The sequence below is a fragment of the Brachybacterium tyrofermentans genome, from assembly GCF_014897585.1.
Classification (GTDB): domain Bacteria; phylum Actinomycetota; class Actinomycetes; order Actinomycetales; family Dermabacteraceae; genus Brachybacterium; species Brachybacterium tyrofermentans.
The window spans coordinates 173,014-286,887 of record NZ_JABUXW010000001.1; the positions used below are offsets into that span (position 1 = coordinate 173,014).

At 71.1% G+C, this 113,874-nt stretch carries 99 protein-coding genes and 1 pseudogene (2 of these 100 cut by a window edge); 48 read left to right on the forward strand and 52 right to left on the reverse strand.

Annotated features, from left to right (window positions below):
* The 5 genes in view from INT49_RS00690 to INT49_RS00710 are tightly spaced (each overlapping or abutting the next) and all read right to left on the reverse strand, a layout consistent with a single transcriptional unit that may run on beyond the window.
* Positions 1-600: the 5' portion of an acylneuraminate cytidylyltransferase family protein gene (locus INT49_RS00690; RefSeq protein WP_193115793.1), read on the reverse strand. It extends 108 nt beyond the left edge of the window; 600 of the gene's 708 nt are visible here — the first part of the coding sequence; its start codon is at positions 598-600; the stop codon falls past the left edge of the window.
* Positions 597-1,658, reverse strand: coding sequence for a hypothetical protein (locus INT49_RS00695; protein ID WP_193115794.1), 1,062 nt, complete (start codon positions 1,656-1,658; stop codon positions 597-599). The genes INT49_RS00690 and INT49_RS00695 overlap by 4 nt, the downstream gene beginning before the upstream one ends.
* Positions 1,649-2,665, reverse strand: a complete 1,017-nt coding sequence (locus INT49_RS00700; protein WP_193115795.1) for a CgeB family protein — start codon at positions 2,663-2,665, stop codon at positions 1,649-1,651. The genes INT49_RS00695 and INT49_RS00700 overlap by 10 nt, the downstream gene beginning before the upstream one ends.
* On the reverse strand, positions 2,662-3,663 hold the full coding sequence (locus tag INT49_RS00705; protein ID WP_096196828.1) for a glycosyltransferase family 2 protein: 1,002 nt from the start codon (positions 3,661-3,663) through the stop codon (positions 2,662-2,664). Before INT49_RS00705 ends, INT49_RS00700 begins: the two co-directional genes overlap by 4 nt.
* Positions 3,660-5,264 carry a polysaccharide biosynthesis tyrosine autokinase gene (locus tag INT49_RS00710; protein ID WP_114306148.1) on the reverse strand — a complete coding sequence of 535 codons (1,605 nt, stop codon included), beginning with the start codon at positions 5,262-5,264 and terminating at the stop codon, positions 3,660-3,662. Before INT49_RS00710 ends, INT49_RS00705 begins: the two co-directional genes overlap by 4 nt.
* A gap of 251 nt (positions 5,265-5,515) precedes the next feature.
* Between INT49_RS00710 and INT49_RS00715 the strand changes: the two genes are divergently transcribed.
* Complete coding sequence (locus INT49_RS00715; RefSeq protein WP_193115796.1) at positions 5,516-6,712, forward strand: glycosyltransferase; 1,197 nt, start codon at positions 5,516-5,518, stop codon at positions 6,710-6,712.
* A 42-nt stretch (positions 6,713-6,754) separates the two neighbouring features.
* Here INT49_RS00715 and INT49_RS00720 read toward each other — a convergent pair whose 3' ends face one another.
* Positions 6,755-8,506, reverse strand: coding sequence for a pyruvate dehydrogenase (locus INT49_RS00720; protein ID WP_193115797.1), 1,752 nt, complete (start codon positions 8,504-8,506; stop codon positions 6,755-6,757).
* 109 nt (positions 8,507-8,615) lie between these two features.
* Positions 8,616-9,077 carry a glutaredoxin family protein gene (locus INT49_RS00725; RefSeq protein ID WP_193115798.1) on the reverse strand — a complete coding sequence of 154 codons (462 nt, stop codon included), beginning with the start codon at positions 9,075-9,077 and terminating at the stop codon, positions 8,616-8,618.
* A gap of 309 nt (positions 9,078-9,386) precedes the next feature.
* Here INT49_RS00725 and INT49_RS00730 point away from each other — a divergent pair, with 309 nt between their 5' ends.
* Positions 9,387-13,217 carry an endo-alpha-N-acetylgalactosaminidase family protein gene (locus INT49_RS00730; protein ID WP_193115799.1) on the forward strand — a complete coding sequence of 1,277 codons (3,831 nt, stop codon included), beginning with the start codon at positions 9,387-9,389 and terminating at the stop codon, positions 13,215-13,217.
* Positions 13,218-13,319: 102 nt separating this feature from the next.
* Here the strand turns inward: INT49_RS00730 and INT49_RS00735 are convergent, their stop codons facing one another.
* Complete coding sequence (locus INT49_RS00735; RefSeq protein ID WP_193115800.1) at positions 13,320-14,642, reverse strand: hemolysin family protein; 1,323 nt, start codon at positions 14,640-14,642, stop codon at positions 13,320-13,322.
* 126 nt (positions 14,643-14,768) lie between these two features.
* Entirely contained in the window at positions 14,769-15,797 is a 1,029-nt protein-coding gene (locus INT49_RS00740) for a serine hydrolase domain-containing protein (protein ID WP_193115801.1), read from the reverse strand.
* Positions 15,798-15,992: 195 nt separating this feature from the next.
* Between INT49_RS00740 and INT49_RS00745 the strand changes: the two genes are divergently transcribed.
* Genes INT49_RS00745 through INT49_RS00755 form a run of 3 tightly spaced genes read left to right on the forward strand, consistent with a single transcriptional unit; the run spans position 15,993 to position 19,161 of the window.
* On the forward strand, positions 15,993-17,108 hold the full coding sequence (locus INT49_RS00745; RefSeq protein ID WP_193115802.1) for an efflux RND transporter periplasmic adaptor subunit: 1,116 nt from the start codon (positions 15,993-15,995) through the stop codon (positions 17,106-17,108).
* Positions 17,102-17,899 carry an ABC transporter ATP-binding protein gene (locus INT49_RS00750; protein ID WP_404801940.1) on the forward strand — a complete coding sequence of 266 codons (798 nt, stop codon included), beginning with the start codon at positions 17,102-17,104 and terminating at the stop codon, positions 17,897-17,899. Before INT49_RS00745 ends, INT49_RS00750 begins: the two co-directional genes overlap by 7 nt.
* Positions 17,896-19,161, forward strand: coding sequence for an ABC transporter permease (locus tag INT49_RS00755; RefSeq protein WP_193115804.1), 1,266 nt, complete (start codon positions 17,896-17,898; stop codon positions 19,159-19,161). The genes INT49_RS00750 and INT49_RS00755 overlap by 4 nt, the downstream gene beginning before the upstream one ends.
* Positions 19,162-19,249: 88 nt before the next feature.
* On the opposite strand, the gene INT49_RS00760 is transcribed toward INT49_RS00755, so the two are convergent.
* The 5 genes from INT49_RS00760 to INT49_RS00780 form a co-directional block, all read right to left on the reverse strand.
* Positions 19,250-19,486 (reverse strand): hypothetical protein, encoded by a 237-nt coding sequence (locus INT49_RS00760; RefSeq protein WP_193115805.1) that lies wholly within the window; start codon positions 19,484-19,486, stop codon positions 19,250-19,252.
* Between the two features lie 118 nt (positions 19,487-19,604).
* Positions 19,605-20,564: a sigma-70 family RNA polymerase sigma factor gene (locus tag INT49_RS00765; RefSeq protein ID WP_193115806.1), complete on the reverse strand. Its 960-nt coding sequence runs from the start codon at positions 20,562-20,564 to the stop codon at positions 19,605-19,607.
* A 210-nt stretch (positions 20,565-20,774) separates the two neighbouring features.
* Positions 20,775-21,791, reverse strand: a complete 1,017-nt coding sequence (locus INT49_RS00770; protein ID WP_193115807.1) for a glycoside hydrolase family 43 protein — start codon at positions 21,789-21,791, stop codon at positions 20,775-20,777.
* Between the two features lie 264 nt (positions 21,792-22,055).
* A complete protein-coding gene (locus INT49_RS00775; RefSeq protein ID WP_193115808.1) occupies positions 22,056-23,147 on the reverse strand; it encodes a CAAX protease in 1,092 nt (363 codons plus the stop codon).
* Complete coding sequence (locus INT49_RS00780) at positions 23,144-24,106, reverse strand: class II glutamine amidotransferase (protein ID WP_193115809.1); 963 nt, start codon at positions 24,104-24,106, stop codon at positions 23,144-23,146. Before INT49_RS00780 ends, INT49_RS00775 begins: the two co-directional genes overlap by 4 nt.
* A gap of 216 nt (positions 24,107-24,322) precedes the next feature.
* Here INT49_RS00780 and INT49_RS00785 point away from each other — a divergent pair, with 216 nt between their 5' ends.
* Both INT49_RS00785 and INT49_RS00790 read left to right on the forward strand, forming a co-directional pair.
* Positions 24,323-24,745, forward strand: a complete 423-nt coding sequence (locus INT49_RS00785; protein WP_193115810.1) for a VOC family protein — start codon at positions 24,323-24,325, stop codon at positions 24,743-24,745.
* A 102-nt stretch (positions 24,746-24,847) separates the two neighbouring features.
* Positions 24,848-25,597 (forward strand): NADPH-dependent F420 reductase, encoded by a 750-nt coding sequence (locus INT49_RS00790; protein WP_193115811.1) that lies wholly within the window; start codon positions 24,848-24,850, stop codon positions 25,595-25,597.
* On the opposite strand, the gene INT49_RS00795 is transcribed toward INT49_RS00790, so the two are convergent.
* Positions 25,498-26,568 carry a CPBP family intramembrane glutamic endopeptidase gene (locus INT49_RS00795; protein ID WP_193115812.1) on the reverse strand — a complete coding sequence of 357 codons (1,071 nt, stop codon included), beginning with the start codon at positions 26,566-26,568 and terminating at the stop codon, positions 25,498-25,500. The two genes, INT49_RS00790 and INT49_RS00795, sit on opposite strands and share 100 nt — an antisense overlap.
* A 163-nt stretch (positions 26,569-26,731) precedes the next feature.
* Between INT49_RS00795 and INT49_RS00800 the strand changes: the two genes are divergently transcribed.
* Together INT49_RS00800 and INT49_RS00805 are read left to right on the forward strand one after the other, a co-directional pair.
* Positions 26,732-28,015 carry a sensor histidine kinase gene (locus INT49_RS00800; RefSeq protein WP_193115813.1) on the forward strand — a complete coding sequence of 428 codons (1,284 nt, stop codon included), beginning with the start codon at positions 26,732-26,734 and terminating at the stop codon, positions 28,013-28,015.
* On the forward strand, positions 28,000-28,776 hold the full coding sequence (locus INT49_RS00805) for a response regulator transcription factor (protein WP_193115814.1): 777 nt from the start codon (positions 28,000-28,002) through the stop codon (positions 28,774-28,776). Before INT49_RS00800 ends, INT49_RS00805 begins: the two co-directional genes overlap by 16 nt.
* A 110-nt stretch (positions 28,777-28,886) precedes the next feature.
* On the opposite strand, the gene INT49_RS00810 is transcribed toward INT49_RS00805, so the two are convergent.
* Together INT49_RS00810 and INT49_RS00815 are read right to left on the reverse strand one after the other, a co-directional pair.
* Positions 28,887-29,321, reverse strand: coding sequence for a hypothetical protein (locus tag INT49_RS00810; RefSeq protein ID WP_193115815.1), 435 nt, complete (start codon positions 29,319-29,321; stop codon positions 28,887-28,889).
* A gap of 168 nt (positions 29,322-29,489) precedes the next feature.
* A complete protein-coding gene (locus INT49_RS00815; RefSeq protein ID WP_193115816.1) occupies positions 29,490-29,666 on the reverse strand; it encodes a hypothetical protein in 177 nt (58 codons plus the stop codon).
* Between the two features lie 274 nt (positions 29,667-29,940).
* On the opposite strand from INT49_RS00815, the gene INT49_RS00820 reads away from it, so the two are divergent.
* Positions 29,941-30,483 (forward strand): AAA family ATPase, encoded by a 543-nt coding sequence (locus tag INT49_RS00820; RefSeq protein ID WP_193115817.1) that lies wholly within the window; start codon positions 29,941-29,943, stop codon positions 30,481-30,483.
* A 100-nt stretch (positions 30,484-30,583) separates the two neighbouring features.
* Here the strand turns inward: INT49_RS00820 and INT49_RS00825 are convergent, their stop codons facing one another.
* Complete coding sequence (locus INT49_RS00825) at positions 30,584-30,760, reverse strand: hypothetical protein (protein ID WP_193115818.1); 177 nt, start codon at positions 30,758-30,760, stop codon at positions 30,584-30,586.
* Between the two features lie 250 nt (positions 30,761-31,010).
* On the reverse strand, positions 31,011-31,460 hold the full coding sequence (locus tag INT49_RS00830) for a hypothetical protein (protein WP_193115819.1): 450 nt from the start codon (positions 31,458-31,460) through the stop codon (positions 31,011-31,013).
* A 49-nt stretch (positions 31,461-31,509) separates the two neighbouring features.
* On the opposite strand from INT49_RS00830, the gene INT49_RS00835 reads away from it, so the two are divergent.
* Positions 31,510-32,265, forward strand: a complete 756-nt coding sequence (locus INT49_RS00835; protein ID WP_193115820.1) for a class I SAM-dependent methyltransferase — start codon at positions 31,510-31,512, stop codon at positions 32,263-32,265.
* 83 nt (positions 32,266-32,348) lie between these two features.
* Here INT49_RS00835 and INT49_RS00840 read toward each other — a convergent pair whose 3' ends face one another.
* The gene (locus INT49_RS00840; protein WP_193115821.1) at positions 32,349-33,329 is read right to left on the reverse strand and encodes an aldo/keto reductase; all 981 of its coding nucleotides are present in this window, start codon (positions 33,327-33,329) and stop codon (positions 32,349-32,351) included.
* A gap of 161 nt (positions 33,330-33,490) precedes the next feature.
* Between INT49_RS00840 and INT49_RS00845 the strand changes: the two genes are divergently transcribed.
* Positions 33,491-34,006, forward strand: coding sequence for a DUF2087 domain-containing protein (locus INT49_RS00845; protein ID WP_226849564.1), 516 nt, complete (start codon positions 33,491-33,493; stop codon positions 34,004-34,006).
* Between the two features lie 13 nt (positions 34,007-34,019).
* On the opposite strand, the gene INT49_RS00850 is transcribed toward INT49_RS00845, so the two are convergent.
* Complete coding sequence (locus INT49_RS00850; protein ID WP_193115822.1) at positions 34,020-34,511, reverse strand: hypothetical protein; 492 nt, start codon at positions 34,509-34,511, stop codon at positions 34,020-34,022.
* A gap of 104 nt (positions 34,512-34,615) precedes the next feature.
* Here INT49_RS00850 and INT49_RS00855 point away from each other — a divergent pair, with 104 nt between their 5' ends.
* From INT49_RS00855 to INT49_RS00870, 4 genes are all read left to right on the forward strand, one after another.
* Positions 34,616-35,512: an ornithine cyclodeaminase gene (locus INT49_RS00855; RefSeq protein ID WP_193115823.1), complete on the forward strand. Its 897-nt coding sequence runs from the start codon at positions 34,616-34,618 to the stop codon at positions 35,510-35,512.
* A gap of 117 nt (positions 35,513-35,629) precedes the next feature.
* The gene (locus tag INT49_RS00860) at positions 35,630-36,127 is read left to right on the forward strand and encodes a DUF4383 domain-containing protein (protein WP_193115824.1); all 498 of its coding nucleotides are present in this window, start codon (positions 35,630-35,632) and stop codon (positions 36,125-36,127) included.
* Between the two features lie 134 nt (positions 36,128-36,261).
* The gene (locus INT49_RS00865) at positions 36,262-36,630 is read left to right on the forward strand and encodes an ArsR/SmtB family transcription factor (protein WP_193115825.1); all 369 of its coding nucleotides are present in this window, start codon (positions 36,262-36,264) and stop codon (positions 36,628-36,630) included.
* Positions 36,631-36,637: 7 nt separating this feature from the next.
* Entirely contained in the window at positions 36,638-38,434 is a 1,797-nt protein-coding gene (locus INT49_RS00870; protein ID WP_193115826.1) for a SulP family inorganic anion transporter, read from the forward strand.
* Positions 38,435-38,539: 105 nt separating this feature from the next.
* Here the strand turns inward: INT49_RS00870 and INT49_RS00875 are convergent, their stop codons facing one another.
* The 3 genes from INT49_RS00875 to INT49_RS00885 all read right to left on the reverse strand — a co-directional run bounded on the left by INT49_RS00875 (position 38,540) and on the right by INT49_RS00885 (position 42,176).
* The gene (locus tag INT49_RS00875; RefSeq protein WP_193115827.1) at positions 38,540-38,962 is read right to left on the reverse strand and encodes an organic hydroperoxide resistance protein; all 423 of its coding nucleotides are present in this window, start codon (positions 38,960-38,962) and stop codon (positions 38,540-38,542) included.
* Entirely contained in the window at positions 38,959-39,459 is a 501-nt protein-coding gene (locus tag INT49_RS00880) for a MarR family winged helix-turn-helix transcriptional regulator (RefSeq protein ID WP_193115828.1), read from the reverse strand. The genes INT49_RS00875 and INT49_RS00880 overlap by 4 nt, the downstream gene beginning before the upstream one ends.
* 140 nt (positions 39,460-39,599) lie before the next feature.
* Entirely contained in the window at positions 39,600-42,176 is a 2,577-nt protein-coding gene (locus INT49_RS00885) for an FAD/NAD(P)-binding protein (RefSeq protein ID WP_193115829.1), read from the reverse strand.
* A 145-nt stretch (positions 42,177-42,321) separates the two neighbouring features.
* Here INT49_RS00885 and INT49_RS00890 point away from each other — a divergent pair, with 145 nt between their 5' ends.
* From INT49_RS00890 to INT49_RS00930, 9 genes and pseudogenes are all read left to right on the forward strand, one after another.
* The gene (locus tag INT49_RS00890) at positions 42,322-43,362 is read left to right on the forward strand and encodes an amino acid ABC transporter permease (RefSeq protein ID WP_193115830.1); all 1,041 of its coding nucleotides are present in this window, start codon (positions 42,322-42,324) and stop codon (positions 43,360-43,362) included.
* Between the two features lie 176 nt (positions 43,363-43,538).
* Positions 43,539-44,276 (forward strand): annotated as a pseudogene (locus INT49_RS00895) (amino acid ABC transporter ATP-binding protein); the annotation flags it as partial.
* Positions 44,277-44,479: 203 nt separating this feature from the next.
* A complete protein-coding gene (locus INT49_RS00900; RefSeq protein WP_193115831.1) occupies positions 44,480-45,496 on the forward strand; it encodes a transporter substrate-binding domain-containing protein in 1,017 nt (338 codons plus the stop codon).
* Positions 45,493-46,512: a transporter substrate-binding domain-containing protein gene (locus INT49_RS00905; RefSeq protein ID WP_193115832.1), complete on the forward strand. Its 1,020-nt coding sequence runs from the start codon at positions 45,493-45,495 to the stop codon at positions 46,510-46,512. Before INT49_RS00900 ends, INT49_RS00905 begins: the two co-directional genes overlap by 4 nt.
* Positions 46,509-47,507 carry an LLM class flavin-dependent oxidoreductase gene (locus tag INT49_RS00910; protein WP_193115833.1) on the forward strand — a complete coding sequence of 333 codons (999 nt, stop codon included), beginning with the start codon at positions 46,509-46,511 and terminating at the stop codon, positions 47,505-47,507. Before INT49_RS00905 ends, INT49_RS00910 begins: the two co-directional genes overlap by 4 nt.
* The gene (locus INT49_RS00915; RefSeq protein ID WP_193115834.1) at positions 47,504-48,883 is read left to right on the forward strand and encodes an LLM class flavin-dependent oxidoreductase; all 1,380 of its coding nucleotides are present in this window, start codon (positions 47,504-47,506) and stop codon (positions 48,881-48,883) included. The genes INT49_RS00910 and INT49_RS00915 overlap by 4 nt, the downstream gene beginning before the upstream one ends.
* Positions 48,884-49,184: 301 nt before the next feature.
* Positions 49,185-50,504, forward strand: a complete 1,320-nt coding sequence (locus tag INT49_RS00920; protein WP_193115835.1) for a hypothetical protein — start codon at positions 49,185-49,187, stop codon at positions 50,502-50,504.
* Positions 50,505-50,619: 115 nt separating this feature from the next.
* Positions 50,620-51,537, forward strand: coding sequence for a LysR family transcriptional regulator (locus tag INT49_RS00925; protein WP_193115836.1), 918 nt, complete (start codon positions 50,620-50,622; stop codon positions 51,535-51,537).
* Positions 51,538-51,630: 93 nt separating this feature from the next.
* A complete protein-coding gene (locus INT49_RS00930; RefSeq protein ID WP_226849566.1) occupies positions 51,631-52,155 on the forward strand; it encodes a thioredoxin domain-containing protein in 525 nt (174 codons plus the stop codon).
* A 170-nt stretch (positions 52,156-52,325) separates the two neighbouring features.
* Here INT49_RS00930 and INT49_RS00935 read toward each other — a convergent pair whose 3' ends face one another.
* Positions 52,326-52,610, reverse strand: coding sequence for a YciI family protein (locus INT49_RS00935; RefSeq protein ID WP_193115837.1), 285 nt, complete (start codon positions 52,608-52,610; stop codon positions 52,326-52,328).
* A 188-nt stretch (positions 52,611-52,798) separates the two neighbouring features.
* Here INT49_RS00935 and INT49_RS00940 point away from each other — a divergent pair, with 188 nt between their 5' ends.
* The 4 genes from INT49_RS00940 (at position 52,799) to INT49_RS00955 (ending at position 55,530) form a co-directional block, all read left to right on the forward strand.
* A complete protein-coding gene (locus INT49_RS00940; protein ID WP_193115838.1) occupies positions 52,799-53,374 on the forward strand; it encodes a helix-turn-helix domain-containing protein in 576 nt (191 codons plus the stop codon).
* Between the two features lie 2 nt (positions 53,375-53,376).
* Positions 53,377-54,528: a serine hydrolase domain-containing protein gene (locus tag INT49_RS00945; protein WP_193115839.1), complete on the forward strand. Its 1,152-nt coding sequence runs from the start codon at positions 53,377-53,379 to the stop codon at positions 54,526-54,528.
* Positions 54,525-54,902, forward strand: a complete 378-nt coding sequence (locus INT49_RS00950) for a hypothetical protein (protein ID WP_193115840.1) — start codon at positions 54,525-54,527, stop codon at positions 54,900-54,902. The genes INT49_RS00945 and INT49_RS00950 overlap by 4 nt, the downstream gene beginning before the upstream one ends.
* Positions 54,903-54,978: 76 nt before the next feature.
* On the forward strand, positions 54,979-55,530 hold the full coding sequence (locus tag INT49_RS00955) for a hypothetical protein (RefSeq protein WP_193115841.1): 552 nt from the start codon (positions 54,979-54,981) through the stop codon (positions 55,528-55,530).
* 82 nt (positions 55,531-55,612) lie between these two features.
* Here INT49_RS00955 and INT49_RS00960 read toward each other — a convergent pair whose 3' ends face one another.
* Positions 55,613-56,389, reverse strand: coding sequence for an alpha/beta hydrolase (locus INT49_RS00960; protein ID WP_193115842.1), 777 nt, complete (start codon positions 56,387-56,389; stop codon positions 55,613-55,615).
* Between the two features lie 84 nt (positions 56,390-56,473).
* Between INT49_RS00960 and INT49_RS00965 the strand changes: the two genes are divergently transcribed.
* The 5 genes from INT49_RS00965 (at position 56,474) to INT49_RS00985 (ending at position 63,035) form a co-directional block, all read left to right on the forward strand.
* Positions 56,474-57,892, forward strand: coding sequence for an alpha-amylase family glycosyl hydrolase (locus INT49_RS00965; RefSeq protein WP_193115843.1), 1,419 nt, complete (start codon positions 56,474-56,476; stop codon positions 57,890-57,892).
* 52 nt (positions 57,893-57,944) lie between these two features.
* On the forward strand, positions 57,945-58,304 hold the full coding sequence (locus INT49_RS00970; protein ID WP_193115844.1) for a hypothetical protein: 360 nt from the start codon (positions 57,945-57,947) through the stop codon (positions 58,302-58,304).
* 206 nt (positions 58,305-58,510) lie between these two features.
* On the forward strand, positions 58,511-60,523 hold the full coding sequence (locus INT49_RS00975) for an ABC transporter ATP-binding protein (RefSeq protein WP_226849567.1): 2,013 nt from the start codon (positions 58,511-58,513) through the stop codon (positions 60,521-60,523).
* Complete coding sequence (locus tag INT49_RS00980) at positions 60,520-62,331, forward strand: ABC transporter ATP-binding protein (protein WP_193115845.1); 1,812 nt, start codon at positions 60,520-60,522, stop codon at positions 62,329-62,331. Before INT49_RS00975 ends, INT49_RS00980 begins: the two co-directional genes overlap by 4 nt.
* Before the next feature lie 191 nt (positions 62,332-62,522).
* The gene (locus INT49_RS00985) at positions 62,523-63,035 is read left to right on the forward strand and encodes a lamin tail domain-containing protein (RefSeq protein WP_319021461.1); all 513 of its coding nucleotides are present in this window, start codon (positions 62,523-62,525) and stop codon (positions 63,033-63,035) included.
* Between the two features lie 87 nt (positions 63,036-63,122).
* Here INT49_RS00985 and INT49_RS00990 read toward each other — a convergent pair whose 3' ends face one another.
* A complete protein-coding gene (locus INT49_RS00990) occupies positions 63,123-63,779 on the reverse strand; it encodes a GNAT family N-acetyltransferase (RefSeq protein WP_193115847.1) in 657 nt (218 codons plus the stop codon).
* A 134-nt stretch (positions 63,780-63,913) separates the two neighbouring features.
* Here INT49_RS00990 and INT49_RS00995 point away from each other — a divergent pair, with 134 nt between their 5' ends.
* Positions 63,914-64,543 carry a pyroglutamyl-peptidase I gene (locus tag INT49_RS00995; protein ID WP_193115848.1) on the forward strand — a complete coding sequence of 210 codons (630 nt, stop codon included), beginning with the start codon at positions 63,914-63,916 and terminating at the stop codon, positions 64,541-64,543.
* A 969-nt stretch (positions 64,544-65,512) separates the two neighbouring features.
* Here the strand turns inward: INT49_RS00995 and INT49_RS01000 are convergent.
* Positions 65,513-66,430 (reverse strand): rhomboid family intramembrane serine protease, encoded by a 918-nt coding sequence (locus tag INT49_RS01000; RefSeq protein WP_193115849.1) that lies wholly within the window; start codon positions 66,428-66,430, stop codon positions 65,513-65,515.
* Between the two features lie 154 nt (positions 66,431-66,584).
* Positions 66,585-67,739, reverse strand: a complete 1,155-nt coding sequence (locus INT49_RS01005; RefSeq protein WP_193115850.1) for a winged helix DNA-binding domain-containing protein — start codon at positions 67,737-67,739, stop codon at positions 66,585-66,587.
* A 212-nt stretch (positions 67,740-67,951) separates the two neighbouring features.
* Between INT49_RS01005 and INT49_RS01010 the strand changes: the two genes are divergently transcribed.
* The 3 genes from INT49_RS01010 to INT49_RS01020 all read left to right on the forward strand — a co-directional run bounded on the left by INT49_RS01010 (position 67,952) and on the right by INT49_RS01020 (position 72,546).
* On the forward strand, positions 67,952-70,150 hold the full coding sequence (locus tag INT49_RS01010; protein WP_319021462.1) for an MMPL family transporter: 2,199 nt from the start codon (positions 67,952-67,954) through the stop codon (positions 70,148-70,150).
* A 219-nt stretch (positions 70,151-70,369) separates the two neighbouring features.
* Entirely contained in the window at positions 70,370-71,239 is an 870-nt protein-coding gene (locus tag INT49_RS01015) for a VIT1/CCC1 transporter family protein (RefSeq protein WP_193115851.1), read from the forward strand.
* A gap of 104 nt (positions 71,240-71,343) precedes the next feature.
* Entirely contained in the window at positions 71,344-72,546 is a 1,203-nt protein-coding gene (locus tag INT49_RS01020; RefSeq protein WP_193115852.1) for a hypothetical protein, read from the forward strand.
* A gap of 111 nt (positions 72,547-72,657) precedes the next feature.
* Here the strand turns inward: INT49_RS01020 and INT49_RS01025 are convergent, their stop codons facing one another.
* Positions 72,658-73,194 (reverse strand): peptidylprolyl isomerase, encoded by a 537-nt coding sequence (locus INT49_RS01025; RefSeq protein WP_193115853.1) that lies wholly within the window; start codon positions 73,192-73,194, stop codon positions 72,658-72,660.
* 260 nt (positions 73,195-73,454) lie between these two features.
* On the opposite strand from INT49_RS01025, the gene INT49_RS01030 reads away from it, so the two are divergent.
* The 5 genes from INT49_RS01030 to INT49_RS01050 all read left to right on the forward strand — a co-directional run bounded on the left by INT49_RS01030 (position 73,455) and on the right by INT49_RS01050 (position 79,783).
* Positions 73,455-74,243, forward strand: a complete 789-nt coding sequence (locus INT49_RS01030) for a hypothetical protein (protein WP_193115854.1) — start codon at positions 73,455-73,457, stop codon at positions 74,241-74,243.
* 34 nt (positions 74,244-74,277) lie between these two features.
* The gene (locus INT49_RS01035; RefSeq protein ID WP_193115855.1) at positions 74,278-74,973 is read left to right on the forward strand and encodes a GNAT family N-acetyltransferase; all 696 of its coding nucleotides are present in this window, start codon (positions 74,278-74,280) and stop codon (positions 74,971-74,973) included.
* Between the two features lie 74 nt (positions 74,974-75,047).
* Positions 75,048-75,377 carry a hypothetical protein gene (locus INT49_RS01040; RefSeq protein ID WP_193115856.1) on the forward strand — a complete coding sequence of 110 codons (330 nt, stop codon included), beginning with the start codon at positions 75,048-75,050 and terminating at the stop codon, positions 75,375-75,377.
* Between the two features lie 11 nt (positions 75,378-75,388).
* Positions 75,389-76,327, forward strand: coding sequence for a tRNA glutamyl-Q(34) synthetase GluQRS (gene gluQRS / locus INT49_RS01045; protein ID WP_193115857.1), 939 nt, complete (start codon positions 75,389-75,391; stop codon positions 76,325-76,327).
* A gap of 219 nt (positions 76,328-76,546) precedes the next feature.
* Positions 76,547-79,783 carry a YhgE/Pip domain-containing protein gene (locus INT49_RS01050; RefSeq protein ID WP_193115858.1) on the forward strand — a complete coding sequence of 1,079 codons (3,237 nt, stop codon included), beginning with the start codon at positions 76,547-76,549 and terminating at the stop codon, positions 79,781-79,783.
* A 58-nt stretch (positions 79,784-79,841) separates the two neighbouring features.
* Here the strand turns inward: INT49_RS01050 and INT49_RS01055 are convergent, their stop codons facing one another.
* The 8 genes from INT49_RS01055 to INT49_RS01090 all read right to left on the reverse strand — a co-directional run bounded on the left by INT49_RS01055 (position 79,842) and on the right by INT49_RS01090 (position 93,816).
* Positions 79,842-81,278 (reverse strand): UDP-glucose dehydrogenase family protein, encoded by a 1,437-nt coding sequence (locus INT49_RS01055; protein ID WP_193115898.1) that lies wholly within the window; start codon positions 81,276-81,278, stop codon positions 79,842-79,844.
* Between the two features lie 2 nt (positions 81,279-81,280).
* On the reverse strand, positions 81,281-83,869 hold the full coding sequence (locus INT49_RS01060) for a phosphotransferase (RefSeq protein WP_193115859.1): 2,589 nt from the start codon (positions 83,867-83,869) through the stop codon (positions 81,281-81,283).
* Positions 83,866-85,827, reverse strand: coding sequence for an ABC transporter ATP-binding protein (locus tag INT49_RS01065; protein ID WP_193115860.1), 1,962 nt, complete (start codon positions 85,825-85,827; stop codon positions 83,866-83,868). The genes INT49_RS01060 and INT49_RS01065 overlap by 4 nt, the downstream gene beginning before the upstream one ends.
* Positions 85,824-87,026, reverse strand: coding sequence for a glycosyltransferase family 4 protein (locus tag INT49_RS01070; RefSeq protein WP_193115861.1), 1,203 nt, complete (start codon positions 87,024-87,026; stop codon positions 85,824-85,826). The genes INT49_RS01065 and INT49_RS01070 overlap by 4 nt, the downstream gene beginning before the upstream one ends.
* Before the next feature lie 2 nt (positions 87,027-87,028).
* Entirely contained in the window at positions 87,029-88,393 is a 1,365-nt protein-coding gene (locus INT49_RS01075; protein ID WP_193115862.1) for a glycosyltransferase, read from the reverse strand.
* The gene (locus INT49_RS01080) at positions 88,383-89,576 is read right to left on the reverse strand and encodes a glycosyltransferase family protein (RefSeq protein ID WP_226849568.1); all 1,194 of its coding nucleotides are present in this window, start codon (positions 89,574-89,576) and stop codon (positions 88,383-88,385) included. Before INT49_RS01080 ends, INT49_RS01075 begins: the two co-directional genes overlap by 11 nt.
* Positions 89,577-89,700: 124 nt before the next feature.
* Complete coding sequence (locus tag INT49_RS01085) at positions 89,701-93,045, reverse strand: ABC transporter transmembrane domain-containing protein (protein ID WP_193115863.1); 3,345 nt, start codon at positions 93,043-93,045, stop codon at positions 89,701-89,703.
* A 318-nt stretch (positions 93,046-93,363) separates the two neighbouring features.
* Positions 93,364-93,816, reverse strand: coding sequence for an acetyltransferase (locus tag INT49_RS01090; protein ID WP_193115864.1), 453 nt, complete (start codon positions 93,814-93,816; stop codon positions 93,364-93,366).
* A gap of 230 nt (positions 93,817-94,046) precedes the next feature.
* On the opposite strand from INT49_RS01090, the gene INT49_RS01095 reads away from it, so the two are divergent.
* Both INT49_RS01095 and INT49_RS01100 read left to right on the forward strand, forming a co-directional pair.
* Positions 94,047-94,760 carry a DsbA family oxidoreductase gene (locus INT49_RS01095; protein WP_193115865.1) on the forward strand — a complete coding sequence of 238 codons (714 nt, stop codon included), beginning with the start codon at positions 94,047-94,049 and terminating at the stop codon, positions 94,758-94,760.
* Complete coding sequence (locus INT49_RS01100; protein WP_193115866.1) at positions 94,757-94,972, forward strand: hypothetical protein; 216 nt, start codon at positions 94,757-94,759, stop codon at positions 94,970-94,972. The genes INT49_RS01095 and INT49_RS01100 overlap by 4 nt, the downstream gene beginning before the upstream one ends.
* A gap of 93 nt (positions 94,973-95,065) precedes the next feature.
* Here INT49_RS01100 and INT49_RS01105 read toward each other — a convergent pair whose 3' ends face one another.
* The 6 genes from INT49_RS01105 to INT49_RS01130 all read right to left on the reverse strand — a co-directional run bounded on the left by INT49_RS01105 (position 95,066) and on the right by INT49_RS01130 (position 102,694).
* Complete coding sequence (locus INT49_RS01105; RefSeq protein WP_193115867.1) at positions 95,066-96,016, reverse strand: VOC family protein; 951 nt, start codon at positions 96,014-96,016, stop codon at positions 95,066-95,068.
* A 111-nt stretch (positions 96,017-96,127) separates the two neighbouring features.
* Entirely contained in the window at positions 96,128-98,356 is a 2,229-nt protein-coding gene (locus tag INT49_RS01110) for an FAD-dependent oxidoreductase (protein WP_193115868.1), read from the reverse strand.
* A 100-nt stretch (positions 98,357-98,456) separates the two neighbouring features.
* Positions 98,457-99,365, reverse strand: a complete 909-nt coding sequence (locus INT49_RS01115) for a MurR/RpiR family transcriptional regulator (protein WP_193115869.1) — start codon at positions 99,363-99,365, stop codon at positions 98,457-98,459.
* A 117-nt stretch (positions 99,366-99,482) separates the two neighbouring features.
* On the reverse strand, positions 99,483-100,421 hold the full coding sequence (locus INT49_RS01120) for a carbohydrate ABC transporter permease (protein ID WP_226849569.1): 939 nt from the start codon (positions 100,419-100,421) through the stop codon (positions 99,483-99,485).
* Complete coding sequence (locus INT49_RS01125; protein WP_193115870.1) at positions 100,414-101,382, reverse strand: carbohydrate ABC transporter permease; 969 nt, start codon at positions 101,380-101,382, stop codon at positions 100,414-100,416. The genes INT49_RS01120 and INT49_RS01125 overlap by 8 nt, the downstream gene beginning before the upstream one ends.
* A 1-nt stretch (position 101,383) precedes the next feature.
* Positions 101,384-102,694, reverse strand: a complete 1,311-nt coding sequence (locus INT49_RS01130; RefSeq protein WP_193115871.1) for an ABC transporter substrate-binding protein — start codon at positions 102,692-102,694, stop codon at positions 101,384-101,386.
* A 121-nt stretch (positions 102,695-102,815) separates the two neighbouring features.
* Here INT49_RS01130 and INT49_RS01135 point away from each other — a divergent pair, with 121 nt between their 5' ends.
* The gene (locus INT49_RS01135; protein ID WP_193115872.1) at positions 102,816-103,829 is read left to right on the forward strand and encodes an acetylxylan esterase; all 1,014 of its coding nucleotides are present in this window, start codon (positions 102,816-102,818) and stop codon (positions 103,827-103,829) included.
* Positions 103,830-103,865: 36 nt separating this feature from the next.
* Here the strand turns inward: INT49_RS01135 and INT49_RS01140 are convergent, their stop codons facing one another.
* From INT49_RS01140 to INT49_RS01160, 5 genes are all read right to left on the reverse strand, one after another.
* A complete protein-coding gene (locus INT49_RS01140) occupies positions 103,866-105,098 on the reverse strand; it encodes an amidohydrolase (protein ID WP_193115873.1) in 1,233 nt (410 codons plus the stop codon).
* 88 nt (positions 105,099-105,186) lie between these two features.
* Positions 105,187-105,876, reverse strand: coding sequence for an NUDIX hydrolase (locus tag INT49_RS01145; RefSeq protein WP_193115874.1), 690 nt, complete (start codon positions 105,874-105,876; stop codon positions 105,187-105,189).
* A gap of 180 nt (positions 105,877-106,056) precedes the next feature.
* Positions 106,057-107,049, reverse strand: coding sequence for a class II fructose-bisphosphatase (gene glpX / locus INT49_RS01150; protein ID WP_193115875.1), 993 nt, complete (start codon positions 107,047-107,049; stop codon positions 106,057-106,059).
* Positions 107,050-107,393: 344 nt separating this feature from the next.
* On the reverse strand, positions 107,394-107,843 hold the full coding sequence (locus tag INT49_RS01155) for a DUF2871 domain-containing protein (RefSeq protein ID WP_193115876.1): 450 nt from the start codon (positions 107,841-107,843) through the stop codon (positions 107,394-107,396).
* A 141-nt stretch (positions 107,844-107,984) separates the two neighbouring features.
* Positions 107,985-109,244, reverse strand: a complete 1,260-nt coding sequence (locus INT49_RS01160; protein ID WP_319021463.1) for an MFS transporter — start codon at positions 109,242-109,244, stop codon at positions 107,985-107,987.
* A gap of 163 nt (positions 109,245-109,407) precedes the next feature.
* Here INT49_RS01160 and INT49_RS01165 point away from each other — a divergent pair, with 163 nt between their 5' ends.
* Entirely contained in the window at positions 109,408-110,343 is a 936-nt protein-coding gene (locus tag INT49_RS01165; RefSeq protein WP_193115878.1) for an aldo/keto reductase, read from the forward strand.
* A 136-nt stretch (positions 110,344-110,479) separates the two neighbouring features.
* On the opposite strand, the gene INT49_RS01170 is transcribed toward INT49_RS01165, so the two are convergent.
* The gene (locus INT49_RS01170) at positions 110,480-110,839 is read right to left on the reverse strand and encodes a hypothetical protein (protein ID WP_193115879.1); all 360 of its coding nucleotides are present in this window, start codon (positions 110,837-110,839) and stop codon (positions 110,480-110,482) included.
* 257 nt (positions 110,840-111,096) lie between these two features.
* Between INT49_RS01170 and INT49_RS01175 the strand changes: the two genes are divergently transcribed.
* The gene (locus tag INT49_RS01175) at positions 111,097-112,197 is read left to right on the forward strand and encodes a Gfo/Idh/MocA family protein (RefSeq protein WP_193115880.1); all 1,101 of its coding nucleotides are present in this window, start codon (positions 111,097-111,099) and stop codon (positions 112,195-112,197) included.
* Positions 112,198-112,311: 114 nt separating this feature from the next.
* On the opposite strand, the gene INT49_RS20965 is transcribed toward INT49_RS01175, so the two are convergent.
* Both INT49_RS20965 and INT49_RS01180 read right to left on the reverse strand, forming a co-directional pair.
* A complete protein-coding gene (locus tag INT49_RS20965) occupies positions 112,312-112,440 on the reverse strand; it encodes a putative transporter small subunit (protein ID WP_226849570.1) in 129 nt (42 codons plus the stop codon).
* Between the two features lie 58 nt (positions 112,441-112,498).
* Positions 112,499-113,874 carry the 3' portion of a sodium:solute symporter family protein gene (locus INT49_RS01180; RefSeq protein ID WP_226849607.1) on the reverse strand. Its footprint extends 265 nt past the window's final position, so only the last 1,376 of its 1,641 coding nucleotides appear in the window; its start codon lies beyond the right edge, outside the window; it ends in the stop codon at positions 112,499-112,501.

Consider the following 113,874-nt stretch of genomic DNA (forward strand, 5'->3'; position numbering starts at 1 on the left):
GCGGCCGCCGATGCGGTTGTGCCGTGTGCGGTAGATGTGCGGAGCCGTCACGTACAGGCTCCCGTTCTCGAAGTAGTGCATCTGCTGGGCGGTGAGCTCCTGGCGGCGAGGCCGGGCGGTCACGTCGTACGTCGCCTGCGCGTCCTGCCCGGGAGCAGTGGGGAGCCTCCAGAAGAAGGGCGACTCGGGCACCACGCCGACCAGCGATTCCACCCCGGTGCTGCGGAACTGGGCGATCGCCCGACGGATCGTGTCCGGGCGGCGCACCGGAGAGGTGGCCTGCAGCAGCACCACCGCGTCGAGCTCCGCGCCGTCGGCCTCGACCGTGTCCATGGCGTGCAGAACGGTCGGCTCGGTGGGCGCGGTGTCGGTGGCGAGCTCGGCGGGACGCTCGATCACGCTGGCCCCGTGCTCACGGGCCACAGCGGCGATCTCCGCGTCCTCCGTGGAGACGGCGACGATCACGTCCCCGTCGCCGCGTGCTTCGAGGGCCTGCGCGATGGTCCAGGCGATCAGCGGCTTCCCACCCACGGGCAGCAGGTTCTTGCGAGGGATGCCCTTGGAGCCGCCTCTCGCAGGGATCACGGCGAGCGCGGTCATCCCGCTCCCTCGAGGATCTGGGCGATCAGCCGTGAGGGCTCGTCGGCCGGCTGCACGGGAGCGGGTGTCGGATCCCCTCCCCAGGTGCGCATCCCGTAGCGGTCCCAGAACTCGTGCACCCAGGTGGGGGTGCGTGGGCCGTACACCCAGGCGGGCAGGCCGCGCACGGCCGCCTCCAGCACACCGGTGGAGAAGACGCCGACGACCGGGCCGCGCAGCTCGTGCAGCGGGATCGCGGAGTCCTGGAACTCGATGCCGCGCCGCGCCATCACGGAGTGGGCGACGCGGGAGAGCGCGTCGGTCTCCGCGGGATGCGGGCGGTACAGGGCGTTCTCCGCGCGGCAGAAGGTGGTCGCGGCGCCAGCGGTGATCCGCCGGGACAGCTCCGCGCCATGCATCTGGCCGAGGAACACGGGCCGCTCGTCGAGATCCGCGGGGGTGTCCTCCGACTCGTGGGCGGCCTGCCACAGCAGCTGGGAGCCGACCACCCGGGTCTCGATGTCCTGCCGGCCGGAGCGGTAGAACTCCGCATCGGCGTCGCTCCACGCGAGCAGGGTGATCCGCGGCGGCAGCGGCGGCGCGAAGGGGGTGAGCGCGCCGTGCTGGACGACGGCGCCGCCGATGTCCTCGGCGAGGGCCCACTCGTGCACCATCCGGCCCACCTCGAGATGCCATCCCAGAGTGATCACCGAGCCGATGCCCCGGCCGTTGAGCACCGCCTGCGGCATGGCGACGCGCTGATGGGTCCAATCCGATCCGGCCAGCTCGGGCAGGTCCACACCCGCGGGGGCGAGCACGTCGATGCCGCTGCGCACGTACGGCAGCGCGGTGAGCAGGCTCGCACGGGAGGTCGGGGAGGCGGAATCCAGGCCGATCAGCACACGGGGACCCTCGTCCCCCTCGCGAGAGTGCAGCACGAAGCCGGGCGCCGGGGACTTGGCATCATCACCGCGGCGCCGGAGGAAACCGGCGACGGAGTGCTTGATCTGCCGGGCCCGGTAACGGGAGTTCTGCCATTCCTGCCAGCGCTCCAGACTGCGCGGGTGGATCAGTGCCATAGCGAGTCGACCTCCTCGAGGCGATGATCGAAGGTGTGCTCGGCCAGGGTGCGACGGCGGCCGGCCGCACGCAGCCCCTCGGCCCAGACGGAATCGGAGAGGGCGCGACGGGAGAGCTCCTCGAGCTCGTCGAGGTCGTGCCAGACGGCCACTTCCGTGCCCACGTCGTAGAACTGGTCCACGTCATCGCGATCCACGAGCTGCACGCCGCCCATGCCGGGGATCTCGAAGGTGCGCATCGCGTGACCGTTCTGCAGACCATGGATCGCGACCGCGGCGGCGCCCTCCGCATGGATCTGGTAGGCGCGCTCCAGCGGCACCTCGCGCGACGCGGCGATCGGCGGACGGCGCCAGGAGAAGGTGCGGGCACGATCCATCGGATGGCGGGAGAAGTCCCGGCCCCAGGCGTGCACCGGCAGGCCCCGTCCGCCGAGCTCGGCGAGGGTCTCGTACCGGTTCTGGTACCCGGAGCCGATGAACACGATCTCGCCTGTGCGCGTCGAGGTGGGCTCCACGCGATGGGGGTCGAACGCATTGGGCACGAAGTGGGCGTCCACGCCGCGCTCGCGCAGCATGTCGGTCTCCGAGCGGGCGTAGTCCACCACGGGACCGATCTCGCGCAGGAAGGCGTCGGTGTAGTCATGGCGGTGGAGGTCGTCGTAGAGCCAGAGGATGCGCGGGGTGTCCCCGAGTGCCTCCCAGAAGCGGGCGTCCAGACCGTCGCCCTTGATGATGATCACCCGGTGCGGTCGCACCTCGCGCAGCATCGCGATCACGCGGTCGGTGAGCCGTGCCGTCTCCGCGGTGCGTCGGTCCCCGCGCACGCGCAGACGCTCGGGCAGCTCCACCGTGGCTTTCAGCCGCAGCTTCTCGCCAGCGGTGTCGTAGGCGTCGTAGCGGGCGGTGTGCACCTCGTAGCCGCGGCGGGCCAGGGCGTCCCCGATGCTCTTCCAGTAGCCGTGGAAGGAGGGGGAGATCAGCAGCAGGCGCTCAGGGGAGCCACTCATCGCGGCAGCTCCCTCCCGGACCGGTGGATCAGGTGCAGCTCCTCGCGGGCCACGGCAAGAGGATGCACGTCGCGCCCAGCTGCCCGGCGGCCGGCATTCCACACCAGGTTCACGCCCGTGGCCAGGGACATCCCCGCCCGCAGCAGATGCACGCTGCTGTGCTTGCGGGCGTAGCGCATCCTGGCGCCCACCAGCCAGCCGCGGCGGCGGGCCTCGCCGCCGGAGGAGGCGCCACCCACGTGGCGCACCTCCAGATCGGCGTCGAGCAGCGACGGGATCCCCTCCCGGCGCAGACGCAGCTGGAGGTCGACCTCCTCGGTGTACATGAAGTAGCCCTCGTCGAAGCCACCGGCGCCCCGCACCTCGGCGAGCGGAAGCAGCAGCACCGCGCCGGAGACCCAGTCCACGGGGATCATGCCGGTGCCACGCTCGGCGTCGAGGTCGTGCCCCACGGCGCGATGCAGCAGATCACGGTGTCGCTGGGAGGCCAAGGGCACGAGCCACTCGGTCACCTGATGCCCGATGGTCGGGAACCTGCGGGCCGCGTAGCCGGAGCCGCCGCTCTCGCCGACGTTCCGACAGCCCACCACGGCGGGCATCCAGGGCCGGGCGTGCTCGACGAGCCTGCGGCAGAAGCCGCGCGGGATCTCGAGGTCGGAGTTCAGCACGAGGGCGTGCTCGATGCGGCCCCTCTCGACTCCATGGGCGGGGGCCTCGTGGGCGAAGGGCTCGTCGGCGAGGACCGTCTCGGCGAGCGCCGCGAGCCCGGTGTTGACCGCGGCACCGAACCCGCCGTTGGTCTCTCGCCGGATCAGCTCGGTGCCAACGGGCAGATCATCAGCGGCCACCGGCACGGGCGTGGCGTCGTCGACGACGATCACTCGGGCGGGCCGGTCCGCGGCCGGGGCCTGGTCACCGCGCAGGGACTCGAGCAGCGGGAGCACGGGCCGGATGCTTCCGTGCACGGGGATCACGACCCCGAGCTGCCCGAGGCTCACTCCGCATCCCGGTTCGGGGCTGCGCGACGCCCTCGGGCGCTGCGCAGCTCGCCGGTGTCCTCGAGGTTCGCGTCGGAACCGGAATCGGTGACCACATGCGCCGCCCCGACGGAGGTGAGGGGCTCAGCAGGACCGCCTGCCTGTTCGACGTCCACCTCGTCGTCGCTGTCCGGCACCACTGTCGCCGTGTCATAGCCGGTGGCGGCTCCGTAGCCGTACTTGCCATAGGAGGCGTACCCGTACTCGGCGTCGCCATAGGCGAGGCGGGTGAAACGGCTGCTGGAGGCGCGGTTCATGACCACGCCGTACACCTTGGCACTGACCCCCCGGATCGCCTCGACCGATCGGGTCAGGCCGAAGGAGCGGGTCTGCCCGGGCACGGCGACCAGGATCGCGCCGTCGGCATGGCGGGCCAGCAGCTGAGCGTCGGTCACGGCGAGCACCGGCGGGGCATCGATGATCACGAAGTAGGACCGGGAGAGCTCCTCGATGAGCTCCTTCATGCGGCGCGAACCGAGCAGCTCGGACGGGTTCGGCGGCACCTGCCCGGCCGGGAGGAGCGACAGCAGCTGCGTGGAGGACGGCTGCACCGCGTCCTCGAGGCTCACCGAGGCGGCGAGCAGCTGGGACAGGCCCACCGCACCGTCCACCCCGAACTGGTCGGCCACCATCGGGCGGCGCAGGTCGGCATCGATCAGCAGGGTGGGCTGCCCGGCGCGAGCCATCACGCGGGCGAGGTTGCCGGCCACGATGGACTTGCCTTCGCCGGGGGCGCTCGAGGTGACCACGATCGAATGCGGAGGTGCGTCCACATCGACGTAGCGCAGGTTCGTGCGGAGCTTGCGGATGGCCTCGCGGGCCCCGAACGTCTTGGGGTCCGGCAGCGTGCCGTTCTTCGCTCGGCCCAGCTCCTTGACGTCCGGCAGGGTGCCCAGCAGCGGAAGATCCACTGCCTCGGCGATGTCGTCCGCCGTACGGATCCGCGAATCGTTGCGGTCACGCAGCCAGGCCACGGCGAGCGCGATCAGAAGACCGGCAGCGGCCCCTGCGGCCAGGTACTTGAAACGATCCGGGGACTCCGGCGCTCCCGGCAGCACAGCGTTCTGATAGGTGGCCAGCTGCACGCTCACGGCGGCGTCCTCGTTCCCACCGGATTCCAGGGTGCGCGCCTCGTCTGCGGTGGCCTCGACCGCAGCGTTGGCGATGTCGGAGGCCTCCTGGGCGGAGCCCGCGAAGGCCGTCACCGTGATGATCGGGGCGTTCGGGTCCAGCTTCGCCTGCAGGGAGCCGGCGACGGTGTCCGGGCTCGACTGCAGCCCGAGGTCATCCACGATGGACTGCCCCACCGCACGGGTGTTGAACAGCGGCAGGTAGGACTGCGCCTTGCTGTACTGGAACTGCATGTTCCCGCTGGCCTGCTGGATCGGGTTGCCGGCCTCGTCGGTCTGCGAACTCGCGGAGACGTACCCGAGCGCGCTGGCGGAGTACACCTCAGGCTTGCTGAAGGAGAACCCGAAGCCCGCAGCTGCGCCGAGCGCGACGCCGAGAATGAGCAGGAACAGGTTGCGCAGGAGCAGCCTGAGGAAGTCTTCGATCGTCACCAGCACACACCGTTCACGACGCAGGAGGGGGTCCCTGTCATCGTAGGCGAGCGTCGCAGACGTTTGCCCGGATTGTCCTGCGCGCAGGGTCACGACTTGGGCATATGTTCAGGAGCTGAGCCGCTACTCACGGGTAAGCGGCGGCGGAGTCCCCTCCCTGCCGCCTCCGTCAGGCCCGAGTGCACCGGTAGGCTGCGACTACCCCTCTCGCCGTTGACAGGGAACCAAGCGAGCAACAAGAGGGGCATGACATGCCGGGTCCGCTAGTCCGAAAAATCATCATCGCCGATGACGACATTGGAAATCTGGGTGGAATATCCAGTGCCATTCGCACACTCACCGAAGGCTTTCGCGCTCGCGGCATTTCCGTCGAATATCTATCCCTCCACTCCCCACAGTTCGAGGCGGGGCTGACCGGCAACATCTTTGAGGCCAACCGCTTCGAGTCGATGACCGCACACCACCCTCTCGCCAAGGACTACCCCGGAATCCTGGGGGTACGATTGATCGCCAAACGGGCCCTTACCCCTTTCTGGCTCGCCTATCGCAAGGCACGTCTACGGGAGTATCTCGGCCGACTGGCAAGCACCGACGCCGTAATCTCCATGAAGCCGCGCATCGGGGTGCTGATCGAATCAGAACTCGCACGGCGCCGCCGCTCCACAAATGATGCACCCTTTCATGCGCACCAGATCCACTACAGTTTCGCCCATTGGTACCGCCCCCTCCAAGAGGACAATCTCCGCCATGTCACTCGAGGGTGCGATGCGCTCGTCGCACTGTGGCCGACTGAGGCGGAGCAGTTCGGCAATGATCACGAGATGCCAGCTGCATCCATCCCCAACGCCATCACGCTTCCCGACGCCGAACACACAGGTCCCGGCCAATCGACGAAAATAGTCTCGTGCATAACCCGACTCTCCTCCGACAAGCGAGTGGACTTGGCAGTTCAGGCATTCGACCTTGCGCTCGACCAGGCACCGGGATGGTCCTTGCGCATCTACGGGGACGGCCCTGAGCGCCAGACCGTGGAGAACGCCATAAACACCAGCAGGCACCCCAATGCGTTCAGTCTTGGTGCGCGACTTTCTCCCGAGCAGGTACAAGCGCATCTCGCACATGCGGACCTCGCGATCCTCACATCGATCGCCGAAGGTCTTCCGATGTCGATCCTGGAAGCAAGTGCTTGGGGCGTTCCGACCGTAGCCACCCCATCGTCGCGCTCGGTGGCAGACCTCACCTCTGTTCATGGGTACCTCTGTGAGGGAGATTCACTGGAGGCCATCGCCGGAGCGCTACAAAACGCGATGCGGAACGATTCTGAACGAGCGACCAAATCCCAAAAGTGTCGTCAGCTCGCTAAACAATTCAGCGTGGAAGCAGTGACCGATAAATGGCTGGAGCTTATAGAACGGAAGTCCTTGCCTGCCGCAGCAGGCAAGGACTAACGCACCCAATAAGCCTTCACCAATCCGAGCGCCGCCGTCGACTCACCGCGGCATATTGCGGATGTTCGTCGCCGCCATGTCGACCATCTTGCCGACGCCGCCGCCGAGCACGATCTTCGTCGAAGCCTGAGCGAAGCCACGGATCTGCTGGGCGGTGATCTTCGGGGGCATGGACAGGGCGTCGGGGTCGGTGACCACGTCGATCAGCATCGGCCCCGGAGTGGCGAGGGCGTCGGCCAGCTGCTTCCTGAGCTTCTTGGGGTCGGTGATGCGCACGGAGCCGATGCCCACGCCCTTCGCGATCGCCGCGAAGTCCACCTGCGCGTGGTCGGTGCCGTAATCCGGCAGGCCCTCCACGAGCATCTCGAGCTTGACCATGCCGAGGCTGGAGTTGTTGAACACGACGATCTTCATGTTGAGGTCGTGCAGCTTCACCGTGAGCAGCTCACCCATCAGCATGCCGAGCCCGCCGTCGCCGCTCATCGAGATCACCTGGCGCTGCGGGAACGCCTTCGAGGCGCCGATGGCCTGCGGGAGCGCATTGGCCATGGTGCCGTGGTGCCAGGAGCCGAACAGCCGGCGCCGCCCGTTGGGCGTGATGTAGCGGGCGCCCCACACGTTGCACATGCCCGTGTCCACGGTGAACACCGCGTCGTCGTCGGCGAGGGAGTCCAGGGTCGCGGCCACGAACTCGGGATGGATGGGCTTCATGCGCTCCACGTTCTTCGTGTACGCGGAGACCACGCCGGTGAGCGCCTTGTGGTGAGCCTTGAGCATCCGGTGCAGGAAGCGATGGCTCTTGGTGCTGGTCAGCAGCGGCAGCACGGCCTGCAGGGTCAGTGCCACGTCGCCGTGGATCGCGAGGTCCAGCGGCACCCGCCGGCCCAGCCGGGAGGCCTCCGCGTCGATCTGCACGATCTTCGGCGGGTTCTTCCCGTCGGGCCCGGGCAGGAACTCGCTGTAGGGGAAGTCGGTGCCCAGCAGGATCACCAGATCCGTCTCGTGCATCGCGTCGTAGCAGGCACCGTAGCCGAGCAGGCCGCTCATGCCCACGTCGTACGGATTGTCGTACTGCATGAACTCCTTGCCGCCGAAGGCGTGGCCGATCGGTGCCTTGACCCGCTCGGCGAGCTCGAGCACCTCCTCGCGGGCGTCGCGCACGCCAGCCCCGGTGAACAGGGTGACGGTGCCCGCCTCATCGATCAGCTCGGCGAGGCGTCCCACGGGGCCCGCGGCGGGCTGGACCCGTCCGAGGTCCGTGGCGAGCTCCTTGGTGAGCGGGCCGTCCACCTGCTGGTCGGCGACATCGCCGGGGAGCACGAGCACGGAGACGCCGCTCTTGGCGATCGCGGTCTGCACGGCGATATGGAGCATGGTCGCGCCGTGGGGGCCGGAGTTGACCATCTCGCAGAAGTGGGAGCACTCCTGGAACAGGATCTCCGGGTGGGTCTCCTGGAAGAAGCCGGTGCCGATCTTGGCCGAGGGGATGTGGGAGGCGATGGCGAGCACCGGAGCCCCATCGCGGTGCGCGTCGTACAAGCCCTGGATCATGTGGGTGTTGCCAGGGCCGCAGGAGCCCGCGCACACGGCGAGCTTCCCGGTGAGCCGAGCCTCGGCGCCGGCGGCGAAGGCCCCGGCCTCCTCATTGCGCACATGCACCCACTCGATGCCCTCGGTGGTGCGCACGGCGTCGACGACGGGGTTCAGGGAATCGCCGACCACCCCGTAGATCCGTTCGACACCGAGGTCACGGAGCTGGGTAACGAGGAGCTGGGCGAAGGACATGCGGGGCATCGGGGACCTCCTGGAGATGAGTCAGCCGGGCGGCACCCGGCACGGGCCAGTCCCCTCGAGCGTAGCCCTGCAAGTGGGCGCGGCGACGGGCTTCGAGGCAGGAGCCTTCTCACCGCCGCCCGGGGCGCTCCACGGCTGCAGCCGCATTCAGGGCCGCGCGCAGCTCGTGAGCGGACGGATTGCGCAGCACGTCCTCGCCGAGCAGCACGGTGGGCGTGAGCTCGTCGCCGCCGTTCACGGCCCGCACCTGGGCGTTGGCCTGCTCGTCCCGCCACACGTTCACCCAGGTCACGCGAGGGTCCGAGCGGATCTGCAGCAGCAGCCGCTCACAGTAGACGCACCCCGGCTTCCACAGCACCACCGCGCATCCCGCGGCGAGGTCCTCCGCGGCCCGGGGCCATGGTGTGTGGCGGCCGCGCCGAGCGGACCAGAAGGTCAGTCCGAGGACCACGACCACCCCGACCACCCCGGTCAGCACGCCCGCCCGCAGGTCCTCGAGTCCGAGCACCACGGCGACCACGACGACGCCGCCCAGTCCCACAGCGAGGCTGCTGAGCGTGCGCCGGTCCATGGAGCCACCCTACGACGGGGCAGCGGGACAGCGGTCCGACGAAAAACGTTTAGCCTGATGTGCGGGAACCGGCCCCTCGTGGCCCCGGAGCATGCATAGTGGTCAGCGGAAGCACCTGGAAACGCTCAGAGTCGATCACATCCCGGAGTCGTCCGAGCGGTCCGCCCCCGCCCGTTCCGCCCCCGAAAGGCTCCGATGACGCGCCGATCGTCCTCCGTCCCCGCGACCGATCCCCAGCAGGATCCCCCGTCCTTCTCCTCTCCGCCCTCCTCGCGTCGGACCGCTCCCCCGCGCGGCCCCCGTCGGCCGGTGCGAACGCTCGTCCTCGGCGCCGCCGTCACGCTCCTCGCCCCGTTCTCCCTCGCCGCTCCGGCGGGCGCCGACCCCACCTATGTGCCGCTGCCGCAGAGTGCGATGTCGGTGATGGATGCGGATTCCGTCGAGGAGGGGAACCCCGCCTCGAACGTGCTGGACGGCGACGACTCCACGATGTGGCACACCGCGTGGAGCGAGAGCGTCGACGAGCTGCCCCACCACCTCTCGGTGCAGGTCTCCGAATCGCCGGTCGAGGTGGCGCGCGTGCGCCTGCAGCCCCGTCAGGACTCGAACGGCTCCGGCCGCATCGGCGACTACGAGATCCACACCTCCACCGATCCGGAGTGCGCGGACACCGCCTACACCAAGGCCGCCGAGGGCAGCTTCGACGGCGCCCTGGCCGACGCCACCACGGAGCGCACCATCACCCTGGACTCGCCCGTCGAGGCCAGCTGCGTGAAGGTGGTGTGGATCAGCTCCTGGGGCGGGAAGGCCGCTGATCCCGAGACGTCCCCGCCGGAGGAGGTCGCCTCCCTCGCCGAGCTCAACGTCGACGTGATCGGCGAGGCGGCCGATCCGGACCCGATCGTCGTGGACCCGCCGGAGGGCACCGTCGAGATCACGGACGCGGACCTCACGGTGCGCCTGCACCCCGACTTCCCGCAGGTCGTGGACTACACGCTCGGCGAGGGCAGCCTCGCCGGCCGCTACGGCGACGCCCGCACCTCCGTGGTGATCGACGACGTCCCCTACGACGTCGAGGTCACCGCTCCCGAGGTCTCCGAGGACGACCTCAGCGCCACCTACCACCTCACGGTCCCCGCGCTCGAGGGCACGAGCTTCGATGCGGTGATCTCCGTCGAGGACAGCACCATGACGTGGAAGCTCACGAACTTCGTCGATCCCGCCGGCGCGATCCACCGCCTCTCCATCCCGCGCCTGGACCTCGCCTCCGCCAACGGCACCGAGGCCGGCGCCCAGGTGGTGGGCGCGGATCTCTCCGCGGACCGTGACCGCAGCGGCGACCACATCTACGATCTCGCCTCCCTCGACGAGGGCACCGCGCTCGAGGACCCCTCGCACGTGGCGCTGATCGCCGGTGACCAGCTCGCCGCCGGGTTCGAGACCAACGCGGTCGAGGACAACACGGCCGGCGGCGCGACGGCGGGCCGCGTGCAGACCGACAACTCCCGCTACATCGTCGCGCTCGCCCAGGGCGACGGCGCCTCCTACGGCACCGTCTCGCCGGGCACCTTCGTGGTGCGCGGCTCCACCGCGGATCTCGGCCTCGGCGCCGACGCGGACCCGTTCGTGCGCGTGGCGCTGACCGCCGATGCGAACGACGACGCCGCGCTGGACTGGCAGGACGCCGCGATCGCCGCCCGCGGCGTGCAGGAGGGTGTCGTGGGCGGGGATGCCGTGAAGAACGAGGTCATCAAGCGGATCCCGTTCAACATCGTCTCCCAGGCCACGCACCCGTTCCTGCGCACGCTGGACGACACCAAACGGGTGGCGCTGGCCACCGAGGGCCTGGGCCAGTCGGTCATGCTCAAGGGCTACCAGGCCGAGGGCCACGACTCCGCGCATCCCGACTACGCCGGCCACTACAACGAGCGCGCCGGCGGCCTCGCGGACCTCGAGACCCTCGCCGCGGCGGGCGAGGACTGGAACGCGACCTTCGGCGTGCACGTCAACGCCACCGAGTCGTACTCCGAGGCCTACGCCTTCTCCGACGACCTGCTCCAGCAGCCGCTGAAGAAGGGCTGGGGCTGGATGAACCAGTCCTATGCGATCGACGGCCCGAAGGACCTCGGCACCGGGAACGTGCTGGACCGCTTCCAGGATCTCCGCGACGAGGCTCCCGAGAACCTGACCTTCCTGTACATGGACGTGTACTACCCCAACGGCTGGGAGGGCCAGCGCCTCGCGCAGGAGCTGCAGGCGCAGGGCTGGTCGGTCTCCACCGAGTGGGCCGACAAGATGCCGCGTGCCTCGACCTGGTCGCACTGGGCGAACGACGAGAACTACGGCGGCTCCACCAACAAGGGCATCAACTCCCAGGTGATCCGGTTCCTCGACAACGACCGCAAGGACATCTGGAACCCGGACCCGCTGCTGTCCAACGCGAACGTGCAGGAGTTCGAGGGCTGGACCGGGCATCACGATGCGAACGCCTTCTTCGACACGGTGTGGCAGCGGAACCTGCCCACCAAGTACATGCAGCAGGCACCGATCATGCAGTGGGGAGACGGCGAGGTGGTGCTCGCCAACGGCACCGTCGCCACGTCGGACGTCGACTCCGTCGGCGGCACCGAGATCCCCACCGACCGCACCATCACCCACGGCGGCGCGACCGTCTACGAGGGCGGGACGTACCTGCTGCCCTGGTCCGATGGGGCGGCCGCCGACGGCGGCAGCTCGCAGGACGGCGCCGCCGCAGCGGGCACCGGCGGAAGCGGGGACCGGCTCTACCACTACAACCCCGACGGCGGGAGGACCACCTGGACCCTCACGCCCGAGTGGGCCGACCAGGGCTCCCTGGTCATGTACCCGCTCACGGACACCGGCCGCGGCGGCCGCATCACCGTGCCGGTCCGGAAGGGCCAGGTCACCCTCGAGGCGGAGGCGGGCACCGCCTACGTGCTCCACCCGACCTCGGACATGCCCGAGAAGGCCGCCCCGCAATGGGGCCAGGGCACGCCCGTCTCCGACCCGGGCTTCTTCTCAGGCACCCTCGACGCCTGGTCGCCCGAGGGCGCTGTCGAGATCGAGACGGACGAGAACCGCAACCTCCAGGCCGTGCTCGGCTCGGGTGCGGCGGGCATCTCCCAGCAGCTCCACGATCCGGCCGATGCGACGAAGGATCTTCCCGCCGGGACCTACAGCGCGTGGGCATCGGTGCAGATCGACCCCACGGACACCCGCGACGTGACCGTCTCGGCCACCGGTGACGGGGTCGTCCCCACCGCCCACCAGGCCGGTGAGGACGGGTCGGCGACCACCGCCGTCGACTCCTCGATGGCGGTCAACGCCACGGCGTCCGACGACAAGCACGGGCAGTACTTCCAGCGCGTGCGCGTCACCTTCACCACCGACGGCTCCCCCGTGACGCTCGCGGTCACCGCCGGCGCGGGCGAGAACGCCGTGCGGGTGGACGACGCCCGCGTGGTGCCCTTCGTGGCCCCAGAGGATGCGGACGCCACGGAGGAGACCGTGCTGTTCGAGGACTTCGAGAACGTGGACACCGGCTACTGGCCGTTCGTGACCGGCACCGCGGAGCTGGGCGGCGACGCCCGCACCCAGCTCGCCGAGCTGCACGCCCCGTACTCGCAGGCCGGCTGGTACGGCCCGAACGCCGACGGGGACGTGGTCGAGGGCGGCAAGCTGCTGGACAACGTGCTGGACGGCGACTGGTCGCTGATGGCCCACGAGGAGAACGAGGGCCTGATCCTGCGCACCACCACGGGCTCGCTGCCGCTCGAGGCCGGTCACCGCTACCGGGTCTCCTTCGACCACCAGACCGGATTCGACGGCTCGTACAGCCTGATCGTGGGCGGCGATTCGCTCGCGGCCGACGGAGAGGAGCCGGGCACCACCGTGCTCGAGCGGGAGGCGATCCCCGAGGCACGTGGGACCGACGCCCGCTTCGCGCACGAGTTCACGGCCGGGGCGTGCGATGCGACCTGGACCGGGATCGAGAACACGGGCAGCGGCCCGCAGAACGATCTGGTGCTGGACAACCTGCGCGTCGAGGATCTCGGCGAGGCCGACGGCGCGGCTGCCGCCCCCGAGTGCACCGAGGTGGAGGAGACGCCGGCGGAGTGATGAGCGGCCCGTGATCCCGCCGTCGGCCCTCGGCCGGACAGGGCCCGATCGGGACCGCGATGGGGCGTCCACCGCCAGCACGGCAGTGGGCGCCTCGGTCGATCAGGCCGTCTCGGCAGGCGCCTCCGTCGTCGGCGCATCGCGCACCAGGCGCACCCGCTGCACGCGGCGCTCGTCGACCTCCACCACGTCGAGGCGGCCGCCGTCGACCAGCACCACATCCCCGGCCACGGGGATCCGGCCCAGGCTCGCCATGATGAAACCGCCGACGGTCTCGTAGCCGCCCGTGTCCGGCAGCTCGATCTCCGTGGCCGCTTCGAACTCCTGCAGGATCAGCCCGCCGTCGAGAGTGCCGTCGCCCTCGACGATCCGGTCGAGCCCGCCGGGTTCCGGCCACGACTCGAGGTCGAACTCGTCGTAGATCTCGCCCACCAGCTCCTCCAGCAGGTCCTCGAGGGTGACGATGCCGTCGGTGCCGCCGTACTCGTCGACCACCACGGCGATCTGGTCGGCATGGGCGCGCATCCTGTTCAGCGCCTGGAGCACCTCGACGGTTCCGGGGATGTGCTCGATCGGACGCGCGAGATCCGCCATCCGGGTGGCCGTGAGGTCGTCGACCAGCAGCAGGTCGCGCACGTGGACGAAGCCGAGGATGTCGTCGACGTCCTCACCGGTGACGGGATAGCGGGAGTAGCCGGTGTCGCGGATCTCGGCGCGCACCTCGGCCACGGTGTCGGTTCCCGCGAGGAAGTGCACCTGATGCCGGGGGCGCATGACCTCCACGACCGTGCGCTCGGAGGCGTCGAAGACGTCGGCCAGCACGCGGGACTCCGCATGGTCGAGCGCCTCGGAGCTGCGCACCATCGACCGGATCTCCTCGGCGGAGACGGACTCGCGGTTCGCGTGCGGATCACCGCCCAGCAGGCGCACCACCACATTGGTGGAGGTGGACAGCAGCCAGATCACCGGGCGCATGGCCGTGCCGAACAGGCTCAGCGGCGGGCCCACGACCTTGGCCACGCCCATCGCGTTCTGCATGGCCAGACGCTTGGGGGCGAGCTCGCCCAGCACCAGCGAGAGGTACGCGATCACCAGGGTCATCCCGATCAGGGCAGCGGTGCTCGCCGTCGATTCCGGCAGGCCGAAGCCCACCAGGACCGGGGCCAGGGAGGGGGCGATCGTGGAGGCGCCGTACGCGGAGGAGAAGAAGCCCGCGACCGTCACGCCGATCTGCACGGCCGAGAGGAACTGGTTGGGATCGCGCACCAGCGTCGCGGTGCGCTCGCCGCGGGGCCCCTCCTCCTCGAGCTGCTTGATCTGCGATTCCCGCAGGTTGACGATCGCCATCTCGGTGCCCGCGAACACGCCGCCGATGAGCACGAAGAGCAGCACGAGGGCGACGTTCAGCAGAACGGAAGGATCCATGGGGCAAAACTACCGGTAGCACCTGCATGACACCCCCGGCCCCGCAGGCTCAGCAGTTCCGCCGACGCGGGGACCGACAGTTCGTACAGCGCGACGGCCGGCGGAACGCAGCAGGCGACCCGCGCCTCAGAGCAGGGGCAGCAGGTCCTGCCAGACGGCGCGCATGATCTCCGCGGCACCCCGGCCCTCCAGGTGCGAGGTGATCGTGATGACGGCGTCCTGCTGCGGGAGCACGAGGATCAGCTGGCCGTAGGCGCCGTCGGCCCGCCAGGCACCGTCGGGCGTGGACTGCCAGGTCCCGTAGCCGTAGTGGACGCTCTCGGGCTCGGCGTCCCCGGTGGTGACCCAGGCGTCGTCGGCGTGCATCGCGTCGATCCACGCCGCCGGAACGAGCTGAGCACCGTCGTGCTCGCCGCGCTGCAGCAGCACTCGGCCGATCCGCGCCAGCTGCCAGCTCTTGAGGTGCAGGCCCGTCGCGCCCCAGCTGTGCCCGTCGCGAGTGGTGTGCCACTGCGGGTTGGGCAGGCCCAGCGGCTCGAACAGCCGCGGCATCAGCCAGTCGCGCATGCTCTGCCCCGTGCGTTCGCTGATGACGCGGGAGAGCAGGAAGATCGAACCGTTGGAGTACTCCCAGCGCTCCCCCGGTTCCGCGATCAGGTCGGTCCCGAGGAACAGGGCGGTGAGGTCCTCGTGGTCGCGGTGCTCGTCGAGGAAGCCGAGGATCGGGGAGCCGGAGGTCATCGTCAGCAGATGCCGAAGGCGCACCTGGTCCATGCCGCGGCCGTAGCCGCCTGCCGGGGCGGGGAGGTGGTCCACCACGAGGTCCTCGACGTCGAGCAGCCCCTCGCCGGCGGCGATGCCCACGGCGAGCGCGGTGACCGTCTTGGAGCAGGAGTAGATGTTCTCGACCGTGTCGTCCATGAAGCGGTGCGAGACGTCCTCGCGGCCGGCGCGGTGCACGTGGATCGCCCGCACGCCGAGGTCCCGTTCGAGAATCCGCTGGCGCAGCGGGAGCAGCAGCAGCTCATCGCCGATCCCCGAGGACTTCGCCCTCTGCGCGGCGGGAGCTGCGGGGGCAGCCCCTGCCGATGTGGTCGCCGCGGGGGTGGTCTCTGCAGGCGTGGTCTCTGGGCTGGCGGCATCGGCGGGGCTCATGCGTCGACCCTATGGCTCGCGGCGCGCGCCGTCATCGGCAGTCCAGGATCTGCAGTTCGGCGGCGGAAACCTACCTGAGTCGGATACGTGGATCACGAAATCAGGCAAGAATAGGAAAAGTCGTCGGCCCAGCTGGCAGCTCACCTTCCCCGAACCCCCTCTCGGCGCTGTCGCCGACCAGAACGAAAGGCGCCCATGGACGCCCTCCGTCGCTATGTCTTCCCCCTGATCTGGATGCTGATCCTCGCGGTCATCGCCCTGTCCCTCGCCCGCATGGCGTTCTTCCCCGCCGATGCCTCGGGCGCCGCGGAGGACCCCGACGTCCCCGCCGCCGAGTTCGACCAGTACGCGGTGGTGCCCGTCGAGACGTCGGACATCGCCTCGGAGCTGACTCTCCCCGCCACGGTGCAGCCCGATGAGGGCACCGAGCTGAAGGCGACCGACGAGGGCGAGATCAACAAGATCTGGGCCCGCGAGGGTGACACCGTCGAGAAGGGACAGCGCATCCTGCAGGTGCGCGTCCCCGAGGAGCCTGCGCCGGTCGACATCCCGCCCGAGATGCCCGCGGAGGGGACGACCGACGGTGCGACCGCCGGGGACGGAACCGACGAGGGAGGCGCGGGCGCGGAGCCCGTCGAGCAGCCAGCACCGCAACCGGAGGAGACCGAGCAGCAGTACAGGTACCTCACACTCTATGCCAACGCGCCCGGGAAGATCTCGGGCCTCACCCTCGCCGAGTGGGAGTCGGTCGCCACCGGCGATGTCGTGGCCACCATCTCTCCCGGGACCTACTCGATCGTCGCCGAGCTGACCCCGGAGCAGCAGCTCTCTCTGCTCGACGTGGACATCGACGCCTCCGCGATCCTCCCCACCGCCACCGATCCGGTGCACTGCAAGGCCCCCGGCATCACCGAGGACGCCGAGGTCGCCAAGCCCGAAGCTCCCCAGATCGACCCGATGACCGGCGAGGAGACCACCTCGAGCGTCTCCGCCGCCCAGCTGGAGTGCGCGGTTCCTGCGGGGACGAAGATCGTCCCCGGTCTGAGCGTCGAGGTGACCGTGAAGCTCGGCTCCGCGACCGGCGTGCTCACCGTTCCCACCACCGCCGCCGAGGGCACGGGAGAGACCGGCACGGTGTACATGCTCGACGAGGCCACCGGCGAGCCGACCCCCGTCGAGGTCACCCTCGGCCTGCGCGGCGACGGGGTCGTCGAGATCACCGAGGGCCTCGAGGAGGGCCAGGAGATCCTCCAGTTCGTGCCCGGCGTGGACAACCCCGATGACGGCATGGGCGGCGGTGAGATGTGGTGAGCACGCCAGCTCCCCTGCTCGAGCTGCGCGAGCTGCGCCGCTCGGTGCGCCTGCCCAGCCGGGAGGACCTCCACATCCTGCGCGGCATCGACCTGACGGTGCATGCCGGTGACCACGTCGCCGTCGTCGGCCGCTCCGGATCGGGCAAGTCCACCCTGCTGAACCTGCTGGGCCTGATCGACCGTCAGACCAGCGGCGAGCTGCTGTTCGACGGCGCCGACGTGTCCCGCCTCGGCGACCGCCGACGGGCCCGCCTGCGGGGAGCCTCCATCGGCTTCGTGTTCCAGCAGTTCAACCTGCTGGATCGCCGCACCGCCCTGGAGAACGTGATGATGCCGCTGATGTACGGCAGCGCCGGGCAGTTCTGGCGTCGGGAGCGCCTCGCCCGGGAGATGCTCGACCGGGTGGGTCTGGCCGACCGCGCGGACCAGCAGCCCAGCCGCCTCTCCGGCGGTGAGCAGCAGCGGGTCGCCGTGGCCCGCGCCCTGGTGCGCAGGCCGCGGCTGATCCTCGCCGACGAGCCCACCGGGGCCCTCGACGTCACCACGGGCGAGGCCGTCATGGCGCTGCTGGACGAGATCGCGCGGGAGTCCGACGCCGCGCTCGTGACCATCACCCACGACCTCCAGGTCGCCGCCCTCTCGCGGCGCTCCTACCTGCTGGACGAGGGGGTGCTGAACGACGTCGGCAGCACCGGGGCGCAGGATGCGCTCTCGGCGACCGTCGGCATCCGCGCCGGGCGCGAGGCGGTCGCCGCTGCCGGCGCCTCCCACCAGGAGGTCCAGGCATGACCGGGTTCCTCGCCTCGATCGTCGAGGCCTATGGCGAACTGCGCGTGAACAAGGGCCGCATCCTGCTGTCCCTCATCGGTGTGGCCTTCTCCGTGTTCGCCCTGACGACGGTGATGGGGGCCGGCGGGATGCTCGGTGGCGCCCTGCAGCAGTCGATGGAGAAGAGCGGCGGTCGCGATACCGTGCTCTCGATCCAGTCGATGGGCGATATGACGTACGAGGTCGACGAGTTCGGCACCGAGAACATCACGTCCTCCGGCCCGCAGGACGAGGTCACCGGAGCCGAGCTCGACGCACTCGTGTTCGACCAGATCGACCGGCTCGGCATCGATCACCGCAGTCGGCAGGTCTACGCGGACATGCGGGTCCAGACCTCACAAGGGGTGCGCACGACCTCCCTGTCGGGCGTGGACCCCTCCTTCGCCACGATGTACCGCCTGCAGGTCGCGCAGGGCCGCTGGATCGCGGACTCCGACCAGCACCGCCTGGCCCCCGCCCTCGTGGTGAACCAGCCGTTGTACGACGCGCTGGGAAGTCCTGACCTCGGCACTGAGACGGTCACCCTCTACGGGCAGACCGGCACCCAGGAGTCGGAGCAGGCGATCGTGATCGGTGTGCTGCCGCCGGATCCGGCGACGGACTGGACCATGCAGGCGTACATGGCCACGGAGGGCCTGGCCGCGGTGCCCGGCCTGGACGCGAGCACGACCGCCGCGTCGGAGTACCTGGTGTGGGTGCCCCCGGAGCAGGCCGATGCCGTGCGCAGTCAGCTGGCCAGTGCCCTCTCGAGCAGTGGTGCCGGCAGCTTCGACGTGTACCCGGCCTCGTTCGGCCTCGAGGAGATGTCGATCTACACGGTCTTCGGCTACGCGATCGCCGGAGTCGCCGTGGTGATCCTGCTGCTGGGCGCGATGGGACTGGTGAACATCTCGCTGGTCACCGTGCGCTACCGGGTGCGGGAGATCGGGATCCGTCGGTCCTACGGTGCCACCGGCGGACGCATCTTCTTCGGGGTGCTCATGGAGTCGGTGGTCGCCACCGTCCTGGCGGGTGCCGTCGGCGTGGGAGCAGCGGTCGCCCTGGTCAAAGCACCCTTCGTGACGGACTTCTTCCGGGAGCAGGGGCTCGTGGACATCCCGCCGTTCCCGGTGGACGCCGTGGTCGTGGGCCTGTTGGCCGCGACTGCCGTAGGGGTTCTCGCTGGCGCCCTGCCGGCGATCATCGCCACCCGCATCAAGGTGATCGACGCGATCCGGAGCTGAGCGCGGGGACGGGACGCCTTCGTGGGAGGTCGGCCTCGATGGCGACGACTCCACGACGACGTCCCGTTCTCGGGCCATACACGGCAGGTCAGTCCTCGGGCAGGGCCGCGAAGGCCGCCTTCATGTCGTTGTACCAGCCCAGCGGCTGCTTGGGGTGCAGCCAGCGGAACTTCATCTCCTTGCGGGCCGCCTGATGGCTCTCGTCGCCGGCCTTGACGACCTCCTTGAGGTGCTTGTCCTGGGCGCTGATGACGTCATCCGCGCTCTCGCCGCGATGGGCGAGGTCGCAGGGGCCGCCGAGCTGCTGGCAGGTCATGGTCTTCATCGTCGTGTCCTTCTCTCCGGGGTCGGCAGGCGGTGGATACCGCTGCCGGAACTGCTCTCATGGTGTTGACGTGCGGCGTACCGGGAGTGTGACCGGTCCCGGCGATCTCCGGTGGGGATCACCGTGGATCGGCGCCGTCGCGGCGCACCACGCGCCCGATGACGGCGGGATCCGCGCGGAAGTCGATGCGGGCGACCTGCCCGCCGACGATGGTGAAGTCGAACAGCACCATCGCCTGACCCCCGTGGTACCAGGCCGAGCCTGCGCGCCCGTCGATGCTGGCCGGCAGCGCGGCGTGGGCGGAACCGTTGAAGAAGCTCGCCACCTCGTCGCGCCCGTCGATCGCGGCCGGGGTGCCGGTCTCGATCGCCTGCTCGTCGCCGCGCACCACGGCGTCCGGCGCCAGAAGCTGCACGAGACGGGTGAAGTCACCCTCCCGGGCGGCGGCCATGAAGGCGTCGACCACCTCCCAGTCGGCGAGCGCGTCCTCTGCGGGGGGCTGGGTGACCTTGGCACGGGCGCGCGAGGCGAGCTTGCGGGCCGCCTGCGGCGTCGTGTCCAGGGCTGCGGCGATCGTGGTGAACTCGAAGCCGAAGCTGTCGTGCATCACGAAGGCGACGCGCTCGTTCGGGCTCAGCCGGTCCAGGACCAGCTGCAGCGCGATCCCGACGGTGTCGGCGAGCGCCACGTCCTCGGCAGGATCCGGGGCGGACTCGGGCAGCTCGATCTCCTCCTCGGGCACCGGGGTGCGGCGGCGCAGGCGGTCCAGGCACAGCCGGGTGGTGACGGTGGTCAGCCAGGCGGGCAGGTTGTCGATGTCCTGGGCGGTGCGATCCAGCCGCAGCCACGCCTGCTGGACGATGTCCTGCGCCTCGTTCGCGTCGCCGATCACCCTGCTCGCGAGGGCGACCAGACGTGATCGCTCGTGCTCGAAGCGCTGCGCGAGCTCGTCGGAGCGGGCGCCGGCACCCGCCTGTGCGTTGCTGCCCGCTGCGTCGGCAGGTGCGCCGGAGTCCGTGTCGTCGCCGTTCTCGCCGCGGCGCCGGGCGTCCGCGGGCTCAGTCCTGTTCGGGTCCATGACCCCATCCTTCCGTGTGCGCCACCGGCCGTGCCGCCGAAGGCTCCTGCTCCGTCGACGCGTCGGGGGCGACGAGTGTGACGGGCACCGGCCCGAGATCGGGCCGGTGCCCGTGGAGTCCGGGAAAGAAGGGGCGACGGCCCGACAGCCCAGCAGCCCAGCAGCCCAGCAGCCCAGCAGCCCAGCAGAGCATCCCGGGCTAGCGCCGGATCAGGGTCGGTAGTCGGTCCTGGGGCGCTGCGGGTTGCTGATCGAGGGACCCTCGATGCTCACGCCGCCGCCGTCGAAGCGCACCTTCGAGATCCAGATCTGGCGGCCGGGATCCTGGCCGATGTGGTCGGGGTGCCATGCGTGGTAGACGTACCAGATGCCATCGACCGTGCGCACCGGCATGCCGTGCCCTGGCCCCGCGGCGACGTCGTTGGCGGAGAGCACGGGCTGGTCGGAGAGCTTCGTCCACGGTCCGTCGATCGCGTCGGCGACCGCCACACCCACTCCGTAGGTCTCGTTCCAGTACTCGCCGGCGGAGTAGAAGAGGTAGTAGCGGCCCTCGTGCGTGATGATCGCGGGCCCCTCGATCGTGTAGATCTCCCAGGCCTGGTCGCGCTCGAGGATGCGGGTGCGCTCACCCTCCAGCGAGAGTCCGTCGTCCGCGAGTCGCTGGGCGAACAGGAACGAATCCTGATCCGCGGCGTTGCCGTCGTTCTTCCACAGCAGCCACAGCGAGCCGCCCTCGTCCCGGAACGGGGAGGCGTCGATGCACCCGCCCTCCTCAGGGTTGGACAGCAGCGGCGCGGACGCCGAGTCGACGAAGGGTCCCTCGGGCCGTGCCGCCACGGCGACCCCGATCGCCTGCCGGTCCGTGGCCCGCTCCCAGGCGGTGTAGTACGCGTGGTAGCTGCCCTCCACCTCGATGACCTCCGGAGCCCAGTGCCTGCCGCTGTTCGCCCACGCGGCGATGACCGGCTGTCCGTCGCCCACGCGGCGCCAGTGCACGAGATCCGGGGACCTCAGCACCGGCATGTTCCCGGCCGAGCCGGCCGTCGAGTACAGGTAATACCCCTGGTCGACGCGCAGGATGCCGGGGTCGGGCTGATTGGTGTCGATCACGGGGTTGGTGTATCCGGACGCGGCACCGGCGGAGGGGAGGCCTGCCCCGACAGCGGTCACCGTGAGGGTTCCGGTGGCCAGGAGGGTGCGGCGGGAGAAGCGGGCGAGGGGCGTCATCGTCGTCGTGATTTGTGGAGTTGCGGCCGTGCGGCGGTGCCCGGCCACCAGCATTCCTACGTGAGAATTCCTGCGGTGTCCAGGTTTCGCGGACGATCCGGCCCCTCGAGAGCCCTCCACAGGGCCTGCGTCCGGCCCACCCCAGCCTTCGCCCCCGCCCCACACACGTACGGGGCTTATGCGTGGGACGTCCGCCCATATCGCATCGGCTCCACGAAGAAGTCCCGTACTCGAGTTGGATCCCGAGCCGACGGCAGGCTCACGTCAGATCAGCACGGGGTCCGGGATCGGCTCGTCGGCCGCGCGACCGACGGGCTCGAGCAGGCGCAGGCCCTCGCGTCGGCTGACCACCACGACGATCACGGCAGTGATGACCAGCAGGGCGACTGCCGCGGCGATGCCCCCGGCCAGGGCGGCGCCGGCGTGGGCCGGTCCGGCCTCGGTGCTCGCGAGCGCTGCGGCGGAGGTGCCGGGAGCGGCGACGGCCGCACCGAGCGCCGCCACCCCGGCTCCGGCGTCGCTCCCGGCGGTGAACGCGGAGACGACGAGCGCGATGCCCGTGGTGGTGGCGGTGAGCAGGATCGGGAGCTCGAGCCCGCCTGTCTTCCACGCGAGCACCGCGGCGGCGAGCGCGACCGCGAGGGCGGGGATCATCACCGCGGCGGTGGCCTCCCGGCCGATGCATGCGATCGCGGCGACGACGAGGACCCCGATCGCGGGGCTGCGCAGCCACGTGCCGACGGCCTGGAGCACGAGCCCCCGCAGCGCCAGCTCGAGGCCGAGGGCCTGCAGCGGGACCAGGACCAGCACGAGCAGCACCACCAGGAGCAGCTGGAGGACCGACGCTCCCCCGCCGGCCGCAGAAGATCCGGCCCCGGCCGACGCACCGTCGGCCCCCGCTCCCGCCAGGCCCCCGGCGAGCGCCGCGGCCGCGACCACCACGAGGGCGGCGAGCACGGCGAGCAGGCCGGTCGAGCGCAGGAGTTCTCGCCGCAGCCGCGCAGCGACGGACCAGGTCGGGCCGAGCGGACGCCAGCCGCCGATCCTCACGCCGACCACTCCGGCGGGCCACCACAGGGCTCCCATCGCCAGGGCGATGCCGACGTCCAGAGGGCTGGTGGGGTCGCCGCTGGTCACCCCGATCGCGACGTTCACGCCGGGGGCGAGGGCGAGCACGAGGATCGTGAGCACCAGCAGCACGGACGCCAGGACGACGTACGCGATGACGGCGGCGACGACGGTCAGCAGCGGCCGGCCCCACGCGGACCACGCCGGGCGCAGCGTCGCCAGCCGGTGATAGGGCGTGGGCCGCGCATCGAGGTCGGGCGTGCCGCCGACCGGAGCGACGGCGCTCATGCGGCGTGCTCCGCGGTGTCGTCGCGGTCAGCGGAGACGGCACCCGTCTCCGTGATCTGCCGGCGCCGGTCCTGCTGGGCGCGGACCTGCGCCGCATGCGCCTGGGAGGCCGCGGCCGACAGGCCGAGATCCTCGATGCTGAGCGCCTGGGCGAGCGGGCCGAAGGGATGCTCGCTGGTCAATGAGCCGTCAGCGGTGAGGTGCACGAGCTCGCCGGAGTCCAGGAGGCGCCAGGCGGGGTCGTCGTCCAGGGGCTCGCTCGCGATGACGACAGAGCTCGCGCCGCGCGGGTCCTCGCTGCGGGCGCGAACGGCGAGCGAGTCCGAGGACTGCTCGAAGCCGTCGCGCGGAGAATCCACGGCGGCGGGGCGCTCGAGGATCCACAGCTCATTGGTCGCCGGCAGACGCACCGCGATGAGCTCCTCCCCCTTCATGACCAGGACGTTCACGGAGTACACGGGGACATGGGCGGCGATCCAGCTCAGCGCGGCGGCCACCCCGTCGCGCAGATCGCCGCCGTGGGCGGCCACCTCGCCGGTGATCAGCGCGGCCATCCACTCGCTGTCGGTGGAGCCCAGGACGTGGTGGGCGGCGCCGAGCTCCGCGACCCGCTGCCGCATCTCCTCGGTGACCTCCAGGACCCCGTTGTGGGCGCTGATGATGCCGTCCTGCAGGAACGGATGGGTGTTCTCGTCGCAGTGCCCGGAGCCGGAGGAGAGTCGCAGGTGGGCGAGCATCGAACGGGAGCGGAGCGTGGTCGCGAAGTCGGTGAACGCCTCGGACTCGTACGCGGCGACGGGGCGCTTGCGGATCTGCGGTCGCCCGTCCCTATCGACCCACCCCAGCCCGGTGCCGTCGGCGTTGAACCGCGACTGGTTCAGCAGGGAGTAGGGCGCATCGAGCAGCCAGAGATCGGCGGTGACGGGGTGGTCGGAATGAAGAGCGAAGAGTCGGCACATGGCCTGTCCACTGTAGAACTCCCTGGCTGGGGACGCAGTGAGGGCGACCACGAGAACGGCGTGCCACCCGCCTCGTCCGCCTCGCGGAGGTTCCCGCACTCACCTCTTCCCCGGTCAGGAGCATTCGTCCGTCCGAGCCATTCCGTCCGTCGGCCCCCGGTGGCACGATGACCCGCACGAGGGATCGCACCGCGGTCCCGACCCTGAGGAGGAACCATGCCCCGTTCCACGCCCTACATCACGTTCCCCGGCAACGCCGCCGAGGCCATGGCGTATTACAAGGAGGTCTTCGGCGGCACCCTCGACGTCATGACCTACGGCGACAACCCCATGGAGGGCATGCCCTTCACTCCTCCGCCGGAATCCGTCGCCCACGCCCAGCTGGAGGGCGGCCTGCTCACCCTTGCCGGGGGTGACGACATCGAGGAGGACCCGCAGCCGCTGGACGGCTCGGCCTACTCCCTGATGGTGATGCCAGAGTCGGTGGCGGGCGCCGAGGCCCTCATCTCTACGCTCACCTCGACCGGGGCGAGCGTCGAGATGCCGTTCGAGCTGGCTCCCTGGGGTGATCACTACGGGCAGGTCAAGGACCGCTTCGGCGTGCTCTGGCAGATCGACGTGCCCGGTACGCAGGGCTGACGTTCTCGCAGCGCCTCCGGCTGGCAGGCGGCGGCGCGGACGGCGGGCGCGAAACCGGTCACGTCCGGGAAGACCTCGCCGACCCTCCGCGTTGCCTCCGCCATGAGCTCTTCTCTCCATCGCACCCTCGGGATCCTCGGGGCCGGCAAGGTCGGCACTGTGCTGGCCCGCCTCTCCGTCGCCGCCGGGCACGACGTGCTGATCTCGGGCTCCGGTGATCCCGAGAAGATCGAGCTGATCACCCAGATCCTCGCCCCCGGGGCGCAGGCGGTGACCAGCCGGGAGGCCGCCGAGCGGGCCGACCTGGTGATCCTCGCGCTGCCGCTGGGCAAGCACGCTTCGATCCCGGCCGACGCTCTGGCCGGCAAGATCGTCGTCGATGCCATGAACTACTGGTGGGAGACCGACGGGCACCTCGAGCAGTTCTCCCACGCAGGGGCGTCGACCAGCGAGTTCGTGCAGCAGCAGCTGCCTGGCGTCACCGTCGTGAAGGCCTTCAACCACATGGGGTACCACGACCTCGAGGACCTCGCCCGCCGCGTCGCCCATAAAGATCCGAGTCCGCGCGCCGCCATCGCGATCGCCGGACCCGCCCCGGCGGCGGGCGTCGTCGCCGAGCTGGTCGACGAACTGGGCTTCGACCCGGTGGTGATCGGCTCCCTCGCCGAGGGGGTGCGTCTGCAGCCTTTCGCGGAGGCCTTCGGTGCGGGCGTCGATGCTGACGCGCTGCGGGAGATCGTGGACCGCTTCCCTCAGACCGACAGGGGACGCGAGGTGCTCGCGGCGCTCGGCGAGGGCGCCTCCACAGGCGCCGACGGGCCGTCCGACAAGCTGACCGATGAGAGGGTCTGAACCCGGCCGCGCTGCGGCTCCCACAGCCCCAGGCCCGCTCGCCTGGAGTACCACCACCAGATCCCGGCACTCAGCCCGAGCATCGGCACCAGCGCGAGGGCGAGGCCCAGGAAGCCCACCTCGCCCTGTTCGGTGAATCCGGGGATCAGCGGGGAGATCGCGAACAGGGTCCAGTTGTTGGCGGTGTGCAGCAGGATCGGGATCTCGAGGCCGCCTGTCTTCCAGGCCAGCAGGCCCATCACGATCGCGAAGAGGGCGATGTCGATCTGGCCCACCCAGTTGTAGCCGTGGCCCAGCACGAACAGCGGCACGGGCACGAGGATCCCGATCAGCGGCCAGCGCAGCCAGGTGCCGAAGACCTGCATCGGCAGCGCCCGGAAGGCGAACTCCTCACCCGCGCACTGCAGCGGGGCGAGCACGAGCACGACCAGCCAGGCCAGGATCACGCCCGGTCCGAACTCGGGCACCACGATCGCCTCGCGCTCCAGGACCAGGTTCAGCACCGTGTTGATCAGCAGATAGACGGGAACCACGATGAGCGCCGCGCGTCCCATCAGCGCCCAGCGGAAACGCCCCAGCACAGAGAGCGCGATCCCGGCACGGCCGTAGCCCGCCAGCGATCCCACCAGCACCGCGGGGACCAGCAGCGCGAGCATGCCCAGGCCCAGGAACTGATCGACGGGATTCAACGGGTCCATCAGGGAGGGACTGGTGGCGGCCGCCGGCCAGATCTCGCCGAGGATCATCAACGGTGTCATGACCTGCAGGTTCATGACGATCCACACGAATCCCGCCACGGCGACCGCGACCAGCGGGCGCCACCAGTAGCCGCGATGCGGGATCGCTCGGGCGGCGCGATGGTAGGGCTCTGTCGGCGACGGGGACACGGGCAGGGACGGGGATGACAGAGCCGTCGTCGGCGCCGACTCGGCATGGAGCGGAGGCTGGGGAAGGGGGTGGTGCGAGGTCATGACCCGATCCTCTCGTCCCTCCGGGCTGCGGGCATCCGCCGTCCGTCCCCGTCCACGCTCCGCAGGTCCCCCATTCGGACCTGTCGTTCGGCTGATGGAACGGCGCTGATCATCAGCCGCGTGGCCGATCCGTCGGCCGCAGATCGATCTCTACGCTGGTGCCATGACCGTCACCGCGCCCCCTGCTCCCGCCGCGCCGTCCGTGCGCAGCGTGCGCCAGTGGGCGATCGCGATCGCGCAGTCCCTGGCGTGCACGGCGCTGGGCTTCCTGTTCTTCCTCATCAACTTCGGCATGCTGCTCGAGGAATTCTCCGACAACCCTCCCGAGGGTCTGCTGGCGATGTACGGCGTCGACGCTCTGGTGGGCGTGGCGGCGACGCTCGCGATCGGTCCCTTGCGCTTCGTGCCTCCCGGCCCGTGGCACAGCGTGGTGCACCTGCTGGTGGCCGCCGCTGCCGGGATCAGCGGCTGGGCGTGGGTGGCCGCGGCGATCGGGCTGTACCGCCTGGGGGTCCGGCGCCGTCTGCTGCTCGACGGCGTGGCGGTGCTGCTGGTCGCCGGGATGTCGCTGACCGCGATGGTCCTCGACGCCCGGACCCGCGGGATCGAGCCGGGAATGCTCGAGCTCACCACCATGGGCATCATCGTGGTCCTCGTCCTGATCCCGCTGCTGATGGGTCACGTGGTCGGCACCCGCGCCGAGCTCCTGACCTCCCTGCGCGAGCACGCCGCCTCCGCGGACAGGGAGCGGGAGGCCGCGCAGCACGCACGCGAGGCCGCCGAGCGCGAGGCCGCCGCACTGGTGCGCGAGCGCGATGCGGACGACGCGCGGGTGCGCGCCGAGGAGCGCTCCGCCCTGGCCCGCGACATGCACGACAGCATCTCCCACCACCTGGCCACGATCGCGATGCACGCCGGGGCCATGTCCTACCGCGACGACCTCCCCGTCGCCGAGCTGCGCCGCAGCGCCGGCACGGTGCGCGACGCCGCCCAGCAGGCCAACCGCGAGCTGCGCACCGTGCTGATGACCCTGCGCACCAGCGGCGGCGACACTCCGCTCGCCACCGTCCCCACTCTCACCGACATCGTGGAGCGGTGCCGCGAGGAGGGCCAGGACGTGGAGCTGACCTGGGACGGGCTCACTCCGGAGGACCTCGAGGGGGCCGATCGCAGCACGGTGGTGACGCTCGCCCGGATCCTCGCCGAGATCACGACGAACGCCGCCAAGCACGCCCCGGGCGCTCCGCTGCGGGTCATGCTCTCGCGCACCGGCGACTCCGTGCAGCTGAACTCCCGCAACCCGTTGCCGGAGAACGCCTCCCGCGCGCCGACCTCCACCGGCCACGGGCTGCTCGGCGTCCAGGAACGGGCCCGTCTGCTGGGCGGCGACGCGGAGCACCACGTGCGGGAGGACTCCTTCGAGGTGGAAGCATGGACGCCATGGTGAACGAGACGGAATCAGAGACCACAGGGATGGGCTCGGTACGGGTGCTGCTGGTGGACGACGAGGCGCTGATGCGTGCCGGTCTGCGGCTGATGATCCACGGCACACACGGCATCGACGTGATCGGCGAGGCGGCCGACGGGAACACGGCGCTGGAGCAGATCGATGCCCTGGACCCGGACGTGGTGCTGATGGATATCCGCATGCCCCGCATGACGGGTCTCGAGGCCCTGCGCACCTTGCGCGCCCAGGGCAGCGCGACGCGCGTCGTCATGCTCACCGCGTTCGACACCGACGAGTTCCTGCTGGAGGCGCTGCGTGCCGGCGCGGTCTCGTTCCTGCTCAAGGACTCCCCGCCCGACGAGGTCGTGCAAGCGGTGCTCGATGCGGCCGGGGACCGCCCGCGCTTCTCACCCGATGTGCTCACCCGCCTGGTGCGACTCGCGTCCGACGTCCCGGTCGACACCGAGAGTGCCGACGCCGCCGGGGCATCCGGAGCAGCCGGAGCTGTGGGTACTGGCGGCGCTGGCGGTTCTGGCGCCGGTGGGGCGACCAGCGCTGCCGCGGCGGCCCCCTCCGGGATCACGGACCGCGAGTGGGAGGTGGGTCGGCTCGTCGCGCAGGGACTCGCGAACCCGGAGGTCGGCGAGGCGCTGTTCATGTCCGTCGCGACGGTGAAGACCCACCTGGGCAGGCTTTATCACAAGCTGCAGGTCACGAACCGGGTGCAGCTCGCGATCCGGGTGCTCGAGCTGGGCGGCTGAGGCTGGGCGGCTGAGCCTGGCCGAGTACGCCTGGCCGAGTGACCTCGAGGGCCAGATCGTCGAGGTGGCTGCCTGACGGACTGGACGTGCGGCTCGTCAGGACCGAGGCGTCACTTCTTGAGGGACCGCCGCACTGCTTTCACGACGGGCGTGAGCACGATAACCACGATGAACAGTCCAAAGACCAGGCCCATCGGGGTGAACGGCAGGGAGTCGAGCAGGCCTCCGCCGGAGTCATCCGTGGAGCCGGCGAAATCCGCACCGATCTCGGCACGCTGGCGGGAGATGAACAGCCAGGTACCGCCTATGAAGGCCACGACCACGAGGAAGAACACGGCCTTCCCGATGCTGCGCACGAGGTTGGCCCGATCACCCGTGGCCGTCTCGTGCTCGGACACGGTGGCGTCGAAGTCCGCGTTCCACTGCGTGTCCCCGTCACGGTCCTCGCGGAACGGCAGCGCGGAGTGCGAGCCCTGGTCGTGCCGTGCCGGGTCCTGGTCGAAGGGGCCCTGGGGCATCCCGTCCGGTCCGGTGCTGTTCGCCATCGCGGTCGCTCCTGTGTCGCGGCGCCGTAGCGCTCCCCCTGCGACGGCCACCCCCGCGGCCGCGCTCTGCTGCGTCAGAGGATACGGCACCCCTCGTGGCTCGGCGTCACGCGCCTGGACATGGCCTTGCCGCGTCGGGCCCTGGTGGTGCAGGTCGGGCCGGACATCTCAGAAGAAGGTGAGCACGGCGGCGGTCGCGACCACGAGACAAGCACCTCCGAGGGCGAAGATCCAGCGGGGGATGTCCTTGTTCCTGGCTGTCACGCAGGAGAGGTGGATGGAGATCACCGTGGCCAGGAACAGGATGCCCGCGAGGGCCGCGAGCAGAAGCGCGAGGGTGCTCATCGGGTCCCTCCGACAACGGAGGGTCGTGACGGCTCCATCTGTGCTCCTTCTCGGGTTCCTGGCGTCTGCGCTGGGGCGGCAATCGATCCGTCGGCGATCCAGGTGGCGGCGTGAGCGGCCAGGGCGTCGACCGGACTGACTCTGACGGCGAAGCCAGCAGAATACCCGCTGCCGAGGCCCTGAAGTCGGCCGACGGAGCACGGTGATCACCATGCCCCGGCATCATGGTCACCATGCGCCGCTCCGACCTCGACCTCCCCTCCCCTCCCCTGCCGTGCTCGTGCTGATCGCCGGTCCGATCGCCGCCGGGAAGAGTGCCGTGTCCCGGCGCCTGGCCGAGGACCTTCGCCGCGAGGGCCGACAGATCGCGCTGGTCGAGCTCGATGCCCTCGCTGACATGGCACGGCCGACGTTGCCCGACTGGGCGGATGCGCACCGGATCTTCGCCCTCGTCACCGGGCAGTGGCTGCGGGCGGGCCTGGACACGGTGATCGCCGAATCTGTCAGCAGTCGCCAGGAGCTGGATCAGGTGCTCCTGGACGTTCCCGCGGGAACGCCTGTGCTGACCGTCGTCGTCGAGTGCCCCGCGGACATCGCGCTCGAACGGGCGCTGGCGGACCCCACCCGCGGCATCTCCCGGGACCCCGAGTTCCTGCGCGAGGCCCACGCGCGATGGGCTCGCGAGAGCGAGATGATCAGCGCCGATGTCGAGCTGGAGACCGGGGCGACGAGCCTCGAGGAGAGCGTGTCGCGAATCCATGCAGCCCTCTCGGAGATCCTGGCGGAGGCCTCGACCCGGCCCCGCGCCGAGGGCTGAGCCACCGAGCTGCACTCCTGCTGGACAGCAGTGCCGCCGACCTGCTGGCTTGCTGACGTGCTGCGCCGGAGCGCCAGAGAGCCGGAGCGACAACCTGCGGTCAGAAGGTGGACAGCACCGCGGCGATCGAGACGCCGAGGGCGACGCACCCCAGGACGACCACCCAGCGTGGGATCGCCCCGGGCCGAGCGGTCACGTTCGTGAGGTACACGGAGATGACCGCCGCGAACCACAGCAGGCCCGCGGCGATGGTCAGGGCGAGGGTGAGGCCGCTCACGCGGCGGCCCCGTCCGTCGTGGGTGTGAAGGGCACCTGCTGTCCTCTCCCTCGGCACTGCGTTGGCGGCGGCGTGATCGCTTCCCGGAGCGGGCTCGGTCACTATGTCTCGTGAAGTAGCATCATAGCCGGTCAGCGGCACAAAAGCGGTTCAGAGGCAGGCTCCTTCCAAGCAGCACGCGGCGACCTCGCGACGAGGTGTCGAGGAGCTGAGGGGCGCTCGCGAAGAGCGTCCTGGAGATCTGCTCGGCTCAGCGGATGCGGCCCGTGCGAACGCACCAGAGGTAGACGACCACGAGCGTGGTGACCCCCGGGACCACACCGTGGAAGGGATGGATCGCGAGCACCACCGCCCAGCCCAGCAGGGCGCTGACCGGCGCGACCCCCGTGAGCACGTCGGCCCAGCCGGGCGCCGAGAGGGCCAGCAGCACGGCGAGCAGGACGACCGGGACGAACACGCGCATGCGGCGCGCGAACCGCTCCGCCGCCAGCAGGATCACCGCCCAGAGCAGGATGGCGACCGCCCCGATCGCGCCGATCCCGGCCACGAAGGTCAGGAGCATGCCCACGAGCGCAGCGACGATGATCAGGATCGGGGCGAGGAGCTGGGCCCGGGCTCCGCGCGGGGTGCCGTAGCGAGCACGGAGCAGCTCCGCCCGCCGGGCCTCCCCCGCTGCGCGGTTCACGCCGTGGTTCTCCATACGGTTAATCTATCGACGCTTTCGGGACGACCCCGGCACCATGGTCCCTATGAGCACTGCCGAGACGCTGATCGCCCAGGCCATGCGGGCCGATGTGGACGGCTGGGGCTTCGCCCCGCTGGAGGGCCGGGCCACCGAGGAGCGCCCGGCCTGGGGTTATGCCGGCCTCCTCGCTGACGCCGTGGCCACGGTGGAGGTGGCGATCGATCTGGACACCGGCGGCGGTGAGGTGCTCGGCCAGTGCCCGCGCCTCGCCGCGCAGCAGCACGTGACCGAGAGCTGGCCACCGAATGCTGCGCAGGCCAGGGCTCTGCTGCTCCCCCGCGGGGTGGAGGTGCATGAGACCGCATCCGGTGCCCCGATCCCCCTGCCCGACGGTGCCGCGGACCTCGTCACGTCCCGGCACCCGGTCCGACCGGACTGGCCGGAGATCGCCCGCGTGCTGACCCCGGGCGGCCGCTACCTCGCCCAGCACGTCGGCCCGAGCTCGGCCTTCGAGCTGATCGAGTTCTTCGTGGGTCCCACCACCGCGCAGCAGCGCCGCGGCCGCCACCCCGACGACGAGGTGGGGGCCGCGGAGGCCGCCGGCCTCGAGGTCCTGGACCTGCGCACGGCCCGGCTGCGCATGGAGTTCTTCGACGTGGGTGCGGTGGTGTGGATCCTGCGCAAGTGCGTGTGGTGGGTGCCGGACTTCGACGTCGACCGCTACCGCGACCGGCTGCTCACGATGGACGAGATCATCCGGCGCGACGGCTCCTTCGTGGCCCACTCGACGCGGCACCTGATCCGGGCACGGCGCCGCTGACCCCAGCTCCCGTGCGCAGATCGTGCCCGGAGACGTTCCCGCGGGAACGTCTCTGCGCGCCACAGGTCTCTAGGCACCATGGGTCACTGGGCGCCGACGACCTCGTGGGGGACGTACGGGGCCTCGAGGGTCGCGATCTCGTCGCTGGTCAGATCCAGGTCCAGAGCACCGAGTGCACCGTCGAGGTGGCTGGTCTTCGTGGCGCCGATGATCGGCGAGACCACCGGACTCTTCGCGAGCAGCCAGGCCAGCGCGACATGGACCCGACCCACGCCGCGCTCGTCCGCGATCGTCGCGACCTGCTCCACGATCGCCCGGTCGGTCGCCTGCGTGGAGTCGTACTTCGTCTTCGCGGTGGCATCGGTGCGGGCGCGATCGGTATCCGCGTCCCAGTCACGGGTCAGGCGCCCGGCGGCGAGCGGGCTGTACGGCGTGGAGGCGACGCCGAGCTCGCGCAGCAGCGGCATCATCTCCCGCTCCTCCTCGCGGTACAGGAGGTTGTAGTGGTTCTGCATGGAGATGAACTTCGTCCACCCGTTCACCTCGGCGACGTGCTGGGCCTGCAGGAACTGCCACGCGAACATCGCGGAGGCCCCGATGTGGCGGACCTTCCCGGAGCGCACCACGTCGTCCAGCGCCCGCATCGTCTCCTCGATCGGGACCGTGTAGTCCCAGCGATGGATGATGTACAGATCGATGTAGTCCGTGCCCAGCCGCTCGAGGCTCTTGTCGACCTCGGAAAGGATCGCCTTCCGGGAGAGCCCTTGTCCGTTCGGTCCCTCATGCATGCGTCCGTTCACCTTCGTGGCCAGCACGATCTCGTCCCGGTTCGCAAAGTCGACCAGCGCCTTGCCGAGGATCTCCTCGCTGCGCCCGATCGAGTAGACGTTCGCGGTGTCGAAGAAGTTGATGCCGGCGTCCAGCGCGTGCTGGATGACGGGGCGGGCGGCGTCCTCCCCGAGGACCCAGGGGTGGATCCAGCGTTCGGGATCGCCAAAGCCCATCGTGCCCAGGCACAGGCGCGAGACATCCAGCCCGGTATTGCCCAGCTTCACGTAGTCCATGAGGTGCTCCTTCTGTGGTCGACTCCGGGCTGCGTCGCCCGTCGAGATCCATCATCCCCGCCGTACCAGAGGCGTGGGAGTGACTGCCGGTGCACCCCTCGGGACCTGCGCCGCTGCCCCATGGCATGCTGAGCGCGACGCCCGCCCTCTCGATGGAGACGATGACCACCATGCCTGCAGCCCGTGACCTCCAGACCCCGTTGGGCCGAGCCCGCATGCTCTTCTCGCTGCTCGCGACCCCGAAGCTGCGCGTCGGTCTGGGCGCGAGGCTCTCGGGCGCCGCGGCATCGGCCACCGTGGCATCCGAGGGCCCGAGCGTGAGCGGGCCGTTGTCCCGCATCGACTGGCTGGATGCGCAGGGCGAGGTCGATCTCGCCGCGGTCCGCGAGGTGGCCGACGCCCTCACCCTGATGCGGTCCGATCGGGCGATCCTCGAGGTCCCGCCTCTGGACGGCATCCCGGTGAAGACCGAGGAGAGCCGTGAGGTCAGCGGGCGGATCGCGCAACTGGTCTTCGAGCGCGTCGGCCGCGACCGCGTGCTGAGCGAGTCCGAGCTCAACGCCGCGATCGCGATGTTCGTGAGCGACGTCGCGCTGGTGCGGCGAGACGCAGTGGATTCCGGGGTGCTAACCCGCACGGCGGATGGTGCCAGCTACCGCCTCGCCGAGAGCACCTGACCGCTGGGTGACGTCAGTTCCGGTTATTCCTCCGCAGCAGCCGGGCCACGCGACTGATGAGCGGAATCCCGATGAACAGCACGGCCCACCAGATGTCCATGCCCATCCGGTAGGCGATGACGGCGAAGATCACCACGCCCACCAGGGAAGCCAGCCCTCCGAGCAGCATCGGCAGGAATGACTTCTGCGAGCCGGAGCCGCTGCGTCCGGACCCGTTCGCGCCCGTGAAGCTCGAGGCCCAGCCTGATCCGTCGCCCTCAGGCCTGCTCGAGCCGTCCTGGCCCGATCTATCCCCGAACTCGGGTCCCTGATAGGTGGGCGGCTCGGACCCCTGCCCGCCCTCGCCGAAGTCCGATGACCATCCATCCTCCGAGGATCCAGCGCCGTTCCGGGCTCCCGAACGGTTCTGACCCAGAGCATCCCCCTGCCCGCCGCGATCCCCACCGCCGAGCCAGGACTGGTCTTCGCCGGGCCCTTGATCGTTGTTCCCCCATGCAGTATTCATGCCTCCACCCTAGAGGGACCCGCCGGGCGTACGTGCCGGATCATCGCCGCGGCACCACGGCCCAGTGGCCTGCCCCGCCGCTGCGCTGCGACTACCGTGCAGGCATGCTCCATCTCAGCGATGACCAGGTCCGCGACCTCCTGCCCGATCCCGTCCGCGCCGTCGAGCTGATGCGGGAGACCCTCCTGGCGCTGGCCGACGGCGCCGCCTCGGTGACCCCGAAGAGCCAGGTCGTGCACGAGGAGGGCGGGTTCGCCAATGCCATGCCGGCGGCGTGGCCGGAGCGCGGCCTGCTGGGCATGAAGTGGGTGACCCTCACGCCCTCGAACCGCGATCACGGCCTGCCGATGATCGGCGGGCTCATGGTGCTCTCGGGGGCCGACGGCACGACGCGCGCCACGATGGACGCCGCCGAGCTCACCGCCCAGCGCACGGCCGCCGTCACCGGCGCATCGCTCGCCCTGGACGACCGCCCCGTGACGTTCTTCGGCACCGGGGTCCAGGCTCGGTCGCACGCCCGGGTGATCGAGGCGCTGGGCCGGGGCCCGCTGACGGTATGGGGTAGGCGCCGCGACGCCCTCGACGAGCTCGCGGCCTGGTGCGCGCGGCACACCCCTGACCTGGAGCTGCACCTGACCACGGACCGCGCCGGGGCACTTGCCGGCACGGGGGTGGTGATCAGCGGACTGCCCATCGGCCTCACCGGCTCGGAGCTGCCTCGGCGCGAGATCCGTTCCGACGTGACGCTCCTCCCCCTGGACTACGCCTCGGTGGCCGGCGCTGAGCTCTCCCGCACCGGCACCGTGGTGGCCGATGATCCCGTGCAGTTCGAAGCGCTGCGCGTCCTCAAGCACGGCGCGGACTACCCGCTCGCGAGCGGCAGCACCGGTGACCTGCTGCGCACAGGCCGTCCGGAGGGCCTGCTCGTGGTGCAGAACATCGGTTCGGGCCTCGGCGACGTGGTGCTCGCCGACGTCGTCGCCCGGGCGGCCGGGGCCTGAGCAGGGCATCGGCCGACGGCTCAGACTCCGAGGCGCCGGCCCTGGCACGCCCGATCCGTCGGCCTCTTTCGCGGCCGCCGCTGCGGGCGTAGCCTGGATCACACAGCGTCGGGCGGAATGTCCGCTTCGCAGCCGTGCACGTCGGTGTCTTCACCCCTGACACGGGCGAACGACGACCCCGCACGCGCTCCCGTGCGATGGGCCGCGATCATGTGCAGGATCTTCTTCCTCATGATCGGCTTCGCCGGCTTCGTCCCAGCTATGACATGGAATCTGCACACCATCGAGATGGGCTACGGCTCCGAGGCGATGGTGCTGGGCATCTTCCAGGTGTCCGTGCTGCACAACATCATCCATCTGCTCGCCGGCCTGGCCGGTCTCTCCCTGTCGAGGTTCTCGGACTCGGCGCGCTGGTACCTGCGGGTCGGCGGTGGTGTCGCTGTGGTGCTGTGGATCTTCGGCCTGCTCGTCGACCGGGATTCGTACTCCAACTTCCTGCCGCTGAACACCGTCGACGACTGGGCGTACTTCGTCATCGCTCTCGTCATGGTCGGGCTGTCGTTCCTCTCTCGAGATGTCACTCCCGCGGCGACGACGGCCCACCGGCCCTCCTGAGCGTCGTTCGTGAGCCGTTGCGCGGACGCCGACGGCACCTCCGGCGACGCAGCGCGCGTCGCCGGGACATCGTGATATCGCCGTGCCCACAGAGGGGTGCGGCCCCCGATGACATCCCATATGATGATTTCATCATGCCGTTCAGCCAGTCGCAGCGCCCCCTCTACGAGGTGAAGGCCAACCTCTTCAAGGGCCTCGCCCACCCGTTCCGGATCCGCATCCTCGAGCTGCTCTCCGCCGCCGACGAGGTCAGCGTCACCGCGCTGCAGCAGGAGACGGGTCTCGAGGCGTCCCACCTCTCCCAGCACCTGTCCGTGCTGCGTCGCCACCACCTGGTGGTCTCCGAGCGACGGGCGAGCCACGTCTACTACCGCCTCGCCGACCCCAGCACCGCGGAGCTGCTCGCCGTGGCGCGCGCGCTGCTGCTGGGCATCCTCGCCGCGGACAGCGACCGGCTCAGCGACGCCGAGGGGCTCCCCGCCCTGCCCGGCGCGGGACGCTGACCGGCCGATGACCAGCTCTGCGCGGATCCCCGCTCCCCCACGCACTCAGGCCGAGAACGCCCCTGCCGCCCCGTCGGCCCGCTGGCGCACGTCGCTGCGACGTGCGACGTCGCTGCTGCCCGGCCCGTCGGACTACCGCGGCCTCCGTCGCACCTGGAAGGGCGACCTGCTGGCGGGCGTCACGGTGGGCATCGTGGCCCTCCCGCTCGCCCTCGGCTTCGGGGTCAGCTCCGGGCTCACCGCCGAGCAGGGCCTCATCACCGCGATCATCGCGGGCCTGCTGGCGGCCGTCTTCGGCGGGTCGAACGTGCAGGTCTCCGGCCCCACCGGGGCGATGGTCGTGGTGCTCGTGCCGATCGTCGCGAGCTACGGCGCAGCCGCCGTCGCGTCCGTGACCCTGCTGGCCGGCCTGCTCGTGCTGGCCGCCGGGGTGCTGCGCCTGGGCCGGGTCGTCGGGATCATCCCCTGGCCCGTCATCGAGGGGTTCACCCTCGGCATCGCCTGCATCATCTTCATGCAGCAGATCCCCCTGGTGACCTCGCCCGTGCAGGCGGCCCCCGGCGAGCACAGCTCGAACGCCCTGGTCGCCGCTGCCCAGGCCCTCTCCGCAGCCGATCCCGGATACCTGCTCCAGGCTCTCGGTGCGGTCGCCGTGGTCGTGGCCTGCATGCTGATCGCCCCGCGAATCCACCCCTCGGTCCCGGGCTCCCTGATCGGCATCGCCCTGGTGACCGTGCTGTGCGCCGTGCTGCCCGGTCCGCTGGCACGGATCGGGACGATCCCCGCGACGCTCCCCTCCCCGTCCCTGCCCGCCCTGGATCCGGCGCTGCTCCAGGTGCTGCTGCCTGCTGCGGCGACGGTCGCGGCGCTGGCCGCCATCGAATCGCTGCTCTCGGCGCGGGTGGCTGCCGGGCTCGCCGACACCGGCGTGTACGACCCGGATCGGGAGCTGGTGGGGCAGGGCGTCGCCTCGGTCGGCGCCTCCCTGTTCGGCGGCATGCCGGCCACCGGCGCGATCGCCCGCACCTCGGTGAACGTGCGGGCCGGTGCGCGGAGCCGCCTGGCTTCGGTGGTGCATGCGCTCGTGCTGCTCGCCGTGGTCTATGCGGCGTCCGGCCCGGTGGGGGCGATCCCGCTGGCGGCGCTCGCGGGCGTGCTGTTCATGACGGCGGTGCGCATGGTCCATCTGGCGACGGTGCGCACGATCCTGCGCTCGACCCGGGCGGATTCCCTCACCTTCGTCGTCACCGCTCTGATCACGGTCTCCTTCGACCTCATCGCGGCCGTGCTGATCGGTGTGACGCTCGCGGCGATCTTCGCCCTGCGCGGGATCTCCCGTTCCAGCGGGGTCACCCTCGAGCCGATCCGTTCCGCCCAGCCGCAGGAGGGCGACGAGGAGATCCTCGCAGTGCGCTTCGACGGGCAGCTGTTCTTCGTCTCCGCGGAGCGGGTGTTCGACACCGTGATGGCGGTGGGGCCCGTGAGCGTGGTGATCCTGCGGATGTCCGCCCTCGAGGCGGTGGACGCCTCCGGTGCGAAGATCCTCTCGGAGATCGTGCGCGGGCTCGAGCGGCGCGGGATCACCGTGCTCCTCAAGGGTGTGCAGGATGACCACTCCGCGCTGTTCCGCAAGGTCGGGGTGCTGCGGGCGCTGCGCCACCAGAAGCATCTGTTCGTGCAGTTCGACGCCGCTCTCGAGCACGCCCGCTCGCACGTGCGGCGCGATCGTGCGGCCCGGCAGCTGACGGAGCCGCAGGCGGCGCCCACCTCCGAGGAGCCGACGGCTCGGACCGAGCGCCGCTGACCCCGTCGGACCCGATGCGGAGCTCGGGTTCCGGAGCAGGGCCCCGGGGCCGACGGGATCAGCAGGGCGGTCGACGAGCGGAGCAGCCCGTCGACCGGCAGGCGATCAGTCGTCCGAGACGGAGACCGTGACCTCGATGTTGCCGCGGGTGGCGTTGGAGTACGGGCACACCTGGTGGGCGGTGTCGGCGAGCTCCTGCGCCTGCTCGTGGGGCAGGTTCGGGATGACGACCTCGAGCTCGACGGCGAGCTGGAAGCCGCCGTTCTCGTCGGGGCCGATGTGCACGCGGGCGCCGACGGTGGAGTCGGTGACGTCAGCCTTGGCCCTGCCGGCCACCAGGGTCAGCGCCGAGTGGAAGCAGGCGGCGTAGCCGGCGGCGAACAGCTGCTCGGGATTCGCGCCCTTGCCGGAGCCGCCCATCGCGGTCGGGGTCGCCATGTCGAGGTCGACGGCACCCTCGACGGTGCGCACATGGCCGTCGCGACCCGAGCCGGTGGACAGGGATTCTGCGGTGTAGAGAGTCTTCATGGTGCCTTCTCCTCTGGTGCCGATGCGGGTCGGCGGATGGTCCCGGCGGGTGCGCCGGGCAGCTGGGGCGGGACGACGTCGTGGATCGACCGGGTGAGGTCCTGCAGCGTGGAGATCAGCGCCTGCGCCTCCTGGAGGCTGCCGATCCCGGTGCCCTCGGCGATGCAGGCGGGGACGTGGGAGAGCTGATCGCGCAGGACCTCGCCGTGTTCGGTGAGGGACACGGTGACCACTCGCTCATCGGGGCCGCCGCGGCGGCGCGTGACCACCCCGGCCTTCTCCATGCGTCGCAGCATCGGCGAGAGGGTCCCGGAGTCCAGCTGGAGCGCCTCGCCGAGCGCCGAGACGCTCTGCTCGCCCTCGGACCACAGCACCACCAGCACGAGGTACTGGCCGTAGGTGAGGCCCCAGGGCTCGAGCAGTGCCCGATAGGCCTGGGTGGTGGCGCGCGAGGCCGCGTAGAGAGCGAAGCACACCATCTCGTCCGTCGTCGTCATGCGCCCATCGTGGCACCACATCAGGTTGTGCACAACTCAGTTGCGCACACATCACATGGGCCGAGCGTCACGAGAGTCGTCGCCCGGACGTGCCGGACCAGCGCTGTGCGCTGCCGGGCAAGCCAGCCGGGGCTGCTTCCTCAGGCCACGCGCACCTGCTCGCGGTGGCGACGATGCAGCTCGTCCCGGGTGCTCCAGCCGCTGAACAGCCCGGCTCCGGGCTCGAGGTGGCGCCCGGCGGCGAGGGCGCCGAGCGCGACCCCGTCGTAGCCCAGGCGGTTCAGCAGAGCGGCGACCACGTCGGCCGCGCGGGAGTCATCCGCGGCGACCGCGATCGCCCGGCGTCGCGGATGCCCGGATTCCCTGCCCTGATCCTCGACTTCGTGATAGCCGATGTGGTTCAGCGCCTTCACGACGCGGGAGCCGGTCAGGTGGGTGGCGAGCAGCTCGCTCGTCGAGAGCTCGTCGCGCAGGTCGCCGGCCCCGAGGCGAGCTGCGGCCACCGCGAGGGCGTCGGCCTCGCCCCAGGGGTTGGTGGCGTCGATGACGATCGCGCCGCGCAGCACCTCCGGATCGATCGCCAGGGCCACATGCAAAGGCACCGTGAGCGCCACGACGTCGCAGGTCATCGCGAGGGCTTCGGCGTCCACGGGGAGCGCGCCGGGGAGCTTCGCGGCGATCGCCGGGGCCGCGGCGCGGCCCGCGACCTGGACCTCGAGGCCGCCGCGCAGGGCGGTGCGGGCCAGGGCCGTGCCGATCTTGCCGGGACCGAGGATCCCCAGGCGCGGCGCCGTCAGGGCACGGGGCAGCGGGTCGCTCAGGGCAGGGTCGCTCAGCGCCGGGCCGCCCGGAGCGGCTCGCCCCGCGCGGCTCGGGGCAGCGGGCACCGCGCCGGGCCGCGCGGTCCGCCCGGACAGGGCGAGCGCCGCGTCCAGGATCTCCCGGGCCAGGGCATCGTTGCGGCGATGGCAGGGCGCGTTGGTGCGGGGGCGGGCAAAGGCGCCGATCGGCAGCTCGGAGGTCCAGGGGCCCACTGCCCAGAGCCCCTCGTGCGCGGTGCCGTCGGGCGCGATGACCCGGTATCGCGCGTCGACCTCGAGCTTGCCGGCCGCCGCGGCGGATTCGCGCCCCACAGCGCTCTCCCCCGCGACCAGATCCCGCAGCAGAGGGTTCGTGGACTCCACGAGCGACGGCTCGGGCAGGAATGCATCGACCAGGGCGGTGGCGGAGACCTGCACGCCGGCGCCGCCGCGTGCCACGAAGCGCCCGGTGACGTCGTCCGCGCAGACGCGGGTGCGCGGGCCGAGGAACCGGACGACGCCTGCGCACTCGAGGGCGAGCAGCTGGCGGAGGCGGTGCGGGGGCGGGCCGGAGTCCACGAAGCTGAACAGCGAGTGCCACCAGTGCGGATAGACGCCGCGCGAGGACTCCCGCAATCGGCTGGCGGGCAGCTGGTCTACGAGCACTCCGTGCAGGCGCAGCAGCAGCTGGAACAGCGCCCGGGCGGAGCTCACGTCGCCCTGGGTGCGGGAGCGCAGGTCGTGCTCGATGTGGCGGACCACGGCGTCGCGGGCGGCCCGACCCGAGGCATCCGCACCGAGCCAGGCCAGCGGATCATCGAGCCAGGCCAGGGGCTCCTCCCTCGGCTGGGCGCGCGGGGCATCGGGCACCCATCGCGCCACCTCGGCGGCGATCAGGGGCACCACGTCGGCCCGGAAGTCGAGGCGCCCCTGGGCGTCCTCCCGCTCCCGGAGCTTCTCGGCGGTGACGTGCACGAGGTCGCCGGGCCCGGCAGGATCGCCCTCGCCGCGCACCTTCGAGTGATACGGCACGCCGCGACGCGAGCCGACCCAGAGCCGGGGCTCACCACCGGAGGGCCGGTACTCCACGCGATCCGGGTCCTGCGGCAGCGGGGAGGGCTCGAACCGGCCGCCGCGACCCTCGGTGAGCAGCGCCATGAGGTCGATGAAGCCCTGGCCCATGCCGCGCACGATCGTCTCCTGCCCGGCGGCGAGCTGGTCGAGATGGGCATCGCCGGCCTGCGAGGGTGCCAGATAGGCGCCGCCGTGGCGACGGGCGAAGGCGGCCAGCTCGTGGCGTGCGGCCGACGGGCGGGAGTCGGTGTGGCCGGCGGCGAGCACGAGCAGGTCGGCAGGCAGCGGATCGCGCTCCTCGAGCTCGACGCTCCAGCTCGCCGGCCCGCGTCGGCGCACGGCGGTCGCGGTGGTGCGGTGCACCGCGACCGTGACGGTCGCCGGCAGGGCCGAGAGCACCTGCCCGAAGAACCACTCGAGGTACAGCGCCTGCACGCGGCGGCTGGCGAAGCTGGTGGTCTCGAGCGCGTGGATCTCCGCGAGGCGATCCGTGCCGGCGGTGGGCGCGGCGATCGTGCCGCGACGGATCCCGTCGGCCCACTGGGCCAGCGAGGGCCCTGCGACGATCGGACCGTCGCAGTCCACGGTGTCGTCGGTGAAGATCGAGACGTCGGCCGCGCGCGAGTTCATCAGCAGCAGCGGGCTCTCGGTGGCGCGCCAGATGCGCCCAGCGCCGGGCATGTGCGGATCCACGATGTCCACGTGCAGCCCGGTGCGCGCCAGCTGCGCGGCCTGCTCGGGCAGCGCAGCGCTCGCGCCGAGGCGTTCGAGCACGCCGATCGCTCGCGGTCCGCCGCCGACGATCACGAGCCGGGTGCTCGCCGCGCTGATCCGAGAGGTCATCTGGAGATCCCTTCCGAGGTGATTCTGTGTCGCACTGTGACGACCCATAGCCGCCGCCTTGCATGTCCATTAGGTTCGCTTATACCGTCGGGCAGTGCAAGCCATGTCCGCCCTCGCGTTCATGCATCGTCACGGAAGGCACACCATGACCTCCTCCGCCGTCTCCGAAGAGACCGCACGCCACGTCCCCCAGGCAGCGGCTCCCGCCGTCTCCGGGCACGCCTCGGCGACCGGAGCCGAGTCCATGCCGTGCCAGCCCTCGCCGGTCCCTGCCGAGGACCTCTCGCACCTGCGTGTGGTGCCGGCCCGCCATCCGGGCCGTGTGGTCCTCGCGGTCGTCGTCGGCCTCCTGGTCGCCCTCGTCGCGTACTCCTTCGTGACCAATCCGCGCTGGGAATGGGGTGTGGTCGCCCAGTGGTTCCTCGCCGAATCGATCCTCCGCGGCCTGCTGGAGACCCTGAAGCTCACGGTCCTCGCCGGCGCGGTCGGGTTCACCCTGGGGCTCGTGCTCGCCCTCATGCGCCTGTCCCCCTCCGGGCTGATCTCCGGGGTGGCCTGGACGTTCTCGTGGATCTTCCGGTCGACGCCGCTGCTGGTGCAGCTGCTGCTCTGGTACAACCTCGGCTATCTCTACGAGCGCGTGACGCTGGGCATCCCGCTCACGGACATCACGCTCGTCGACGCCCGCACCAGCGACCTCATGACCCCGATGCTCGCCGCGATCCTGGGGCTCGGACTGCACCAGGCCGCCTATGCGGCGGAGCTCATCCGCGGCGGGATCCTCTCCGTGGACCAGGGGCAGCTCGAGGCGGCGAGCGCGCTCGGCATCCCGGCCCGCGACCGCTCCCTGCGGATCGTGCTGCCCCAGGCGATGCGGGCGATCCTGCCCACGGCGTTCAACGAGATCATCGGCCTGGTCAAGGGCACCTCGATCGTCTACGTGCTGGCCCATGCCGAGCTGTTCTTCACCATCCAGCTGATCTACGGACGCACCCAGGAGGTGCTGCCGATGCTGCTGGTCGCGACGCTCTGGTACGTGGTGATCACCTCGCTGCTCTCGATCGGGCAGTACTACATCGAGCGCCACTACGCGAAGGGCGCCGTGCGGAACCTGCCGCCGACGCCGCTGCAGAGCCTGCGCGCCCGGTTCGCCCGCCGTTCCACCCCGACGGGAGCCGTCGCATGAGCATCCTCGACCGCCTGCGGGGGCGCGGCATCTCGCGCCCTCACCTCATCCCGGAGATCGGATCCGATTCCGAACCGGCCCTCCGCTTCGCCGAGGCGGATCGGCACGCCCCGGAGCCTCCTGCTCACGCACCCTCCGCGCGCCCTGCCGCCCGCTCGCGCGGCGGGCTCGTCGAGATCCGCGGCGTGCACAAGTCCTTCGGGGACCTCGAGGTGCTGCGCGGCATCGACCTGCAGATCGCTCCCGGGTCGGTCACGGCGGTGCTGGGCCCCTCCGGTTCCGGCAAGTCGACCCTGCTGCGCACGATCAACCACCTCGAGACCCTGGATCAGGGCCTGATCAGCGTGGACGGCGAGGTCATCGGGTACCGCCGTGAGGGCGACCTGCTGCACGAGCTGCCCGAGCGCGAGGTGCTCCATCAGCGCACCGCGATCGGCATGGTGTTCCAGAGCTTCAACCTGTTCGCCCACATGACGGCGCTGCAGAACGTCACCGAGGCTCCGCGTCGGGCGCTCGGCGTGCCTGCCCGTCAGGCCGAGGCGCGGGCCCGCGAGCTCCTCGCCCTGGTGGGGCTCTCGGACAAGGCGGACGTGTATCCGCGCCAGCTCTCCGGCGGCCAGCAGCAGCGGGTGGCGATCGCCCGGGCCCTGGCCCTGGAGCCGAAGGTGCTGCTGTTCGACGAGCCCACCAGCGCGCTGGACCCCGAGCTGGTCGAGGAGGTGCTCGCGGTGATCCGGTCCCTCGCTCGGGCAGGAACCACGCTTGTGATCGTCACCCACGAGATCTCCTTCGCCCGGGACGTGGCGGACACGGTCGTGTTCATGGATCAGGGGCTGGTCGTCGAGCAGGGGCCCCCGTCCCGCGTGATCGACCATCCCGCCCACGAACGCACCCGGTCCTTCCTGCAGCGCGTGCGCACCGGCACGGAGGATCCGGACCCCCGCCCGGCACCGGCCCCGGCGTCCCCCGTGCGGCAGCCCGTCTCCGGTGCCGCTCCCGAGCGGACAGCCCCGCCCGGTGATCTCGCCGGCGTCGGCTCCTCCCATCCCCCCGTCATCGGCGCGGACCAGGCCACCAGCCGCACCCCGCTCCCCCGTCATCACTCCGAGGACCACTCATGACCCGTTCCCGCTTCCTCTCAGGCCTCCCGTCCCGTCGCGCCGTCACGGCCGCGGGCCTGCTACTGCCCGTCGGCCTGCTCGCCGCCTGCTCCGATCCGGTGCCCACCGCGTCCGCCGGGGGCACCGCCTCCGACGGCGGCTCCGGGGCGTCCGACGGGGGCGGCTCGGGCGCCGGTCCCATCGACACCTCGGGCAGCCAGGAGCTGATCCGGGCTTCTGCCGACGCGGAGGCCGCCGCCCTGCTGCCCGCCGAGATCGCCGACTCCGGTGTGCTGCGCGTGGGGATCAACGGCACCAGCGCCGCCCCGCTGTCGTTCCTGGCCGACGACAACAAGACCTACATCGGCTCCGAGATCGACATCGCCCGGATCGTCGCCGACAAGCTCGGCCTCGAGTTCGAGCTGAAGCTGACCACCTGGGAGAACTGGCCGCTCAAGCTCGAGGCCGGGGAGTTCGACGTGGTGCACGCCAACATCGGCATCAACGCCGAGCGGCTGCAGAAGTTCGACTTCGCCTCCTACCGGGCGGCGTACATGTCCTTCCTCGCGAAGAAGGGCGCCGACTTCTGGCTCGAGGATGCCGACTCCCTCAGCGGACGCATCATCGCCGTGGGCAATGCGACCAACCAGGAGCGGATCCTCACCGAATGGAACGCGGAGCTCGAGGCCGCCGGCAAGGAGCCGGCCGAGCTGAAGAACTATTCGACCGACGCCGACACCCTGCTGGCCCTCGGCTCCGGCCGGGTCGACGGCTATCTCTCCCCCTTCGCCTCGCTCTCCTTCGTGGCCTCGCGTCGCGACGACATGGAGCTGCAGGGCAAGATCAACGCCGGCTGGCCCGACGAGACGCTGGTCGCGGGCACCTTCCCCGCCGGCAGCGGACTCGCCGAGCCCTATGCGGCCGCGCTGAACGCCCTCATCGAGGACGGCACCTACGCCCAGGTGCTCGAGCGCTGGCAGCTGACCGAGGAAGCCGTGACCACGTCCCGCGCCCACACCCAGGGGAACCCGTGAGCGCGCTCCTCTCCCGGCGCACCATCGCGAGTGCCGGGCTGCTGCTGCCCGCAGGTCTGCTCGCGGCCTGCTCCGATCCGCTCCCCGAGGCGCAGGCCGGGGGTGCGGGCTCCGATTCCGGCTCCGCCGCCGGTTCCGACTCCGGGGCGTCCGACGGCGGAGGCGCCACGGCGACCGGACAGATCGACACCTCGGGCACGCAGGAGCTCATCCGCTCCACCGCTGATGCCTCGATCGCCGCGCTCCTGCCGCCCGAGATCGCCGAGTCCGGCGTGCTCCGGGTGGGCATCGGGAGCGAGAGCTTCGCCCCGCTCTCCTTCCTCGCGGACGACAACGAGACCTACATCGGATCGGAGGTGGACACCGCCCGGCTGGTCGCGGACACGCTCGGCCTCGAGCTCGAGATCGCGCTGACCAGCTGGGACAACTGGCCGCTCAAGCTCGAGTCCGGCGAGTTCGACGTGGTCCACTTCAACATCGGCGTGAACGCCGAGCGCCTGGCGAAGTTCGACTTCGCCTCGTATCGCGCGGCGTACGTCGCCTTCCTCGTGCAGAAGGGCGCGGATCTCCGCCTCGAGGATGCCGACTCGATCAGCGGGAGGATCATCGCCGTCGGCGGCGCGACCAACCAGGAGCGGATCCTCATCGATTGGAACGCCGAGCTCGAGGCCGCGGGGAAGGCGCCTGCGACCTTGAAGAACTACTCGTCCGGCGCCGACACCCTGCTCGCCCTCGGCTCGGGCCGGGTGGACGCCTCGTTCGCCCCCTATGCGACCCAGACCTTCATCGCCTCCCGCCGCGACGACGTCGAGGTGCAGGGCCGGGTCGAGGAGGGCTGGCCGGACAAGACACTCATCGCGGCGACGTTCGATCGCGGCAGCGGGCTCGCCGAACCGTATGCCGCAGCGCTCAACGCCGTGATCGCCGACGGCACCTACGCCCAGGTGCTCGAGCGCTGGAACCTCGCCGACGTGGGGCTCCCCGAAGCACGCGTCCACACGAAGGAGAAGCCATGACCACCACTGCCTCCCACCTCGGCGCCCACAGCGCCGACACCCCGAGCGCCGATACCTTGAGCGCCCAGGAACAGCGCCCGGGCCTGCCGGTCCTCGCCGTGGACCTCGTCAGCGATCCCGCCCTGCTGGGCTCGTTCGCCGCTCTGGCCCACGATCTCGAGCGCGCGGGCATCGGCGCCCTCACGATCAGCGACGGCGGGCTCCACCCGATCCATGTCGCCTCCTACCTGGCTCCGCTCACCGACGCCATCGCGCTGCTGCCGCGCACCGATGCCGTCTACGTGGAGCCGTTCCACCTGGCCACGCAGCTGATGAGCCTGGACCACATCAGCCACGGTCGTGCCGGGTGGCTGCTCACGGCGGAGACCGATCCGACGGTGGCCGCGACCGTCGGCCGCACCACGCTGGGCCTGGAGGACACGGCGCGTGAGGCGGCCGACGTGCTCGAGGCCTCGCGACTGGTGTGGGACTCCTGGGCTGAGGACGCCGTGGTGCGCGATACCGCATCGGGCGTGTACGTGGACGCCGCGCGCCTGCAGTACGCCGATTTCGAGGGCGAGTCCTTCGCGGTGCGCGGGCCGGCGATCACCCCGCGCTCCCCGCAGGGCCTGCTCCCGGTGCTGATCGCCGATGCGGACCGCGCCGCCGTCGGCGGGCGCGTCGCGACCGAGCTGGCCGATGGCCGCGTGCTCGACCTCGACGTGTCCACGGGCGCCCGCCCCGATGCCGTCGTCGACACTGTCGAGCGGGCGCTGGCCGAGGATGCCGGTCCCGCCGTGCGCCTGGTGCGCCTGGTGGGTCTGGACCTGGAGGCCGATCCGCTGGGCACCGTGGCCGAGCTCTCCGCCGCCCTGCGGGAGCGCGGGCTGCTCGCCGCGGCCCCGTCGGCCGGGCAGAGCCTGCGTGACCAGCTGGGCCTGCCCGTCGCGGCCCGTGCCGCCGATCCTGCGCGTCGCTCCGACCGCGCCCGTCTGAACTCCGAGGACCTCGCATGAGCACCACCGCCCCGCTCCGCCCCGCCGCCGACACCGAGCTGTCCGCCGAGGCCGCCGCCCTGGCCACCGGCCCCGCCGAGCACCCGATCCATCCTGCGCACACCCCCACCGGGCAGCTGTCCTTCGGGGCGTTCTTCCAGGGCGTGAACTCCTCGACCATCTGGCGACTGCCCCAGAGCGGCGAGCAGGTGGCCTGGGAGTCCTTCGAGGCGCTGGTCCGCACCGCCGAGCGTGGGAAGTTCGCGGCGTTCTTCCTGGGTGAGGGGCTGCGGCTGCGCGAGCACCGCGGCGTGCCCCTGGAGTTCGACGTGGCCGGGCGTCCCGATGCGCAGGCCCTGCTCGCGGCGCTGGCGGCGGTCACGGACCAGATCGGTCTCGTCGCCACCCAGAACACGACCTACAACGACCCCGTGGACCTCGCCCGTCGGTTCCAGACCCTCGATCTGCTCTCGGGCGGCCGGGCCGGCTGGAACGTCGTGACCACGGACAACGCCTGGACCGGGGAGAACTTCCGCCGCGGCGGCTATCTCGACCACGAGGACCGGTACGTGCACGCGGAGGCGTTCGTGGAGGTCGCCCAGCAGTTCTGGCGCGGCGAGCAGATCGAGCACGACGGTGCGCACTACTCGGTGCGCGCCCAGGGCGATCTGCCCCGCTCCGCCCAGGGCAGCCCGGTGCTGTTCCAGGCCGGGGCCTCCCCCGCCGGGCAGGACTTCGCCGCCCGCACGGCGGACGTCATCTTCTCCCCGCACGGCACCCTCGAGGCGGCGGTCGACTTCCGCCGAAGCATTGTCGAGCGCACCGTGGCCGCCGGTCGCGACGCGAGCAGTGTGAAGATCCTGCCGGGCGCGGAGGTGGTGCTCGCGCCCACCGAGAAGGAGGCCGACGAGAAGATCCGCTGGGTGCGCGATCTGCAGGTGGGCCCCGAGCAGGCGATCGCCCTGCTCGAGCAGTACTGGGGCCGGGACCTGTCGGACTTCGATCCCGAGGGGCCTCTTCCCGACGTCGAACCGGAGGTGGTCGAGTCCGGCGTGACCCGCGGGGCCGGCTTCCAGTTCGCCAAGGCCCAGGAGCTCACGCAGCAGTGGCGCGAGGAAGCCGCGGAGAAGGGTCAGTCGATCCTCGAGTTCGCCCGGGTCAAGGCCGGATCTCGACGCGGCACCTTCAGCGGCAGCTACGACGCGGTCGCCGATCGTCTCGTGGAGTTCGCGCGGCTCGGTGCGATCGACGGTCTGAACATCACCCCGTGGCTGATCCCCTCGGGCCTGGACGACATCGTGGACCACCTCATCCCCCGCCTGCAGGAACGCGGCGTGTACCCGACCGACTACGCCGGCTCGACGCTGCGGGAGAACCTGGGGCTGCCGCCGGTCTGAGTCGCCGCGTGCGCAGGGTAGGCGTAGGCAAGCGAGGGCTCCGTGGGCAGCTCCAGCCTTCGGGCTAGCCCTGTCTGTCCGCCTGCGACTCAGGAGGGATCGACCATGAGTCGCAGGCGGACAGAACGCGCGCCGGATGCGCCCAAGCTCGCTACCGCGCATCCTGCAGCACAACGAACCGATCACGATTCCCCATCCCTCGCCCGCGTTTCGCCCTTTCGCACAACGTTTGTCGGCGCTGCGGAGCACACTCAAGAAGATGAGGCGACGCCGAGCCGCCCCCGAGCTTCCGGAGTACAGAATGACGAACGATATTGACGTGATCAGCGACGAAGATGGACTCGCCGTGCTGGGCGCACCCGGAGACGACGAAGATGGACTCGCCGTGCTGGGCGCACCCGGAGACGTCGACGCGTTTCTGACGTCGTTCGGCTTCGAGTCGACCGAGCTCGAGCTCCACCGACTCGGCCCGTCGTACAAGGCCTCAGCGGGCGTGCTCAACGCCGGTGCGGGAATCATGGCGAACTCCGGCCGCTGGATGAAGCTCACGTCGGAATCGTTCGCCGCATCGAAGGCTCTGCCGCTGGTCAAGAACGCGGCCACAGGGAACTTCCACGCCACTCTTCGCGCCTCCGGGGGCCAGTTCGCCAAGAATATGCAGTTCGTCGCGGGGCCGACGGCCCTGCTCAACCCTGCGGTACTCGCCGGAGCTTCGGCGATCATGGCGCAGATGGCCATGCAGGAGGCGATCGAGGAAGTCGGCGAGTACCTCGCAGTCATCGACGAGAAGGTCGACGACATCCTGCGTGCGCAGAAGGACTCGGTGCTCGCCGACATGATCGGCGTGGACCTCATGGTCGAGGAGGCAATGACCGTCCGCGACGAGGTCGGGCGAGTTTCGGAAGTGACCTGGTCCAAGATTCAGACCTCAGGGCTGACGATCGCGACCACCGAGGCCTATGCGCTGCGGCAGATCAACGGACAAGCGGAGAAGGTCGAGAAGGCGAGCGTCTCCGAGCTGGCCGCGACGGCGAAGGTCGCCGAGACCACAGTGCGCGAGTGGCTCGCTGTACTCGCGCGATGCGTCCAGCTGCAGGATGCGCTGTCCGTCCTCGAGCTCGACCGCGTACTCGACAGCTCGCCGGGCGACCTCGACCGGCACCGTCTTGGTCTCCGTGCGGCACGGGCGAAGCGTCTCGCGTTGATCCACCGCACCACGGAAGAGCTGCTCGATCGCATGAACACGACCATTCGACGGGCAAACACGAAGGTCCTGCTGTCCCCTCGACCGGCTCGCGCCGCAGTCAACTCCAGCAACCTCGTCGTCGGCCGTGTGCTGGACTTCCAGACTGCCCTGGAGATCGAGGACGGTCACGACTCTGCTGAGGCGAAGCGCTGGCGGGCGGCCGCCGGGGAGATGCGCGACAAGGTCGTCAAGACCGGGGCGGACAGTGCTGGCGCAGCATTCCAGTTCGGCGGCGACACTGCAGGCCGTGTCCGTTCCGGGGCCGGCAGGCTGTCGAATGGCGCGCGCGCGTTCCGCGAAGCAGTCCGTCACGAGGGGACCAGACCGGCCGATGAGGCGTCAGGCGAGCAGGCAACGGAGGAGAAGACTCAGTAGTTCGACCTGCCGCCTGTGCAGCCTGCACGCAACGGGAATATCCGGGGCACCGCAGGCCTGAGCGGTGTGCCTCAACCCATAAGCAGGGCTTGCTACCCGGGCCTACCATGGAGGGATGGATCCTCGTCGCCTGCTCATCTTCCGCACCGTCGTGCGCAACGGCTCGATCGGTGCCGGCGCGCGCGAGCTGGGCTGGACCCAGCCCGCCGTCTCCCAGCACCTCGCGGCGCTCGAGAAGGAGGTGGGCACCCAGCTGCTGCTGCGCTCCTCCTCCGGGATCACGCCCACCGAGGCCGGCGGCAGGCTCGCCGCGCACGCCGAGGCGATCGCGGCCCAGCTGCACGCCGCCGAGGAGGAGCTCGCGGACATCACGGCGCTGCGCCGCGGCACCGTGAAGTTCGGGACGTTCCCGTCGGCCGCCGCCGTGCTGCTTCCGCCGGTGCTGGCGCACCTGGCGGCGACCGCCCCGGATCTCGAGGTCACCTTCTCCGAGCTGGAGCCGCCGGACGCGATCCCGGCCGTGCGCGAGGGCGCTCTCGACCTCGCCCTGGTGTTCCGCTACCCGTGCAGCGACATCGACGACGAGGGCACCCTGGAGTGGACCCCGCTCCTGGAGGACCGCGTGATGGCCGTGCTGCCGCGCGAGCATCCCCGAGCCGAGGATCCGGACCTGACCCTGGCGGACCTGGCCGAGGATCCGTGGATCGCGGGCTGCGAACGCTGCCGGGCGAACCTGCTCAGCAGCGCCCGTCGGGCGGGCTTCGTGCCGAAGATCCGCCACTCCACCGACGATTCGATCGTGGTGCAACGCCTGGTCGTGCACGGCGGCGGCGTCGCGCTGATGCCGGAGACCGCGCTCGAGGCCGCTCCCCCGGCCGACGACGTCGTGGTGCGCCACCTGCCGGACCTCGATGACCGCATGATCGGCCTGATCAACCGTCGCGGGGCCCTGTCGATCCCCGCCGTCGGCGCCCTGCGCGATGCGCTCGTGGCCGAGACCAACACCCGGCTGTCGACCGCCGCGATGATCTGAGCGTCCGGCCCGCGCAACGCACCCGGTGCATCGTGAGCTTCCGGTGCACCCGGCGCATCTGCCGCGCCCAGCGAGCACCTCTACCCTGGACCCATGACCAGCCCTGATACTTCCGGCCCTGCGCCAGTGACCCGCTCCCGCGCCCCGCTCTCGGCGTGGCTGCGGCCGGCTCTGCTGCTGGTGGGCGGGCTGATCGCGGCCGGGCTGCTTCTGCTGGTTCAGCAGCGGATCGCCGCCGTGGCGGTCGTGCTGTTCTCGCTGTTCATGGCGTACTGGACGAGCCCGCTGCATGCCGGGCCGCACACGCCGCTGGCCACCGCGCTGCGCCGTCGCGCCAACGACGTGACGATCGTGCTCTGGGCACCCGGAAATCCTCTCTCCGCCCGGCTGCAGACCGCGATCCGCAACCCGCGGGAGGACGTGATCTGGGTGAACGTCTACCAGGATCCCGCCGCTCAGCAGTTCCTCGCGGAGCACGGCGGGGCCGACGCCGTGCCGCTCGTGATCGTCGGGGACGAGGTCACTCCCGCGGCGAGCGTCGTGCAGCTGCTGGACGCCCAGGCCGAGGGCCGGGAGCGTGCTCAGAACGGGGATCAGCCCGGGGGCAACACACCGTAACGCCGGTCCCCGTCGCGACCGTTGGATCCACTCGCGAACGCCGCATCCAGTGGCGCCTGGCGTCCAGGCTGCCCGTATAGAGGGGAGGCTGCACACCACTCACCAGTGGATCCGACCGCCGGAACAGCACCTGATGCGCCGCGGTGACCGACGCCGGGCCGGCCCTCGCCTCAGGCTCCGGGCAGCTCGCCGATCGAGACGGTCCACTCGCGGGCGCTGCGCTCGATGATCACGCCCTCGCGCAGGAAGGGGTCGCCGTCGAGGGCGGCCAGCGCACCCTCCTCGGAGTCGGCGCGCACGACCAGCAGACCGCCGGGGGTGCCGGTGAACGGCCCTGCCAGCAGCAGGGTTCCAGCGGCGAGGAGCTCGCGCAGGTGATCGCGATGCTCCGGCCGCACGGCCTGCGTCTTCTCGGCGTCGTCGGTGTAGGTGTACTGCACGGCGAAGAGGGCCATGGTCGCTCCTGAGGTCGAGGGTGCGGCCGACGACGGACGACATCGGCGCAGATCTGTTCGACATCGTGCCGCATGCAGGCGCCGCGCGGCGCACACGTCCATGTCTCCTCCATGCCTCCGAGACCGACTCTTTACTTTTCCGGATTTACGGATAATCTGAAGGAGTCGTCGTACCGGACAGGGGCACCATGGCTCAGGACTCACCTGCCGATCCGTTGCTCGCCCGCCTCGAGGCGCTCGAGATGCGGGTGCACGAGCTCGAGGACCGCGCCCCGAGCACTCCCCCGTCGGCCCCGACCTCCGCACCGGAAGGCGCCGAGAGCAGCAGAGCCAGCGACGCCGTCGGATCCACCGACGTCGCGGATCCGTTCTGGGCCCTGACCGCCCTCAAGGAGCACGAACCCTCCCCCGGCGCCGTGGTGTTCGCGGGCGCCATCGACGTCGGGCTCGGACACCTCGAGTACCAATGGGGCCGGCCCGTCGAGCACCTGCTGGCCGCCGACTGGGCGGAGCACGCCGAGCCCGTCGCGGCGCTCGGTCATCCGCTGCGCCTGGCGATCCTGCGCCGCCTCCTGGACGGCGAGCACACCGTCGCGCAGATCGTCGACGAGCTCGAGCTGGGCTCCACCGGCGTCGCCTACCACCACCTCTCCGCCCTGCAGAGCGGCGGCTGGGCGACGTCCCCGCGCCGCGGCAGCTGGAGCATCCCCGCCTCCCGGGTTGTCCCGTTGCTGGCGATCATCACCGCCCTCGAGAAAGGATGACCATGAGCTCACCGCTCGACGACCAGCCGTCAGACCCTCACCTCGCCGATCCTGCGCCGACGACGACCCCGCCGTCCCGGGCCACCACGCGCCGCACCGCACTCGCCGGCGCCGCCGGAGCAGGCGCGATCCTCGCCCTCACCGGGCTCGCCGCGGGCCCTCGCCCGGCCCGACTCGGAGACGTCCACGGCGACGCGGAGCTCGCCGCTGCGCTGCGCCCGCACCTCGGCGGCCATCGCCACGTCTCCGCCGTCGTCACCGACGGCGACCAGCAGCGGTTCGCCGGATTCGGGGCCGACGAGACCACGGAGTTCGAGATCGGCTCCGTCACCAAGACCTTCACCGGCGCGCTCCTGATGGACGCCGTCGACCGCGGCGAGGTCTCCCTGGAGACCACGGTCGCCGAGATCCTCGGCGAGCGCGCCGCAGGCTCCGAGGCGTCCGACGTGACCCTCGCCGAGATCGCCTCGCAGTCCTCGGGGCTGCCGCGGCTGCCTCTGACGAGAGTGCTTGCCAGTTTGCCGATCAACTTTCTGCGCAAGGACCCCTACTCCGGCTCCTCGGTCGACGGGGTGATCGACGCCGCTCTGGATGCGTCGCTCTCCGATCGCGGGGAGTACGCCTACTCGAATCTCGGGGTCGCCTTCCTCGGCCAGCTGCTCGCCACGCAGACCGGCGTCAGCTGGCAGGAACTCCTGCGCTCCCGCCTGCTCGACCCGCTGGGGATGACGTCGACGAGGGCCCCGTTCCGCCTCGACGAGATCGGGACCGACGCCCCGCGGGGCCATGGCCGATCGGGGCTCTCCGCCGGCGCCTGGACCATGCACGGCTACGGCCCGGCGGGCGGGATCCGCTCCACCGGGCACGACATGGCGCTCTACCTCGCGTCGATGCAGGACGGCTCCAATCCGGGGTCCGCGGGCCTGGAACCCCTGGTCGAGCGCGGCGAGGACAGCGCGGTCGGGATCGTGTGGAGCCTGCGCACCACCGACGCCGGGGAGTCCCTCGTCCAGCACAACGGCATGACCGGTGGATTCGCAGCGTTCTGCGGGTTCAACCAGGACTCCGGCCGCGGGGTGGTGCTGATGACGGATTCCGCGCTCTCCCCGGACGAGCTCGGGGCCGGGATCCTCGACGGGAGCGTTTCGCTGTGAACCTGCTCCTCACCCTTGTCGTCCCCCTGTTCCTCCTGGTGATGATGGTCCCCGCGGCCGTCGCCCAGCTGCGGCATTGGACGCATCCGGGCCGGGTGGTGCTCGAGGCGTGCGGCGCGGGAGTGCTGCTCATCGTCGCCTCGCTGGTGCTCCCGATCACGGGGTGGATGGCGATCGTCTGGTGGGCGGTGCTGACGCTGTGCGCCGCCGGCGCGGGGGTGGCGACGTGGCGCACCTGGCACCGTCCGGCTCCGGCGGCCGACGGCCTGACCGGGCGGGCCGCGGTCAACGCCCATCCGGTCGGCGCCCGATCCCTCGTCGCCAATGTGGCGATATGGCTGGTCGCCGCTCTCGTCGCCCTCGTCGGCGGCTGAGCGTCGAGCCGGGGGATGCCGCCGGCGCCCGGATCGCGTGCCGGGATGCCCACGCGGGTCCGTCTACTCTGACCGCATGTCGAATCCCCCCGCGCCCGGAGCCTCGCAGGACCCCGCGTACTCGTCCGACGCCTCCCAGCAGGTCGGGCCGGTGCCGCCGCAGGCCTGGGCGGTGCACCCCGCGGCCCACGAGATGCGCCCGGAGCACTTCCCGACCACCGTCGGCCGGGACGGGCGGATCGCCTGGTCGCTCGGGCTCCTCGGACTGCTGGGGATCCCTGGGCTCTCGATCCTCGCCCCCTCGCTCGCGATGCTGATCACCGGGCTGCTCCAGCGGAGGAAGAACCCGGTTGCGCGGTCGGTGGGCACCCGTGCGGCGATCTTCGCAGCAGTCTCCCTGCTCGCGACGATCCTGTTCTTCACCTTCCTGTTCGGCATCCTCCTGCCGCTGGTCGAGGCAGGTGTCGTCGCCGACAATGCCCTGTGGCCGGCGTTCATCATGGTCCCGCTCGGCGTGTGGGTGGTGATCGCCGGACCGATCACCTGCCTCGTGATGGGCATCGTCGGCCTCGCGAAGCCGGTGAGCCGGGAGAAGGCGCAGCGGCTGTACGCCCGCGCCGGGCGCTGAGCGCGTACAGCCGAGCCGGGCGCTGAGCCTGACCCTGACCCTGCCCCGCACTGAATCTCAGCTCGCGCGGGGCCCGGTCCTCTCACCCGCGGATCGGCAGCCAGTCCAGGACATCCTGGATGCCCTGGTCCCAGAACTCCCAGGCGTGGTCGCCGGGGCGCAGTCGCGAGGTGAGGTCCACGCTGTGCTGCTCGGCGGTGTCGATGAAGCGCCGGTTCCGCTCGAGCAGGCCGTCCTCGGTGCCGCAGTCCAGGAACAGCGCGGGCAGCGACTGCGGGTCGACGGAGCCGACCAGGCCGAGCAGGTCATCGGCGGTGCCCGCGAGATCGCGATCTCCCCAGATGCGCGGAGCCAAGGCCGCATCACGGGCGCTGAGGTCCATCGAGAGCAGGTCGATCGCGCCGGAGAGGCTCGCGGCGGCGGCGAAGCGATCCGGATGGTTCAGAGCCAGCTTGAACGCGCCGAACCCTCCCATGGACAGGCCCGCCACGAAGGTGTCCTCGCGGGCGGTGGAGACGTGGAAGGTGCGGGCGATCAGCTCCGGGAGCTCCTCGGAGACGTAGGTCCAGTACTTCTCCCCCGCCTCCTCGTCGCAGTAGAAGGAGCGCCGCACCTCCGGCATCACCACGGCGATGCCCTTCTCGGTCGCGTAGCGCTCGATCGAGGTGCGGCGCTCCCAGATCGTGCAGTCGTCGCTGAGTCCGTGCAGGAGATACAGCACCGGCACGCCGTCCCCCGGAGCCTGGCTCCCGTCGGCCCCCTCCATGCCGATCCCGGAGGCGGCCTGCGGCATCAGCACCACCATCGAGGTGCCCATGCCGAGAGATTCGGAGAAGAAGTCGGTGCGCATGCGGATCATCGGTGATCGCTCCAGGGGTCGAGGGGCGCCGCGAGAGGGAACCGGCGCAGTGCCCATTCAACACGTCCCGCCTACGATGGGCGCATGAACACGACTGCGCCGTCCGCACCGAGCTGGATCCGCGACGCGATCTGCTGGCAGGTCTACCCGCTGGGCTTCTGCGGCGCGCCCCAGCACCGCGAGGACCTGGGCGGGGAGGGCTACGGCGGCGCCGACGGCGAGAACGTCGTGCACCGGCTGCGACGCCTGACCGGGTGGCTCGACCATCTCGTGGGCCTCGGCGCGAACGTGCTGGTCCTCAACCCGATCTTCGACTCCGTCTCCCACGGCTACGACACCCTCGATCATCGCCGCCTCGATCCGCGCCTGGGGAACGACGCGGACTTCGAGGCGCTGATCGCGGGCTGCCGGGAACGGGGCATCCGCCTCGTGCTCGACGGCGTGTTCAACCATGTCTCCGATCAGCATCCGATGGCGCGTCGGGCGATATCCACCGGCCCGGGCAGCCCCGAGGGCGCCCATATTCGCTGGTCCGGGGACCAGCCCTACGGGTTCGAGGGCAACGCCGACCTGGTGGAGCTGGAGCTCGGTGACTCCGTGGTGCAGGACGCGATCGTGGACGTCATGTGCCTGTGGCTGGACCGCGGGGTCGACGGCTGGCGGCTGGATGCGATGTACGCCGCGGGGGCCGACGCCTGGGCGACGATCATCGAGCGCGTGCGCGCCGCGCACCCCGACGCATGGATCCTCGGCGAGGTCATCCACGGCGACTATCCCGCGTTCGCCGCGGCCTCCGGCGCGGACTCGGTCACCCAGTACGAGCTGTGGAAGGCGATCTGGTCCGCGCTGCGCGACGAGAACCTCTTCGAGCTCGCCCACGCGCTGGGTCGCCACCAGGAGTTCCTCGAGGCTGACGGGGGCGCGCACCCGCTGACCTTCGTGGGCAACCACGACACCACCCGCATCGCCTCCCAGCTCACCGACGGCCGAGACCTCGCCGCCGCCTATGCACTGCTGGCCCTGCTGCCCGGCATCCCTGCTGTCTACGCGGGGGACGAGTTCGGGGCCACCGGGATCAAGGAGGAGCGCGCCGGCGGCGACGACGCGGTGCGCCCGTCGTTCCCCGAGGACCCTGCCGAGTCCGCCGCCGGAACCCATCCTGCAGTGCTGCGCCCCGAGGCGTCCCCGAGGATCCTCGAGGTGCACCAGCGACTCCTCTCGCTGCGCCGGCGCGAGCCATGGCTCGCCGAGGCGAACGTCGCGGTGCGCGAGGAGACCCTCGAGAACACCTACGCCGAGATCGTGCTGAGCCCCCGTGGCGACGAGGACAGCGCCGACGGCGGCGAGCGTTCCGCACTCACCCTCGTGCTGAACCTCGGCGACGAGGACCGGCCCGCTCCCGGCGAGGTGGTCGAGTCCGTCAGCGGCGCCGACATGCTCGACGGCGTGGGCCCGGCGGCATCGGGCGTGGTGCCCGCGCACGGCATCGCCGTGGTGCGGTGACGGGCTGCGCTGCTTCAGAGACCGCACACCAACCCGGCGTAGGCTCCCGGCCATGAGCATCACGATCAAGCCTGCCGAATCCGTCAACACCGCCTCCGTCGTCACCGCCGGACTGATCGGCGGCTGGCTGACTGCCCGCGAGACCGGGATCCGTCCGCTGGGCGGCGTGGTGCTCGCCGCCGCCGGGATCTACGCGGGGCGCACCTGGCTGGCCCGTCGCGGACCCGGGACCACGGCCGTGCTCGGCGCGACCTACGTGCTCGGCTTCGGCCTCTCGCACCCGCTCGCGAAGAGGATCGGCTCCTGGCCCGCCGTGCTCACGGTGACCGCGGCCGCTGCGGGCGCGTCCGCGGTGCTCTCCGACGCCGCCTACAGCGAGTGGAGTCCAGTCGAGCCGGCCGACGAGACCTGAGAACGGAGCGAAGCCTCCAACAGGTGACGACCCGCCCGCGCCGTGATCGCCATGAACGAGGCCGGGGCGACGTGCAGGGCTGCGGTGGAATCGGTGATCGACGCACAACGCGCCCGTAATGCGCTATCGATCGTCGGGATAGTTGACTAGGCTAAGACTTCGTCCCGACCGCCGGGACAGCGCAATCCCTGAGGACTCCTTTCCCCATGCTCGGCACCATGAGCCGCCTCTGGCAGACGGTCCGCCCTATCCGATTCCGCCTCTACCTGGGCCTGCTCAGCGCCCTCACCGCGTCCCTCGTGGCGCTGATGATCCCGCAGGTCCTCGAATACCTCGTCGACCAGCTCGCGACCGACGCCGTCGCCGCCACCATCTGGACCGGTGGCGCGATCGTGCTCGGCCTCGGCGTCGTCGAAGCCGCCCTGATCTGGATGCGCCGCACCTTCGCCGTCTCGCCGTCGACCACAGTCGAGAAGCTCATCCGCGTGGACTTCTATCGCAAGGTCCAGAACATGCCGGTCTCCTTCCATGACGCCTGGGGATCCGGCCAGCTGCTCTCGCGCATGCTCACCGACATCAACCAGATCCGCCGCTGGATCGCCTTCGGCATGATCATGGCGGTGACCAGCGCCGTCACCATTGTCGTCGGCATGATCCTGCTGTGGCGCTCCTCCGCGATCCTGGCCATCATCTTCTTCCTGGCCGCGGTGCCGGTCTCCGTGATCGCCTACCGCTTCAATCGCAACTTCTCGATCCTCTCGCGCCGCTCGCAGGACCAGAACGGCGACCTGGCCACCACGATCGAGCAGTCCGTCCAGGGCATTCGCGTGCTCAAGGCCTTCGGGCGCGGTCCCACCGCCCTGGACGGCTTCACCGAGCAGGCCGAAGAACTGCGGATGACCGAGGTGCGCAAGGCAACCGCCATCGCGCGCTTCGACATGTTCATGTTCACGCTGCCCGAGCTCGCCCTCGGCGTGGCCCTGCTCGTCGGGCTGTATCAGACCGCGAACGGGGCGATCAGCACCGGTCAGCTCGCCTCCTACTTCGCGACTGCCACCCTCGTCGTGGGCCCGGTGCGTCAGCTTGGCATGCTGCTGGGCCAGGCCGTCAACGCCACCACCGCGCTCGATCGTCACTACGAGGTGATGGACGAGACGAACCGGATCACCTCCCCGGAGCATCCGGTCGAGGTGGATACGGCCCACGCCACCGGCGCCGTGCGCCTGCAGGGCGTCCATTTCCGCTTCGAGGACGCTCCGGACCACGTGTCCGACGTGCTCGACGAGGTGGATCTCGAGATCCGTCCCGGCGAGACCATGGCCTTGGTGGGCGTGACCGGCAGCGGCAAGTCCACCCTGTTGCAGCTGATTCCGCGCCTGTATGACGTCACCGCCGGGACGATCACGATCGACGGGGTCGAGATCCGCGACATGGACCTGCGGGACCTGCGCACCCTCACCGCCTTCGCCTTCGAGGACGCCACCTTGTTCTCCGACTCAGTGCGGGTCAACGTGCTGATCGGTGCGGACCAGTCGCTGTCCGAGGACGAGCGGGAGGAGCTGCTCGAACTTGCGCTGCGCACGGCCGACGCCAGCTTCGCCTTCGACCTGCCCGAGGGCGTCGACACCCCCATCGGCGAAGAGGGCATGAGCCTGTCCGGTGGCCAGCGCCAGCGGCTCGCGCTCGCCCGCGCGATCGCCGCTCGCCCGGCGGTGCTGCTGCTAGACGACCCGCTGTCGGCCCTTGATACCAAGACGGAGGAGACCGTCACCTCCCGCCTGCGCGAAGTGCTCGACGGGACGACGACCCTGATCGTCGCCCACCGCACCTCGACCGTGGCCCTCGCCGATCGCGTCGCCCTGCTGGACCGTGGCCGCCTGGTCGCCGTCGGCACTCACAAGGAGATGATGGAGACCTCGGCCCGCTACCGCTGGGTGATCGCGAACCAGGAGGAAGAGGTCCGCCGCGACCAGGACATCGTGACCCTGACCGGGGAGCTCGACCTGCGCGCGATCCAGGACGCTGGTGGTACTGACGACGAAACTCCGGGCACGCCGCCTGGCCCAGACAGACCAGCCGGATCTGACGGCCCCAACGGCCCGGGGGACGCAGACAATCCGCGACGCCACGAGCCGACTGTGACCGCAGGGATTCCGTCCGTCGGCGGCCAATCGTCAGAGCAGACCTCAGAGCAGACCAGTGGGGAGGAGGGCCGATGAGCACGACGACCGTTGATCAGAACGACGACGAGCAGCAGACACCTACCGACGCACAGGAGACCGCTACCCGGAACCGCTCCTTCGCGCTCCTGGGTGAGCTCGTCTCACCGGTGAAGGGCCAGTTCGCGGTGATGGCGCTCATGGTCGTCGTCGCACAGCTCGCGGTGGTCGCGGGCCCCGCGATCATCGCCTGGGGCATCAACGTCGGCCTGCCCGAACTGATCGCCGGCAATCCGACCCCGGCCATCCAGGCCGCCGCGCTCACCATCGGCGCAGCGATCGTCGGCGGCATCCTGACCTTCGGGTACGTACGCCAATCCGTCGTCGTCGGCCAGAAGATGCTGCTGGCGCTGCGGCGGCGCGTCTTCCGCTTCACCCAGCGCCAGGACCTCGAATTCCACGAGTCGTACACCTCCGGCCGCATCGTCTCGCGGCAGACCTCCGATATGGAGGCGCTGCGCGAGCTGCTCGACTCGGGCGTGAACGTGATGGTCGGCGCCTCGCTGGCCATGGTGTTCACGATCGTGCTGATCGTGAAGATGGACTGGGTCACCGGCGTGGTCATGCTGTTGATGCTGATCCCCTGCGTCCTGCTGACGATGTGGTTCCAGAAGCGCTCGCGCATCGAATACCGCGCGATCCGCACCCACTCCGCACGGCTGATCGTCCACTTCGTCGAGGCCATGGCCGGTATCCGCGCTGTGAAGGCCTTCCGCAAGGAGGACCGCAACCAGAAAGAGTTCGACACCCTCGCCCAGGACTACCGCGACGCCTCGATGCGCTCGATCCGGGTGTTCGGCATCTACCAGCCGGCGCTGCGCATCCTCGCCAACGTGACCATCGCCGCCGTGCTGGTCGTCGGCGGCTTCCGAGTTCTGTCCGGCGACCTCGGGGTCGGGACCCTGGTCGCGCTCGTGCTGTACTCGCGGCGCTTCTTCCAGCCGGTCGACGAGATCGCGAACTTCTACAACGCCTTCCAGTCCGCGGTGGCCGCGCTCGAGAAGATCGCGAACCTGCTCGCGGTGCAGCCTCACGTCAAGGAGTCCGGGAACCCCACCCCCCTGCTCGCCGCGAGCGGCCAGGTGGACTTCGAGGACGTCGCCTTCCGGTACAGCGAGGACGCCCCGCTGGTCCTGCAGCCGATGGACCTGCACATCCCGGCCGGGCAGACCGTCGCTCTGGTGGGCCAGACCGGCGCCGGCAAGTCCACCGTCGCGAAGCTGATCTCCCGCTTCTACGATGCGACCGAGGGCAGCGTACGGCTGGACGGGGTGGACCTGCGGGACATCTCCATGGAGGACCTGACGCGCAACATCGTCATGGTCACCCAGGAGGCGTACCTGTTCTCCGGGACCGTCGCGGACAACATCGCCCTGGGCAAGCCCGGGGCGAGCCGCGATGAGATCGAGGGGGCCGCCCGGGCCATCGGGGCGGATTCCTTCATCGAGCAGCTGCCCTACGGCTACGACACCGACGTGAACAAGCGCGGCGGGCGTGTCAGCGCGGGGCAGCGTCAGTTGATCTCCTTCGCACGCGCCTTCCTCGCGGATCCCCGCGTGCTGATCCTCGACGAGGCCACCAGCTCGCTGGACATCCCGTCGGAGCGCATGGTGCAGGAGGGGCTCACGAAGCTCCTCGGGCACCGCACCTCGCTGATCATCGCCCACCGCCTGACCACGGTGATGATTGCCGACCGGGTGCTCGTGGTGCACGGCGGCGAGGTCGTCGAGGACGGTTCACCCACCGAGCTCGTCGCCGAGGGCGGGCGCTTCGCCGCGCTCTACCAGGCCTGGCAGGACTCGATGTGAGACGCCGGGCGGCGGAGCCTCCGCCGCCCGGCTATGACGCTCGGCACAACGCGTGCCAACCGGGTCCGGTGCGGCCCCCGGCTTGCTAGATTCCGCTCATCCGCCGGTCCTTCCGACGCTGCGGGCCATTGCTGTCCCCCTCTGTCGTTCGCCCGACGCGATTGCGTAGGCCGCTCCCCTTGGAGTCCCCTGTGCTCACTGCCTTCTCCGGCCGCGCCCGGAATCTTCCCGTCCTCCTCGCCGTCGCCGCGCTGCTGCTGACGCTGTTCGCCGCGGCCCCTTCCGCTGAGGCCGCGACGGTGAAGCCCCTGGACATCACCACCATGCACTACGACCCGGCGGGGTCCGACAAGGCCAACAACACCGGGTACAACAAGGAGTACATCGTCCTGAAGAACACCGGGACGAAGACCCTCACCCTCACCGGCTACACGCTGCGGGACAACGGGCCCCAGAAGTTCGCCTTCCCCAAGGGCACGAAGATCGCTCCCGGCAAGACCCTGACGATCAGGTCCGGGAAGGGGAAGAACTCCGCGTCGACCCTGTACTGGAACAAGGCCTCGTACATCTGGAACAACACCGGCGACACCGCGCGCACCTACGACGCGAAGGGCCGCCTGCTGGAGTCCTGCACCTACAAGGGAGGCGTGCGCAAGGCGACGAAGACCGCGGCCCGCACCACCGCCACCACCGCGTACTGCTGAGCCCTCGCGGCGCGGTGGGCGCAGCACTCACCGCTCCGCGTGCGGAGCGCTCTGGGGCGTGGTCCTCGCCTCGCGGGGGCCGACGCCTCAGGCGCCGAGCAGTGCTCGCAGCTCTGCGGTGACTCCTGCGACCTCCACCGGCACGCCCGGCCGACGGAAGGTCTCGGGGGTCACCAGGAACCGCTGCTCCTCCACGACCGGGCCCGGCAGCGTGGACATTTGGGTGCCGTTGTCGACATAGCCGCAGCTGCGGGAGACGCCGAAGGACTCGTCGTTCCCGATCGCCGCCGAGGATTCGGCCCGCAGCGCCCCGAGGTGGTCGAAGGCGAGCACCAGCATCGCCTGGCGCATCAGCTTCCCGTACCCCTTGCCGTGGGCATCGAGGGTGAGCCAGGAGCCGGAGGTGACGGTGCGCCGCTCGGCGAAGCGGACCGCCGAGATGTCCTGGCAGCCGATCAGGCGACCGTCCGCCCAGATTCCGAGCGGCAGGGTCCAGCCCTCCGGGGAGATCTCGCTGCGCAGGCGCCACTGGAAGCTGAGGGCGTTGCGCACGCGCACCTCGGGCTCTGCCCGGTACCACCAGAACATCGCCGGGGACTGCGGGTCCGCGAAGATCGGCCGACGCAGCAGCTCGGCGTACTCCGCGAGGTCGGCGTCCTTGAGCGGGCGCAGCGTGAGGTCCCCGGCGCGCAGGGTGAGGGCGAAGGGCGGATGGAGGACCTCGAGGCGCTGCGCTGAGCTCATCGGAAGATCCTAGCGCCGCCAGCAGGGCCGATCGCGCGATCAGCAGGGCCTTTCACCGGCATCTGCGGTGCCGGTCGCCGGATTCGGCAGGGCCGATCGCGGCAGCGCCCGGCCGCCCCGCCTACGCTGTCACCATGACCATCGACGTGCTGCTCTCCGGCTTCTCCCCCTTCGACGGAGCGGCGACGAACGAGTCCTGGGAGGCGGTCTCCGTCGCGGCGCCGCAGCTGCGCGAGCGCGGGGTCACGGCGGTGGAGCTCGAGCTGCCGGTCGAGTTCGGCCGGGCCGGGGAGCTGCTCGCCGCCGCCGTCCGTGAGCATCGGCCGCGCCTCGTGCTCGCCACAGGTCTCGCGGCAGGTCGCTCGGGCATCACGCCGGAGCGGGTGGCGGTCAACGTGCGCGATGCCCGGATCCCCGACAACGCCGGAGCCGCCCCGATCGACGTGCCGGTGGTGCCGGGCGGACCGGTCGGCTACTTCAGCACGCTGCCGATCAAGGCGATGGCGGCCTCCCTGGCGGCCGACGGCATCCCGGGCGCGGTCTCGCAGACCGCGGGCACCTACGTGTGCAACGACGTCTTCTACCTGCTCCAGCACCTGCTCGCCGAGGATCCCGAGCTCGCAGGGATCCGTGGCGGCTTCGTCCACGTCCCCCCGGCCGACGCAGTCGACGTCCCCACCGCAGGGCGAGCGCTGGCAGGGATGGCCGAGGTGGCGCTGCGCACCGACGTGGATGTCTCCCTCACGGGCGGCGCCGAGCACTGAGGCATTTGAGGCTCGGGGTCGGGGTCGGGGGCTCGGGGCTCGGGGCTCGGGGCTCGGGGCTCGGAACAGCAGTGCAGCCGCTGCGTCAACCACCCCGGCCGGATCGGGACGATTCTGCTTCGCGCGGTGTGCATACCCGGCTCTTCAGGGTTGAGCGTGGACGCGCCGGTGGTGCGGGGTAGCAGGGGATGGACGTCGAGGTTCCCGATGATGGTCGGCCGCCGCATCGCCCGAGGATCACGGAACGTCGAGCACTACCGCCTCCGAATGCGCCTCATCACCGGCGGGCTCGACGCCCCCCACTCAACTCTGAAGAGCCGCATATCCGGTGCAACAGCGGTCCGAACGCACGAGAAACCACCCTCTCCCCCTCCCCAGAGAAAGTTGTCCACAGAGTTATCCACAGTCGTGGACGAATGACAGACATGTAGTTCCGCAGGTACAGCGGATAACCCGGGCGTGTCGCGCCCGGCGCCGAGGCGGTCGGAGGGTCCGTCGGCCCGGGGTTGAACAACTCCCCCAATAACCCCGACGCAATCACATACAGCCAGGTCACATAGTTATTGCCGAACGGTAGCTTTCTGCCTCCGGTGATGACTCCGGACGTTTCCGCAGGCCGCACGGCAGCGTTCCGGGCGGTGACCATGCGCACTCCGTGGGTCCGCCGCGCAAGCTGTCCCCACTGTCCGTCCACAGCGGATCCCCGGTTTTCCACAGCGAGAGGCGGTCATCCCCAACCATCCGCCGAGTTATCCCCAATTTCGTCCACAGCTGGGGAAAACCACACGTGTGTAGTTCGCAGATCACGGAGGAGGCGGCGGAGGAACCGTGCTACAGGGAGTTGCCGACGGTCGGCCCGGCGACGCAGAAGGGCCGGAGCGGCCCTCTCGCCGCCCCGGCCCTCCCAGTGCTCCGGCCCTCCCGGTGCTCCCTGCAACGCCCGTCGCCGGCGGCAGAGCCGCTCCGCTGCTACAGCGCGAGCGCCGACAGAGTCTTCACCACGATCAGCACCACGCACAGCACCACGGCGCCCGCCACCACCGCGGAATGCAGGGCCGCGGAGCGTCGGGCCAGAGCCTGCCGGTCCGCTCCCGGGGTGGCCTTGGGGCGCAGCGCGAACATCCCCGCCGTCACCGCGGCGCCGAGCACCAGTCCGCCCAGGTGGCCCTGCCAGGAGATGTTGGGGATCGTGAAGGTGATGACGAGGTTCAGGCCGATCAGCACCAGGATCTGGGCGGTCTGCCCGCCCAGGTGCCGGTTCACGATGAACATCGCGGCGAACAGGCCGAACACGCCGCCGCTGGCCCCGAGGGTGCCGGTGTACCAGGCCTGCCCGAGGGGGTCGGCGAGCAGATAGACGGCGGTGTGCCCGCCCAGCACCGAGACCAGGTAGACCGCGGAGTAGCGGACGTGACCGAGGGTCTGCTCGAGGTACTGCCCCACCATCCACAGCGCGTACATGTTCAGCGCCAGGTGCATGATCCCGCCGTGCAGGAAGCCGGCGGTGAAGAAGGTCCACGGCATGGCCAGCGCTCGGAAGGGGGCGAAGAGCCCCAGCTGCTCCACGATGTGCGGGGCGACCATCTGCCCGAGATACGCGAGGACGCACAGGGCGATCAGCGTGTAGGTGACGTACGGGGTGCGCTTGCCGATTCCGGCGCCCATCGCATTGCGGGGCCGGGTGGAGGCCTGCTGCCGGGAGAGCTCCCGCTCGCAGTCCACGCAGAGCACGCCCACAGCGGTGGGCCGCTGGCAGTCCGGGCAGGCCGGGCGGTCGCAGCGCTTGCAGCGCACGTAGCTCACCCGGTCGGGATGACGAGGACAGACCGGCTGATCCTGGGATTCCGGGGTGTCCTCGGCGCTGTAGCCGTAGCTGGGTCTCTCCATGGGGTCATTCCATCACGCGGGCCTGGGTCGGCCCCGAATGGAAGGCGGCGCGGAGGGCACGGCGCCGTCGAGCCGGCAGCCTGACCGCGCCGAGCCGACTGCACCGCCGGAGAGCGGCGACGTCGGAGAGCTGCGATGTCGGAGAGCTGCGCCGTCAGGCCGAGGTGTACGGGAACGCCGTGAAGAGCGACTCGAACCGGCGCAGCTGCGTCGCGCTCACCGGCCGCACCTCCTGGAGCACGAGCTTCCGCTTCCCGGCCGGCCCCTTGCGGCTCCACACGCCCACCACCTCGCCCCGACGCACCGCCGCGCGCTTGAACACCCCGTTGTTGCCGGGGACCAGGGCGTGGTGGCGTTCCTTGTCCATCAGGAACAGCCGATCGCGGTAGCCGAGCACGAGCTCGTCGAAGCCCGGCAGCAGCAGCTCCTGCATCGTCTCCCGCTCGCCGGCCGCGTACTCCTCGGCGAGACCCGGCCGCCACCACAGCCGGTCGCCGTCGCCTCCGCGCGCCGCATCGGCGGTGGCGTGCAAGAGCCCCTGCCGGTCGGCGAACCCGCTCTCGAGCTGTCCGTCCAGCAGCGGCATCGCAGCCCGGATCTTCCCCAGCGGCAGCTTCGTCCACCAGGCGAGGTCCCGTTCCCCTGCAGGCCCGTGGGTGGTGAAGTAGCGCCGGGCGAGCTCGGCGACGGCCGCGACCTCGTCGCCATTGAAAGCGCCCTCGAGATCACTGCCGGCGGGCAGCCAGCTCTTCGCCAGCACCACGGCCGTCTCCCCGTCTCGCCAGGGCCCGTAGGCGACGATCCCGAAGGAGATCAGCTCGCTGAGCAGGTGGTATCCGCGACCCTGGGCGGTGCTGATGCCGGCGGCCTCCCACGCCTCCAGCAGCTCCTTGCGCAGCACTCCCCGGCCGCTGCCCGGCGTCGAGTGCTCCCCGGCGATCTCCTCGAGCACGGACTGGGCCCCGTCGACATGGTGGTCCTCGAGCTCGAGCTGCCCGCGCCTCAAGATCGCCGCCCGCAGCGGACCGCCGGCGCAGAGCTCGGTGAGCCAGGCCAGGGTGTCCGCGGCGACGGCGAAGACGGTGCCGCGCATCGGATAGCCGCGCACGATCTCGCCGCGGTCGAAGGCGGCGAGCACGTCGGCGAGCTCGCCGCGGCTGCGCAGCGCGAGGGAGGCCATCACTCCGGCCAGGTCCTGCCCCTGATGGGCGCCGAAGGCACGGGCCACCTCGACGGGCCCCTCCCAGCGGGGCTCCCCCGCGAGGCCCTGGGCGAGGATGCGGGCTCCGGCGAGGTGTCGCTGCGTCATGGGGCGAGCGTAATGGCCGGGAAGCGGCAGGGAGGCAATGGGAAAGCAACCCTGAAGCACGGAGAAGCGCAGAGAAGCGACCGGGAGACGGCGGGCCGGAGGATCCATCGAACGGTTGATCCGCTCGCTCGCCGGTCTCCATAGCGTGGAAGCACCCGACCACGGGACAGCCTCCAGGCTGCCACCAGCGGTCTCCACCCGAAGGAACCACAGTGCCTGCATCCACGCCCGTCACCCATCGCCCGGCCGGCGATCCCGCCGTCGCCGGGGACACCACCGGCAGCGCCGCCCCGTCGGGTGCGGCCGACGCCCCCACCGGCCGCGTCGGCCGCGTCGCCGACCGGATCGCCTCCACCCTCACCGGCCGCCGCTCCGCCTGGGCGGTGCTCGCGATCTCCGTGGTGGTGCTGCTGGCCATCATGGGCGGCATGCGCGGCTCCGGGCCCGCCGCCGGCATGGACGCGCTGCCGGAGACCTCCGAGTCCTCCCGCGCCGCCGCGATCGCCGACACCATGGAGGGCAACCGCTACCAGCCCGTGTTCGCCGTGATCACCCGGGCCGACGGCGGCGCGCTCACCGCGCAGGACACCGCCGCGGTCGAGACTCTGCGCGCCGACCTCGCCGAGGTGTCCGGCCGCGAGGCGATCGGGCCCATGCCCGCCGAGGACGGCGAGGCCGATCTGGTGATGACCACGGTCGACTCCCAGGCGGACAAGGACACGATCGACGCGATGGTCACGGACCTGCGCGCCGCCGCCGGAAGCTCCGCCCCCGCCGAGCTCACCGTCTCGATCACCGGCGGCCCGGCCGTCGGCTCCGACATCCGCGGCGCGTTCGCGGGCGCGAACTTCACGCTGCTCGCGGTCACCATCGCCGTGGTCGCCGTGCTGCTGCTGCTCACCTACCGCTCCCCCGTGCTGTGGCTGGTGCCGCTCGCGGTGGTGACCCTGGCCGACGGCGCCGCCGGCGCGGTCACCAGCACCCTGGGCGAGCAGTTCTCCCTCGCCTTCGACGCCGGGGTGATCAGCGTGCTGGTCTTCGGCGCCGGCACCAACTACGCCCTGCTGCTGATCTCCCGCTACCGCGAGGAGCTGCACGCCCACGCCGACCACCGCGCCGCTCTGCGCACCGCCTGGCTCCGCACCGCCCCCGCGATCATCGCCTCCAATGTCACCGTGGTGCTGGCGCTGATGACCCTGCTGGCGGCCGTCATGCCCGCCACCCGAGGGCTCGGGATCGCCGCCGCGGCCGGTCTGCTGATCGCCCTGATCGCCGTGCTTTTCCCGCTCACGGCACTGCTGGCCGTCGTGGGCCGCCGCGTGTTCTGGCCCTTCGTGCCGAAACCGGAGACCACTGAGACCACTGAGACCACAGCCACCCGTGGCGACGACGCCGAGCACGGCCCCTTCGCGGCCGTGGCCCGCACCGTCACCCGCCGCCCCGCCGTGGCCGCCGTGGTCTCCGTGCTGCTGATGGCGGTGCTGGCCACCGGTCTGCTGGGCACTCGCGTGGGCCTCGCGCAGGACGAGCAGTTCGCCTCCGCCAATGAGTCCTCCACCGGCTTCGCCGCAATGGCCGAGCACTACGGCGCCGGCGAGAGCGCACCGCACCAGATCGTGGTGCGCGAGGCCGCCGCCGAAACCGCCGTGGAGACCGCCGAGGAGGTGCCCGGCATCGACCGTGCCAGCATCAGCGGCACCACCCCGGACGGCTGGGCCGTGCTCTCCGCCGTCGGCACCGCGCAGCCGGAATCTCCGGAGGCGATCGACGAGGCCTCCGACCTGCGGGACGCCCTGCACTCCCTCTCCGGGGCCGACGCCCTGGTGGGCGGGACCACGGCGAGCGCCATGGACGTGCGCACCGACTCCACCCGCGACCTGCTGGTGGTGGCCCCGATGATCCTCGTGGTCGTGCTGCTGGTGCTGATGGTGCTGCTGCGGGCCGTCATCGCCCCGCTGGTGCTGCTCACCGTGAACGTGGCGAGCGCCGTGGCCGCGATCGGGCTGGGCCTGTGGGCCGGGCGCCTGCTCTTCGACATCCCGGCACTGGATGTGACCGTGCCGCTGCTGGCCTTCCTGTTCCTGGTGGCGCTCGGCGTGGACTACACGATCTTCCTGGTCCACCGGGCCCGTCACGAGGCCGCGACGCACGGGACCACGCAGGGCATGGTGCGGGCCGTCGGCTCCACCGGAGTGGTCATCACCAGCGCCGGCGTGGTGCTCGCCGCGGTGTTCGCAGCGCTCGGAGTGCTGCCGCTGGTGGTGCTGGGGCAGCTGGGCCTGATCGTGGGCCTCGGCGTACTGCTGGACACCCTGCTGGTGCGCACCGTGCTGGTGCCGGCCCTGTTCGCCCTGATCGGGGACCGCATGTGGTGGCCCACCCGCCCGGCGGCCGCGCAGCTCAGCGTCTGAGGGCTGGAGCGCTGCAGCGCGGAAGCGCAGAAACACCTGAAGTCGCAGACCCCCGAGGCCCTGGCCCGGGGGTCTGCGGCGTTGCCGGCCCGGCTCGTACGACCCTCATATGGGAAGCCTGCCCTGCCCTCATTTGGCAAGATCCACCTCTCGTTATTGCAGGTCAGCGTAGCCTTACCTTGCTTGTTTGGACATAGTCCAGAGAGCTAGAGTGCTGGTATGAGCCTCGTCGACACGCCTTCCCCCATCGCGACCCAGACCGTCGAGCCCCTGCCCGTGAAGCCCCAGTCAGTCGCGTCTCAGCCAGTCGCGTCCCAGTCCGTCGCGCCTCAGTCCGTCGAGCCCTCGACCACAACCTCCCCCGCAGCGTCCTCAGCTCTGCGCGGCCCGTCCGCCCAGGAGGAGCAGCGCACCGCGCGCTCCGAGCATGTGAACCGGCTGCGCGCCGGGGTGCTCGGCGCGAACGACGGCATCGTCTCCGTCGCCGGGCTCGCGGTGGGAGTCGCCGGCGCCACCACTGACACCCGCTGGCTGCTGATCGCCGGGCTCGCCGCCCTGATCGCCGGCGCGCTGTCGATGGCGATGGGCGAGTACGTCTCCGTCTCCACCCAGCGCGACACTGATCGCGCCCTGATCGCTCGCACCCGCGCCGATCTCGCCGCCCAGCCCGAGCGGGAGCACCGCCATCTGGTCGAGGCCCTCACCGAGACGGGGATCCCGCAGGACGTGGTGGGCTCCGTCGCGGAGTCCCTGGAGCGCCACGATGCGCTCGGGGCGCACACCCGCTTCCGACACAACGTCGAGGACGGCGCCGTGGTCTCGCCCTGGGGCGCGGCGATCACCTCCCTGATCTCCTTCTCGATCGGCGGCGCGATCCCGCTGCTGGCGATCCTCGCCTCCCCGGCCGTGCTGCGGCTGCCGGTGACGATGCTCGCGGTGGTCGTCTCGCTCGCAGCGCTGGGCGTGGTCAGCGCCCGCCTCGGCCAGGCGACTGCCGGCCGGGCCACCCTGCGCACCATCGCCGGAGGCCTGCTCGCGATCGTGGTCACCTACGGCATCGGCGCCGCGCTCGGGGCGTTCATCGCCTGAGCACTGCGCGGATGAGGAGCGCATTCACCAGGTGCCAATTTTCTCCACAGGCGCGAGAAAGCTACCCTGGCCTGCGACCCCACCCTTGATGAAAGCGCTCCACGATGCCTCGACGCCTGCTCCCTGCCGCCGCTCGCCCCGACACCCTCGCCCGCCGCGGCGTGCTGCTCTCAGCGCCTGCTCTGCTGCTGGCCGGCTGCGGACTGCTCCCCTCCGACAAGGAGGACGAGGCTCCGCAGGGCGCGGCCGACGGTGCAGAGGGCGCCGAGGGTACGGGCGGCGACGGCGCGAGCTCCGCGCCGGACCCGGCCACCTCCGCCACCGTGGACCTCACCGCGGTCGAGGTGACGGACGAGGTCATCGCCGGCGGGCTGATGACCCGCCTGGAGGACTCCGAGACGCTGCTGCACCCCTACGCGCAGGTCACCGTGACGGCCACAGCCCTGCTCGACAGCCTCACGGCCGATCAGTACACGGCGCTGACCGGCGAGGAGGCTCCGCTGCCGGATGGCGCCGACCTGTCCGGCGAGGAGTCGCCCGCCACCACCCTGCTGCCCGGCAAGCTGAAGAAGTTCCTGCTCACGGCCTGGGAGTCGACGGATCCGGGCTGGACCCCGGACCCCTCCAACGCCTCCACGGAGCTGCACCTCACCGTGGGCGGGAATGAGGAGATCCGGGTGGACAGCACGCGCAAGGGGGATGCGGAGCGCAGCGGCATCGTGCTCGCCGTCGTGGACGCCACACCGGAGGCGGCCGCCGTGGCCGTCCGCGCCACGACGGGGGACGGCGCCCAGGAGATCTCCCTGATCGACGGGACGATCCTCACCACCCCGGCCCCGCGGATGTACGAGCGCGGCCTCGAGGTGCAGATCTCCGAGGCCGGGGCCCTCGAGACCCAGATCCCGGACGGCTTCGGCCAGGACGTCATCACCCTGCGCGGCACCGTCGAGGAGGCGTACCTGTCCCCCTTCGTCGCTGCGAGCGTGGGCCACGGCGGGGACCTCGGCTGGGCGCAGGAGGATGAGATCCACCTGGTCGTCCCGCTGAGCTGGGAGAGCGACTACTCCGCGAACGTCGAAGACCGCACCGAGGTGCGCCTGCTCCTGCCCGACGGCACCGAGCTGCACCCCGCACAGAGCCAGGCCACCATGTTCTCCAACAGCCATGCCGATACCGTCGCCACCTTCACGATCCCGGCCGCGCTGGACACCGCCACCCTCGAGATCATGCCGCGCTTCGGCCAGGGCTTGGACCAGGAGTTTGAGCAGGTCGAGGAGACGCTCACCGCGAAGCTCACCTTCGCCTGAGCGCCCGAGGCGCCGGGAATGACGTCGGCGCCGCCGCATCCGGCCAGAGCCAAGACTGCGACGGCGCCGAGCGCGCGTTGAGCGAGGGAGCGCTGGGAAGCGCTCATGGCCTCACTTCTCGATGGTCACCGAGTTGATGACGACGTCCTCGAGCGGACGGTCACGCATGTCGGTCTTGACGGCCTCGATCGCGTCGACGACCTTCTTGGAGTCCTCGTCGGCCACGACGCCGAACACGGTGTGCTTGCCCTGCAGGTGCGGGGTGGGACCCACGGTGATGAAGAACTGCGAACCGTTGGTGCCGGAGGGCTGACCGGTGATCGCATTGCGACGCTTGCCGGCGTTCGCCATGGCCAGCACGTAGGGCTCGTTGAAGTTCTTCTCCGAGATCTCGTCATCGAAGGTGTAGCCGGGGCCGCCGGTGCCGGTGCCCAGCGGGTCGCCGCCCTGCAGCATGAAGCCGGAGATGATGCGGTGGAAGACGACGCCGTCGTAGAAGGGGCGGGTCACCTTCTCGCCGGACTCGGCGTCGGTGAACTCGCGGGTGCCCTCGGCGAGGCCCACGAAGTTGTCGACGGTCTTGGGGGCGTGATCGGGGAACAGCTCGAGACGGATGTCCCCGTTGGTGGTGTGAAGAGTTGCGAACATGCGCTCATCTTCCCACAGACCCCGCACCGGGCACCGGGAGCCCGCCCCGGAGCCGCCGTGGGAGCCGTACGCCCTCAGCGGACACCCGCTGTGCCCTGGCCCGACCGCTCGGCAGGGCGCAAACCTGACCTTTGCCCGAGGACCGCACATACTCGCTCGCGTTAGAGTTGTGCCACACGGGTCATGACGTCCGCTCGGACGCCTTGGCCCAGGGACCACCGTCGGCCCGACCCGGCGGATTCGACCGAAAGGGGAACCTCATGGCGCTGACCACCAAGCGTGAGTCCAAGAAGGCCAAGAAGCAGGCCGAGAAGACCGCGGCCGCCGCAGGCTCGACCGCACAGAGGGCCGAGAAGGCCGTGGAGGAGCTCCAGAAGCTCGCCGCGACCGTCGGCCCGGTCGTGTCCGAGGGCGCTCGCGAGGCCCGCTCGCGCGCCACCGGCCTCGTGGACCAGTACGGCCCGGGCGTCGAGGAGCGCTTCCGCCAGCAGGGCGAGAAGTTCTCCGAGCTGTCCTCGAACCTCGGCCCGCGCGCCGACAAGTTCAAGCAGGACGTGCAGGACGACTACATCCCGCGCGCCCGCAAGACCGCCGAGACCACCGGGTCCGTGCTGAAGGCCGCCGTCGACGCGGCCCGTGGCGAGCTCGAGAAGGGCCAGGGCGACATCAGGTCGGCCGCGCTCGCCCCGACGCCCGCCCCGAAGAAGAACCGCGCCGGCAAGGTGCTGCTCGTCCTCGGGCTGGCCGCCGCCGGCGCCGCTGCGGGCTACATCGCCTGGCAGAAGACGCGTCCGGTCGAGGACCCGTGGGCACCGCCCGCGGACTTCGCCCGTGCGCACTACCCGGCCTCCGCCTCGAGCGAGGACGACTCCTCGACCGTCTCGGACACCGTCGGCTCGGCCGACGCCGGCGACGTGGCGCAGGCCCTCAAGGGCGAAGACCGCTCCTCGGACACGACCCCCAAGGAGGTCAAGGTCGATTCCGACCTCGACCAGAGCAACGGCGCCACGGACGACGAGAAGCGCGGCAACCACCGCAGCGACATCTGAGTCCCGGCTCAGCACGCTGACCGCGGAGCATTCCGTGCACGGCGCGGCGACCCCGTCCTTCGACGGTGGTCGTCGCGCCGTTCTGCTGCGCACCGAGCGCCTGCTGCTGGCTCCCGTGGCCGAGAGCGATCTCGAGGAGCTGTTCGCGCTGCATGCGAACCCTCTCGCCTTCGCCGACGACCTCACCGAGCCGCTCACCGACCGCGAGCAGATGCGCTGGGTGCTGCAGCAGTGGATCCGGGCCTGGCAGGAGCATGGGACCGGGTATCTCACGGTGCGCCCCACTGCAGTGGGGTCGGTGCGCGGACGCACAGCGGACGACGGCACCGCAGCGGACACGACGACCGCCGACACCGCAGCGCGGGCAGCGGCCAGAACAGCGCCCGACAACGCTGCGGCGAGAGCGCTCACCACGCGGGACTCGCTGCTGGGCGTCGTCGGCCTCACCCCGCTCGCATTCGAGGGCGGGCATGTCCTCAGCGCCTACTGGCGCCTGGACCCCGCAGTGACAGGGTGCGGCATCGCCACCGAGGCGGTGCGCGCCGTGCTCGCAGACCCCCGGCTCGGCGCTCGAGATCAGAAGGTGATCGCCGTGACCGCTGCGGGCAACCGCCCCTCACTCGCCCTCGCCGCGCGGCTCGGCTTCCTCCGCTCCGAGCAGGAGGCGCCCGGCGGGCGCACAGGCGATGTGCTGCTCGTTCGTCGGCCGGAGGACGAGGCGGGCACGTAGGGTGCCGGTGACGACCCGCGGAGAGGACCCTGCCGCCGATGACGACGGCAGATCGCACAGGGAGAGTGACCAGCATGCGCAGAGACCGTCTCCGCCCCGGTGGCATCCCGTCCCTGCCCGAGTACTTCCCCGGAGCGAACGAACGGGTCACCGGCATCGAGATCGCCGCGGAGGCCGACTCGACCAGCCTGATGGAGGAGCGCACCGATCCGTCGTTCCTGGAGACCGGACGGATGGAGATCGTGCTCCCGCCGTCGGGGGGTGATGCCGGGGCCAGCCCCACGGCCGACGAGCACGACCGCAGCTCGGAGCCCCTCGAGCAAGACAGCAGCCCCACGGCCGACGAGCATGACGGCAGCGCCACTGCCAGCGAACCCGACGGCGAATCGACAGGCCCCGCCTAGACTCGGATCCCATGGATGCCCCGCCGCTGTCGACCTCGTCCCCGACCTCCGGCGCGGGCCGTTACGCCCCCTCCCCCAGCGGTGACCTGCATCTGGGAAATCTGCGGACGGCGATCCTCGCGTGGGTGCTGGCACGCCGCAGCGGGCGCGCCTTCCGCCTGCGCATCGAGGACCTGGACCGCGTGCGGGAGGGCTCCGAGCAGCGCCAGCTGGAGGATCTCACCGCGCTCGGACTGGACTGGGACGGCGAGGTGGTGCGGCAGTCCGCGCGCGGCACCGCCTATGACGCGGCGATCGAGCACCTGCGCGCTCATGACCAGGTGTTCGAGTGCTACTGCACGCGTCGGGAGATCCTCGAGGCGCCGAGTGCGCCGCACGCCCCGCCGGGGGCCTATCCCGGCACCTGCCGGGACCTCACCGAGGCCGAGCGGGAGGCGGGCCGCGAGCGGATGAGGCAGCTGCGACGCGAGCCCGCCCTGCGTCTGCGCGCCGACGTCACCACCTGGACCGTGCAGGACCTGTGGGCCGGCGAGGTGCACGGCACGGTGGACGACCTGGTGCTGCGTCGCGGCGACGGGGTGGTGGCGTACAACCTCGCGGTCGTCGTGGACGATGCGGCCGCCGGCGTGGACCAGGTGACCCGCGCCGATGACCTCCTCAGCTCCGCACCCCGCCAGGCCCACCTCGCCCGGCTGCTCGGGCTGACAGAGCCCCGCTATGCGCACGTGCCGCTCGCCGTGAACCCCGCCGGGGCGCGCCTGGCGAAGCGGGACGGTGCCGTGACCCTGCGCGATCGCCTCGAGCTCGGTGAGAGCACGGCGGACGTCGTCGGACGGATCGGGGAGTCGCTGGGCCTGCCCGGGTGCCGCACCGCGTCCGACGTGCTCGAGCGCTGGGACCCGTCGGCCCTGCCGCGCGAGCCCTGGATCGTGGACCTGCCCGACCGCTAGGTCGCCGCCGGCGCGACCCGCGGCCTCGCAGAGGGCCCTGGAGGCCATCTCCCAGCGCGCTAGGCACCCGCCCCCTCATCGAGCTGGGGGTACACCGTCCGGCAGACGCTGTCGATCCCGAATTCACCAGGCCATGCAGAGGGTCGGCACGTTTTCCACACCACACTTCGACGCCGAGTGGAGCAAACCTCGATACACGAATGTATCGTGTTGCTCGTGATGGGATTCCTCCGAACGCTACTGACCGCCCTGTCGACCGCATTGTCGACCGCGGTCCACGCCATCATCTCCTCGATCGCCTCCGCCGCCCGCTCCCTCGGACGCGGCACCGCCGCGGCCGGACGCGGGGCTGTCGCGCTGCTGCCCGGGGAGTGGAAGAAGCCGATCGCGGCACTGTTCGTCGTCGGCCTCGCGCTGGTCCCGCTGATCTACTCGGGGAACATGACGTGGTCCTTCCGTGATCCCTCGAACTCCCTGAACCAGATCACCGCCGCGGTGGTCAATGAGGACGAGGGCGCGACGATGACACCGCCCGGCGGCGACGAGACCCATCTGGACGTGGGCGCTGAGTTCACGGACACACTGCTGGACATCGACAAGGAGAACGTCTTCCACTTCGTTGAGGTCTCCCCGGAGGAAGCGCATCGGGGCCTCGAGGACGGCACCTACGGAGCGACGGTGGAGATCCCCTCCGACTTCTCCGAGAACATCGCGGGCCTGGGCGGGGATCCCGAGGACGCCGCCGAGACCGCCCCGGGACTGCTGACCATCACCACCAACGACGCCATCAACTACGTGGGCGGCAACTTCACCAAGTCCGTCGGCACCGCGCTGACGGACTCGCTGCGCGGGAGCGTGCTCGAGGAGTACCTCGACAACATCTACGTGGGCTTCACGACCATCCATGACGGCATCGTCGACGCCGCGGACGGCGCCACGCAGCTCGCCGACGGCTCCTCCGAGCTGCACGACGGCACCGGTGATCTGGTCACCGGGACCAGCGACCTCAAGGACGGCACCAGCAGTCTCGTCGGCGGCGCCGACGAGCTCGCCGACGGGGCCTCCACCCTGCACGGCGGCAGCCTCGACCTGGTGGTGGGCCTGGACCAGCTCTCCGCGGGAGCGGTCGAGCTGCGCGACGGCACTGCCACGCTGAACGCCGGTGCTCAGCAGCTCAGCACGGGCCTGGTGACGCTCGATGAGAAGGGTCGGCCGCTGCGCTCCGGCGCTAACCAGCTCGCCGCGGGCACGGATCAGCTCGCGACCGGCGCGAGCGCCCTGGCCGGAGGCGCCGATCAGGTCGCCGGCGGCACCCAGCAGCTGGACGACACCATCTCCGCCGCGCAGGAGCGCGCCCAGGAGATCGGTGTGACGCCCGAGAGCGTGCAGACCGCGACCGACGACCTCATCGCCGCGATCGACACCCTCGAGGACGCGGCAACCTCCGTCACCGACGCCCTCGAGCAGCCCGGCACCGACGCGGAGTCGCTCGCGAGCTCGATGGCCACCCTGAACGAGGCGGCGACCAGCGTCGACGACAGCGCGCAGGCCCTCGCCGCCGACACTGGTGACCGCTTCGAGGACGCCAAGACCCTCCAGGAGGGCGCCACGAGCATTGGCGACGAGGTCGAGACTCTCGACGGGGAGGTCCAGGAGGTCAAGACGGCGACCGGGGACGCCGCCGAGAGCGCCTCGGCCTCGAAGGCCAGCATCGACGACTACACCGCCCGCGTGGACGACCTCGTCGCCGAACAGTGCACCGGCGGCGACGGCGGCGAGGGCGGCAACGGCGACAGCGACGACCCGAGTGACGGCGGTGGAGACGGAGAAGGCGACGGTGGCGCGAGCGATGCCGCACTGTGCGCGGAGCTCGCCGAGCTGTCCGAAACCTCCGAGCCGACCCGGGACGATGCCGACACGGCCGTGACCGATGCGGAGGCAGCCGACGACGCCGCCGCCAAGGCCGCCGAGCGGTCCACGGGCATCGCGGACACCGCCTCCGGGATGTCCACCGCCGCGAACAACATCGTCGACTCCCTCGATGAGCTCTCGACCACGACCAGCACGATCGCCGAGGGCACCTCGCAGGTCGCCGGCACCACCGGCACACTCACCGAGGACGCCTCGGCGCTGGACTCCGCGCTCTCGGACCTGCGAGAGGACGCCGCAGCGGGTACCTCGGATCCCGACCAGGGCACGTCCGCGAGCGATCGCGCCGAGGAGCTCGCCGCACAGGCGCGCACCGCGGCCGCCGCACTGCCCGAGGCCTACGGGACGCTCCAGCAGGGCGCGGACGACGTGCACCGCCTGAACAGCGGTGCGCAGGATCTCTCGACCGGCGCCGGGGAGCTCGCGACGGCGTCCGGCACCGCGAACTCCGGTGCCCAGGATCTCGCCTCCGGGCTGGGCCAGTACACCGACGGCGTGGGCACCGCCCGCTCGGGCGCCGAGGACCTCGCCGACGGCTCCTCGCAGCTCACGGCAGGAGCGGGGACGCTCGCCGACGGTCTCGGCGACGCCAGCTCGGGCGCCGGGGAGCTCGCCGACGGCGCGGGCCGCCTCGACTCGGGCGCCGGAGAGCTCGCCGACGGTGCCGGTCAGGTGGACGACGGGGCCGGCGACCTGGCCGAGGGCGCCGTGACCCTCGATGACGGCGCCGGAGAGCTCGCCGACGGCTCCGCCGAGCTGCGCGACGGCCTGGAGGACTCCAAGGACGACGTGCCCGCCTACACCGACGACGAGAGCGCGGACCTCGCGGAGACGGCGTCGGACCCGGTGCAGATGAGCTTCGAGCGCGCCAACGAACTGTCCCGGTTCGGCGAGGGCCTGGCCCCGCTGTTCCTCGCGATCAGCCTCTGGGTGGGCGGCATGGCCATCTTCCTCATGATGCCGCCGTTCTCCGCCGAGGCCGCCGCCCGCGGGGCGGGGCCGGTGCGTCTGCTCGCCGGCGGCCTGGTCCCGGCTTTCCTGCTGGGACTGGTGCAGACGGCGATCGCCGTCAGCGCGCTGCACTGGGCCGTCGACATCACGATGCGGGACCTGCCGCTGATGTTCGGCCTCGCGGCGCTGACGAGTCTCGTGTTCGTCGCACTGAACCACGGCTTCGGGGCTCTGTTCGGGCCCGTCGGGAAGTTCGTGGCGCTGGTGCTGATCGCCCTGCAGATCTCAGGGGCCGGCGGCACCTATCCCACGCAGACCCTGCCGCAGTTCTTCCAGATCATCCATCCGTACCTGCCGATGACCCACGCCGTGGATGCGTTCCGCGGAGCGATCGGCGGCAGCTGGGTGAATCCGACGGAGGATCTGCTGTGGCTCTCGGGCTGGCTGCTGCTCGGCGTCCTGCTGGGGCTGGCCGGAGCCGTGGTGCAGCGGCGACGCGCCCAGCGGGCCGAGGACGACGCGGACCTGCAGGAGGCCGGCAGCGCGGACGCGGAGGCCGCCCCTGATCCCGCCTGACCTCGTCAGGACTCCCGGAAGGCCTGTTCGGCGTTCTCCACCGTCATCGCCAGGACGCTCAGGCGGGCACGCGCACTCCCGAGGGGGACAGCACGCGACCTGGGGTGATGGCCTCGTCGGAGCTCACCGGACCCTCGGAGGATCCGGGATTCTGGGGCGCTTCCGGCGCCTCGGAATCGGGCCGACCGAGCGCTCGGAACTCCCAACCGGCCTCCCTCCAGGCCTGCGGGTCCAGCACCGCACGGCCGTCGATGATCCGCGGCGAGGCGACCAGGTCGGCAGTGGCCACCGGGTCGAGATCGCGGTACTCGCGCCACTCCGTCAGCAGCAGCACCAGCTCCGCATCGCGCAGGGCCTCTTGGGTGTCCGGGACCGTGCACAGGCCCGGGATGCTCCGCTGCGCCGTGCGCAGCGCCTCGGGATCGGTGACGGTCACCCGGGCCCCGGCGGCCCTCAGCCGGGACGCGACCTCGAGGGCCGGCGAGTCGCGCACGTCGTCGCTGTCCGGCTTGAACGCCGCACCGAGCACCGTGATGCGCCGTCCCTCCAGCCCGCCGAGCGTCTCCTCAGCGAGCGCGACCATGCGGGTGCGGCGGCGTCCGTTGACGGCGTCCACCTCGCGCAGGAAGCCGAGGGCGTCGCCGACGCCGTGGTCCTCGGCGCTGGCCAGGAAGGCCCGGATGTCCTTGGGCAGGCAGCCGCCCCCGAAGCCCAGCCCGGCGCGCAGGAACTTCGCCCCGATGCGGTCGTCCATGCCCAGTGCACGGGAGACATCGGTGACGTCGGCCCCGGTGGCCTCGCACATCTCCGCCACGGCGTTGATGAAGGAGATCTTGGTGGCCAGGAACGCGTTGGCCGAGACCTTCACCAGCTCTGCGGCCTCGTATCCCATCACCAGACGGGTCACGCCGCGCTCGAGGATCGGGGCGTACACGGCGTCGAGCATAGCGACGCGCTCGTCCTGCTCGTCGCCGCTGGGCACGCCGTAGACCAGACGGTCCGGGACGAGGGTGTCCTGGACGGCGAAGCCCTCGCGGAGGAACTCGGGGTTCCACATCAAGCGGGCGCCGTCGACCTGCTCGAGCGTCGCCGCGAGCTCGCGGCTGGTGCCCGCGGGCACGGTGGACTTGCCGACCACGAGCGTCGGGGCGCCGCCTCGGGCGGGGAGCACCTCGGTGAGCGAGGCGATGGCGGAGCGCAGGTGGCCGAGATCGGCGCCCATCCCGTCCGCCAGCTGGGGGGTTCCCAGGCCCAGGAAGTGCACGTCGGCGTCGGCGAGCTCGGCGTAGTCGGAGGTGAAGCGCAGGCGGCCGCTGTCGAGCCCGCGCTGGAGCAGCTCGTCGAAGCCGGGCTCGTGGAAGGGCGCGTGGCCCGCCTGCAGGGCGGCGACGCGGTCACGGTCCACGTCCAGGCCGATCACCTCGTGGCCCAGCTCGGCCATGCTCGCGGCGTGGACGGCACCGAGGTAGCCGATCCCGATCACGGAGATCCTCAGGGTCATGTCGTCACGGTCCTCTCGTCGGGGATATGCAGCAGGTCGTCGGGAGCGACAGGTGGGGCTCCCGGGGCGGGGCGGAGATCCGCGGCGAGCTCTCGGGCGAGGGCGCGCCAACGCGGACGGAAGGCGTACACGCAGGTCAGACGGGCCAGCGTGCCGCTCTCGTACGCGGCGAGGGTGGCGGCGGGGATCCGCGCACGCAGCGCGGCCGCGTCGATCTCCTCGCGAGCGATCCGGGCGTGCTCCGCGTTCCAGATCCCCTGCAGCTCGCGCCAGCTGGCGTGGGCCCGCAGGTTCGCGAGGTCCAGAGCGGGATCGCCGAGCACGGCGGTGTCCACGTCGAGCAGTCCGGGGGCCAGGCCCGGGGCGTGGAGGATCTGCTTGTCGTGGAGGTCGCGGTGGATCAGGGCCGGACGCTCCGGAGCCGTGAGGCGGCCGAGCTCGCGCCGCGCGGCCTCGATCGCGCGCTCCCGCAGATCGCTGCCGAGGGGGTCGACGAGCCGGGCCCGGTCGCGCCAGCTCTCCAGCACGGCGCTCTCCTCGGCGGGACCGTGCACGGCGCCCTCGGGCGGAGTCACCGGACCTGCGGCGAGGGCCTGCGCCCACGCGGTGAGGGTCTCGCGCCAGGCGCGGCGCCAGACGCCGTCCTCGAGCGGGAGCCCCTCGTGCAGGGTGCGCCCAGCGAGCGCGGCGGTGGTCACCGAGTCCTCGTCAGCCGTGATCTCCTGCTGCAGCCGGAAGGGCCCGTCGAAGGAGGCTGCGCTGGTCAGAGCGTCACGGAGACGCTGTGCTCGGCCGGGGCGGACGATCTTCACGTATCGCTCGCCCTGCTCACCGGCGGCGGGGACGCGCACCACGGCGCGCTTCCCGGGCCGGTGGGAGACGACCTCGGCGTCGGGGTGCGCGTCCAGGCAGCGGGCGAGTCCGGGCAGGCGAGGATCCGTGCCCGGGGCGAAGACGGTCACCTCACCGGTCTCGGGGTCCAGCCGGGCGCCGCGCGGCCCGCGGCGAGCGGTCGCGGAGTCGGTGCGCTCGGCAGGGTCCTCCGCGTTCCCGGTGTCTGCGGTGTCTGCGGTGTCTGCGGTGTCTTCAGGGTCTTCGGGGTCTTCGGCGCGGAGCTCGAGGGGGATGCCGCGGCCGTCATGGGGCCAGGCGCGATCGACCGCCCACACGGCACCGTCGGCGAGGACCCGCTCGGGGACGACAGCCACGGCTGGGTCGGTCGCGGCGCCGGGTGCGGCGGGGACGACCGGTGCGGCCGGGTCAGTCGCGGCCGAGTCGGTCGCGACGGCAGGCGCGATCGGGCCGGTGGCGGCGACGGGTGCGCCGCGGTCGCCGCGGGGCGCGGCCGACAGGGCTTTGGTGAGGTGAGCGGGGTCCTCGAGGATCGCCGCGGCCAGCTCCAGGCGTCGGCCGACGAGGATGGGCCAGTCGGTGCGGAATCGGCGGACGGGGTCGACCGCCCCGGCCAGCAGGGCGCGGGCGGTCCAGGCCGCGAGCTCGTCCGCCTCGGGCGGCGTGCCCGCGCGGGCATAGCCGGCCAGCAGCGCAGCTCCCAGCTCCGGGGTGTCCGCGCTCAGGCACGCCGCCAGCCAGCTTCCGAGGTCGGCGCCGAGCGGCCCGTGGCCGGAGCGGTCCAGGTCGATGACGCGGATCTGCGGGAGGGAACCCGTGTCCTGGAGGTCCAGGAGCACCTGGTCGGGGCTGAGGTCGCCGTGGATCAGCCCGGTGCGGGGGTGTTCGGGCAGCCGGTCCCGCAGCAGCCGCCCGAGACGGTGCACGGCAGGCGCCTGCTCGGGGAGCAGGGCCGCGATCTCCGGCAGGGTCGCGGGGATCCGCTCGCCGAGGCGTGCCTCAGGCAGCTCGTCGGCCGCGACCGCGGCGTCATGCAGCTGCGACAGCGCCGCACCGGCAGCTTCGGCGGCGCGAAGAGCCCGCCGATGCTGGGCATGGTGCGCCAGATCGCCCGTCCCCCAGTGCTCACTGACCAGCACGGATGAGCGTCGACGCCATGGCCGCTGCGCGATGGTGGGCACGCCCAGCGCGATCCAGCAGCGAGTGACGTGCAGCAGGTCGTCCAGAGGGCGGGTGGCGATGCGCACGACCTGCCCCGTCTGCGGGAGATGCAGCACCAGGTGGCGGGCGGGGTTGTAGCTGAGGACCCGCGGCGTCTGCCGGAGCGAGCGCAGCACGCGGTGCACCAGCCGTCCCAGTCGAGGGTCCGCCTCGAGACCGCCGCTGAGCAGGAACGGCCCGTCGGCGGGGCAGGTGTGCTCGTGCACCTCGGCCCCGGAGCGGGCGGCGCGACGCAGCACGCCGTCCCGCTTGTGCGGGGAGGCGATCAGGAGAGTCCAGCCGATGCCCTCGGGCGACGGCCCGCGCGCGGCGTCGGCATCGACATCGGCATCGGCGTCGGCATCAGCGGCGGCGGCGACCTGACAGTGTGCGACCAGCGCGCTCGCGCCGGGCTTGAGGCGGCCCCTGAGGAGCGAGAGGTCCTCCCCGTGCAGCGCGGAGAGCGCACCGGGCTCCAGGAGCTGCTCGACACCGGGCAGATCGGCGTGCGCGGCGAGACGGGCGGTGCTCATGAGCGGGCCTCCTTCGGAAAGGCCGGGGCCTCCAGATGCCAGGCGTCGAGCTCCGCGTCGGACCAGGCGTCCGCCGCCGTGTCGTGCCCGTCGTCGCCCGCATCGTCGGGCCGGGTGTCCGCCGCCGCGTCGTCGGGGGCATCCTCGTCGGCCCGCTGCTCGAGCATCCAGCGCGCGTAGCGGGAGTCCGGATCGGCGGCGAGGGCGCGGGGGCTGCCGTCCTCGAGGATGGCGCCGTCCTCGAGCCACAGCACGCGATCCAGACCCTCGACCGCTGCGGCGTCGTGGGTGATCGAGATGGTGGTGCGATCCCGGGAGAGCTCCCGGAGGGACTCGCCCACCTGCGCCTTCGAGGCAGGATCGAGGCCGGTGGTGGGCTCGTCGAGCACCACGACGGGCGAATGACGGATCAGCGCGCGGGCGATCGCGATGCGCTGGCGCTGCCCGCCGGAGAGGGTGTCCCCGCGGTTGCCGAGCACGGTGTCGTACCCGTCGGGCAGACCGCTCACGAAGTCGTGAGCGCCCGCCCGGCGGGCCGCCTCCTCGATCTCGGCGTCGCTCGCGTCCTCACGGCCGTAGCGGATGTTCTCCCTCACCGAGACGGAGAACAGCACGGATTCCTGCGGGAGCACCGAGAGGTGCCGGCGCAGGTCCTCGAGCGCCACCGACCGCACGTCGTGACCGCCCACGCGGAGCACGCCGTCCTCGGGTTCGGCGAGCCGGATCAGGTAGGAGACCAGCGTGGACTTGCCGCCGCCGGACGGGCCCAGGATGCCCAGATGCTGGCCCTCGGGAATGGTGAGGTCGAGCCCGTCGAACAGCGGGCGGCCGTGGCCGTCCCGGGAGCGCAGGCCCCGGATCTCGACCGTGCCGGGGGCGCCGGCCAGGGATTCCGGGTGCGGCGGATCGGTGATCTCGATCTGCTCGTCCAGCAGGTCCGCGATGCGCTCCCCGGAGGCGGTGGCGCGGGCGATACGGCCGGTGTACTTGGCCATGTCCCGCAGGGGCTTCATCGCGATCTTCAGGTACATCATGAACAGCACCAGGTCGCCCGGGGTCATGGACCCGCGCAGCACCTGCAGCGAGCCGGCGATCAGCACCGCGGCCTGCGCGATGCCCACCAGCACGTCCGTGGAGCGCTCGAGCCCGGCGGCCAGGCGCTTGGCCCGCACGCCGGCCTTCATGGCCTTCTCGTTGCCGCCGGCGAACTCGTGGGCGACAGTCTTCTCCAGCCCGTAGGACTGCACCACGCGGATCGCGCCGAGCGCCTCGGCGGCGGCGCCCACCAGGGAGCCCTCGCCCTTGCGGGTGCTGCGGGAGGCGGTGACGATCTCCGGCGAGGAGGTGCGCGAGAGCAGCAGGTACCCGATCGCGGCGACCACCACGATCAGGGCCAGCCGCGGCTCGAGAAGGGTCATCACCACCAGCAGCACGCCGAGGGTGATCACGTTGCCCACCAGCGGCAGGCCGGCGGTGACCGCGACGTCCTGCAGGCGCCCCATGTCCCCCACCAGGCGCTGGGAGGTGTCCCCGATCGACGCCTTCTGGTGGTAGCGCAGCGAGAGGGCCTGCACATGGTCGAACACGCGGGTGCGCAGCTCGGTGGCGATCCGCGCCCCGACCTTCGCGAAGGAGACGGTGGCGAGGTAGTTGGCGGCGGCGCGGCCGCCGACGATGATCACGAGACCGATCGCGGCGGCCACCACCGTCCCGGTGAGATCCAGGCCGAACGGCGTGGAATCCGGCATCGAGGCGCCGAGCGACGAGGTCACCGCGTCGACCGCGTACTTCAGCGGCCAGGGCTCGAGCACCCGGAACACGACGTCGGCGAGCAGGGCGAGCATGCCCAGGCCGCACAGCAGCAGGTGGCGCGGGAGGTGGGGGCGGATGATCCGCAGAGTGCGGCGCAGGGCCGACGGGTCGATCCGGTCCTTCTTCGAACGAGCGGAGCTGCTCATCGGACGGTCACCTCCATCCGCGCCAGCAGGCCCCGGCAACGGCTGCGCCAGTCGTGCTCGGCGAGCGCGGCCTCGCGGGCGGCGCGCCCCAGCCGGTCCCGACGCGCCGGATCCGCGGCCAGGGTGTCGAGGGCGGCGGCGAGGGCGTCGATGTCCCCGGGCTCGACGAGCATGCCCAGCTCGCCGTCGCGCAGCACCTCGGGGATGGTGCCGATCGCGGAGGCGACCACGGGCAGGCCCGCGGCGAGGTACTCGTAGACCTTCAGCGGCGAGAAGTAGTGCTCGCCGGCCGGGTAGGGCGCCACGGCGATGTCGAGGCCGTGCAGCACCGCGGGCACCAGCTCGGGGGCCACGGCGCCGCGCAGCAGCACCCGGTCGGCGATGCCCAGCTCGGCGGCGAGCTGCTCGAGCTCCTCCTGCTGGGGGCCGGTGCCGCAGATGTCCAGGCGCAGGTCGCCGTGGGTGCGGGCGAGGGCCCGCAGCAGCAGGTCGGTGCCGTGCCAGGGCTTGAGGGTGCCCACGAAGCCGACGGTCACGGTTGCGTCGGCCTCATCGGCAGTTCCGGCAATATCAGCAGTGCGGGCAGTGCCGGCGGTGCCGAGGTCAGCCCCGCGGTGCGGACGCGGGGTGATGCGGGCGGTGTTCACCCCATTGGGGGTGACGACCACGCGATCGGGCTCCGCGCCCTGGCCGCGGCTCCAAGCGGCGACGGCCGGGGAGACGCAGGAGACCACCTGGGCGGCCTGCAGCTGGGCGCGGGTGGCGCCGAGCGCGGCGGATTCGTCGTGCAGGTGACGGTGGCGTCGCTGCTCCTCGATCAGCGGGGCGTTGACCTCGAGGATCCCGGGCACTGGCGGGCCGGCGGCGGGATCCGCGAGACGGGCGAGGGCGTCGGAGAACAGGGAGTAGCGCTCGTAGGCGAGGTCGAAGCCGCCTGCGGTGATCGCCGCGGCGATCTCGCCGGCAGCGGTGGCGACGGCCTGTTCGCGCTCGGCGCCGGTGCCCTTGGGCAGGCGGTGGCGGCGCACCTCGAGATCGGAGAGGTCGGCGGGCACGTGCTCATCGACGCGCGTGCAGAACACGGTGACCTCGTGGCCGTCGGCGCGCAGGGCTCGGATCACCTCCTGGACGTGCACGGAGGCGCCCTTGGTGCCGAACACCCCGATACCGGGGTCGAGCAGGATGTAGGCGATGCGCATGGTCAGCTCCTCGGGGTGGTGACGGCGGCGTCGGCGGCGAGCACCGGCGCGGGCGTCGGATCAGTGGAGGACGGGGCAGTGGACGCGACGGCCCGGGCATCGTCCGACCCGTCGGCCGCGTCTCCGGACGGGGCGTCCGTCGGGGCGTCCGTCGGGGCGTCGACCAGGGTGCGCAGGCGAGCGGCCTGCCCGGCGGAGGCGTACTCGGCCTCGATGAGCGCGCGGGCCGCGTCGGTCAGGCGCCGCAGATCGGGGCCGGCGCCGACCGCACTGCGGAGCGCGGCGACGAGCTCGTCGATGTCCCCGCTGCGGATCAGCCAGCCGGTCTCCCCCGTGCGCACCACCTCGCCCACGGCGGTGACGTCCGCCGCGATGCAGGGGATGCCGCTGGCCATCGCCTCGAGCAGCACGGTGGGCAGGCCGTCGGCGTTGCCGTCCTCGGCGATCACGAAGGGGGCGGCGAAGAGGTCCGCCTCCTGCAGCAGAAGGCGCACCTCCTCCTGGGTGCGGGGGCCCAGCAGGTGCACGGCCTCTCCCAGACCGTGGCGCGCGATCTGGTCCGCGAGCTCCTCGTGCAGCGGACCGTCGCCCACGATCTCGGCGGTCACGGAGACTCCCTGCTCACGCAGCGCGGCGACCGCCTCGATCAGGTGGGCGAAGCCCTTCTTCTCGACCAGCCGGCCGACGGCGAGGATCCGCGGCACCTGCCGCAGCGCGGGCCGCGGGAGATACGGGAAGCGCTCGAGCTCGAGACCGTTGCGCACCAGATGCAGGCGCTGCACGTCCCGATGGTCGAAGCGCTCCCGCAGATGGTCGAGGTTGTACCGGCTGATGGTGACCGCGTGGTGGGCGTCGCGCAGCTTGCGGGCGAGGTCCGCGTCCTCCACATCGCGGTGGAAGATGTCCTTGGCGTGCGCGGTGAAGGAGTACGGCAGGCCCGCGAGGCGGCCGGCGAGCCGTGCGACGGTGGTCGCCATCGAGGCGAAGTGGGCATGCAGGTGGGTGACGCCGTGCTCGCGCGCCAGATGCGCCACGGCGATCGCCTGCTCGGCCTCGTCAGCCTCCGCGGCGACCAGGTCCTCGAGGCTCTTCGCGAGCCCGGAGGCGATCGCAGGATCCGTCATCCCCTCGCGCCAGGTCTCCCAGAGCCGACGAGGGCTCGAGGAGCGGCCGACGGGGATCACGGGGGCCTGGACCCGCGCCAGCTCGGGGTGGAAGCGGGCGTCCGTGGGCGGGCGCAGCGAGAAGATGATGATCTCCTCCCCCGCCGCCTCGCGCGCCAGGATCTCGGAGACGATGAAGGTCTCGGAGAAGCGGGGGTACATCTTCAGCACGTAGCCGATGCGTCGGGGCTGGTCAGACTGCATGGATGCTCACCTCTGCAGGGGTCGGTGCGGTGGCCGCGAGCAGCTCTGCGGCCAGTGGGGGAACGACGGACAGGCCGTCGAGGTCGACGCCGTCGCGCGGGGTGCGGGTGGTGACCGCGCGGTCCCACCAGGCGGTGAGGTCGGCGACGGCGAGGTCGGTGATCTCGGCGGTCTCGAGGGCTCCGACGGCGGCGAGGGCGTGTGCGCGGCGGCGCTGCTCCTGGCGGCGTCGGCTGCGCGGGACGACGAGGGCGGGGGTGTCGGTGACCAGCACCTCGGCGATCGTGTTGTACCCGCCCATGCACAGCACGGCGGCGGCCTCGGCGGTGAGCTCGGGTGCGTCGGGGGCGGTGCGCACCACGGTGGTGCGCTGCCCGGCGAGCGCCTGCAGCTCCGTGACCTCGGCGGGCGCCATCTGGGGGCCGGTGATCAGCAGGTGCCGGTGTCCGGCGGGCGGCTCGGCGCGTACGGCGAGGCGGGCGAGCTCGGTGCCGTCGGAGCCGCCGCCGAGGACGGTCAGGACGAACGGATCGGGCGCAGCGGTGCTCGGGCGGGGGCGGCGCACGGCGGGGCGGCCGTGGCCCAGGTAGCCGGTGGTGGTGGCGAGGCGGGCGAGCGCCGGTGGGAGCTCTCCGGTGCGGCGGAGGTCGTAGACCCGCTCGTCGCCGTACACCCAGACCGCGTCGAGGTGGCGGGCCACGTGCTCGGCGCCGCCCAGCCGCTCCCATTCGGCGGCGGCGACGCGCGGGGTGTCGAGCACCTCGCGCAGGCCCAGCACGGTGGCCCCGCCGCGGGCGCGCTGGCTGCGCAGCACCGGCAGCAGCTCGCCGTCGATGCCGAAGGGGTGGCGGTCGACGACGAGGAGGTCGGGACGGAGCACGGAGAGCGCGGCGTCGATGGTGGCGCTGCGCAGGTCACGAAGCGCGTCGGCGTCCGTCCCGAGTCGTCGCGGCACGTAGCCGTCGCCGCGGCGGGTGAGGCCCGGCAGCACGAGCCAGTCCCACCCGCCCGGGAGCGGGTCGCGGCCCGCGTCGGGATGCCCGGCGATCAGCAGTCCGCGCACGGCGGTGCCGGTCAGTGCCGGGAGCTGCTCGGCCAGTGCGTAGGCGAGCGCGCGGTTGCGTCGCGCATGGCCGAGTCCCACGGAGTCGTGGGAGTACAGCGCGATCGTGGTCTCCACCATGGGGTCCGGGCCTCCTGCAGCGTCTCGAGTGAACGCCAGGAGAATCGCAAAGGGCCATGAGGTGGGGATGAGGCGCGGATGAGGACTCTCTCAGGAAGTGACCGGACCGGGGCCACCCGTCGGATCAGACGCTCTCGTCCTGACTGCGCAGCCAGCGCGCCAGGCGGGAGTCCTCCTGGGCCGCGAGCACCGACGGAGCGCCGTCCTCGCGCACCTCGCCGCCCTCGAACCACAGCACGCGGTCGGCGGCGGCGACCGTCTCCGGATCGCGGCTGGAGACGATCGCGGTGCGTCCCTCGAGGAGGGTGACGAGCGCCGCCATCACCGGGCGTCGCTCCGCCCCGGACAGACCGGAGTCCGCCGCATCGAGCACCACGATCGGAGCGTCGCGGAGCAGCGCGCGAGCGATCGCTATCCGGCGCCGCTGGCCGTCGCTGAGCACGTTCCCGCGCCCCACCAGGACCGTGTCGAAGCCCTGGGCGAGCTGCGCGATGACGTCGTCGATCCCCGCCCTGCGGGCGGCGTCGGCCACCTCGGCGTCGGTGGCGTCGGGACGGCCGATGCGGATGTTCTCGCGCACTGTGTCGGTGAACAGCACGGGCTCCCGCTGCACCACGGCGATCTGCCGGCGCAGATCCGTCAGGGAGACCGCACGGGTGTCGAAGCGATCCAGCAGCACGCGGCCGGTGTCCGGCTGGTCGAAGCGCAGCAGGTACGAGATGAGCGCGGCGGCCTCGCGACCCTCATGGTCCAGCAGGGCGACGTGCTGACCTGCGGGGACCACCAGCGAGACGGTGTCGAACAGCTGCGCCCCGGAGTGCTCGGGGCTGCTGGGCGCGGTGCTCGAGGACGTGTCGGCGGTGCCGTCGAGGGGACCGTCGGCCGTGGTCTCGGCCGCTGCCCCGACGGGCCTGCCGGTGCCGTCGGCCGCGCCGTCGCCGGCGCCCGCCACGGCGCTGCCCTGGGTGTTGATGGCCGAGAACACGATCTCGCCGCCCACGCGGTCCACGGGCTGGGTGCGCTGGGGTTCGGTGATCCCGACCTTCCGGGCGAGCAGCGCGGCGATGCGGTCGCCCGCGGCGGTCGCGCGCTTCAGCGCTCCGCCGTGCTGGAGCAGCTCGCGCAGCACGACGACCACGATGAGCAGATCGGCCAGCAGCATCACCAGGTCGCCCGGGGTCATCGTGCCCGCTTCGACCCGCGGACCGCCCAGCAGCAGGGTGCCGGTCACGCCGACCCCGGCGACGAGCACGGTGAGCAGCTGCAGCATCGCCTGGGCGCGACGGGCCCGGGTCAGGGCACGCCCGGCCCGCACGCCGGCCTCGGTGAGCCCGCGCTCGGAGCGGGATTCCAGGCCGTAGGACTGGATGGTGCCGGTGGCCGCGACCAGCTCGTCGGCGGTGTCGGCGAGCATCTGCGCCTCGACCGCGGCCCGGGCCTCGGCGGCGCGGCTGCGGCGCACCCCGACACCCACGGCGAGCGCGAACAGCGCCCCGGTCACCGCGAGCACGAGCGCCGTGAGCGGGTCGAGGATCACCGTGACGACCAGCAGCGACAGCAGGGTGAGGGCGCTCGCGGCGGCCCGCGGGCCGGAGTGGGAGAGCAGGTCCCGCAGGGCGGCGATGTCGTCGATCAGCGGCCGCACCGGGTCCGTGTCCGGCGTCCCGCCGCGGCGGGAGGCACGGGCGGCCGACGCCGGATGGTCGGCGGATCCCGGGGTCAGACGGTGCAGGTGCGCGAGCAGCCGGGAGCGCAGGGAGGTCGCGATCCGGACTCCGGCCCGGCCGAGCGCAGAGATGGCCACGAACCGGGTGATGACCTGCAGGATCAGCAGTCCGCCGAGGACGATCACGCTGGTGAGGAGCGCTCGCCCGGGGTCATCGTCGAGGGCCGACAGCGCCGGGAGGTCGGCTCCGGTCGAGGCGATCGCTGCGTCGACCGCGTACTTCAGCGGGAAGGGCAGCGCGATCAGCAGCCACACGCTCAGCAGCAGCGAGATCGAGCCGGTGATGAGGACCGCGCGATGGCGGCGCAGGTACGGGCTGAGCACCTGGACGACGTTCCGGTAGGGCCCCTCGCCCTGGGGAGTCTCGGCGTCCGGTCCGCTGGTCGCAGCGCTGTCGGCCGCGGAGGGCGCCGACGCGGCGGTCGCGCTCCGGGGCACGGTGGCAGTCGCGCCGCGGGGTGCACTCGCAGTGGCGGTGGCAATCGGTGCGGACGAAGCGACCGGTGCGGCCTCGGCGGTGTCCGGGCTGGCCGACGTGGTGGCGGCTTCGGGGGCACCGGACGTCGGCGTGGGGTGCTGCTGCGGAGCAGCCGCGGCGGGCTCGGGCCACGTGGCGCGCGCAGGCGTCGTCGGGCCGGACGTGGGGGCCGGCTCGTGCGCCGACCGGGACTCGTCGTGAGCCTGCTTGCGCAGCCGGGGCGCCTTCATGCTGCGGCCCGGCTTCGCGCTGGCAGGTCGCCGGGGCGCGCGCTCGACGGGCTCGACGGGCACCACGGGCTCGTCCGACGCACTGTCCTCGGCCGAGGGGCGTGGCAGCAGCGAATCCCGGGACCACCCGAACTTCTTGGCCTTCGGGGACATCGTCACCGGTACGGGGAAGGCGGGCGTGAAGTCCCGCCCCGCCACGGAGCGTGGAAGGGTCCCGCTGTCGGCGTCGTCGGCGGGGTCAGCATCCGCATCCGGCGGTGGACCATCGCCGCCGGGTACGCCTGACTCGGCGGCGATTTTCCCAGCGGTCCCGGGCACGACGGCGTCGGAGTCTTCGGCGCGAGCAGCCTCGGGCGAGATCGCTGCGGCCTCGCCCGGCCGTCCACCATCGGTCCCGTGCTCGGCCTCGGCGTCCTGGTCGTCGGCGCTCTGATCGACGACGGTCCAGCGATCCCCGGATTCGGCATCCCTCATGGCCGCCGCCCTGATCGCGGCCTTCGAAGCGGGCTCGACAGCGGGCTCTGGCTCGGACTCGATGAATGCCTCCTGCAGCCAGGCGTCTTCCACCGGAGCTGCGGCGGGGGACGGGGCCGAGAACAGCGTCGGGCCCGCGGTCGAAGACGAGTCCGGGTTCGGGGTCGCAGCCGAGCCCGCGGGGGCGGCGTCACCCTGAGGGTCCGCATCGGTGTGGGCATCCGCGTCAACGTCGGAGCCGTCAGCGGCGTCCGCGTCGGCGTCGGCGCTGAGATCGAGGTCGGCTTCGGCGTCGAGGGCGTCGACGCTGTGGAGCGCCGCGGCGGAGTCCGGAGCTCCGGCAGAATCCGGGTCGTCGCTGAGATCGGTGGTGTCGCCGTGGAGGTCTGTGGATTCGTCGCCGCCTGCGTCCTCCAGCGTCGTCTCCAGATCCTCGTCGGCCGCCGGGCTCACGGCGTCGGCCGACGAAGCATGCGGCGACCCGGCGGACCCCTGAGCATTCGACGTGCCCCGGGCGTTCTTGGTGTTCCTGCCGCGATTGCGGTTCCTGCGCGAGCTCATGCGGCAGACACCCCCGGGAAGCGTGCAGCCGGCTCCGCCATCGCGGCATCGGCCGCGGCGCGTGCGCAGGGGAGGAACAGCGAAGACATGGCACTCCTGATCGTCATCGGAAGGCGTCCTGTCTGGGCAAGGACAGGCACCGCTCAGTGTGTCACCGTCGGGGCGATTACTCCCAGCGCGACCACCCCTATGGGCGCACGCTGACATCGAGCGGGAGGCCGGCACCCGCTAGGGCGTGTTGTTAAACCCTCGTCGGTGGCGCCCGGGTGGAGGGAGGAACGTCAGTCGATGGTCCGAGCCGGGTGGCGGACACCCGGGTCAGGACGGCCCGTTGAACCTCAGGTGGAGCAACGGGTACGGCCGACCAGCCTCGTCTGTCTCGCTGCGACCGACGACCTCGAATCCTCGGCGAGCGTAGAAGCCCGCGGCCGAGACGTTCTGCTCGTTGACATCCACCTTGGTGACACCGTGCTCCGTGATCGCATGGCTGAGAAGCACCGTGCCGATTCCACCTCCACGTTGCCTCGCGTCAACGAACAGCATCTCCAGATTTCCGTCGAGAACACCGGAGAATCCCACCGGTTGACCGTCAAGCTCTGCGACCGAGAGGGTCACTGCCGGGAAATAGTCGGACTGCAGGTGGCTCTCGATCTCATTGCGGTGAGCATCCGCGAGGAAGTCGTGCGTCGCATCCACGGCGCTGCGCCAGATCACAACGAGTGCGGGATACTCCGCGACCCCGGTTGACGGCCGAAGACTCAGGGCGGGCATGGTGGGTTTCTCTCGCGAAGACATCAGCCCATCATCCCAGAGCACGCGCAATGGCAGACGCATACGCGGCCGTCATGCGTTTGGCATCCCTCTCTAGGGCCGCACTGCGCCACGAGCGAACGGCCACGCAGGCCTCTCGCGCCGACACACCCCACGTAGTACCGTTTTCAAGTAATCACAGGTTCTGCGACACGCGCGGCATCTGCACCTGCATCACGATGGAGGCCGGCATGACCGACGACGACCAGACCCCGAGCATTGCGCCCCACGCCGAGTCGCTGATCACCGTGGATGTCTGGACCGACGTGGTCTGCCCCTGGTGCTACATCGGAGAGTCCCGCCTGCACGATGCGATCGCCGCCGAGGGCCTCGAGGACGAGGTGCACGTGCGCGCCCACTCCTTCGAGCTCGACCCCGCGGCGCCGACCGACACCATGCGGGACAACGTCGCCCATCTCGTCACGGCCAAGGGCATGCCGGAGGAGAAGGTGCGCGAGATGGAGGGCCAGATCCAGGCGATGGCGCAGGAGCTCGATCGCGCGTACGTGACCGACCGTCCGATGGCCAGCACCCGCGGCGTGCATCGCGTGATGCAGGCGATCGGCGAGGGACAGGGCATCGACGCTGCGACCGACTTCTTCCTGGACCTGCAGCGCGGCTACTTCACCGCCACCTCGAATCCGTTCGACGTCGAGGCCGTCGTGGCGCGCGCGGTCGATGCGGGCCTGCCCGAGACCGCGGCGCGGGCCGCCCATGCCGGGGAGACGCATGACGCGCAGGTCGAGGCCGACGTGCGCGAGGCGGCACAGTTGGGTGCGCGCGGTGTCCCGTTCTTCCTGTTCAACGACAAGTACACCGCTCCTGGAGCACTGCCGCTGGACGCCTTCCGTCAGGCCCTGCGGCAGATCGCCGACGAGGCTCGGGCCGAACGGGCGCAGTCATGAGCGACAGGCCCGGACGCGGAGCGAGCGAGGGCGATACGGGTGCACTCAGCGCGAGCGAGCACCTCACGGGTGAGCGCGACGGGAGCGAGCACAACGACGCCCCGGTCAGTGCGGAGCCGCAGGCCACCACCCCCTTGGCCTCGCTCACGTCGTTGCTCGGCGACGACGTCGCGGGCGGTGCGTCCTGCGCGGCTGACGGCACCTGCGACTGAGGAGTCGCCGAGTCGGTCGCCTGGGCACGGCTCGCCGGGCCGGCCAGCCGCATCGACACGCCCCATCTGGCCGGCCGGCCACCGCGGTGCGACTCAGCGAGCCAGCAGCTCCTCGGTGTCGGTGCCGGGCAGGCTGATGGTGACCGGGGTGCTCCACGGGTCCTTGACCTTCACCGAGCGGCCTTGGTCGGCGAAGGAGAGGCCGGCGGACTTCAGCCGGCCGGTCAGGGCGTCGAGGTCGTCGCGGCCGGGAACCGTGATGGCCACGTCAGCCAGGCCCAGCGAGGTGGCGCGAGGGCCGGCGCCGCGACTGTTCCAGGTGTTCATCGCGACGTGGTGGTGGTAGCCGCCGGCCGCCGCGAACAGGGCACCGGGGTGGGATCCCACGGTGGTCTCGAAGCCGAGCGAGTCGACGTAGAACGCGCGGGCCGCGTCGACGTCGCCGACCTGGAGGTGCACGTGGCCGACGATGCCGGGACGGATCCCGGGAGCGGCGGCGACGTCGTCGGTGAGGTGCCTGCTGAGGTAGGCGTTGGGGTCGAGGTACAGGGAGTCCATCGCGACCTGGCCGTTGCTCCAGGTCCACTGGTCGCGGGGACGGTCCCAGTACAGCTCGATGCCGTTGCCCTCAGGATCGGTGAAGTAGAACGCCTCGGAGACGAGGTGGTCGCTCGAGCCGACGAAGCGCGAACGAGGATCCTGGGCGGCGCGCAGCACGGTCCCGGCGAGCGCGGATTGGTCCTCGAAGAGGAAGGCGGTGTGGAAGAGGCCGGCCTGTCGGGGGTCGACGGCGGGCAGGCCAGGGGTGGCGACGAGGCGCACGAAGGGGATGCCGCCGCGGCCGAGGACGCGGTGGACCTCGCCGTTCACGCGCGCCTTCTCCTCGAGCGAGGTCAGTGCGAGGGCGTTCTCGTAGTAGGAGCTCATCAGCTCGAGGTCGCCGACGCGCAGGGTCACGGCATCCATGGCGAGATCGGCGGAGAGGTGGCGCTCGTCGACCACCCCCGTCACGGGGGCGGACGTGGCCTGGGGCGAGGTGGTCATGAGCGATGGTCCTTCCGACGGTGATCGACAGGCCCAGCATGACTCGTTTTAGCTGAAAGTTCAACGACTGGGTGACGCACACCCTTCGCGCTCCCTCACCCCCGTCCGCGCTCAGTCCCCGTAGGCCCTCAGGGCCACGATGCGCGCCGCTGTCGCGCCGTTCATGTCCTCGATCACGACGCGCAGGGCATCGGTGCGCACCGGGTGCTCGAGCGGGAAGGACCGGTGGCGTTCGCGGTTCTCCCGGATCCGGGCGACCTCCTGCCACTGCGCGTCGATGAGCACTTCGAGGCGAGCGGTACGCACCAGGGTCGGCATCGTGTCGTTCGGGGTGCGGTGATGGTGGAGGTTGATGAGGTCCTCGTTGAGGTCGTCGTCGAGCACCAGGTCGATGGCCGTGATCTCCTGGGGCGCCGACCAGCGCAGCTGCAGCCAGGGCTGCGGGTCCTCGGCCGTATCGGCGGAGACCCACAGAGCCGGACCGCCGTAGGGCCGTGCGTAGCCGCCGACCGCCTGCTCGGGGACGAAGGCACGGGTGGGCGACCCTGCACGGAAGCAGATGCCGCGCCCGTGCAGCGTCTCCTTCCAGTACCGCCACTGCTCAGGGCTCGCCTCGTCCGGCGGCAGATCACGGTGCCTCATCGTGACCGTGCCGGGCTCCACCCGATCGCCCTGATGGACCTCGACCAGCGGGTTCCGGCGCAGCACGACCACGGCGTTCTGCGCCGCCTCCGGCTCCCAGTCCAGGTCGGCCCGCACCCAGGACCGGCCCTGCCGCACCGGCACCTCGACGCTGCGCACGCGCGACGCGGGCAGGTAGTTCTGAGGCCGGCCCACGCTGTGCAGCTCGACGACGAGCTCGGTGTCCTCGATCGCGTCGACCAGGACCTCGACCGACCCCAGCATCGGGTCGACCGGCAGCACGAGGGCGAGGTCGTGATCGAGCACGACCTGGCCCGTGCTCCGCGTCGAGGCGAGCGTCCGCTTGTGGGAGGACGCCGTCACCTCGGCTCCACGTGCCAGGTTCGCCGGATCGTCGTCGGCGACGCCGAGCAGGGAGGCATCCGCGCGCACCATCGCCCGGTGCAGCTCGGGCAGGTGGTCGGAGGCGAGGGAGCGAGGGCTCACCTCGAGGCGGCCGGCGACCGCGGCGCCGATTCCGGCGGCCTCACCGAGGATGCCGCAGGTCGCCATCACGCGGGTGCTCCCGAAGGCGACGTGGCTGGCGCTGATGTCGCGGCCGGCCATCCAGAGGTTCGAGACGTTGCGCGAGTACAACGCGCGCACCGGGATGTGATAGTTCCCGTCGGGGTGCCAGTGCCGCGACCCCTTCTCGCTCGCGTACACACCGCCTACAGGGTGGAGGTCGATCGACCAGCCGCCGAAGCCGATCCGGTCGTCGAACTCGGTCTGGCCGAGCACGTCGTGCTGGGTGAGGACGTGATCGCCGACGAACCGTCGGTACTCGCGCTTGCCGGGCACGGCGCCCACCCATTCGAGGCTGAGGGTGTCCGCATCGAACCGCCCGGAATTCTTGATGTGGTCCCAGAGTCCGTAGCAGACGGCCTGCAGCTCATCACGGATCCGCTCGTTGTCGTGGACGACGTCGAGGTGGCCGCCCCATTCGATCCACCAGAAGTCGCAGCCGTTCATCGTCTGCCGGATCACGCGGTTCTGCGGGATGGCGGTCGCTGCGATGTCGACCGCGAACGGCGGGGCGACGAACTTCTGCGGATGCCCGACGTCCTTGGTGTAGAAGAGGATCGTGGAGCCGAGCATGTCCTCCCCCGCGTGCTCGGGCGCCCAGGACTCCCCGAACCTCTCCCGCGGCTCGCTCCCCCGCATGGTCTCCGCGCCGGCCAGGTGGCCGACCAGGCCGTCGCCGCTGCAGTCGATGAAGGACTCACCGCTGAACCTGATCCGGCGCTCGGAGCCGCTCATCCACCCGGTGACGGACCGGATCGCCCGCGCGTCGTCGGGCCCGTCGGCCTCCACCTCGGTCACATCGGTGTTGAGGAAGAGCTCGATGTTCGGCTCGGCACGCACCTTCTCCAGCAGCAGCAGGTCCCAGTAGTACGGATTCCCGTCGGGGTTGCGGAACTGGTTCTCGACATACAGCTCGCCCATGACGCCGGTCTCGCGGGCGAACAGGTGGATCCCGTGCGCGGTGGCGCCGCAGACCCAGACCCGCACCTCGCTCGACGAGTTCCCGCCGAGGACGGGCCGGTTCTGGACGAGGGCGACACGGCTGCCTTGACGGGCGGCTCCGATCGCTGCGCAGACGCCGGCGAGGCCTCCTCCCACCACGACGATGTCGGTGGTGACGGATTCGGTGAGCATGAAGATCCTTCCTGAAGGTGCGGTGCTGAGCGAGGTCAGTGGTCAGTGCCGTGCGGTGCTGAACGGGGTCAGCGGTCGGTGTCGTGCGGTATTGAGCGGGTCAGCGGTCGGTGTCGTGCGGCGAGGCGGGAGGGTTCGTCTCGAGAGTCCCGTCGTCCACGAAGCGCAGGGTGGGGTCGGCGGAGCGGCGTTGCGCGACGAGCAGCCAGAGCATGCTGGTGAGCAGGGTGTCGCTCGCGCGGCCGGCGAAATGCTGGGTCCACACGGCACCGTTCCGGATGCCCGTGAAGAGCGGGATGTCGGCGGCCTGATCGAGCGCGGCGCCGGGAGCTCCGTGCACCGCGATGGTGGTCGCACCGGCTCGACCCGCGCTCCGGAGCAGCTGCAGCGCGGTCTCGTCCTCCCCGGAGCGGTTGAGCACCAGGACCACATCCCGCTCGGTGAAGGTGCGGGAGATGAGCTCGAGGGTGCGCGACCCTGCCTCGTGGCACCAGACGGCGACGCCGATCCGCTGGAGTCGCAGGTACAGCTCCCGCACGGCGATGGAGTCGCCCCACTCCCCGTGCAGGTGCACGCGCTCGGCCCCGGTGATCGCATCGGCCGCGCGCTCGACCTGCGCCTGGTCGATCAGCGCGGCGGCATCGCGGAGGGCGCGGGCCGCGGTCCCGGCCAGGATGTCGAGGACCTCCCCGGGGGCGTCGGCGGGCGTGATGGCCGTTCCGATGTCCCGCTCCCATCCGGACTGCGCCGCCCGGCCGTTGTCGAGGGCGATCGCCGCCCGCAGGGCCGGGAACCCGGCGTATCCGAGCTTCCGCGCGAAACGGGAGACCGCGCCGGGGAAGGTCTCCGCCGACGCCGCGAGTGCGGTGATCGAGGAGTCCCCGGCACCGAGCGGGTCGGCGAGGATCGCCTCGGCGATCCGACGGTTTCCCGGGTTGAGCCGGGGGAGCTCCTCGTGGAGGCGTGCCAGGGCCGATGGAGAGGCGGCCGGGTCGGGAGTGGTGCTCATGGGTGATCGTCCTTGTGCGTTCGCGAGAGGTGGGGAAGCGTCGCGGCCGGGCCACGGAGGTCGCTGCCGGCGACCGTGTCCAGTGTGCTCGGAGCAGACGGCGCACGGGCACGTGACCTACTTCAGCGCGCTCTCGGTCATCGCACGCACGAATCGGCGCTGGAAGATCAGGAACACCAGCAGGATCGGGACGATCGAGATGACCGACGCCGCCATCGACAGACCGGCCGCCATCGCCCCGTTCTCGTCGGTGAAGCTGGTCAGCCCCATGGGAAGCGTGTAGTTCTCCGGGGTGGAGAGGAAGACCAGCGGGGTCTCGTAATCGTTCCAGGACCAGACGAACGTGAGGATCGCCAGCGCGCTGATCATCGACAGCGCGTTCGGCAGATAGATCCGGAAGAAGATCTGGAGCTCGTTCGCGCCGTCGAGCCGCGCGGCCTCCGCGAACTCGTCCGGCTGGGAGACGAAGTACTGGCGCATGAGGAAGGTCCCCAGCACGGTGAACATGCCCGGAAGGATCAGTGCCCACAGGGTGTCGTACAGGCCGAGCTTCTCGAAGTACACGAAGCGCGGGACCAGCAGCAGCTGGGCCGGGATCAGGGAGGTGGCGAGGTAAGCGATGAACACCTTGCCGCGCCCGGGGAAGCGGAGCTTGGCGAAGGCGTACCCGGCCAGGGTCGCCGTGGTCAGCTCGCCGAGCACCCGGAGCGCGGCCACGAACACCGAGTTCCCGAAGGGGATGAGGATCGAGCTCTCCCCGAACAGCACCTCCGTGTAGTTCTCCCAGCGGGGCTGGTGCGGGATCCACTGCATGGGGATCCTGAAGGCCTCCAGATCCGGTTTCAGCGAGGTGGAGATCATCCAGGCGAAGGGCAGCAGGAACACCAGCGCGAGGATCCACATCGGGATGCCCCAGGCCCAGCGGCGCACGCGGTCCCGGCGCTTGCGCAGCGCCTGCCGCTGCGCCATGCCCGTGCCCCGGCCCGGCCCGCCGCCGGCCGTCGTGGTCGTCGTGCTCGCCGTCGTCGTGGTCGCCGTCGTCGTCGCGTCAGTCATGGAGCGCCCTTCCTCGCTGGGCTCGCCACATCAGGAGCATGATGGCGAAGATGCCGATGAAGGTCACCAGGCCCACGGCGGAGGCATAGCCGAACCGGTAGAACTGGAAACTGGTCTGGTACATGTAGAAGGACAGCGTGGTCGTGGAGTCGCCCGGACCGCCGTTGGTGATCAGGGCGATCATGCCGAAGGTCTGCGAGATCCCCACGAACAGCGTCACCAGCAGGAACACGGTGGTGGGTAGCAGGGACGGCCACGTGATCGTCCGGAACGACGCCCAGCGCCCGGCCCCGTCGATGCGGGCCGCCTCGTACAGCTGGGTGGGGGCGTCCTGCAGGGCCGAGAGGTAGATGAGGTTCGCGTAGCCGGCCTGGGACCAGATCGTCACCAGGATCAGCGCGGGCAGCGCCCAGTTCGACGAGGCGAACCACTGCGGCAGGTTCTCCGCCCCGAAGACCCCGAGCACCTGGTTCACCAGGCCTGCCTCCGGGTCCAGCAGCATCTGCCAGGTCATGCCGATCGCCACGATGTTCACGATGTACGGCACGAAGAAGGCGGCACGCAGCAGACCCCGGGCCGGGATGTCCCGGTTCAGGGCGAGCGCGAGCGCGAGGCCGACCACGAGGGTCAGCGGCACGGCGACCCCGGCGTACACGATCGTGGTCACGAGGCTGCGCCAGAAGGTCGGGTCCTGGAACACGGCGAGGAAGTTGTCCAGGCCGACGAACTCGATGCCCCCGAAGCCCGAGACGAGGTTCCAGCGGGTGAAGGAGAGCAGCACCACCGAGATCAGGGGCACGAAGGTGAAGGCCAGCACCCCCAAGAGGTTCGGGGCGATGAAGAGCCAGCCGACGTATGCCTTCGGCTCCGAGGGCGCGCGGCCCGTGGGCCGCCTGAGTCGTCCGCCCGCCGCGGCGGCGGGCCCGTCGGCCGTCTCGATCCTGGTGTCGACGATCGCCATGTCAGTCCTCCTCGAACCGGTCGATGAGCGCCTGGGCGTTGCTGTCGACGTTCTCGATGGCCTTCTGCGGAGTCCGCTCGAGGAGCCAGCACACGTCGCGCTGCTGCTGGTACTTCTGCGTGATCTCCGTGTATGCGGTCAGCTCGGTGTCCAGGTGCATGCGCGGCTGGTCCTCGAACAGGGTGCGGCGGAACGAGTCGACGTCGAAGAACTCCTCCGCGCCCTCCCCGAGGATCCCGTCCAGGAGCTCGTCGTCCCCGACGTCGCCCAGCAGGGAGATGTACCCCGCCTTGACCACGTCCTGCGCGCTCTCCAGCAGCCAGAACTTGCAGAACTCCCAGGCCAGGTCCTGCTTGGGGCTCTTGGAGTTGATCTGGAGGAAGGCCCCGTACTCGCCGGTGTTCCAGTCGTTGCCGTCCAGGGTCGGCACAGGCGCGCAGGCGACCTTGAAGTCGTGGGGGTAGTTCTCCTGGTCGGTGAGGAACCGCAGCGAGTAGGGCGCCGTGGTCCACAGCCCGAAGTCCTGGGCGATGAAGTTGTTCTGCTGGTACGCCTCGAGCTGTCGGGCCAGCGCTTGTGACCAGGGATAGAGCACGCCATCGCGGATCAGCTCCGCGGCCAGCTCGAAGTGCTTCAGGAAGGCGGGGTGGGAGAAGTTGGAGTTCCCGTCCTTCGTGAAGCGGTAGTTGGGGCCGAGCTCGATGCGGGCGATGTCCGGCAGCACGTAGGTGCCGTACTTCCCGTCGTCGGCGAGCGCGCGGATGACCTCGAGGTACTCCTCGACGGTCCACTGCGTGGGCAGCTCGATCCCTGCTCTCTCCCGGAGGTCCTCGTTGAACAGCACCATCTGTGGGATGCGTGTCGTCGCGAGCGCGGTGATCTCGTCGCCGTCGATGAGGGCCTTGGGGTCCTCGGTGTCCAGGAAGGCCTCCAGCTCGGGAGTGGCGCGCACGAGATCGCCGACGTCCGCGGCCAGGCCGGAGTTCGTGCGCATGGTGAGGTTCGGGACGCCGTAGGTGAAGAAGACGTCGATGTCGACGCCGCCCTGCAGAGCGGTGTTCACCGTGAGGTTCCCGCGATCGTCGTTGACGTATCGCGTGTAGGTGACGTGGGTGCCCGGGTGCTCCTCCTGGAAGCGGTCGATCACGGCCTGCGGGCCGCTCTCGGCGGGGATGCCTCCCCAGACCTGGAGGGTGTCCATGTCCTTCGACGAGCCGGACGAGCACCCGGCGACGGCTGCCGTGCCGGCCGCGGCGCCCATCGCGCCGGCGAACTGCCGGCGGCTCAGGGAGAGTCCGGATGCAGGGAGCATGCGACAACCTTCCGACGCGGCGGTGCGTGGGTCGAGATCCTGGGGCGGTGCACAACTTTTGCACTGTAGTTCAACGACGTCAACCCTTGATGCACATTCTGTGCAGATCTATCGTGGGGCGATGGCGACACCGACCGAGCCGACGGGCGACTCCCCGGCACCTCCCCACCGTCCGGGCCGCCCCGTCGGCACCGGCCCCGCCGGCACGAGCCCCCTCAGCACCGGCCCGGAGGGATTCGACGCGTTCTGGCGGACCACTCTCGTCGAGCACGCGGGCCGCGACGCAGCCCGCTTCGACCCGGTGGAGTCGCCGCTGCGCACCATCGACGTCGAGGACGTAACCGTCGCAGGGTTCGACGGACATCCCGTGAAGGGGTGGATGCTGACCCCCGCGCACGGCGCATCGCGCGGGACCGTGATCCAGTTCCTGGGCAACAACACCGGCCGCGGGATCCCCGAGCAGTGGACGCTGCTGCCGAGCGCCAGCTGGTCCACGTTCGTGATGGACAACCGCGGGCAGACCGGGCTCGCTTCGGCGGGCGATACCCCGGACCCCGTGGGCAGCGGGCCGCAGATCGTCGGCCGCATGACCTCAGGGATCCAGCAGCCGGAGACGTACTACTACCGCCGCCTGTTCACCGATGCCGTGTGCGCGGTCGATGCCGTGCGTGCACGTCAGGGGCACGGGGCCGGGCCGCTCGTCGTCTCGGGCGGGAGCCAGGGCGGCGTCACCGCCCTGGCCGCCGCGGCGCTGAGCGACGGCATCGCGGGCGCGCTCGTCGAGGTGCCGCTGCTGTGCGACATCCCCCGCTCGGTCCAGACCGCCGCGGACGGACCGTTCACCCAGATCCGTGACTACCTGCGCACCAGGCGCGGAGACGAGGAGGCCGTTCTGCACACGCTGTCGTTCTTCGACGGAGTGCACTTCGCCTCCCGTGCGCAGGCCCCCGCCCTGTTCGCGGTCGGCATGCTGGACCCGGTGTGCCCGCCGGCTGGCGTGCTGGCCGCCTACGAGGCCTACGCGGGAGCTCGGAAGAGCCTGCGCAGCTATCCGTTCGACGGGCATGAGCACGGTCAGTGGCAGCACAGGCGCCGCCAGCTGGAGTTCCTCGAGGGGCTGACCGAGAGGCGCTGACCCGGCTCTGATCGGGCCGTGCGAAGTCCGGGGACGTCAGGCCGAGGCAGCGCCACGCCCCCGGTGCTCTTCTGCCAGCTGGGCCGCCCGCTCGAGCACGAGGGGGCGCCGGGTGTGGCTGGTGGCGACGTCCTGGATCACCCAGGCCATCGCGACCGCACAGTCGTCCAGGAGGAGGTAGCCCTCCTCGCTCGCGGCGTGCGCGGCGAACTCGCGGGTGTGCAGGGCGCCGCCCGCGCCGGTGATGCCGACGAAGGGATGCAGGCCAGGGACCCGCTGGGACACATTGCCCATGTCGGTGGAGGCGGCCATGACGCCGAGCGATCCGGCGAGCGGGCGCCCCAGGGCGGCCATCGCCTCGTTCCAGGAGATGCCGAGCACCTCGTCCTGCTGGAGCGGTTCGTAGGTGGGCTCGGAGGCCTCGATCTCCAGCGTGCATCCGGTGGCGACCGCGCCGGCCTCGAAGCAGGCGATGAGCTGGGTGCGCAGCTGCTCGAACTCGGGCATCGTCAGCGCCCGGCACTCGAAATCGACCACGGCGGTCTCCGGCACGATGTTCGTGACCCCGCCCTGCTGGGGCACCAGGGCCAGGCGCTGGCCGTCCTTCACCCGCTGGCGCAGCAGGCCGGCCGCGACCTGGGCGACCACGGCGGCGTCGTTCGCATTGATCCCGTCGGTCGGGTTCGCGGCGGCGTGCGCCCCGCGGCCCGTGAAGGTGGCGCGCCAGCGGCCGACGGCCTGGCTCGTGGAGCCCAGCACGTCATAGGTGTCCGTGTGCGGGGTGGGGTGGGACATGAGCGCGAGGTGCACGCCGTCGAACACGCCGCGGTCGATCAGCAGCTGCTTGCCGCCGCCGTGCTCCTCGGCTGGCGTGCCGATGACCAGGAGCGTCACGTCCAGCTGGTCGACGACGTCGGCCAGGGCGAGGGCCGCGCCGAGCGAGGCGCCGGCGATGAGGTTGTGCCCGCAGCCGTGGCCGATCTCCGGCAGGGCGTCGTACTCCACGCACAGCGCTGCGACGAGGGAGCCGGTGCCGAGGGTGGCGCGGAAGGCGGTGGGCAGCTCCGCGATGCCGCGCTCGACGACGAACCCGGCGCCCTCGAGCAGGTCTGCGCAGCGGTCGTGCGCGCGCTGCTCGGTGAAGGCGGTCTCGGGGTCGGCGTGGATCGCCCGCGCGACGGTGAGCACGTCCTCCCGGCGGGCCGCGAAGGCGGCGGCGATCGCGGTCTTGCGCGGGTCGGGGTGCGTGAGGGCGGCGTCGAGAGTCACGGGTCGATCCTGCCATGGTCTGCGGCGTCGATCCCCGAGTGATCACCCCGGAGCGATCACCCGGAGGCGATCGCGGCCCGCCGCCGGCTCACTCCCCCGCGCGCAGCAGGGGCGGCACCAGGGAGGTGCCGGGGCCCGCGGAGTACAGACGTGCGGGGCGGCCGCCGGTGGGCGCGGCGTGCCGGTCGAGCTCGAGCAGGAAGCCCTCGGTGCGGGTGGCCTTGCGATGGAAGTTGCCGGCGTCCAGGGTCGTGCCCCACACGTGCTCGTAGACCCCGCGCAGCTGGGAGATGGTGAACTCCTCGGGCAGGAAGGTCACGGCGAGCGTCGTGTACTCGAGCTTGGCGCGGGCGCGCTCGATGGAGCACTCGAGCACCTCGGCGTGGTCGAAGGCCAGGTCGATGTCGGCCAGCTCGGCGATGGGCCACCAGCGGGCGTCGGCCACGTCGTCGCCGCGCTCGGGGTCCGGCAGATCGGCGCCGAGGGCCATGAAGGCCACCGAGATGACGCGGGCGCGGGGGTCGCGGTGCGGGGTGCCGAAGGTGCGGACCTGCTCGAGGTGCACGGCGCTACTGCCCAGCGAGGCCTCGTCGGCGAGCACCCGGTAGGCGGCGTCGTCGAGGTCCTCCTCGAGCTCGATGAAACCGCCCGGGAGCGCCCAGGCGCCCCGGTGGGGGTCGTCCTCGCGCTGGACCAGCAGGACGTTGAGGGCGTCTGCCCGCAGGGTCAGGACGATGAGGTCGACGGCGACGCGGATGTCTTCAACAGGGGAGGCCATACGGTCACCTTAGGGGTGGTTATGGTCAGGTTGACTGCTACTGCAGTGCGTATCACAGAATGATCTCAGCCGCCGTCACACGGCCCGAGCCAGCGGGCGCTGCCCTGGTCAGCGGCACCCGCCCTGGTCAGCGGGCCCCGCCCTGGTCGTTGCGCCACTGGGCCACTGGACGGGCCTCACTCACTCCGAGAGCCAGCGGTCCCACTTCTCGACACGGTGCTCCGCCTCGACGATGCGTACGGTGCCCGACTGGGCCCGCATCACGATCGACTCCGTGATCAGACGGTCCTGCTGGAAGCGCACGCCCTTCAACAGGTCGCCGTCGGTGATGCCGGTGGCCGCGAAGTAGCAGTTGTCGGTGGTGACCAGGTCCGATGTGGTGAGCACCCGGTCCAGGTCATGCCCGGCGTCGATCGCCTTCTGCCGCTCGGCGTCGTCGATCGGGGCGAGCCGGCCCTGGAGCATCCCGCCGGTGGCCTTCACGGCGCAGGCGGCGATGATCCCCTCGGGGGTCCCGCCGGTGCCCAGCAGCATGTCCACCCCGGCGCCGCGCGCGGCCGCGATCGCTCCGGCGACGTCGCCGTCCATGATGAACTTGACGCGTGCGCCGGCGTCGCGGATCTCCTGAACCAGGGGCTCGTGGCGCGGCCGCTCGAGCACGCACACGGTGACCTGGCTGACCGGCTTGTTCAGGGCCTTCGCGACCAGGGTGATGTTCTGCGCGACCGGCAGGCGCAGGTCGACGTAGTCGGCGGCCTCAGGGCCCACCACCATCTTCTCCATGTAGAACACGGCGGAGGGGTCGTACATGCTCCCCTTCTCGGCGACGGCGAACACGGCGAGCGCGTTGTTGTAGCCGAGCGCGGTGAGGCGGGTGCCGTCGATCGGGTCGACCGCGACGTCCACGTCGGGGCCGGTGCCGTCGCCGACGCTCTCGCCGTTGAACAGCATGGGCGCTTCGTCCTTCTCGCCCTCGCCGATCACGACGGTGCCGTTCATCCGCACGGTGTCCATGAAGGTGCGCATGGCATCGACGGCCGCGCCGTCGGCTCGGTTCTTGTCCCCCGCGCCCACCCAGCGGGCGCCGGCGATGGCGGCCGCCTCGGTCACGCGGACCAGTTCGAGGGCGAGGTTGCGGTCCGGGGCGGTGGGGGTGCTGGCAGTGCTGGTCATGAAGGCCTCCGTCGTCGTCGTCGGGGTCGATCCATCCCGCGCATCCGGGTGCCCGATCGTGACGGGTCGGGCGATGCCGTGCGGGTGCTTCGGACTCTACCCGGCGCACGGTCGACGCCGGGAGGACTGCGGATGAATGCTCTGTGCAGGACCTGTGGTCATGCCCTGGAACGCCCTATGCCCCTGTGGCACTGTGGCGCTCACGGCGACGCATCCACTGGCGCCATGTGTGCAGGTTCGCCGTAGAGGGCGGAGCCTGCACACATGGCGCCAGTGGGTACGCAGCAGCCGAGTCGCGGACCCGGGATGACCGGAACGAGCCACGGGCTTGTGTTGTGGAGAGGTCAGACGGTGGCGGCGGTCTTCTCGAGGGCTGCGGTGCGGTCCTTGATGCCGGCGCGCACGGCGACGAACAGGGCCACGAGTCCGACGGTCAGGAGCATGTGCCCCAGGCCCGCGATGCCGGGGATAGCGGCGCTGGTGGTGGCGGGGTCCTGGCCGTCGAGGGTGAGGAATCCGCGCACGGCCTGCATCGCCACGGTCACCACGAGGCCGATGTTGTAGGTCCAGTAGAAGACCGAGAAGGAGCGACGGCCACTCAGGGAGAACACCGCATCCAGGGCGAGGACCACGAGGAACATGACCATGCCCAGGACGAGCAGGTGTGTGTGGAGGGTGTTGAGCTGGGTGTGGGTGCCGAGGTTGTCGGTGGCCTTGGTGAACTCGCGGTAGAAGAGTCCGGAGGCGAGGCCGAGGATGATGTACGCGAACGCGGTGTTGAGGAGCTTGTTCATGTCTTCGACTCTAGAATTCCGGCGTGACCTGGGGATCAACCGAAGGATTGATCGTCATGGTGGCCCGGGCCACGCATCGAATGACGAAGGTCGCCAGGCGACGAGCAACGGCCGACGGGCCGCGCGCCGAGGGTCGTGCTGTCAGGCGGCGACCGGCCGACGGACGGCCCGGAGGTGCCAGACCCAGAACCCGCCGCCGAGCAGGGCGAAGATGAGGGACGTGAGCCCGAGCGCCACGAGGCCCGTGGTGACCAGCGGTGCGATCAGCCCGGCGAGCAGGGCGTTGAGGACCAGGCCGAAGAAGGTGCCCAGCGAGGCGGCGGCACCCCGCTCGTGCGGGAACAGGTCCAGCACCTCGAGCTGGATCGGCGCGAACAGCAGGGCGACCGTGAACGCGATGAGCATCGGCCCGATGACGGCGAGCAGCAGACCCCAGCTCAGGCCCCCGGTGAACTCCGGCGCGAAGGAGACCAGCACCAGGTTCACGACGGTGGTCACGACGGTGCCGACGAACCCGAAGGTGATCAGCCTGCTGCGGTCCATGAGGTCGGCGACGCGGCCCACCACCCAGGCGCCGGAGAGCATGCCGATGATCAGTGGGATGAACAACACCCAGAAGTCCCTCTCGCCGAGCCCCAGCAGCCGCACCACGACGATCGAGGCCCCGGCGATGAACAGGAACTGGGCGGCGAACCCGAAGGCGGACGCCGCCGCGACCCGCAGCATCACCGGCGACCGGCCCACATGCGCGAGGGAGCCCAGCAGCGAGCGGACGCGCAACGGGGTGCGGGCCTCGGGCGGGAGCGTCTCGGGCAGCCGCACGGTGAGGACCAGGACGAGCAGCGCGTAGGCGCCGACCCCGGCGAACACCCACCGCCAGTCCCCCAGCAGCAGGAGCCAGCCGCCGAAGATCGGGGCGACCGCCGGGGCGACCGAGAAGATCATCATGACCTGGGCCATCAGTCGCTGCGCCTCGGATCCCGAGAACATGTCGCGGATGACCACGCGGGAGACGATCGTGGCGGCGCCCGCACTCATCCCCTGCAGCACGCGCAGAAGGATCAAGGTGCCCATGCTCGGTGCGAGCACGCAGCCGAACATGCCGATCAGGTAGATGACGAGGCCACCGATCATGACCTTCTTGCGACCCAGGGCGTCCGAGAGCGGGCCGTGGAAGATCGACATCACCGCGAACGCGGCGAGGTAGGCCGAGACCAGCTGCTGCAGGGCGACCTCGTCCCCGCCGAACTCCGCCCCGATCCGGGTGAAGGCGGGGAACACGGTGTCGATGGTGAAGGGGCCGAGCATCGCGAGCGAGGCGAGCGTCAGCGTGATCCGCGCACCCGCCTTCGCGCGCCGGGGAGCGGGCGGGACGTGGGAGGTGGGGAAGGGCGTGGTCACCGTGTCGATCCTAGGGAGAAGGCCCACCCCGGCGCACCTGCATCCCGCGGGTCGGGAACGCTCACGACTTTGACGTGTACGGCGGCGTCCTACGGGCATAGGCTCTTTCCGGCGCCGCTGCCCCTGGCGACGCCGCCGGTCCCCTGCCCCGTGAGGTCACCCCATGAAGCACATCGCCATGCCGCACACCGATATCTCCGCACCCAACGTGGTGCTCGGGCTGATGCGCATCTCCGAGAAGTCCGACGACGAGATCCGCACCCTGGTGCGCACCGCCCGCGAGGCGGGCATCGACTTCCTCGATCACGCCGACGTCTACGGCAGCGAGCTGCACCAGTGCGAGGCCCGCTTCGCCGAGGCGATGCAGCTCAGCTCCTCCGAGCGGGAGCAGGTCACGCTCCAGACCAAGGCCGGCATCGTGCCCTCCGGTCCCTACTTCGACTATTCCTACGAGCATCTGATCGAGTCCGTCGAGGGGTCGCTGAAGGCGCTGCAGACCGACTACATCGACATCCTCCTGCTGCACCGTCCCGACGCGCTGGTCGAGCCCGAGGAGGTCGCCCGCGCCTTCGACGAGCTGCACGCGAGCGGCAAGGTGCGCAGCTTCGGCGTCTCCAACCACACCCCGCGCCAGATCGATCTGCTCGCCAAGCACCTGAACCAGCCGATCGTCGCCAACCAGCTGCAGCTGTCGATCACGCACTCCACGTTCATCGCGCAGGGCGTCTCGGCGAACATGCAGGGCACCGATCAGGCGATCGTGCGCGACGGCGGCGGGATCCTGGACTACTGCCGCCTGCACGACATCACCGTGCAGGCCTGGTCGCCGTTCCAGGCCGGGTTCTTCGACGGCGTGTTCCTGGGGAATCCGGAGCACGCGGAGCTCAACGCGGTCATCGACCGCCTCGCCGCGAAGTACGACGTCGCCCCCGAGGCGATCGCGACCGCCTGGATCACCCGTCACCCGGCGCAGATGCAGGTCGTCCTCGGCACCACCACGCCGGAGCGCGTCACGGATTCCGCCGCCGGTTCCGAGATCCCGCTGACCCGGCCCGAGTGGTACGAGCTGTTCCGCGCCGCCGGCTGGATCGTCCCCTGATCCGCGCCGCGGCCCGACCAGTCGCCGCCTGACCGGCCACGACCAGCAGACGGAGCTGAGGCGACGGAACCCTGCACTGTGCAGGGTTCCGTCGCCTCAGTTCTGTCTCAGCAGCTCTCGCCCCGAGCCTCCGCGCTCAGCACGGCCCGCCGATCACGGCGAAGCCGCGCAGAGCGTGGACCACGGCGAGCACGGTCAGCACCCCGGCGAGCACGTACACGATCCACTGCTGGACGGGGTACTGATATGGATGCTTCCGACGCTGGACGATGCCGGCGACGGCGCACACGAGGCAGAGTGCGGCCGCGATCATCGCACCGTAGTCCTGGTAGGAGCAGGCGGTCTGGACCCCGTTGACCGTGGAGCTCGTCGTGGAGGACAGGGAGATGACGAAGCCGAGCGCTCCGATGACCAGTCCGATATAGGTGGCCCTGGGTATGTCCCTGAGCTTCGTGGTCGGCTCCGGGAGCAGGGGCTGCGATTCGTTCGCGGTCATGGGAAGTCCTCGTCGTCGTCGGTGGTCGGCAGGGGGACGAGCACCACCTCGGCTCGTCGTTCCCCCTGATCCTCGCCTGACCTCTCGGAACCGTCGATGGGGAGGGGTCCTCGGGCAGGACTCCCCATCGACACGGCCAGCCGGGCAGCCCACCGGGCACCGCGCGGCAACCCCTACCGCCACCGGCCGGAACAGACCAGGATGGGACGCAGATTCCCACCCACGTGCCGCATCGGAGCGGCGAGGAGGCACAGCTCATGGCTCAGCGCGACAGGCGTATCGGACTGGTCGGATACGGCGATGTGTCCGTGGTCCACGTCGGGGCGATCGAGGCGATCGACGGCCTGGAGCTCGTCGGCATCGCAGACGTCGACCCCGCAGCGCGCGAGCGCGCCGAGGCCGCGACCGGCTTGCCCACCTTCGCGAGCGTCGACGAGCTGATCGATGCGCTGGGACCGGACGCCGTGCACGTGACGACCCCGCACGACCAGCACGTCGGCCCTTCACTCGCCGCTCTCGAGCGCGGCGTGCACGTGCTGCAGGAGAAGCCGCTCGCCCACACCCTGGCGGAGGGCACGCGCCTGGTGGAGGCGCTCGGAGCCGTCTCCGCCGAGGGCACCGTAACCGCCGAGGGCACCGCGAGCGCTGGAGGCACTGTCACCGCCGCTCGGGCCGACGGCGGCCAGGGCGCGCCCACGATCGGCATCTGCTTCCAGAACCGCTACAACCGCGCCAGCCAGGAGCTCGCCCGCCTGCTGGGCAGCGGTGAGCTCGGCGAGGTGCGCGGCGCATGGGCCTCGGTGGTGTGGAGCCGCACCGCGGACTACTACGCCGCGAAGCCGTGGCGCGGGCGCTGGGAGAACGCCGGCGGCGGGCTGCTCATCAATCAGGCGATCCACACCCTGGACCTCGTGCAGTGGCTGCTCGGCCCGGTCGAGCGCACCGAGGGCCTGGTCTCGCAGAAGAAGTTCGCGGGGGTCGTCGAGGTCGAGGACACCGCGGATCTCGTGCTGCACCATGCCTCCGGCATCACCACCACGTTCTACGCGACGCTCACGGCGCCCATCGCCCGGCCCGTGGAGCTCGAGGTCGAGACCGAGAACGCCTACCTCGAGGTGCGTTCGGGACGCGGCGGCGGCCTGACCGTGCGCTGGGCCGACGGCCGTGTGGACACCTTCTCCGACAAGGTCGCCTCCGCCGGCGGGCGGTCCTACTGGGGCGTCTCCCATGAAGAGCTGATCCGCGACTTCTACGCGAGCCTCGATGCCCCCGAACCGTTCTGGATCGGCCCCGCCGAGGCCATGGGGTCGCTGCAGATCCTCAAGGACGCCTACACCAACAGCGGCGTCGGGAACTGAGCCCGCGCCCTCCCCCCGCACCGTCGCCGCCGTCGCAGCGCACGCACGCAGACGCACAGCGCCCGTCGGCCCTCTCCGGGGCCGACGGGCGCTGTGCTGCGCGGTGAGGCGAGTTCAGATGATCTGGCGCCCCTCAGCGCGGGCTTCCTTGACGTCCTTGGCGAAGCCGCGGACGATCGTGATCAGGACGCCGAGCACCAGCACGGGCCACATGAGCAGGTAGACGGTCAGCAGAGCAGTCATAGCGCTCTCCTCTCTCAGGGTGCGGCAGGGCGAGCGGCCCCGCCGCGCGGGTGGTCGGTCAGCGTCCGGCAGGTGCGGAGATCTCGTCGGCCGGCGGAGTGCCGCCCGCCTCGGAGGGCTGATCAGAGGCCTCGTCCTCCTCGTCGAAGTCGCCGGTGATCGTGCCGATCACGGCGAAGTCGAAGTTCTGCGAGGACCTGACGCTCATCAGGTAGCAGACCAGGAACGAGACCGAGTAGGCGACGAGCGAGCCGGACAGCGTCTCGAAGTCACGCAGGTAGCCGAAGCCGAACGGCAGCACCGCGAGGGTCGAGACGATGCCGATGACCAGGGCGGGACGCAGGCCGAAGAAGCCGAACGCCATGATGCCCAGCACCACGCCGACGCCGAGGATCGCGAGCGCCTCGACGGCGAACCCCCAGGCCCCGGTCAGCGGGATGAGCGTGAAGCGCACCGGCAGGAACACCACGAGCGCGACGATGACCGAGACGGTGAACGCCTTGTTGGTGACCTTCTTCCAGTAGAAGGAGGCGATGACCGGGAACACCAGGCAGCCCCACAGGGCGCCGACGAACACCAGCAGGTCCAGGATGTTGAACTTCGCGGTGGCGAAGAACAGGGCCGCGGCGGTCGCGACGATCATCGTGATCCGGCCGATCAGCAGCATGAGCTTCGGGTTCACCTTCGTGCGCCCGACGGACTGGCCGTAGATGTCGGTCATGACGATCGAGCTCAGCGCCGACAGGTCGGAATCCGCGGTGGAGGACAGCGAGCCGATGATCATGATGAAGGCGAGGGCCACGAGACCCACCGGCAGATAGGTGCCGACCATCTGCGGCAGCAGGTTGTTGACGTCCCCGCCCATGGGCTCGACGCCCAGGTAGAGGGCCATCACGCCGAGCATGCCGATGCCGATCACGGTCGCGCCGTAGCCGATGGTCGCGGTGATGAAGGTGGGCTTGATGAGGTCCTCGCGCACGGCGAAGAGCCGCTGCGCGATGGTCTGGTTGCCGATCGCATAGGCGAGCACGGCCGCGATGTAGGGCGCACCCTGGTTCATGAACGCATCCGAGGAGAAGAAGCTCTCCTGCTGCGGGGTGACGTGGCCGGCGGCGACGCCGTCGGCGAACATCTGCGGGCCGCCGACGACGAAGAACACCGCCGGGATGATGATGACGGCCGCGCCGAGCATCGCCAGGACCTGCGCGAAGTCCGTCAGCACCGAGGCGCGGAAGCCGGACCACAGGGTGTAGAGCAGCACGCCCGCGGCGATGATCACGATGCCGGCGCCGAAGCTCAGCGGGGAGAGCATCGCGATGATCGCACCGCCCGCGATGAAGTTCGAGGTCAGCGAGATGACCGAGCCGAGCACGTTGGAGCCCGCCAGCATCAGCTGCGAGGACCGGCCGTGCCGGGCGTACATGACCTCGGCCA

Excerpts from the sequence above, each read along its gene's own strand:
- INT49_RS00695 (WP_193115794.1), bottom strand. The coding sequence starts at position 1,658 with ATGGCACTGATCCACCCGCGCAGTCTGGAGCGCTGGCAGGAATGGCAG.
- INT49_RS00700 (WP_193115795.1), bottom strand. The coding sequence starts at position 2,665 with ATGAGTGGCTCCCCTGAGCGCCTGCTGCTGATCTCCCCCTCCTTCCAC.
- INT49_RS00715 (WP_193115796.1), top strand. The coding sequence starts at position 5,516 with ATGCCGGGTCCGCTAGTCCGAAAAATCATCATCGCCGATGACGACATT.
- INT49_RS00720 (WP_193115797.1), bottom strand. The coding sequence starts at position 8,506 with ATGCCCCGCATGTCCTTCGCCCAGCTCCTCGTTACCCAGCTCCGTGAC.
- INT49_RS00725 (WP_193115798.1), bottom strand. The coding sequence starts at position 9,077 with ATGGACCGGCGCACGCTCAGCAGCCTCGCTGTGGGACTGGGCGGCGTC.
- INT49_RS00735 (WP_193115800.1), bottom strand. The coding sequence starts at position 14,642 with ATGGATCCTTCCGTTCTGCTGAACGTCGCCCTCGTGCTGCTCTTCGTG.
- INT49_RS00740 (WP_193115801.1), bottom strand. The coding sequence starts at position 15,797 with ATGAGCCCCGCCGATGCCGCCAGCCCAGAGACCACGCCTGCAGAGACC.
- INT49_RS00745 (WP_193115802.1), top strand. The coding sequence starts at position 15,993 with ATGGACGCCCTCCGTCGCTATGTCTTCCCCCTGATCTGGATGCTGATC.
- INT49_RS00755 (WP_193115804.1), top strand. The coding sequence starts at position 17,896 with ATGACCGGGTTCCTCGCCTCGATCGTCGAGGCCTATGGCGAACTGCGC.
- INT49_RS00760 (WP_193115805.1), bottom strand. The coding sequence starts at position 19,486 with ATGAAGACCATGACCTGCCAGCAGCTCGGCGGCCCCTGCGACCTCGCC.
- INT49_RS00765 (WP_193115806.1), bottom strand. The coding sequence starts at position 20,564 with ATGGACCCGAACAGGACTGAGCCCGCGGACGCCCGGCGCCGCGGCGAG.
- INT49_RS00770 (WP_193115807.1), bottom strand. The coding sequence starts at position 21,791 with ATGACGCCCCTCGCCCGCTTCTCCCGCCGCACCCTCCTGGCCACCGGA.
- INT49_RS00775 (WP_193115808.1), bottom strand. The coding sequence starts at position 23,147 with ATGAGCGCCGTCGCTCCGGTCGGCGGCACGCCCGACCTCGATGCGCGG.
- INT49_RS00780 (WP_193115809.1), bottom strand. The coding sequence starts at position 24,106 with ATGTGCCGACTCTTCGCTCTTCATTCCGACCACCCCGTCACCGCCGAT.
- INT49_RS00785 (WP_193115810.1), top strand. The coding sequence starts at position 24,323 with ATGCCCCGTTCCACGCCCTACATCACGTTCCCCGGCAACGCCGCCGAG.
- INT49_RS00790 (WP_193115811.1), top strand. The coding sequence starts at position 24,848 with ATGAGCTCTTCTCTCCATCGCACCCTCGGGATCCTCGGGGCCGGCAAG.
- INT49_RS00795 (WP_193115812.1), bottom strand. The coding sequence starts at position 26,568 with ATGACCTCGCACCACCCCCTTCCCCAGCCTCCGCTCCATGCCGAGTCG.
- INT49_RS00800 (WP_193115813.1), top strand. The coding sequence starts at position 26,732 with ATGACCGTCACCGCGCCCCCTGCTCCCGCCGCGCCGTCCGTGCGCAGC.
- INT49_RS00805 (WP_193115814.1), top strand. The coding sequence starts at position 28,000 with ATGGACGCCATGGTGAACGAGACGGAATCAGAGACCACAGGGATGGGC.
- INT49_RS00810 (WP_193115815.1), bottom strand. The coding sequence starts at position 29,321 with ATGGCGAACAGCACCGGACCGGACGGGATGCCCCAGGGCCCCTTCGAC.
- INT49_RS00815 (WP_193115816.1), bottom strand. The coding sequence starts at position 29,666 with ATGAGCACCCTCGCGCTTCTGCTCGCGGCCCTCGCGGGCATCCTGTTC.
- INT49_RS00830 (WP_193115819.1), bottom strand. The coding sequence starts at position 31,460 with ATGGAGAACCACGGCGTGAACCGCGCAGCGGGGGAGGCCCGGCGGGCG.
- INT49_RS00835 (WP_193115820.1), top strand. The coding sequence starts at position 31,510 with ATGAGCACTGCCGAGACGCTGATCGCCCAGGCCATGCGGGCCGATGTG.
- INT49_RS00840 (WP_193115821.1), bottom strand. The coding sequence starts at position 33,329 with ATGGACTACGTGAAGCTGGGCAATACCGGGCTGGATGTCTCGCGCCTG.
- INT49_RS00845 (WP_226849564.1), top strand. The coding sequence starts at position 33,491 with ATGACCACCATGCCTGCAGCCCGTGACCTCCAGACCCCGTTGGGCCGA.
- INT49_RS00850 (WP_193115822.1), bottom strand. The coding sequence starts at position 34,511 with ATGAATACTGCATGGGGGAACAACGATCAAGGGCCCGGCGAAGACCAG.
- INT49_RS00855 (WP_193115823.1), top strand. The coding sequence starts at position 34,616 with ATGCTCCATCTCAGCGATGACCAGGTCCGCGACCTCCTGCCCGATCCC.
- INT49_RS00860 (WP_193115824.1), top strand. The coding sequence starts at position 35,630 with ATGTCCGCTTCGCAGCCGTGCACGTCGGTGTCTTCACCCCTGACACGG.
- INT49_RS00865 (WP_193115825.1), top strand. The coding sequence starts at position 36,262 with ATGCCGTTCAGCCAGTCGCAGCGCCCCCTCTACGAGGTGAAGGCCAAC.
- INT49_RS00870 (WP_193115826.1), top strand. The coding sequence starts at position 36,638 with ATGACCAGCTCTGCGCGGATCCCCGCTCCCCCACGCACTCAGGCCGAG.
- INT49_RS00875 (WP_193115827.1), bottom strand. The coding sequence starts at position 38,962 with ATGAAGACTCTCTACACCGCAGAATCCCTGTCCACCGGCTCGGGTCGC.
- INT49_RS00880 (WP_193115828.1), bottom strand. The coding sequence starts at position 39,459 with ATGACGACGACGGACGAGATGGTGTGCTTCGCTCTCTACGCGGCCTCG.
- INT49_RS00885 (WP_193115829.1), bottom strand. The coding sequence starts at position 42,176 with ATGACCTCTCGGATCAGCGCGGCGAGCACCCGGCTCGTGATCGTCGGC.
- INT49_RS00890 (WP_193115830.1), top strand. The coding sequence starts at position 42,322 with ATGACCTCCTCCGCCGTCTCCGAAGAGACCGCACGCCACGTCCCCCAG.
- INT49_RS00900 (WP_193115831.1), top strand. The coding sequence starts at position 44,480 with ATGACCCGTTCCCGCTTCCTCTCAGGCCTCCCGTCCCGTCGCGCCGTC.
- INT49_RS00910 (WP_193115833.1), top strand. The coding sequence starts at position 46,509 with ATGACCACCACTGCCTCCCACCTCGGCGCCCACAGCGCCGACACCCCG.
- INT49_RS00915 (WP_193115834.1), top strand. The coding sequence starts at position 47,504 with ATGAGCACCACCGCCCCGCTCCGCCCCGCCGCCGACACCGAGCTGTCC.
- INT49_RS00920 (WP_193115835.1), top strand. The coding sequence starts at position 49,185 with ATGACGAACGATATTGACGTGATCAGCGACGAAGATGGACTCGCCGTG.
- INT49_RS00925 (WP_193115836.1), top strand. The coding sequence starts at position 50,620 with ATGGATCCTCGTCGCCTGCTCATCTTCCGCACCGTCGTGCGCAACGGC.
- INT49_RS00930 (WP_226849566.1), top strand. The coding sequence starts at position 51,631 with ATGACCAGCCCTGATACTTCCGGCCCTGCGCCAGTGACCCGCTCCCGC.
- INT49_RS00935 (WP_193115837.1), bottom strand. The coding sequence starts at position 52,610 with ATGGCCCTCTTCGCCGTGCAGTACACCTACACCGACGACGCCGAGAAG.
- INT49_RS00940 (WP_193115838.1), top strand. The coding sequence starts at position 52,799 with ATGGCTCAGGACTCACCTGCCGATCCGTTGCTCGCCCGCCTCGAGGCG.
- INT49_RS00945 (WP_193115839.1), top strand. The coding sequence starts at position 53,377 with ATGAGCTCACCGCTCGACGACCAGCCGTCAGACCCTCACCTCGCCGAT.
- INT49_RS00955 (WP_193115841.1), top strand. The coding sequence starts at position 54,979 with ATGTCGAATCCCCCCGCGCCCGGAGCCTCGCAGGACCCCGCGTACTCG.
- INT49_RS00960 (WP_193115842.1), bottom strand. The coding sequence starts at position 56,389 with ATGATCCGCATGCGCACCGACTTCTTCTCCGAATCTCTCGGCATGGGC.
- INT49_RS00965 (WP_193115843.1), top strand. The coding sequence starts at position 56,474 with ATGAACACGACTGCGCCGTCCGCACCGAGCTGGATCCGCGACGCGATC.
- INT49_RS00970 (WP_193115844.1), top strand. The coding sequence starts at position 57,945 with ATGAGCATCACGATCAAGCCTGCCGAATCCGTCAACACCGCCTCCGTC.
- INT49_RS00975 (WP_226849567.1), top strand. The coding sequence starts at position 58,511 with ATGCTCGGCACCATGAGCCGCCTCTGGCAGACGGTCCGCCCTATCCGA.
- INT49_RS00980 (WP_193115845.1), top strand. The coding sequence starts at position 60,520 with ATGAGCACGACGACCGTTGATCAGAACGACGACGAGCAGCAGACACCT.
- INT49_RS00990 (WP_193115847.1), bottom strand. The coding sequence starts at position 63,779 with ATGAGCTCAGCGCAGCGCCTCGAGGTCCTCCATCCGCCCTTCGCCCTC.
- INT49_RS00995 (WP_193115848.1), top strand. The coding sequence starts at position 63,914 with ATGACCATCGACGTGCTGCTCTCCGGCTTCTCCCCCTTCGACGGAGCG.
- INT49_RS01000 (WP_193115849.1), bottom strand. The coding sequence starts at position 66,430 with ATGGAGAGACCCAGCTACGGCTACAGCGCCGAGGACACCCCGGAATCC.
- INT49_RS01005 (WP_193115850.1), bottom strand. The coding sequence starts at position 67,739 with ATGACGCAGCGACACCTCGCCGGAGCCCGCATCCTCGCCCAGGGCCTC.
- INT49_RS01015 (WP_193115851.1), top strand. The coding sequence starts at position 70,370 with ATGAGCCTCGTCGACACGCCTTCCCCCATCGCGACCCAGACCGTCGAG.
- INT49_RS01020 (WP_193115852.1), top strand. The coding sequence starts at position 71,344 with ATGCCTCGACGCCTGCTCCCTGCCGCCGCTCGCCCCGACACCCTCGCC.
- INT49_RS01025 (WP_193115853.1), bottom strand. The coding sequence starts at position 73,194 with ATGTTCGCAACTCTTCACACCACCAACGGGGACATCCGTCTCGAGCTG.
- INT49_RS01030 (WP_193115854.1), top strand. The coding sequence starts at position 73,455 with ATGGCGCTGACCACCAAGCGTGAGTCCAAGAAGGCCAAGAAGCAGGCC.
- INT49_RS01040 (WP_193115856.1), top strand. The coding sequence starts at position 75,048 with ATGCGCAGAGACCGTCTCCGCCCCGGTGGCATCCCGTCCCTGCCCGAG.
- gluQRS (WP_193115857.1), top strand. The coding sequence starts at position 75,389 with ATGGATGCCCCGCCGCTGTCGACCTCGTCCCCGACCTCCGGCGCGGGC.
- INT49_RS01050 (WP_193115858.1), top strand. The coding sequence starts at position 76,547 with ATGGGATTCCTCCGAACGCTACTGACCGCCCTGTCGACCGCATTGTCG.
- INT49_RS01060 (WP_193115859.1), bottom strand. The coding sequence starts at position 83,869 with ATGAGCACCGCCCGTCTCGCCGCGCACGCCGATCTGCCCGGTGTCGAG.
- INT49_RS01065 (WP_193115860.1), bottom strand. The coding sequence starts at position 85,827 with ATGAGCAGCTCCGCTCGTTCGAAGAAGGACCGGATCGACCCGTCGGCC.
- INT49_RS01070 (WP_193115861.1), bottom strand. The coding sequence starts at position 87,026 with ATGCGCATCGCCTACATCCTGCTCGACCCCGGTATCGGGGTGTTCGGC.
- INT49_RS01075 (WP_193115862.1), bottom strand. The coding sequence starts at position 88,393 with ATGCAGTCTGACCAGCCCCGACGCATCGGCTACGTGCTGAAGATGTAC.
- INT49_RS01080 (WP_226849568.1), bottom strand. The coding sequence starts at position 89,576 with ATGGTGGAGACCACGATCGCGCTGTACTCCCACGACTCCGTGGGACTC.
- INT49_RS01085 (WP_193115863.1), bottom strand. The coding sequence starts at position 93,045 with ATGAGCTCGCGCAGGAACCGCAATCGCGGCAGGAACACCAAGAACGCC.
- INT49_RS01090 (WP_193115864.1), bottom strand. The coding sequence starts at position 93,816 with ATGCCCGCCCTGAGTCTTCGGCCGTCAACCGGGGTCGCGGAGTATCCC.
- INT49_RS01095 (WP_193115865.1), top strand. The coding sequence starts at position 94,047 with ATGACCGACGACGACCAGACCCCGAGCATTGCGCCCCACGCCGAGTCG.
- INT49_RS01100 (WP_193115866.1), top strand. The coding sequence starts at position 94,757 with ATGAGCGACAGGCCCGGACGCGGAGCGAGCGAGGGCGATACGGGTGCA.
- INT49_RS01105 (WP_193115867.1), bottom strand. The coding sequence starts at position 96,016 with ATGACCACCTCGCCCCAGGCCACGTCCGCCCCCGTGACGGGGGTGGTC.
- INT49_RS01110 (WP_193115868.1), bottom strand. The coding sequence starts at position 98,356 with ATGCTCACCGAATCCGTCACCACCGACATCGTCGTGGTGGGAGGAGGC.
- INT49_RS01115 (WP_193115869.1), bottom strand. The coding sequence starts at position 99,365 with ATGAGCACCACTCCCGACCCGGCCGCCTCTCCATCGGCCCTGGCACGC.
- INT49_RS01120 (WP_226849569.1), bottom strand. The coding sequence starts at position 100,421 with ATGACTGACGCGACGACGACGGCGACCACGACGACGGCGAGCACGACG.
- INT49_RS01125 (WP_193115870.1), bottom strand. The coding sequence starts at position 101,382 with ATGGCGATCGTCGACACCAGGATCGAGACGGCCGACGGGCCCGCCGCC.
- INT49_RS01130 (WP_193115871.1), bottom strand. The coding sequence starts at position 102,694 with ATGCTCCCTGCATCCGGACTCTCCCTGAGCCGCCGGCAGTTCGCCGGC.
- INT49_RS01135 (WP_193115872.1), top strand. The coding sequence starts at position 102,816 with ATGGCGACACCGACCGAGCCGACGGGCGACTCCCCGGCACCTCCCCAC.
- INT49_RS01145 (WP_193115874.1), bottom strand. The coding sequence starts at position 105,876 with ATGGCCTCCCCTGTTGAAGACATCCGCGTCGCCGTCGACCTCATCGTC.
- glpX (WP_193115875.1), bottom strand. The coding sequence starts at position 107,049 with ATGACCAGCACTGCCAGCACCCCCACCGCCCCGGACCGCAACCTCGCC.
- INT49_RS01155 (WP_193115876.1), bottom strand. The coding sequence starts at position 107,843 with ATGAACAAGCTCCTCAACACCGCGTTCGCGTACATCATCCTCGGCCTC.
- INT49_RS01165 (WP_193115878.1), top strand. The coding sequence starts at position 109,408 with ATGAAGCACATCGCCATGCCGCACACCGATATCTCCGCACCCAACGTG.
- INT49_RS01170 (WP_193115879.1), bottom strand. The coding sequence starts at position 110,839 with ATGACCGCGAACGAATCGCAGCCCCTGCTCCCGGAGCCGACCACGAAG.
- INT49_RS01175 (WP_193115880.1), top strand. The coding sequence starts at position 111,097 with ATGGCTCAGCGCGACAGGCGTATCGGACTGGTCGGATACGGCGATGTG.
- INT49_RS20965 (WP_226849570.1), bottom strand. The coding sequence starts at position 112,440 with ATGACTGCTCTGCTGACCGTCTACCTGCTCATGTGGCCCGTGCTGGTG.